This window comes from Parafrankia sp. Ea1.12 (genome assembly GCF_900465275.1).
GTDB classification, from domain to species: Bacteria; Actinomycetota; Actinomycetes; order Frankiales; family Frankiaceae; genus Parafrankia; species Parafrankia soli.
In genome coordinates this window covers 1-88,133 of sequence record NZ_UBIZ01000308.1, presented here as the reverse complement: position 1 = coordinate 88,133, position 88,133 = coordinate 1, and the positions used below count along the sequence as shown (strand labels likewise).

At 71.1% G+C, this 88,133-nt stretch carries 69 protein-coding genes; 26 read left to right on the top strand and 43 right to left on the bottom strand.

Going from position 1 to position 88,133, the window contains the following annotated elements:
- Window positions 1–123: SDR family oxidoreductase (locus FMEAI12_RS16485; RefSeq protein ID WP_146776710.1), on the top strand; the 123-nt coding region annotated here is incomplete at its 5' end.
- A 30-nt stretch (window positions 124–153) separates the two neighbouring features.
- Here FMEAI12_RS16485 and FMEAI12_RS16480 read toward each other — a convergent pair.
- Entirely contained in the window at window positions 154–624 is a 471-nt protein-coding gene (locus tag FMEAI12_RS16480) for a MarR family transcriptional regulator (RefSeq protein WP_112106726.1), read from the bottom strand.
- A gap of 135 nt (window positions 625–759) precedes the next feature.
- Between FMEAI12_RS16480 and FMEAI12_RS16475 the strand changes: the two genes are divergently transcribed.
- Window positions 760–2,511: an ABC transporter ATP-binding protein gene (locus tag FMEAI12_RS16475; protein WP_112106725.1), complete on the top strand. Its 1,752-nt coding sequence runs from the start codon at window positions 760–762 to the stop codon at window positions 2,509–2,511.
- A complete protein-coding gene (locus FMEAI12_RS16470; RefSeq protein ID WP_112106724.1) occupies window positions 2,508–4,424 on the top strand; it encodes an ABC transporter ATP-binding protein in 1,917 nt (638 codons plus the stop codon). The genes FMEAI12_RS16475 and FMEAI12_RS16470 overlap by 4 nt, the downstream gene beginning before the upstream one ends.
- A 73-nt stretch (window positions 4,425–4,497) precedes the next feature.
- On the opposite strand, the gene FMEAI12_RS16465 is transcribed toward FMEAI12_RS16470, so the two are convergent.
- Window positions 4,498–6,606 (bottom strand): hypothetical protein, encoded by a 2,109-nt coding sequence (locus FMEAI12_RS16465; RefSeq protein ID WP_112106723.1) that lies wholly within the window; start codon window positions 6,604–6,606, stop codon window positions 4,498–4,500.
- Window positions 6,607–6,830: 224 nt separating this feature from the next.
- Between FMEAI12_RS16465 and FMEAI12_RS16460 the strand changes: the two genes are divergently transcribed.
- Window positions 6,831–8,432, top strand: a complete 1,602-nt coding sequence (locus FMEAI12_RS16460) for a gluconokinase (RefSeq protein ID WP_235014063.1) — start codon at window positions 6,831–6,833, stop codon at window positions 8,430–8,432.
- Here FMEAI12_RS16460 and FMEAI12_RS16455 read toward each other — a convergent pair.
- The gene (locus tag FMEAI12_RS16455) at window positions 8,429–9,424 is read right to left on the bottom strand and encodes a LacI family DNA-binding transcriptional regulator (protein WP_112106732.1); all 996 of its coding nucleotides are present in this window, start codon (window positions 9,422–9,424) and stop codon (window positions 8,429–8,431) included. The two genes, FMEAI12_RS16460 and FMEAI12_RS16455, sit on opposite strands and share 4 nt — an antisense overlap.
- Window positions 9,425–9,615: 191 nt before the next feature.
- Between FMEAI12_RS16455 and FMEAI12_RS16450 the strand changes: the two genes are divergently transcribed.
- From FMEAI12_RS16450 to FMEAI12_RS16410, 9 genes are all read left to right on the top strand, one after another.
- Window positions 9,616–12,093, top strand: a complete 2,478-nt coding sequence (locus FMEAI12_RS16450) for a glycoside hydrolase family 2 TIM barrel-domain containing protein (RefSeq protein WP_112106722.1) — start codon at window positions 9,616–9,618, stop codon at window positions 12,091–12,093.
- Window positions 12,094–12,138: 45 nt separating this feature from the next.
- A complete protein-coding gene (locus FMEAI12_RS16445; RefSeq protein ID WP_112106721.1) occupies window positions 12,139–14,574 on the top strand; it encodes a glycoside hydrolase family 3 N-terminal domain-containing protein in 2,436 nt (811 codons plus the stop codon).
- Between the two features lie 153 nt (window positions 14,575–14,727).
- On the top strand, window positions 14,728–16,962 hold the full coding sequence (locus FMEAI12_RS16440; RefSeq protein WP_112106720.1) for an ATP-binding protein: 2,235 nt from the start codon (window positions 14,728–14,730) through the stop codon (window positions 16,960–16,962).
- Window positions 16,963–16,968: 6 nt separating this feature from the next.
- Complete coding sequence (locus FMEAI12_RS16435) at window positions 16,969–19,839, top strand: ATP-binding cassette domain-containing protein (RefSeq protein WP_112106719.1); 2,871 nt, start codon at window positions 16,969–16,971, stop codon at window positions 19,837–19,839.
- Window positions 19,840–19,903: 64 nt separating this feature from the next.
- A complete protein-coding gene (locus FMEAI12_RS16430; protein WP_112106718.1) occupies window positions 19,904–21,211 on the top strand; it encodes an ABC transporter substrate-binding protein in 1,308 nt (435 codons plus the stop codon).
- A gap of 49 nt (window positions 21,212–21,260) precedes the next feature.
- On the top strand, window positions 21,261–22,283 hold the full coding sequence (locus tag FMEAI12_RS16425; protein WP_112106717.1) for a glycoside hydrolase family 1 protein: 1,023 nt from the start codon (window positions 21,261–21,263) through the stop codon (window positions 22,281–22,283).
- Window positions 22,284–22,297: 14 nt separating this feature from the next.
- Entirely contained in the window at window positions 22,298–23,356 is a 1,059-nt protein-coding gene (locus FMEAI12_RS16420; protein ID WP_112106716.1) for a Gfo/Idh/MocA family protein, read from the top strand.
- A complete protein-coding gene (locus FMEAI12_RS16415) occupies window positions 23,353–25,728 on the top strand; it encodes a glycoside hydrolase family 3 N-terminal domain-containing protein (protein WP_112106715.1) in 2,376 nt (791 codons plus the stop codon). Before FMEAI12_RS16420 ends, FMEAI12_RS16415 begins: the two co-directional genes overlap by 4 nt.
- 120 nt (window positions 25,729–25,848) lie before the next feature.
- Complete coding sequence (locus FMEAI12_RS16410; RefSeq protein ID WP_112106714.1) at window positions 25,849–27,066, top strand: ABC transporter substrate-binding protein; 1,218 nt, start codon at window positions 25,849–25,851, stop codon at window positions 27,064–27,066.
- Window positions 27,067–27,078: 12 nt separating this feature from the next.
- Here FMEAI12_RS16410 and FMEAI12_RS16405 read toward each other — a convergent pair whose 3' ends face one another.
- Both FMEAI12_RS16405 and FMEAI12_RS16400 read right to left on the bottom strand, forming a co-directional pair.
- Window positions 27,079–28,347 carry an aromatic ring-hydroxylating dioxygenase subunit alpha gene (locus tag FMEAI12_RS16405; protein ID WP_112106713.1) on the bottom strand — a complete coding sequence of 423 codons (1,269 nt, stop codon included), beginning with the start codon at window positions 28,345–28,347 and terminating at the stop codon, window positions 27,079–27,081.
- 322 nt (window positions 28,348–28,669) lie between these two features.
- Complete coding sequence (locus FMEAI12_RS16400) at window positions 28,670–29,932, bottom strand: ROK family protein (RefSeq protein ID WP_112106712.1); 1,263 nt, start codon at window positions 29,930–29,932, stop codon at window positions 28,670–28,672.
- 83 nt (window positions 29,933–30,015) lie between these two features.
- Here FMEAI12_RS16400 and xylA point away from each other — a divergent pair, with 83 nt between their 5' ends.
- The 4 genes from xylA to FMEAI12_RS16380 all read left to right on the top strand — a co-directional run bounded on the left by xylA (window position 30,016) and on the right by FMEAI12_RS16380 (window position 36,084).
- Window positions 30,016–31,227, top strand: a complete 1,212-nt coding sequence (gene xylA, locus FMEAI12_RS16395) for a xylose isomerase (protein ID WP_112106711.1) — start codon at window positions 30,016–30,018, stop codon at window positions 31,225–31,227.
- A 14-nt stretch (window positions 31,228–31,241) separates the two neighbouring features.
- On the top strand, window positions 31,242–32,747 hold the full coding sequence (locus FMEAI12_RS16390; protein WP_112106710.1) for a xylulokinase: 1,506 nt from the start codon (window positions 31,242–31,244) through the stop codon (window positions 32,745–32,747).
- A 310-nt stretch (window positions 32,748–33,057) separates the two neighbouring features.
- The gene (locus tag FMEAI12_RS16385) at window positions 33,058–34,299 is read left to right on the top strand and encodes a phytanoyl-CoA dioxygenase family protein (protein ID WP_112106709.1); all 1,242 of its coding nucleotides are present in this window, start codon (window positions 33,058–33,060) and stop codon (window positions 34,297–34,299) included.
- A gap of 21 nt (window positions 34,300–34,320) precedes the next feature.
- A complete protein-coding gene (locus FMEAI12_RS16380) occupies window positions 34,321–36,084 on the top strand; it encodes an ABC transporter ATP-binding protein (protein WP_112106708.1) in 1,764 nt (587 codons plus the stop codon).
- A 65-nt stretch (window positions 36,085–36,149) separates the two neighbouring features.
- On the opposite strand, the gene FMEAI12_RS16375 is transcribed toward FMEAI12_RS16380, so the two are convergent.
- From FMEAI12_RS16375 to FMEAI12_RS16330, 10 genes are all read right to left on the bottom strand, one after another.
- The gene (locus FMEAI12_RS16375) at window positions 36,150–37,364 is read right to left on the bottom strand and encodes an alpha-hydroxy acid oxidase (RefSeq protein WP_112106707.1); all 1,215 of its coding nucleotides are present in this window, start codon (window positions 37,362–37,364) and stop codon (window positions 36,150–36,152) included.
- The gene (locus tag FMEAI12_RS16370; protein WP_112106706.1) at window positions 37,361–38,764 is read right to left on the bottom strand and encodes a rhamnulokinase family protein; all 1,404 of its coding nucleotides are present in this window, start codon (window positions 38,762–38,764) and stop codon (window positions 37,361–37,363) included. Before FMEAI12_RS16370 ends, FMEAI12_RS16375 begins: the two co-directional genes overlap by 4 nt.
- A gap of 2 nt (window positions 38,765–38,766) precedes the next feature.
- Window positions 38,767–40,806 carry a bifunctional aldolase/short-chain dehydrogenase gene (locus FMEAI12_RS16365; RefSeq protein ID WP_112106731.1) on the bottom strand — a complete coding sequence of 680 codons (2,040 nt, stop codon included), beginning with the start codon at window positions 40,804–40,806 and terminating at the stop codon, window positions 38,767–38,769.
- On the bottom strand, window positions 40,803–41,969 hold the full coding sequence (gene rhaI, locus FMEAI12_RS16360) for an L-rhamnose isomerase (RefSeq protein WP_071065090.1): 1,167 nt from the start codon (window positions 41,967–41,969) through the stop codon (window positions 40,803–40,805). The genes FMEAI12_RS16365 and rhaI overlap by 4 nt, the downstream gene beginning before the upstream one ends.
- 156 nt (window positions 41,970–42,125) lie before the next feature.
- The gene (locus tag FMEAI12_RS16355) at window positions 42,126–42,887 is read right to left on the bottom strand and encodes a DeoR/GlpR family DNA-binding transcription regulator (RefSeq protein WP_235014061.1); all 762 of its coding nucleotides are present in this window, start codon (window positions 42,885–42,887) and stop codon (window positions 42,126–42,128) included.
- Between the two features lie 153 nt (window positions 42,888–43,040).
- Window positions 43,041–43,934 (bottom strand): SMP-30/gluconolactonase/LRE family protein, encoded by an 894-nt coding sequence (locus tag FMEAI12_RS16350; RefSeq protein WP_112106704.1) that lies wholly within the window; start codon window positions 43,932–43,934, stop codon window positions 43,041–43,043.
- 3 nt (window positions 43,935–43,937) lie between these two features.
- Window positions 43,938–45,377 carry an aldehyde dehydrogenase (NADP(+)) gene (locus tag FMEAI12_RS16345; RefSeq protein WP_112106730.1) on the bottom strand — a complete coding sequence of 480 codons (1,440 nt, stop codon included), beginning with the start codon at window positions 45,375–45,377 and terminating at the stop codon, window positions 43,938–43,940.
- Between the two features lie 23 nt (window positions 45,378–45,400).
- Window positions 45,401–46,444, bottom strand: coding sequence for a zinc-binding dehydrogenase (locus tag FMEAI12_RS16340; RefSeq protein ID WP_112106703.1), 1,044 nt, complete (start codon window positions 46,442–46,444; stop codon window positions 45,401–45,403).
- A 2-nt stretch (window positions 46,445–46,446) separates the two neighbouring features.
- Window positions 46,447–47,610 (bottom strand): mandelate racemase/muconate lactonizing enzyme family protein, encoded by a 1,164-nt coding sequence (locus FMEAI12_RS16335; RefSeq protein WP_112106702.1) that lies wholly within the window; start codon window positions 47,608–47,610, stop codon window positions 46,447–46,449.
- On the bottom strand, window positions 47,607–48,629 hold the full coding sequence (locus tag FMEAI12_RS16330; RefSeq protein WP_112106701.1) for a U32 family peptidase: 1,023 nt from the start codon (window positions 48,627–48,629) through the stop codon (window positions 47,607–47,609). Before FMEAI12_RS16330 ends, FMEAI12_RS16335 begins: the two co-directional genes overlap by 4 nt.
- Window positions 48,630–49,071: 442 nt before the next feature.
- Here FMEAI12_RS16330 and FMEAI12_RS16325 point away from each other — a divergent pair, with 442 nt between their 5' ends.
- The gene (locus FMEAI12_RS16325; RefSeq protein ID WP_112106729.1) at window positions 49,072–50,082 is read left to right on the top strand and encodes a LacI family DNA-binding transcriptional regulator; all 1,011 of its coding nucleotides are present in this window, start codon (window positions 49,072–49,074) and stop codon (window positions 50,080–50,082) included.
- Window positions 50,083–50,091: 9 nt separating this feature from the next.
- Here the strand turns inward: FMEAI12_RS16325 and galK are convergent, their stop codons facing one another.
- The 3 genes from galK to FMEAI12_RS16310 form a co-directional block, all read right to left on the bottom strand.
- Complete coding sequence (gene galK / locus FMEAI12_RS16320) at window positions 50,092–51,345, bottom strand: galactokinase (RefSeq protein WP_112106700.1); 1,254 nt, start codon at window positions 51,343–51,345, stop codon at window positions 50,092–50,094.
- Window positions 51,346–51,552: 207 nt separating this feature from the next.
- Window positions 51,553–52,224: a response regulator transcription factor gene (locus tag FMEAI12_RS16315; RefSeq protein ID WP_112106699.1), complete on the bottom strand. Its 672-nt coding sequence runs from the start codon at window positions 52,222–52,224 to the stop codon at window positions 51,553–51,555.
- Window positions 52,221–53,624 carry a sensor histidine kinase gene (locus FMEAI12_RS16310; protein ID WP_112106698.1) on the bottom strand — a complete coding sequence of 468 codons (1,404 nt, stop codon included), beginning with the start codon at window positions 53,622–53,624 and terminating at the stop codon, window positions 52,221–52,223. Before FMEAI12_RS16310 ends, FMEAI12_RS16315 begins: the two co-directional genes overlap by 4 nt.
- A 549-nt stretch (window positions 53,625–54,173) precedes the next feature.
- On the opposite strand from FMEAI12_RS16310, the gene FMEAI12_RS16305 reads away from it, so the two are divergent.
- On the top strand, window positions 54,174–56,648 hold the full coding sequence (locus FMEAI12_RS16305) for an ATP-binding cassette domain-containing protein (RefSeq protein ID WP_235014058.1): 2,475 nt from the start codon (window positions 54,174–54,176) through the stop codon (window positions 56,646–56,648).
- Window positions 56,649–56,745: 97 nt separating this feature from the next.
- Here FMEAI12_RS16305 and FMEAI12_RS16300 read toward each other — a convergent pair whose 3' ends face one another.
- The 4 genes from FMEAI12_RS16300 to FMEAI12_RS16285 form a co-directional block, all read right to left on the bottom strand.
- The gene (locus tag FMEAI12_RS16300; protein ID WP_112106696.1) at window positions 56,746–58,185 is read right to left on the bottom strand and encodes an MFS transporter; all 1,440 of its coding nucleotides are present in this window, start codon (window positions 58,183–58,185) and stop codon (window positions 56,746–56,748) included.
- A gap of 116 nt (window positions 58,186–58,301) precedes the next feature.
- Complete coding sequence (locus FMEAI12_RS16295; protein ID WP_112106695.1) at window positions 58,302–59,834, bottom strand: serine/threonine-protein kinase; 1,533 nt, start codon at window positions 59,832–59,834, stop codon at window positions 58,302–58,304.
- Window positions 59,835–59,848: 14 nt separating this feature from the next.
- Entirely contained in the window at window positions 59,849–61,183 is a 1,335-nt protein-coding gene (locus FMEAI12_RS16290) for a cytochrome P450 (RefSeq protein ID WP_112106694.1), read from the bottom strand.
- 247 nt (window positions 61,184–61,430) lie between these two features.
- Entirely contained in the window at window positions 61,431–62,036 is a 606-nt protein-coding gene (locus FMEAI12_RS16285; RefSeq protein WP_112106693.1) for a GNAT family N-acetyltransferase, read from the bottom strand.
- 351 nt (window positions 62,037–62,387) lie between these two features.
- On the opposite strand from FMEAI12_RS16285, the gene FMEAI12_RS16280 reads away from it, so the two are divergent.
- The 4 genes from FMEAI12_RS16280 to FMEAI12_RS16265 all read left to right on the top strand — a co-directional run bounded on the left by FMEAI12_RS16280 (window position 62,388) and on the right by FMEAI12_RS16265 (window position 65,471).
- On the top strand, window positions 62,388–62,894 hold the full coding sequence (locus FMEAI12_RS16280) for a DUF2617 family protein (protein ID WP_112106692.1): 507 nt from the start codon (window positions 62,388–62,390) through the stop codon (window positions 62,892–62,894).
- Entirely contained in the window at window positions 62,891–63,355 is a 465-nt protein-coding gene (locus FMEAI12_RS16275) for a DUF4247 domain-containing protein (protein ID WP_112106691.1), read from the top strand. The genes FMEAI12_RS16280 and FMEAI12_RS16275 overlap by 4 nt, the downstream gene beginning before the upstream one ends.
- A 75-nt stretch (window positions 63,356–63,430) precedes the next feature.
- Complete coding sequence (locus tag FMEAI12_RS16270; protein ID WP_112106690.1) at window positions 63,431–63,874, top strand: DUF350 domain-containing protein; 444 nt, start codon at window positions 63,431–63,433, stop codon at window positions 63,872–63,874.
- 28 nt (window positions 63,875–63,902) lie between these two features.
- Complete coding sequence (locus tag FMEAI12_RS16265) at window positions 63,903–65,471, top strand: polyamine aminopropyltransferase (protein ID WP_112106689.1); 1,569 nt, start codon at window positions 63,903–63,905, stop codon at window positions 65,469–65,471.
- Window positions 65,472–65,528: 57 nt separating this feature from the next.
- On the opposite strand, the gene FMEAI12_RS16260 is transcribed toward FMEAI12_RS16265, so the two are convergent.
- Entirely contained in the window at window positions 65,529–66,176 is a 648-nt protein-coding gene (locus FMEAI12_RS16260; protein WP_112106688.1) for a TetR/AcrR family transcriptional regulator, read from the bottom strand.
- 108 nt (window positions 66,177–66,284) lie between these two features.
- On the opposite strand from FMEAI12_RS16260, the gene FMEAI12_RS16255 reads away from it, so the two are divergent.
- The gene (locus FMEAI12_RS16255; RefSeq protein ID WP_112106687.1) at window positions 66,285–67,637 is read left to right on the top strand and encodes a hypothetical protein; all 1,353 of its coding nucleotides are present in this window, start codon (window positions 66,285–66,287) and stop codon (window positions 67,635–67,637) included.
- Window positions 67,634–69,058 carry an acyl-CoA reductase gene (locus FMEAI12_RS16250; protein ID WP_112106686.1) on the top strand — a complete coding sequence of 475 codons (1,425 nt, stop codon included), beginning with the start codon at window positions 67,634–67,636 and terminating at the stop codon, window positions 69,056–69,058. Before FMEAI12_RS16255 ends, FMEAI12_RS16250 begins: the two co-directional genes overlap by 4 nt.
- Window positions 69,059–69,157: 99 nt before the next feature.
- Here FMEAI12_RS16250 and FMEAI12_RS16245 read toward each other — a convergent pair whose 3' ends face one another.
- From FMEAI12_RS16245 to FMEAI12_RS16220, 6 genes are all read right to left on the bottom strand, one after another.
- Entirely contained in the window at window positions 69,158–70,159 is a 1,002-nt protein-coding gene (locus FMEAI12_RS16245) for a sucrase ferredoxin (RefSeq protein ID WP_112106728.1), read from the bottom strand.
- 55 nt (window positions 70,160–70,214) lie between these two features.
- Entirely contained in the window at window positions 70,215–72,548 is a 2,334-nt protein-coding gene (locus tag FMEAI12_RS16240) for a xanthine dehydrogenase family protein molybdopterin-binding subunit (RefSeq protein ID WP_112106685.1), read from the bottom strand.
- Between the two features lie 173 nt (window positions 72,549–72,721).
- Window positions 72,722–73,387, bottom strand: coding sequence for a GntR family transcriptional regulator (locus tag FMEAI12_RS16235; RefSeq protein WP_235014057.1), 666 nt, complete (start codon window positions 73,385–73,387; stop codon window positions 72,722–72,724).
- A 50-nt stretch (window positions 73,388–73,437) separates the two neighbouring features.
- Window positions 73,438–73,869 (bottom strand): VOC family protein, encoded by a 432-nt coding sequence (locus tag FMEAI12_RS16230; protein WP_112106683.1) that lies wholly within the window; start codon window positions 73,867–73,869, stop codon window positions 73,438–73,440.
- The gene (locus FMEAI12_RS16225) at window positions 73,866–74,990 is read right to left on the bottom strand and encodes an amidohydrolase family protein (RefSeq protein WP_112106682.1); all 1,125 of its coding nucleotides are present in this window, start codon (window positions 74,988–74,990) and stop codon (window positions 73,866–73,868) included. The genes FMEAI12_RS16230 and FMEAI12_RS16225 overlap by 4 nt, the downstream gene beginning before the upstream one ends.
- A 13-nt stretch (window positions 74,991–75,003) precedes the next feature.
- The gene (locus FMEAI12_RS16220) at window positions 75,004–76,224 is read right to left on the bottom strand and encodes a CaiB/BaiF CoA-transferase family protein (RefSeq protein ID WP_112106681.1); all 1,221 of its coding nucleotides are present in this window, start codon (window positions 76,222–76,224) and stop codon (window positions 75,004–75,006) included.
- Between the two features lie 187 nt (window positions 76,225–76,411).
- Between FMEAI12_RS16220 and FMEAI12_RS39265 the strand changes: the two genes are divergently transcribed.
- A complete protein-coding gene (locus FMEAI12_RS39265) occupies window positions 76,412–76,840 on the top strand; it encodes a TauD/TfdA family dioxygenase (RefSeq protein WP_160144285.1) in 429 nt (142 codons plus the stop codon).
- 81 nt (window positions 76,841–76,921) lie between these two features.
- On the opposite strand, the gene FMEAI12_RS16210 is transcribed toward FMEAI12_RS39265, so the two are convergent.
- From FMEAI12_RS16210 to FMEAI12_RS16145, 14 genes are all read right to left on the bottom strand, one after another.
- Window positions 76,922–77,497, bottom strand: coding sequence for a hypothetical protein (locus tag FMEAI12_RS16210; RefSeq protein WP_112106679.1), 576 nt, complete (start codon window positions 77,495–77,497; stop codon window positions 76,922–76,924).
- A gap of 67 nt (window positions 77,498–77,564) precedes the next feature.
- A complete protein-coding gene (locus FMEAI12_RS16205; RefSeq protein WP_112106727.1) occupies window positions 77,565–78,314 on the bottom strand; it encodes an SDR family NAD(P)-dependent oxidoreductase in 750 nt (249 codons plus the stop codon).
- A 42-nt stretch (window positions 78,315–78,356) separates the two neighbouring features.
- Window positions 78,357–79,154, bottom strand: coding sequence for a hypothetical protein (locus tag FMEAI12_RS16200; protein WP_235014055.1), 798 nt, complete (start codon window positions 79,152–79,154; stop codon window positions 78,357–78,359).
- 140 nt (window positions 79,155–79,294) lie between these two features.
- Window positions 79,295–80,017 (bottom strand): SRPBCC family protein, encoded by a 723-nt coding sequence (locus FMEAI12_RS16195; protein ID WP_112106677.1) that lies wholly within the window; start codon window positions 80,015–80,017, stop codon window positions 79,295–79,297.
- Window positions 80,018–80,137: 120 nt separating this feature from the next.
- Window positions 80,138–80,635 (bottom strand): (2Fe-2S)-binding protein, encoded by a 498-nt coding sequence (locus tag FMEAI12_RS16190; RefSeq protein ID WP_112106676.1) that lies wholly within the window; start codon window positions 80,633–80,635, stop codon window positions 80,138–80,140.
- Window positions 80,632–81,552: a xanthine dehydrogenase family protein subunit M gene (locus tag FMEAI12_RS16185; protein WP_112106675.1), complete on the bottom strand. Its 921-nt coding sequence runs from the start codon at window positions 81,550–81,552 to the stop codon at window positions 80,632–80,634. The genes FMEAI12_RS16190 and FMEAI12_RS16185 overlap by 4 nt, the downstream gene beginning before the upstream one ends.
- Before the next feature lie 150 nt (window positions 81,553–81,702).
- Complete coding sequence (locus FMEAI12_RS16180) at window positions 81,703–82,083, bottom strand: SDR family oxidoreductase (RefSeq protein WP_112106674.1); 381 nt, start codon at window positions 82,081–82,083, stop codon at window positions 81,703–81,705.
- A complete protein-coding gene (locus FMEAI12_RS16175; protein WP_071065112.1) occupies window positions 82,083–82,985 on the bottom strand; it encodes a carboxymuconolactone decarboxylase family protein in 903 nt (300 codons plus the stop codon). Before FMEAI12_RS16175 ends, FMEAI12_RS16180 begins: the two co-directional genes overlap by 1 nt.
- A complete protein-coding gene (locus FMEAI12_RS16170; RefSeq protein WP_112106673.1) occupies window positions 82,982–83,572 on the bottom strand; it encodes a cysteine hydrolase in 591 nt (196 codons plus the stop codon). The genes FMEAI12_RS16175 and FMEAI12_RS16170 overlap by 4 nt, the downstream gene beginning before the upstream one ends.
- A gap of 202 nt (window positions 83,573–83,774) precedes the next feature.
- On the bottom strand, window positions 83,775–84,338 hold the full coding sequence (locus tag FMEAI12_RS16165; protein WP_020462204.1) for a nuclear transport factor 2 family protein: 564 nt from the start codon (window positions 84,336–84,338) through the stop codon (window positions 83,775–83,777).
- A 91-nt stretch (window positions 84,339–84,429) separates the two neighbouring features.
- The gene (locus tag FMEAI12_RS16160; RefSeq protein WP_112106672.1) at window positions 84,430–85,608 is read right to left on the bottom strand and encodes a thiolase family protein; all 1,179 of its coding nucleotides are present in this window, start codon (window positions 85,606–85,608) and stop codon (window positions 84,430–84,432) included.
- Window positions 85,605–86,012: an OB-fold domain-containing protein gene (locus FMEAI12_RS16155; protein ID WP_235014054.1), complete on the bottom strand. Its 408-nt coding sequence runs from the start codon at window positions 86,010–86,012 to the stop codon at window positions 85,605–85,607. Before FMEAI12_RS16155 ends, FMEAI12_RS16160 begins: the two co-directional genes overlap by 4 nt.
- A 42-nt stretch (window positions 86,013–86,054) precedes the next feature.
- Window positions 86,055–86,441, bottom strand: coding sequence for a 2Fe-2S iron-sulfur cluster-binding protein (locus FMEAI12_RS16150; protein ID WP_235014053.1), 387 nt, complete (start codon window positions 86,439–86,441; stop codon window positions 86,055–86,057).
- Window positions 86,438–88,132: an FAD-binding protein gene (locus FMEAI12_RS16145; RefSeq protein ID WP_112106670.1), complete on the bottom strand. Its 1,695-nt coding sequence runs from the start codon at window positions 88,130–88,132 to the stop codon at window positions 86,438–86,440. The genes FMEAI12_RS16150 and FMEAI12_RS16145 overlap by 4 nt, the downstream gene beginning before the upstream one ends.
- Between the last annotated feature and the right edge of the window lies 1 nt (window position 88,133).

The following is an 88,133-nucleotide window of genomic DNA, read 5'->3' as shown; positions in this document are numbered from 1 at the left end:
CCCGTCGACGCGGTGGACCCGTTGGACGTCTCGAACGCCATCGCCTGGCTGGTGTCGGATGACGCGCGGTACGTGACCGGCACCGTCGTCCCGGTCGACGCCGGCCAGCTGAACAAGCGGTAACACAACGCAACAGCTGTCGGGCGCGACGCGTCAGGGCGTGTCCGCGGCGCCGGGGGCTGAGGGCACACCGGCGGTGGGTTGACGCCGGTCGAGCAGCCCGGCCAGGACCTCGAGCGCGTCTCTCACCCGCTGGATGTCGGCCGGGTCGGTGCTGCCGATCGCGGCGGCGAGGGTGTCGTCGATGGGCGCCGAGGGCCGGTCCTCGGCACGGCGCAGCGCCTCGGCCGAGGGACGGACGAGTGTCCTGCGACGGTCGTGGGGGTCGCTGACGGTCTCCAGGGCCCCGACCTCGCGCAACCGGGCGACGCACGCCGAGACCTGGCTCTGCGGGAACCTGACCCGCGCGGTGATCTCCGAGATCGAGCTGTCGGGGTTCCCGAAGACGTCGAACACGACCGCGCGCGTCGGACCGGACATCCGGTGGAGCCCCATCTCCGGGATCGCCTGCTCGCCAAGCTTCATCAGCCTGCGACCCAACTGGAAGAGCTCGAATCCGTCCATGGCAACCTTACAGCAACAGCGATGCATCTCTCAGAGATGCATCTACCTTGATGGAAGTGGATCTGTCCGGCTAGTGTTACAGCCGCTCAGTCCGCGTACGGTCCGCGGGCCACCCGACCGCCCCTGTGAGTCTTCGTGCTGATTCGCCTGCTGCTGCGCTATGCGCGTCCGTACCGACGGGCCACAGCTCTGGTGGCCATCCTCCAACTCGTCCAGACCGCGGCGGCGCTCTACCTTCCCGACCTGAGCGCCGACGTGATCGACAAGGGTGTCCTGACCGGCGACACCGGCCACATCTGGCGGGTCGGCGGCGTCATGATCGCGGTGTCCCTGGTGCAGCTCCTGTGCGCGATCGCCGCCGCGGTGCTGGCGGCCCGGGTGGCGACGTACCTGGCGCGTGACATGCGCGCCTCGCTGTTCGGCCACGTGCAGTCCTTCTCCTCGACCGAACTGCACCTCTTCGGCGCTCCGTCGCTGATCGTCCGGACAACCAACGACATCACGCAGATCCAGGTCCTCGTGCAGATCACCCTCGCGTTCATGATCACAGCACCGATCATGTGCGTCGGCGGCGTCGTCTTCGCGCTCGGCCAGGACGTCCCGCTGTCGCTCCTGCTCGTCGTGATCGCCCCGCTGCTGGGCGCGGCGATCCTGGTCATCCTGCGCCGCATGACACCGCTGTCAGCCACGCAGCAGAGCACGACGGACTCGGTGAACCGCATCATGCGTGAGCAGATCACGGGGCTGCGTGTCGTCCGGGCCTTCGTCCAGGAGGACCACGAACACGCGCGCTTCGCCGCGGCCAACACCCTGCTCACCGACGTGTCCGTACGGGCCGGCCAGCTCATGGCTCTGATGTACCCGCTGGCGACCGCGGTCGCGAGCCTCGCCGGCGTCGCCGTCGTGTGGTTCGGCGCATTGCGCATCGACTCCGGGGCGATCGGCGTCGGGACGCTGTCGGCGTTCCTCGGCTACGTCATGCAGATCCTCGGAGCGGCCATCATGGCCACCTACCTGCTGCGCATGCTCCCCCGGGCGGAGGTCTGCGCCGGACGCGTCCGCGAGGTGCTCGGCACCGCGAGCACCGTCGTCCCGCCCGCCACAGCCGTCCCGCCCGCCACAGCGGTGCCGGCTCTCACCCGGCGCACACACGTCGAGCTGCGTGGCGTGGGATTCCGGTATCCGGGCGCGGAGGCGGCCGTGCTCAGTGATGTGAACATCACCGCGGGCCCCGGCGAGACAGTCGCGATCATCGGCAGCACCGGCAGCGGCAAGAGCACCCTGCTCAGCCTGATCCCCCGGCTGGCCGACACGTCCGAGGGCATGGTCCTGGTGGGCGGCGTCGACGTCCGCGCGCTCGACCGGGCGCTGCTGAGCCGGACGATCGGCTATGTCCCGCAGCGGCCCTCCCTGTTCTCCGGAACCGTCGCCACGAATCTGCGTTACGGCGACCCCGAGGCCACCGACGACGAGCTGTGGCGGGCCCTCGACATCGCCCAGGCCCGGGCGTTCGTCGAAGCGCTCCCCGAAGGTCTGGACGCGCCGGTCTCGCAGGGCGGCACGAATCTCTCCGGCGGCCAGCGCCAGCGGCTCGCCATCGCACGCGCCCTGGTCGGGCGGCCGGCGGTGTACCTGTTCGACGACTCCTTCTCCTCCCTCGACAACGCGACCGACGCGCGGCTGCGGGCGGCGCTGGCCCGCGAGACGGCGGAGTCGGTGGTCGTCATCGTGGCCCAGCGGGTGAACACGATCCGCGGTGCCGACCGCATCGTCGTGCTCGACGAGGGACGGGTGGTCGGCGTCGGCACCCACCACGCACTGCTCGCCGGGAACGCGACCTACCGCGAGATCGTGCTGTCACAGATGACCGAGGCGGAGGCCGCATGAGTCGGAATCGCGCCGCCCGGAATCACCCCGCCCAGGGCCTCGGCGCCGCGACGGGCGGCCCGCGCCGGCCCGACAGGTCCGCGGACTCCCGCGGCACCGTGCGCCGGGTGTGGCAGGCGATATCCCGGCAGCGAGGACTGCTCGTGGGCACGGCCGTCTCCGGTGTCGCCAGTGTCGTCCTGACCGCTTCGGGCCCATGGCTGCTCGGCCGCGCCACCAACCTTGTCGTCGAAGGCACGCTGGGCCGCCAGCCCGACGCGGCGCGGTCTCCGGCCGGTGTCACCGACGGCGCCGCGGCAGCCGGTTCCGGCATCGACTTCGACGCGGTCGGACGGGTGCTGCTGTACGCGACCGCGGTGTACGTGGCCGCCGGGTTGTGCGCCGTGGTCCAGGCGTGGACGGCCAACCTCGCCGTGCAGCGGGTCACCCGGCAACTGCGCGAGGACGTCGCCATCAAGATTTCCCGGGTGCCCGTCTCCTATTTCGACCGCCAGCGCCGCGGCGAGATCCTCAGCCGGGTCACCAACGACATCGACAACCTCGGTCAGAGCCTCCAGCAGGTGTTCGGGCAGTTCGTCATCCCGCTGTTCAGCATCGCGGGAATGCTGGCCGCGATGTTCTGGATCTCCTGGCTGCTGGCGCTGATCGCGCTCGTCACCGCCCCGCTGTCCCTCGTCGCGGTGACGGCGCTCGGTAAACGGGCCCAGCCCTTCTTTCTGGAGCAGTGGAAACAGACCGGGCGGCTCAACAGCCACATCGAGGAGATGTACACCGGCCACGCCCTGGTCAAGGCCTTCGGGCGCGACCAGCAGGCGATGGACGTCTTCATGGAGAGCAACGACGAGCTGACCGGGGCGACCTACCGGGCGCAGGCGGTGTCGAGCGCCATCCAGCCGGCCATGATGTTCATGAGCAACCTGAACTACGTCCTCATCGCGGTCGTCGGCGGGGTGCGGGTCGCCGCCGGCGCGCTGACGATCGGCGACATCCAGGCGTTCATCCAGTATTCCCGCCAGTACAGCCAGCCGCTGGCGTTCCTCGCCAGCATGGCCGGCACCGTGCAGTCCGGCGCCGCCTCGGCCGAACGGGTCTTCGAGATCCTCGACGCGCCCGAGGAGTCACCGGACCCCATCGAGGCGAACCAGCCGGCATCGACCGTCACGGGTCGGGTCGCGTTCGAGAACGTGTCCTTCCGGTACACCCCGGACAAGCCGCTCATCGAGAACCTGTCGCTGACCGCCGAGCCCGGTCACACCATCGCCATCGTGGGCCCGACCGGCGCGGGCAAGACCACGCTGGTCAACCTGCTCATGCGCTTCTACGACGTCGGCGAGGGTCACATCACCCTGGACGGCGTCGACATCGCCACGATGGCGCGGGCCCGCCTGCGTTCCAGAGTCGGCATGGTCCTGCAGGACACCTGGCTGTTCAGCGGAACCATCGCCGAGAACATCGCCTACGGCGCACGGGGAGCGACCCGCGACGAGATCGTCGCCGCGGCGACGGCCGCCCACGCCGACCGGTTCATCCGGACCCTGCCCGACGGCTACGACACAGTGATCGACGACGAGGACTCCGGGCTCAGCGCCGGCGAGAAACAGCTCCTCACCATCGCCCGGGCGTTCCTCGCCAGACCCGCGATCCTCATCCTCGACGAGGCCACCAGCTCCGTCGACACCCGCACCGAAGTTCTCATCCAGGAAGCCATGGCCCGGCTACGGGAAGGGCGCACGGCCTTCGTCATCGCCCACCGGCTGTCCACCATCCGTGACGCGGACACGATCGTCGTCATGGAGGACGGTGCCATCGTCGAGCAGGGCACGCACGATCGCCTCGTCGACGCCGACGGCGCCTACACCCGCCTGTACGCCGCGCAGTTCGCCGATGCGGCGGCCCGGATCGGCTCGGACTGACCTGGGCCTACCGGCCGCTGGAGCCAGTGGTCCGGGCCAGCAGGCCGCCAGTACGGCACACACCACGCCTGGTTCAGGGCCAGGCGATGAAGCCTTCGTGGCGGATGGTCCAGCTGCCGTCACGGGGGAAGCCCGGGAGGTCGGTGCCGGCGCCCTCCCAGCCAGCGACCATGAGCGACACGGCCGCGAGCAGGCCGCCGTTGGCGGGAAGATAGATGGGGAGGAAGCTGCCCATCTGCGGGCAGTGGCCGGTGGGCAGGTACCGGTTCTTCGGACGGTCCATGAGGAGCGCGTCCACCGCGAGGTCGGGGCGGCCGATGCGCGTCGCCGTCATCGCCATGACCGGGAAGTCCCAGCCCCACGCGGAGTCCCACTGCCAGGTGTCCCGGACGGCGAGGAGCGTCGTCTCCATGGTGGCGGCGTCGATGAGGGGGGTCACGGGCACGACACCGAGAGCGCACAGCATCGAGGGATGGTCGTCGCGCCGCAGATAGGGCTCCGTGGCGATCGCCGAGTAGACGCCCGCCTCCTGGCGGGGCGGCGCCATGGCGTCCTGGATCTGCTGCCACTGTGCGTTTCTTCCCAGGCCGAGGCGTTCGCGCCACCGCTGGGCGATTTCCAGGCCCCACCACCAGTAGGCCAGCTCGAAGGTGGGATCTTCGGTGGTCCTGGCGTCATAGAACTCCTGGGCGGGGACCAGCGGGGCGGGCAGGTGGTAGGTGCCTGAGCGGTCCTCGACGAAGGAGGCCATGAACAGAGCCGTCTCCTCGACGAGCTCGGCGAAACGAGCCACCAGCCGTTCGCGTTCCGGCCCGGTGCGGCTGCGGTGGAGCAGCTCGAGGAGGTAGAGGAGATGAGGCTGCTGCCAGATGAGCAGCGCCCCGATCTCGGAGGGGCTCTCCCTGCCGTCCGGACCTACCTGCTTGGGCCAGCGCGCCCCGGCGTAACTCTGTCGCTGTGCGGTTGCGCGGGCCGAATCCAGGATTGACAGATACCAGTCCAGGCTGCGTTCCAGGAGATCGGGACGGCCCCACGCGGCGAAGTGCGCGGCATGCCACCAGTGCATCTCGAGGTGGAACTTGCCCTGCCAGGAGTTGGTGACCAACCCGGTTTCCTGCGGCGGGACGGTACCGGAGCAGTTGACCGCGGTCAGGTACTGGGACAGCACCACCCGCCGTTCCAGCTCGGCCGCTCTGGGATCGGTGCTGCCGGCGACATCGATCGCCGCCCCCGACGTCCAGAAACGGCGCCACGAATCCGCCGCCGCGCTCCGGACGGGCGCGAACTCCGCGCGCTCGTGCGCCCAGCTGTCGCCGGGAGCGAAACCGGCCACGAGCTCCAGCGCGGCGGACGACGCGGTCAGCACGAACTCGTGCGGCTCACCGGTCGGGCTGATCCGGCCCTCCGACCAGTCCAGGCGCAGCGTGTACGCGGTGTCGTCGAGTGTCCGGTCGAGGCGGCAGGACTGGTCGCCGAGCAGGTGCAGAGCCGTTGTGTGCCGCTCGGGTGCGCTCCAGTCCGAGGTCCGGAAGAAGTCGTCGCTGGCGTAGGGGAACCGGAGGACGACGGCGGCCCGGCCGTCGGCGAGCAGCTCGGATTCGATGCGGAACGCGACGCGGGAGTCGCGCGGATCGGCGACCGTGCTGACCCGCACCTCGTGCCCGGCGTACTCGAAGACACTGGCGAGCTCGCCCGACCACAGGTCGAGGCGCTGACGCGGATTCGTGAGCGCCCCGGGATCGCTCTCGGGAGCGGCGTCGGGATCCGGCCGCAGGACGAGTCCGATGCGGCCCAGATCAAGGCGCTGGGGATTACAGTGCAGCCAGGTTCCGGCGCGGTGCTCCTCGGCGATCTCGCCGGTGAACATCGCCATCATGTCGAACTTGTCGGGGTACTCCACCGGCCCGCGGGCGGTCTGGTAACCGGTCATCGCGTCGGCGAGCACGAACCCCTCGGGGTTGGGCATGGAGTGCCAGCCCCACGTCGACATCGTCGCGGTGTTCACGGCCAGGCGTTTCTCCGGGTGGGCGGCGGCCTGGTCGTGAAAGGCCGGGAAGGTCTGCATGCCGGTGATGTCGGCGGTGAAGGCAAAGTCGCCGTTGCCGACCGTGATCGCCGCCGCCGCGTCGGCCCGCACCAGCTCGACGTTGTGACGGCAGACGACAGCCTCTCGGTCAATCATGCTCAGCCTTTCCGCCCATGCAAACCCAATCGCGGGCCCCAGGCGCGCGACCCGTCGATACTAGCTCGCGCTAGTTTCTGGAGGCCACGCTATATTGGTGTCCTAGCGCACGCAAGCTGTCCATAATCCAGTAGGCGGCACGGCACCGCCAGGGACCCTCCTGCCGTCCGCCACGAGAAGCAACCCGTCCGCGCCCGGATCTTCTACTCTGGTACAGGGAGAGCATGAGACGGCCCTCCACAGCAGCCGCATCCGGTGCCGGGGTTGACGTGATCCTCGGCGTCGACGTCGGCACGACCGCCACGAAGGTCGTGGCCTTCGACCCGGACGGTCGCGAGCACGCCAGTGCGAGGGTCGGCTACCCCCTGCTCGAACCCCACCCCGGCGAGGCCGTGCAGGACCCCGACGTCATCAGGGGGGCGGTGACCGAGGCGGTCAGAGGGGCGGCGCGGCAGGCCGGGAACGCCGGTCACCGGGTCAGCGGCCTCTCCTTCTCCGCCGCGATGCACACGCTCATCGGCATCGGCGACGCCGGCCGGCCACTGACCCCGTCACTCACCTGGGCGGATGCCCGGGCGGCGACACAGGCCGAACGGCTGCGCGCCACCCACGGCCTGGAGCTGCACCGCCGGACCGGCACGCCGACGCACCCGATGTCCCCGCTGGCCAAGCTCGTGTGGTTCCGCGAGCAGGACCCGGAGACCTTCGCGGCGGTGCGCCGCTGGGTGGGGATCAAGGAGTACATCCTCGCCGACCTGTGCGGCGAGTGGCTCGTCGACCACTCGGTGGCATCCGCCACCGGGCTGCTCGACCTGGCCGCCCTCGACTGGGACGGCGAGGCGCTGGACGTCGCCGGCATCGACCCGGCCCGACTGTCCCGCCTCGCCGCGACGACCGAGGTCCTCCCCCGCCTCACCCCGGCCGCGGCCGCGGCACTCGGGCTGCCGGCCGCGACGCCGGTGGTCGTCGGCGCGAGCGACGGGGCACTGGCGTCGCTCGGGGTGGGAGCGGTGCACGGCGGGGTCGCGTCCTGCTCGATCGGGACGAGCGCCGCGATCCGGGTGATGGTCGACCGGCCGACCGTCGACCTGTCCGGGCACCTCTTCTGCTACGCCCTCGCGCCGGAGCGCTGGGTGGTCGGCGGGGCCATCAACAACGGCGGGCTGGTGCTGCGGTGGGCACGTGACGCACTGGCGCCCGACCTGGAGGACGAGCCGGCCGTGCTGGACATCGCGGCCCGGGCCCCCGCGGGGTCCGACGGGCTGCTGATGCTACCCTACCTGACCGGGGAGCGGGCGCCGCACTGGGACTCGCTCTCCCGCGGGGCCTACGTCGGGCTGACCCGGGGGCACCGCCGCGAGCACCTCGTCCGGGCGGCACTCGAAGGGGTCTGCCTGCAGCTCGCGCTGGTCGCCGAGTCCATCCGGGCCGCCGGGATCGAGGTGCGCGAGACGCGGGCCACCGGCGGTTTCGCCCGCAGCGCGCTGTGGCGGCAGATCCTCACCGACGCCCTCGGCATGGACGTCGACTTCCCCTCGACCCGTGAGGGCACGAGCTTCGGCGCGGCACTGCTGGGGATGGACGCCCTCGGCATGGTCGAGAACCTCGACGTCGCGGCCGACCTCGTGCAGGCCGGTGAGAGCCACCGCCCCGAGCCGGCGTCCGCTGCCACCTACCGCGCGCTGCTCCCGGTCTTCGAGTCGCTCCATGAGGCCCTCGTCCCGGCGTTCCGCACGCTGCGGGACGTCGCCCAGCGCCCGTCTTCTGCCTCGGCGAGCTCTGCCTCAAAAAGCTCTGTCCCGGAGAACCAGGTCTCGGAGAACTAGGTCGACTCGCGGCGGATGAGGGTGGCGCTCACCGGGGGCCGCCAGTCCGGCAGGGGCCGGCCTTCTGTCTGGTGGATGGCGTATTCCGCGAACCCGCGGCCGAGGGTGGCGGTGTCGAACCGGACAGTGGAAAGCGCGGGAACGAACATTGTCGCTATGGGGCTGTCGTCGTGACCGATGACGGCGAGGTCGTCGGGTATCCGTATCCCGATGCGGATCGCGGCGCTGACGACGGCGGCGGCGACGTCGTCGTTGAAGGCGACGACGCCGGTCACTCCGGCGCCGTGCCAGGCACGGACCGCGTCGTCGGCGGATCCGTCGCGGTAGTCGATGTACCTGATGTCGACGGGTGGCAGGTCGAGGGAGTGGGCTCGTTCCCGGGCCGCGTCGTGGCGGGCCTGGACGAGGGAGGACGGGAGGGGGTCGGCAAAGGCGGCGTAGGCGAGCTGGCGGCGGCCGTGTTCGTACAGGTGCTCGACCTGGAGGCGGGGTCCCGCGCTGACGGCCAGGGAGAGGTCGAGGGGTTCCTGTCGGGCGGGGTCCGGGAAGATCCGGCGGATCCCGCAGCCGCGCATCGAGGCGATCTCGTCCGGGCTGAAGGAGGTGAACCCGAAGACACTGTCCGGGGTCAGGAGCTCCCAGAGGGGACGGGTCTCGCCGTGGGGCCGGCGGGTGTAGGTGACGAGCGAGTAGCCGGCCTCGTCCAGGACGCGGGACGCCTCGTCGAGGTAGATCCGGAAGCTGTACTCGACGGGCCAGTCCGGCAGGACGAACAGGACGATCCTGCTGCGGCCGCTGGCGAGGGCCTGGGCGGCGCTGTTCGGCCGGTAGCCGAGGCGCAGTGCCGCTTCGAGCACCCGCTCCCGGGTGCCCTCCGAGATCGTCTGCCCCCGGGTCCGGTTGAGGACGAAGCCCACCGTCGCCCGCGAAACCCCTGCGACCGCGGCAACATCCGTGGCGGTGACCCTTCGCTTCGCCGTCGCCTCTGACACGGCCACCGCCCCCCTCACTCAAGCCCACTTGCGCGCGCTAACAGCACGATGTTAGCTTGTCTACCCACGACGCTAGTACGTGCTAGTGGCCTGGGGCACCCGCCTTCGCGACCTCGGGTCACCTTTCGCGCGCAGGTGCCATCCGCCCGAATCCACGACGAACAAAGACTGCGTTGCCAGGGAGAGCTCGGTTGATCCGTTCATCCTTCAATGACGGCTGGTCCTTCCGCCGGAAGACCGACGCGTTCCTGGAGATCCTCGGCCGGGCCGACGCCCCCTGGCAGGACGTCCGGCTGCCCCACGACGCGATGGTCGGGCTCGAGCGCGACGGAGCCGACACAGAGGCGGGTCAGCGCGGCTACTACCCGAGCGGGGCATACCAGTACAGAAAGACGTTCTTCGCGCCGGAGGAGTACCGGAACCGACGGGTCACCCTCGAGTTCGAGGGTGTTTACCGAAATGCCCGGGTCTTCATCAACGGTGATTTCGCGGCGCAGTGCGCCTACGGCTACTCCAACTTCTACGTCCGCACCGATCACCTGCTGAAGTACGGCAGCGACAACGAGATCGTCGTGGAGGCGCACAGCGGCAACGACACCCGCTGGTACTCGGGTGGCGGGGTCTACCGCAACACGAAACTGATCATCGGCGATCTGGTGCACCTCGCACTGGACGGGGTGAGGATCACGACTCCGGCCGTGGACGACGACCTCGCGGTGGTCGCGGTGGCGACCGAGATACAGAACGAATCCCCGGTCACCCGGGCCCTCGAGGTGCTCACCGAGATCGTGGACGCCGACGGCACGGTCGTCGCCGGGGACACCGCTCCGGTCACCACGTTCATCGGCGACACACTCACCCTGCGCCAGCGGCTGCCCGTGCCACGACCGGAACTGTGGGGGGTGGACCGGCCCTACCTCTACCTCTGCCGGACCAGCGTCATGGCGGACGGCGAGCTCCTGGACCAGGAGACCACGCGCTTCGGCATCCGTACGCTCGCCGTTGATCCGCTGCGGGGCCTGCGCATCAACGGCGAGACGGTGAACCTGCGCGGCGCCTGCATCCACCACGACAACGGGGTGATCGGCGCCGCGACCATCGACCGCGCCGAACAGCGCCGGGTCGAGATCCTCAAGCAGGCCGGCTTCAACGCCATCCGCAGCTCCCACAACCCGATGAGCAAGGCGCTGCTCGACGCCTGCGACCAGCTCGGCGTTCTCGTGATCGACGAGCTGTTCGACGCGTGGACCCGCTCGAAGGTGAGCCAGGACTACGCCCTCGACTTCGCCACCTGGTGGGAGTCCGACGTGCGGGCGATGGTCGACAAGGACTTCAACCATCCCAGCGTCATCCTCTACTCGATCGGGAACGAGATCCCCGAGACGGGCACCGCCGCCGGCGCGGCGATCAGCCGCCGGCTCGCCGAGACGATCCGCTCGATCGACAGCACCAGGTTCGTCACGAACGGCGTCAACGGACTCCTCGCCGGCGGCCCCGACCTGCTCGCCTCCTTCGCCGGCGAATCCCGGAAGAAGGACAGCGAGAGCCTCGACGTCAACGGCTTCATGGCGCGGTTCCGTGAGTTCATGCCGATCCTCATGAGCTCCGAGGTCGTCGGTTCGAAGACCGCCGAGTCGATGGCCTGCCTCGATGTCGCCGGCTACAACTACCTGGAATCACGGTACGGGCAGGACGGGGCGCAGTTCCCCAACCGGGTGATCGTCGGAACCGAGACCTATCCCGCCGACATCGACACGAACTGGCGGCTTGTCCAGGACCACAGCCATGTCATCGGTGACTTCACCTGGACCGGCTGGGACTACCTCGGCGAGCCGGGGACCGGCCGGATCGAGTACGAGGGCGACAGCGAGACCACGAATTCCGCGCTGAACCACCAGGGCGGCTACCCGTGGCTGACGGCGTGGTGCGGTGACATCGACATCACCGGCCACCGCCGTCCCGCCTCCTACTACCGCGAGATCGTGTTCGGCCTGCGCGGCGAGCCCTACATCGCCGTCCACCGCCCCGACCGCTTCGGGCGGGCGGTCAGGGTCGCGATGTGGTGGTCGTGGAGCGACTCGGTCTCCAGCTGGAGCTGGAACGGCCACGAGGACAGGCCGGTGCGGCTCGAGGTGTACTCCGCGGCGGACGAGATCGAGCTCCTGATCAACGGCAGGCGGGTCGGCACGGCCCCGGCGGGTGAGAAGAACCGGTTCAGGGCGGAGTTCGAGACCGTCTACGAGCCCGGCGAGATCGTGGCCGTCGCCTACACCGGCGGCGTCGAGACCGGCCGCACCTCGCTGCGGTCCGCGACGGGCGAGGTCCGCCTCGAGGCGGCGGCCGACCGCACCCGCATCACCGCCGACGACACCGACCTCGCCCACGTCGCCCTCACGCTCGTCGACGGGGCCGGCAACCTCTACAACACCGCCGACCGCAGGGTGGCCGTCGAGGTGACGGGACCCGCCGTGCTCCAGGGCTTCGGCAGCGCGGACCCCAGGCCGACCGAGAACTTCTTCGACACGGTCCGCACGACCTTCGACGGCCGGGCGCTCGCCGTCATCCGCCCGACGGCACCCGGCTCGATCACCGTCACCGCCACGACGGAGGGCTGCGAGCCGTCCACCGTGCGCATCGAAGCCGAACCCTCGGGCCCCTCCGGCGCATGACCCGCTGATCGCATCAGTGCTGATCACATCAGTAAGGAATCGACGATGACGTACGACGCCCCACTGACGCCTGAGGCCCGGGCGGACGCGCTTCTGCGGACCATGACGGTGGAGGAGAAGGCGCAGCAGGTCACCGGGCTGATGCCGATCGGGCTTCTCGGCGTGGACGGCCTGGTCCAGGCGCAGGCCGAGCGTCTTCTGGGCACCGGGATCGGCCACATCGCGCCGCTCGGGATGCTCAGCCACCGCACGCCCGCGAACCTGGCGAAGGCTGTCAACGAGATCCAGCGTTTCCTCGTCACCCGGACCCGCCTGGGCATTCCCGCCCTCTTCCACGTGGAGGCGCTCAACGGTGTGGTCTCCCCCGGGCTGACCACGTTCCCGACCGCGATCGGGCTCGCCGCCACCTGGAACCCCGCCGGGGTGGCGGAGATGGCGGACGTCCTGCGCCGGCAGGCACGGGCCATCGGTCACCCGCTGGTCCTGTCCCCGGTGATGGATGTCGCCCGGGACGCCCGCTGGGGCCGGGTGCACGAGACCTACGGCGAGGACCCGTACCTGGTGTCCGCGATGAGCGTCGCGTTCGTCCGCGGCATCCAGGGCGACGACCCGCGCGAGGGTGTGATCGCGACCGGCAAGCACTTCCTCGGCTACGCCCTCACCGAGGCCGGGCAGAACATGGCCCGCACCGCCATCGGGGCCCGGGAGCTGTACGAGGTGTACGCCCGCCCGTTCGAGGCCGCCATCAGGCTGGCCGGCCTCGCGGCGGTCATGAACTCCTACAGCACCGTCGACGGCGTCCCGGTCGGTGCCAACCGCGAGATCCTCACCGGCCTGCTGCGGGACCGCCTCGGGTTCGCCGGCACCGTCGTCTCCGACTACGAGACCATCCGCCACCTGTACAAGCGGCTCGGTGTCGCGCGTGACGCCGAGGAGGCCGGCCGGCTCGCCCTCGCCGCCGGGCTCGACGTCGAGCTTCCCGTCCCCGACGGCTACGGCCCCACACTCGCGCGGGCGGTCCACGCCGGCACGGTTCCCGTCGAGCAGCTGGACCAGGCCGTGTGGCGGGTCCTGCGGGACAAGTTCGCACTCGGCCTGTTCGACCGGCCCTACGCCGACGAGGACCCCGTCGTCGTCAACGAGGTCGCCCGCCAGGGTGTCGACCTCTCGTACCGGCTCGCCCAGCAGTCGGTGACCCTGCTGGCGAACGACGGCACCCTGCCGCTGTCCCGGGACCTGCGCCGGATCGCGGTCGTCGGCCCGCACGCCGACGGGATCTCCTTCGCGTTCCCGCCCTACACCTACCCCGCCGCGCTCGAGATGCTCCGGGCCCGGTTCACCGGCGAGCGGGCCCACATACCCGGCACCGAGAACATCGCCGGCGACATCCCCCCCGAGGCGACCGCGCTCATGCGCCAGGAGCTTTCCGGCCCTATCGGGACGCCGCTCGACGACTACATCCGCGACGCCTACGGCGCGCTGTCCCTCGCCGACGCCGTCCGCCGGGCCGTCCCCGGCGCGCAGGTGACCGTGGCCGCCGGCTGCGGGGTCCTCGACGAGGAACCGGCCGACATCCCGGCCGCGGTCGCCGCCGCCGCGGACGCCGACGTGGTGATCCTCGCCCTCGGCGGGCGGGCCGGCTGGTTCACCCCCCGGATCACCGAGGGCGAGGGCTGCGACACCGCCAACATCGACCTCCCCGCGAACCAGGTCGCGCTCGTCCAGGCCGTCGCCGGCACCGGAACCCCCTGCGTGGGGATCGTGTACACCGGCCGGCCGATGGCCCTGACCCCGATCGTCGGCCTGCTCCCGGCGCTGCTCTACGGCTACTACGGCGGCCAGCACGCCGCCACCGCCATGGCCGACGTGCTCTTCGGCGACGTCAACCCGGCCGGCAAGCTCCCGATCTCCATCCCGCGGCACTCCGGGCAGGTGCCCGTCTACTCCGGCCAGCCCACCGGCACCGGCTACCGGCGCACCGACCAGGACATGCACCTGGGCTATCTCGACCTGCCGTCCGGCCCGCTGTTCCCGTTCGGCCACGGGCTGAGCTACACGACCTTCGACTACACCGACCTCGCGGTCAGCTCGCCCGAGGTCGACAGCGAGGGCGCGGTCACCGTTCGGCTGACCGTCCGCAACACCGGCACGAGGGCCGGCGACGAGATCGTGCAGCTCTACTTCTCCGACCAGGCCACCGGGGTCACCCGACCGGCCCGGGAGCTCGTCGGCTTCACCCGGATCAGCCTGGACGCCGGCGCGGCGGCGACCGTGGCGTTCACCGTGCCCATGAGCCAGCTCGGCTACGTCGCCCTCGACGGCGGATTCGTTCTCGAACCCGGCCCCGTCCAGATTCTCGCGGGCAGCTCCTCCGACGACATCCACCTGCGCGGCAGCTTCGACGTCGTCGGAAAAGTCGCCGAGCTGGACGGCCGCCGTTCCTTCCTCTCGGACGTCACCGTCAGCGACACACGCCCTTGAACCACCGGCCGCACCTATCAGGAAACCCGACCGCCGCCTTTCCGGGCCGGGTTCTCGCCGGGTGCCAGTCGCTGACCGAGGTCAGCGGATTCTTACGGAGATCTCCATGCTCACCTGCATTACCTGTGCACAGTTAACTGACCGGCGTTTGTCGTGAGCACGCCCACCGATCCGGTGACGGCGGCACCAGAAGCGACGTCGGCGGGGGTCGCGGCAGGGCTGGCGGCTGGGCTGATCGAGGCGGAGGCGCAACGGCGGGCGCAGCAGGCTGATTCACAGCGTGAGGTGTTGTTCGCGGACGAGCTGCTGCCGGGTGTGGGCGGTGAGCGGCTGTCGTTGCGGCAGGGGCTGACCGCCGGTGGTTCGGTGACGTTCCTGACGTTGATGACGCTGTCGGCGCTGGACGAGCTGGAGTCGGCGGCGCTGACGACGCTGGCGCCGGACATCCGGGACGCGTTCGGGTTGAGCGACGGCGCGATCGTGTTCATCTCCGCGGCCGCCGGGGCGTTCCTCGTGCTCGGTGCGCTGCCGATGGGCTGGCTGGCGGACAAATGCCGGCGCTCCCGGGTCATCGGCTGGGCGGGTGTCGTGTTCTCGGTGATGGTGCTGGCGAGCGGACTGGCGGCGAACGCGTTCCTGTTCTTCCTGGCCCGGTTCGGCGTCGGGGTGGCGAAGTCGAGCAACAACTCGGTACACGGATCGTTGCTCGCCGACACCTATCCGATCGGGGTCCGGGGACGGATCTCCGCGGCGAACTTCGGTGCGGCGCGTACCGCGGGCGCGCTCAGTCCCCTGGTGGTCGCGGGCATCGCCACGCTGGCGGGCGGGGCTGACGGCTGGCGTTGGCCGTTCCTCATCCTCGGCCTGCCGGCCCTGGCGGTGGCGGTCTTCGCCTTCCGCCTGCCGGAACCGCCGCGCGGCCAGCACGAGATGAAATCGGTGCTGGGCGAGGTGGTCGAGGACGCCGAGCCGATGCCGATCTCGGTGGAGGCGGCGTTCGCCCGGCTGCTGCGCATCCGGACCGTCAAGACCGCGATCGTCGCGTTCTCCGCGCTGGGTTTCAGCCTGTTCACCACGAGCGTGCTGGCGAACCTGTGGGCCGAGGACCACTACGGGATGTCGACGTTCCAGCGGGGCCTGATGGGTTCACTCGGCGGCGCCGCTCTGCTCGTCGCCCTGCCGATCGTCGGGCCGCGGTACGACCGGCTCTACCACCGGGATCCGGCCCGGGCCGTGGCTCTGCTGGGGCTGTGCATTCTGCCGGGTGCGGTGCTGCTGCCGGTCCAGTGGTTCATGCCGAACTGGGTCGGTTTCATGCTGGCCAGCATCCCGGGCGCGGTGTTCTCCTCGGTCGCGTTCTCGATGGTGGGCCCGGTGATGCAGTCGGTCACGCCGTACCGGCTGCGCGGGCTGGGCCTGGCGCTGGCGGCGGTCTACATGTTCTTCATCGGCGCGACCGGCGGCGCCATCCTCTCCGGGCTGATCAGCAACGCCTACGACCCACGGGTCGCCGTGCTGGTGATCGGCATCCCCGCCACCGCGGTCGGCGGCCTCATGATGATCCGCAGCGCGTCGTTCGTGAAGAACGACCTTTCGCTGGTGGTGGCGGACCTGCGCGAGGAGCTCGCCGAACGCGACCGGCAGCGCGAGAACCCGGACGACGTCCCGGCACTGCAGGTCAACAACATCGACTTCTCCTACGGGCCGGTGCAGGTCCTGTTCGACGTCGCCTTCGACGTGAAGAAGGGCGAGACCCTGGCGCTGCTGGGCACCAACGGCGCGGGCAAGTCCACCATTCTGAAAGTCATCTGCGGCCTGGGAACCCCGTCGCGCGGGGTGGTCCGCCTCGGCGGGCGGACCATCACCTACGTCTCGCCGGAACAGCGCGGGAAGTACGGGGTGCACCTGCTGCCCGGCGGCAAGGGCGTCTTCCCCGGGATGACGGTGCGCGAGAACCTGGAGATGGCCGCGTTCCGGATGCGCCGCGACGCCGCCGGCCGGGAGCGGCGTTTCGCCTACGTGCTCGGCCTGTTCCCCGACCTCGAGAGCCGGCAGGGCCAGCGGGCGGGGTCGCTGTCGGGTGGGCAGCAGCAGATGCTGGCGCTGGCGATGGTGCTGCTGCACGACCCCGAGGTCCTCCTCATCGACGAGCTCTCCCTCGGGCTGGCCCCGGTGGTGGTGCAGGACCTGCTGGCGATCCTCGAACGCCTCAAACAGGACGGCCTGACGATCATCGTCGTCGAACAGTCGCTGAACATCGCCCTCGCCATCGCCGACCGGGCCGTGTTCCTGGAGAAGGGCCAGGTCCGTTTCACCGGCCCGGCCCGCGAACTCGCCGAACGCGACGATCTCGCCCGCGCGGTGTTCCTCGGCCGGGAAGGCGGCTGACCCGCCATGGAACTGCCCACCACCCAACTGCTCTTCGACGGCGCGGTCACCGGGCTGGTCATCGGCCTGCTCGCGGTCGGCATCGTCCTGGTCCACCGCTCCACCCGCGTCATCAACTTCGCGGTGGCGAACATGGGCCTGGTCGGCTCGGCCCTCTTCGCGCTGCTCACGGTGCGTTACAACGTGCCGTACTGGATCTCGCTGGCCATCGCGCTGCTCGTAGGTGTGCTGTTCGGCGCCCTGGTCGACCTCACGGTGATCCGCCGGCTGTTCGCCGCGCCACGGGTGATCCTGCTGGTCGCGACCATCGGCGTCGCCCAGCTCGCGCTGACCGTCGTCACCTCGCTGCCCGACCTCGACGACTACCCGCGCGAGTCCTACCCGGTGCCCTGGTCGGGGAGCTGGTCGCCGGTCAGTGACCTCACGATCAGCGGGGCACAGCTCAGCGTCCTGGTCACGGTGCCCCTCGTCGCGCTCGGGCTCAGCCTGTTCCTCGGCCGGACCGTGCTCGGCCGGACGGTCAAGGCCGCCGCGGACAACCCCGAGCTCGCCCGCCTGCAGGGCATCAGCCCCAAGACCGTGTCGACGGCGGTCTGGGCGGTGGCGGGGCTGATCGGGACGCTGTGCCTGATCCTGGTCTCCGCGCAGAACCAGTCCCTGACCCAGATCACCACCCTCGGCCCCACCACCCTGCTCCGGGCCCTGGCCGCCGCGGTGATCGCCCGGATGACGTCGTTCCGCGTCGCCCTGCTCGCCGGGATCGCCCTGGGCCTGGCCCAGTCGTTCATCCAGTTCAACTGGCTCGACCAGCCCGGCCTCACCGATATGACGATCTTCGTCGTGGTGCTGGCTGCGGTGTTCTTCGTCAGCCGCGGCCGTGACACCGAGTCGTCGTCGTTCTCCTTCGCCCCGAAGATCAAGCCCGTGCCCGACCGGCTACGCGGGCTCTGGTGGGTCCGCCAGCTCGAACGCGCCCCGCTGGTCCTGCTCGGCCTGGTCGCCGTCGTCCTGCCCCTGCTCGTCGCCCAGCCCTCCCGGCACCTGCTCTACACCGTGATCCTCGGCTACGCGATCTGCGCCGCCTCGATCACGATCCTGACCGGCTGGGCGGGGCAGCTCTCCCTCGGCCAGATGGCCTTCGCGGGGCTGGGCGCGCTGCTCGCCGCCGCGCTCAACCGTGGCCTGCGCCTGCAGGTCGGCGGCTCCGTCGTGGAGCTGAACGCCCTGCCCTTCCCGGCGGCCGTCGCCATCGCCACGGTGTTCACCGCGGCTCTGGCCGCCGTGGTCGGAGCGGGCGCGCTGCGGGTGCGCGGACTGCTCCTGGCCGTCAGCACCTTCGCGTTCGGGATCGCGGCCGAGCAGTACCTCTACCGCCGCGACGTGTTCCACGACGAGGGCGGCAACACCGCCTCGTTCCCGCGAAGCACCGTCTTCGGGATCGACGTCACCACCCAACGGGCCTACTACTACCTCGTCCTGATCGTCCTGGTCCTGGTCCTGCTCGTGGTGGCCCGGCTGCGCAGGTCCGGGATCGGACGGACCACCATCGGCGTCCGCGACAACCCCGCCACCGCGGCCGCGTACACCGTCGCCCCCACCCGGGTGAAACTGCGCGCGTTCGCGCTCGCCGGCGGGATCGCCGGGCTCGGCGGCAGCCTGCTCGCCGGCGCCGTCCAGAACGTCCCCTACGCCGACAGGTACTTCCTCAGCCCCGACTCGCTGCTCCTGGTCTCCATCGTGGTGATCGGCGGTCTCGGCTCGGTCACCGGCCCGCTGCTCGGCTCGCTGTGGGTCATCGGCCTGCCGTCCTTCTTCCCCGACAACGACATCGTCCCGCTGCTGACGTCCAGCCTGGGCCTGCTGGTCCTGCTGCTCTACTTCCCCGGCGGCCTGGTCCAGATCGGCTACAGCGCCCGCGACGCCCTCCTCGCCTGGGCGGACAGCAGGCTCGGCACCACCCCCCCGGCGAAGAGCGTCTCGACCGTGCCCCCGGCACTCACCCACACCACCCGACCGCCGCTCCCGGAGAACACCCCCGTCCTCGAGACCAGCGACGTCCGGGTGCGTTTCGGGGGCCGGGCCGCCGTCGACGGCGTCTCGCTCACCGTGATGCCCGGCGAGATCGTCGGCCTCATCGGCACCAACGGCGCCGGGAAGTCCACCCTGATGAACGCCATCGGCGGTTTCGTCCCCGCCGCCGGCACCGTCACCCTGCTCGGCCGGAACGTCTCCACCGCCAGCCCGGCGGCCCGGGCCCGCGGCGGTGTCGGCCGCACCTTCCAGGCCGCCGCGCTGTTCCCCGAGCTCACCGTCCGCGAGACGGTCCAGATCGCGCTGGAGGCCCGCGGCCGCACCGGGCTGCCCTCCACCGCCCTGCACCTGCCGCACACCTTCCGCGCCGAACGCGCGAAACGCTCGAACGCCGACGACCTCATCGGCTTCCTCGGCCTCGGCCGCTACGCCGACGCCTTCATCGCCGACCTGTCCACCGGCACGCGCCGCATCGTCGAGCTCGCCGGCCTGCTGGCCCTCGACGCCCAGGTCCTGTGCCTCGACGAACCCACCGCCGGCGTCGCCCAACGCGAAACCGAGGCGTTCGGCCCGCTCATCCAGGAGATCCGCCGCGAGCTCGGCGCCGCCATGCTCGTCATCGAACACGACATGCCACTGATCATGAGCATCAGCAACCGCGTCTACTGCCTCGAAACCGGCCAGATCATCGCCAGCGGAGCACCGGACGCCGTCCGCAACGACCCCAGGGTCATCGCCAGCTATCTCGGCACCGACGAACGCGCCATCGAACGCAGTGGAAAAGCCCCGGCGACCCCGGACCCCGAGGACCACCACACGCCGACCGACGCGGTCGTGCCCTCGTAACTCCGCCGGTCCACCGGCTGCACCTCACCGTACAAATCCTCCAGGAATACGGAGCACCTCTGACATGACCTCGCACCATCGCTGGCGCCGTCCGCTCATGCTGATCGCCGCGGGAGCCGCGCTCGTATTAGCCGGTTGCAGCGTCGAGTCGGACGACCCCCCGGCCAGCAGCCCCACCTCGAACGCGTTCCCGGCCCCGCCGGCGCCGGCGATCTCGCCGGGCGTCACGGCCGACAGCATCAAGATCGGCTTTGTCTACCCCGACCTCGAGGTCGTCAAGCAGTACGTCGACATCGACCACGGCGACTACCAGGCCACCTTCCAAGCCCTGGTAGACAAGGTCAATGCCGCGGGCGGCATCCAGGGCAGGAAGATCATCCCGGTGTACGGCGCGGTCGACGTCATCTCCCCCGCCGGCGCCCAGGAGACCTGCGTCAAGCTGACCCAGGACGAGAAGGTCTTCGCCGTGCTCGGAAGCCTCAACGCCGAGGACGCGCTGTGCTATGTCCAGACCCACAAGACGGCGCTCGTCGGCGGTGACCTCACCGCGGAGCGCTACGCCAAGGCGCAGGCTCCGTGGGTCTCCGACCTGCGCGGCGGGGACGAGCTGGCCGACGGCATCGAGCTGTTCACCGCCGACAACGCCCTGGCGGGCAAGAAGGTCGCGGTCGTCGCCTACCGGGACGACCAGGCCTCGGCGGACAAGGTCGTCCTGCCGGCCCTGCGGCGTCTCCAGGTCCCGGTGACCGAGACCGGCATCCTCGACGCCGACATCAGTGACGCGGCCGCGGTCTCCCAGCAGTTCGGCGTCTTCATCCAGAAGTTCCGGGCCGCGGGGGTCGACACCGTGCTCCTGGTCGGCGGCTCCCAGACCCAGTTCCCCGCCGAGCTCGGGAAGACCGACTACCGCCCCAGGCTGCTGTTCGCCAGTACCAGTCAGGCCCAGGCCTACCTGTTGAGCCCGGGCGACCACGACCCGGCCGTCGTGACCGGTGCCGCGGCCCTCGGGCTGGTCAACGACTACTCCGAGCCGGCCAACGCCGCGTGCGTCGCCACCATCGAGGCCGCGATGCCGGCGCTCACCGGCAAGCTGGTCGACCCGGCGACCGTGCCCTCAGGTGAGCCCGGACCCGGAACGTCCGAGGGCGTCGCCTGCCGTTACCTGGCCCTGTTCCAGGCGATCACCGAGAAGGCCGGTGAGGACCTCACCTACCAGTCGTTCCAGCAGGCCGCCTTCTCGCTCGGTTCCTTCCAGGTCCCCAGCTACCGGGACAAGGCCACTTACAGCCGCGAGACCCCGCACGGCGCGATCCCGCCCCGTCTCTACACGTTCGACCCCGCGCGGAAGAACTTCTTCCCCGCCGCCGGCTGACAGCCGTCCCCGTCCCACGAAAGCATCCGGCTCAGGAGATCCAACGATCATGAGCACATTCCCCGAGGACTTCCTCTGGGGTGCTTCGACCGCGGCGCACCAGGTGGAGGGCGGCAACGTCAACTCCGGCATGTGGCGCAGCGAATGGGCGAAGAACTCGACGTTCGCCGAGCCGTCAGGCGACGCCTGCGACCACTACCACCGGTACCCGGAGGACATCGCGACCCTGGCCGGTCTCGGCCTGAACGCCTACCGGTTCGGGGTCGAGTGGGCGAGAATCGAGCCGGAGGAGGGCTATTTCTCCCGGGCCGCTCTCGACCACTACCGCCGGATGGTCGGCACGTGCCTCGAGCACGGAGTCACCCCGGTCGTGACCTACAGCCACTTCTCGACACCGCGGTGGTTCGCCGACGCGGGAGGGTGGAGCAATCCGGCGGCGGCGGACCGGTTCGCCCGGTACGCGGGCCGGGTGACCGAGCACATTGGTGACCTGGTGCCCTGGGTGTGCACGTTCAACGAGCCGAACGTCATCTCCCTGATGGTGCATCTCGGTGTCATCCCGGCCGCGTCCCGCGACGAGACCCTCGGCCTGTCGACCGGCAACGAGGGCCAGGATCCCGGCGAGGCGCGGTCAGGCGAGGCACTGTCGGGCGCGGCGTGGGCCGCCCCCAGCGTCGAGGTGATGGCGAACGCGCACCGCAAGGCCGTGGAGGCCATCACCACGCAGACCGGCTGGGAGATCTACCCCCAGGCCCTGGGCCACACCGTCCGCCTCGCCGCCGAGCACGCCGGCGTGCCGGTGCTGGTCACCGAGAACGGCATGGCCACCGACGACGACGACGCCCGGATCGCCTACACCACCGCCGCGCTCGAGGGACTCGCCGGCGCCATCGCCGACGGCGTCGACGTCCGCGGGTACCTGCACTGGTCCCTGCTCGACAACTTCGAGTGGACGTCCGGCTACCAGATGACCTTCGGGCTCATCGCCGTCGACCGCACCACCTTCACCCGCACCGTCAAACCCTCCGCCCGCTGGCTCGGCAAGGTCGCCCGCGCCGGCGGACTCACCTGAATCGAGGACGTCTCATGTCGTTGCGCTGGGCGATCGCGGGCACCGGCTCCATCGCGAACGGGTTCGCGCAGGCGCTCAGCCGCCTGCCCGACGCCGAGCTGGTCGCCGTCGGCTCGCGGCACCAGCGGACCGCCGACGAGTTCGGCGAGAAGTTCGGCGTGCCACGCCGGCGCAGCTACGGATCGTACGAGGAGCTTGCCGCCGACGACGGCGTCGACGTCGTCTACGTGGCCTCCCCGCACTCCCACCACCACCGCCACACGCTGCTGTTCCTGAACGCCGGGCGGGGTGTGCTGTGCGAGAAGCCGTTCGCCCTCGACGCGGACCAGGCCGCCGACATGGTGGCCACTGCCCGCGCGCGCGGGCAGTTCCTGATGGAGGCGATGTGGAGCCGCTTCCTGCCCGCCTACGTCCGGATCCGGGAGCTGGTCGCCGACGGCGCGATCGGCACCGTCCTCGCCGTCGACGGTGACTTCGGCTTCCGGCTCCCGATGGATCCGTCGCACCGGCTGTTCGATCCGGCCCAGGGCGGCGGCGCCCTGCTCGACCTGGGCGTCTACCCCCTGTCGCTGGCCAGCATGCTGCTCGGCGAACCGGACCGGGTCGCCGCGTTCGCCCAGCTCGGCGAGACCGGCGTCGACGAGCACACCGCCGTCATGACGGGCTACGACACGGGCGCGGTGGCCCTCGCCAAGGCATCCCTGCGGGCAGGCCTCGCCTGTACCGGCCGTATCACCGGCACCACGGGCAGCATCGAGCTGCCCGCGATGATGCACTGCCCGGACGAACTGGTCCTGCGCGGCCCGTTCGGCACCGAGCACCTGAGCCTGCCCGCCGCCCTCGACCCCGCCGCCCTTACCGGAACCGGCCCCGGCGGCCCGGGCCCCGGCGACAGGGCCGGAGGCGGCCTGCACCACCAGGCCCGTCACATCCACGACCGGCTGCGCGCCGGGCAGCTGGAAAGCGACCTCATGCCGCTCGCGGAATCCGTGTCGGTCATGCGCACCCTCGACGCCGCCCGGGCCCAGATCGGCCTGCGCTACCCGACCAGCGAAGAAGGAACCCCGAGGTGACCCGCAGCACGCTGAGCCCCGGCAAGGTCCCGGACCTGGTGTCCCGGCTGACGCTGGACCAGAAGATCGCCCAGCTGACGGGGTTCGCGGTAACCGATCTCATCGTCCGTGGCGAGGGGCCGCGCCCGGCCAGTCCGGACATCGACGTCAGCCGGGTGCCGTCACTGCGCCCGCACGGGGCCGGTCACCTGTCCCTGTCCTGGTTCCTCGGCCACGACGCGGCGAGCCTGCGGTCCGCGCTCGACCGGATCCAGTCGGCGGTGCGTGCGGTCGCCCCCTTCGGCATCGGGGCCCTCGCGCACAACGAGGCCGTCAACGGCTTCCTGCATGTCTCGGGCTCGCAGTTCCCGACCGCCTGGGCGCAGGCGGCGACCTGGGACCCGGCGCTGGTGACCCGCGCGGCGGCCGTGAGCGCCGCCCACATGCGGGAGACCGGCATCCACCTCGCCTTCTCCCCGGTCATGGACCTCGCGCGGGATCCCCGCTGGGGCCGCGTGCACGAGACGTACGGTGAGGACCCCGAGCTCGCCGCCCAGTTCTCGGTCGCCTTCGTCCGGGGTGTCCAGGGCCCCGAGGGCGACTCCGGCCTGCTCGCGACGGGAAAGCACTTCGCCGGGTACGGCGCCTCCGAGGGCGGCCTCAACCAGGCGGTCACCCAGCTGGGACGCCGCGCCCTGATCGACGAGTACGCCGAGCCGTTCCGCCGCGCCATCACCGAGGCCGGCCTGGTCGCCGTCATGAACTCCTACAACGAGCTCGACGGCGTGCCCTGCGCCGCTGACCGCTGGCTGCTCACCGACCTGCTCCGCGGCCAGCTCGGCTTCGACGGCATCGTGGTCAGCGACTACAGCGCCGTGGACATGCTGCGGACGATCTACCACACCGCGTCCTCGGAAGGGCAGGCCGCCGTCCAGGCGATCAGCGCCGGCCTGGACGTCGAGCTCCCCGGCGACGTGAACTTCTCCCACCTGGCCGACGAGGTCACCGGTGGCCGTCTCGACGAACACGTCCTCGACACGGCGGTCACCCGGGTCCTCACCGTCAAGGCCCGCGTCGGACTCATCCCGGGGATGGCGGCGCCACGCGCCGCGTCCGCCGCGGCGCCCCCGGACCGGGCCGAGGCGGCCGAGGTGCGCCGCGCCATCGCCGCCCGTGGCCTGGTCCTGCTCGCCAACGACGGCACCCTGCCCCTGGCACCTCGGGGTGGGCGCATCGTCGTCGTGGGCCCGGCCGCCGACGAGCTGCGCATCCATTTCGGCGCCTACACCTCCGTCTCCAACGCCGAGATGCCGCTGGGAATGACGGCGGTGATGACGGGGCAGGTGCCCGGCGTCGATCCGGCCACCTTCGTGTTCACCGACATCTTCCAGCCGCGGATGCCGGGGTTCGACGAGAGGTTCGAGGCGGAGGCCCGGCGGATCCACCCCGAGGCGCCCACCGTGCTCGACGCGCTGCGGGGCTTCGACCCGACCGTCGAGTTCGTTCCGCTCGGCCGGTTCGAGGCCGACCCTGAGCATGCACTGGACCAGGCGGCGGTGGCCGCGGCGGTCGCCGACGTCGTCATCGCCGTCGTCGGCGAGCGGACCGGATGGGTCGGGAACAACACCGCCGGGGAGGGCCAGTCCACCGCGTCCCCCGGCCTGCCCGGCGAGCAGGACAAGCTCGTCGCCCTGCTCGCCGCGACCGGCAGGCCCCTGGTGACCGTGGTGGTCTCCGGACGTCCCCTCCTCCTCGGCAGCGTGGCTCGGGCCTCGCGCGCAGTCCTTCTCGCACCACTGCTCGGCGAAGAAGCCGGCCCGGCGATCGCAGGGGCCGTGTTCGGTGCGATCAACCCGAGCGGAAAGCTCCCGAGCGCCTTCCCCCGGCATCTGGGCCAGATCCCGACCTACCACGGGCACCACTTCGGCAGCGGCTACGACCATCCCACCGGCACCCGGCACGGCTACAACGACCTCGACGACGACGCCCCGCTCTACGCCTTCGGGCACGGCCTTTCCTACAGCTCCTTCGACATCGCCCTCGACGAGTCAGCCGAACCGGCGGTCGAGGAGATCGACGGACTGCTGCGGGCGCGGCTCGTCGTGTCGAACACCAGCGCCGTCGACGGCGAGACCGTCGTACAGCTCTACGCACGGGACGAAGCCGCGACTGTCGTCCGCCCCGTCCGCCAGCTCCTCGGTTTCACCCGCCTGGCCCTGGCCGCGGGAGAGACGCGGCGCGTTCTCCTCGAAGCCCCGGTCGAGCGGCTGTTCTACACGATGGCCGACGGCACCCGCGGCCTCGAGCCCGGCGACGTCACCGTGCTGGCCGCGCTCAGCAGTGACGACATCCACTGCTCGCGGACCGTACCGCTGTCCGCCCGCCGCGCCTGACGGCGCACGCCGGATCCCCTTCCCGTATCCCGACCGCGGAGGAAAGGCCGGCGTCGCCCTGGCCTGGCGACCACCCGGGATCTCCGTCGTCCTCACCAAGTACCGCTGAAGGAAACCCGCATGCGTTCACGCACCTTGGCCAGATCGTCCGTGGCAGCGGCGGCGGCCGCGATCCTCCTCGCCGTCACCGCCTGTTCCGCGCCGGGAACCCGGCCCGACGCGGCCGCGGCCTGCGGCTCCCCCGGGGTGACACCCGACCGGATCACGCTCGGGTTCGTGTACTCCGACTCCGGAGGGGCCGGCAGTGCCTTCTCCTCCGCCCGCGCCGGTTTCGACGCGAGAATCAGCCTGGCCAACGCCGAGGGCGGCGTTCACGGCCGCCGGATCGTCTACCAGTGGCGCGACGACGAGAGCTCGGGCCCGGTCAACGCGAAGGTCACCGAGGGCCTGATCCGCACCGACTCCGTCTTCGGCCTGGTGATGAGCAGCGCCGTCACCGGCGACTCGCTGGACTACCTGACAGGCCAGGGGGTGCCGGTCACCGGGCTCGCCGCCGAACCGGCCTGGGCCGGGCACGCGAACATGTTCTCCTACATGTACTCGGCCTCACCCGAGATCATCGGCCGGTACATCCAGGCCGGTGGCGGCAGGAAGGTCGCCCTGGTGACCTCGGGGCAGTCGGCCTTCAGCTCCGACATCGTGGCCACCTACTCACAGCACCTGCAGGCCCTGGGGCTCACCGTCGTCGCGGTGCTTCCCTACTCCGCCACCATCGACAACCCCGACCGGACAGCCCGCCAGATCGCCGAGTCCGGTGCCGACAGCCTGCTCGGCATCACCGCGGCGAACGACTTCGCCGACGTCGTCCAGGCGACGCGCAGGAACGGCCTGCACCTCGCTGTCAGCGTCGCGCTCTCCGGCTACGACCGTAGCCTGCTGGCCACCTCCGGCCCGGCCCCCGCCGGCGTCTCGCTCCCGGTGTTCTTCCGCCCCTTCGAAGCCGGCGGGCCCGCGATCGAGCGCTACCGCGCCGCGATGACCCGCTACGCGCCGGAGACCGTGAACCCGGAACAGCAGTTCGCGATGTTCACCTACATCTCGGCCGACATGTTCCTGCGCGGACTCGACCTGGCTGGCCCCTGCCCCACCCGTGCGGGGTTCATCAAGGCGCTGCGCGCCGTCCCCGACTACGACGCCGGGGGCCTCGTCGCACCCGTCGACCTGCGCGACAACGCCGGCAAGCCGATCGCCTGCCATGCCTTCGTCCAGGTCGGCCCTTCGGGCACCACGTTCGACGTCATCCAGGAAGAGCTCTGCGCCGAGGGCTCCAACGGCTGACCCGGCCCGGGGTCACTTCGCCGCGGCCTGGTAGGCGGCGACGACGTCGTTCGCGGACTTGTGGAGATGACGGATGAGAATCTCCTGGTCGTTAAGGGGGAAATTCCGGACCGCGCGGGACTCGAGCATGGTCTGCGTCGCCTCGAGGGTGTTGCAGTCCTGCAGCGCGAACTCCTTGAAGGTGACCGCGGCCAGTTCGTGCCGCAGGCGCTCCGCCGCGTTCTTCGGCGGGACGAAGTACAGCGTTCCCTCGAAGATGTGCTGGTTGTACGCGGTCGGCCAGTAGTGGTAGGTGAGATACCAGCCCGGCGCCCAGATCAGGATCATGAAGTTCGGGAAGAACACGTACGAGTCGTTGCCCCACGCCCGGTGGCCCGACGGGTTGACGCCCTCGGGCAGCGGGTCGAGCCCCGTGATGTCGGGACGGTCCCACGGCCCGAAGTTCCCGCTGCGCAGAACCTGTTCGATCGGCTTCACCATGGAGAGGTCCTTGGGCGGTGACATGCCGCCCCACGCGGACTGCATCGAGTGCCGGCCGTCGAGGTCGTAGTGCAGCCCCTCGTAGCCGTAGCCGATGAGCTTGCGGGACTCGTCGCCGACGTACTGCTTCGCGTGCAGGACGGGCGCGTGGTAGAACTCCGCGAACGCGTCGATGTAGAGCTTCCAGTTGCTCTTGACGTGCGCCCGGTACCGGTAGACCTCGGTCATCTGGTCGAACGGGTAACCCTCCATGCCCTTCGCGAACCGCCCGAGGTACTCGCGCACCGGGGTGGTGTCCTCGTTGTCGAGGTTGACGAAGACGAAGCCCTCCCAGACCTCGCAGCGCACCGCCGCGAGACCGAGCTTCGACTTGTCGAGGTCGAAGAACTCCGTCTCCTGCTGGACGAAGGTGCACGCGCCGTCGAGCCCGTAGCGCCAGGCGTGGTACTTGCACTGGAACTGGCGCGCGGTGCCCTCGACCTCCTCGTGCGGGAAGTCGTTCCACACCAGCTTGTTGCCGCGGTGACGGCAGACGTTGTGGAAGGCGCGGATCTGGTCCTCGTTGTCGCGGACGACGATGATCGAGGCTCGGGCGGCGTGGATCTCCCTGGTGAAGTAGCTCCCCCGCTTCGGGACCTGCTCCACGCGGCCGACGCTGAGCCAGCTCCGCTCGAAGATCGCCCTGCGTTCCAGCTCGTAGTGCTCCGGTGAGATCGAGTCCTCGAACGAGACGAAATCGGTTCCGAGGTCGGGGAAGTGCTCTGTCCAGCTGCCTTCGACGGGCTTGGTGAAGTGCGCCATCAGAGTGCCTCCAAGGTACCGCGCCGACATGGGACGACGAGGCAGAACGCTACGATGCCGTATGGTTTCGGTCAACCGCCGGCAGGGACGCCTCTGGCCGGTGGCCTCCAGTCCGCCCAGGCGAGGGCCATCACCAGAGTGAACGGTCCGGCTGCTTACCGGCAGTTGTCTGCTCGGTCGTCCGCGCGGCGGCGCGGGCACCCGCCAGTAACCGAACGGATCTGTCTGGTTTCTGGGCGCGCCGGCTGATCTCATCGCCCGTCGGCTCCGGCCGGTCTCTCCCTACCGGGACCCGCGGGGACGGCCGTCCCCGCGCCGCTCCTCAGCCGCTACGCAGTTCCATGTCCCGGGCCGCCGGCCGGACGGTCCAACGCGCCGGGTCGGCGATCACCGCCGCCAGCTCGGCGAAGGCCGCGCCGGTGGCACCGGGGGCGGCGCCGGGCTCGGCCGCGACGATCGCCGGCGCGGCCCAGCGGGCCGACAGCACGCGGGCCCGCATGGCCGGGTCGAGGTCCGCGCGCAGCAGGCCGGCGATCTGACCGAGGTAGCCCCCGAGAACGACGGTGGGAACGTCGAACATGTTGATGACGCTGGCCAGCGCGATCCCGAGGGCCCACGCGGCCACGGCCACGGCCTGGCACGCCTGCTGATCGCCGGCCGCCACCCGCTCGCGCAGCAGCTCGGGCGACACGGTGTCGGCCAGTCCGGCGGCGGCGAGCAGCGTGTGCCGTCCGGCATAGCGCTCCAGGCAGCCGGTCGACCCGCACGGGCAGCTCGGGCCGTTGGGGTCGACGCACACATGCCCGACCTCACCCGCCCAGCCGTGGCGGCCGGTGATGACCGCACCGTCCCGGACCACGGCGCCGCCGATGCCGATCCCGCCCGAGAGGTAGACGAAGTCCGGCAGTGGGCCCGCGCGGCCCGGCGCGCTCTCGGCGACCGCCCACGCGGCCAGGTCGGCCTCGTTTCCGATCGTCAACGGCAGCTCGGCGAGCGTTCCGGCGCCCAGCACGTCGACCGGTCGCAGGTCCGACCAGCCGAGGGTCGGTGCCCGCAGCAGCCGCCCCTCCCCCACGGCGACGATGCCGGGCAGGGCGAGCCGGGCTCCGACGAGGCGGGATCCGGCGGGCAGCCGGGACAGGACGTCGCCGCTCGCGGCGTCGAGGCGACGCAGCACCACCTCCGGCGGGCTCGCGACGAGATCTCCACTCGCGACCCACTCGGCGAGGACCTGGCCGCGCAGGTTGATCACCCTGGCCGCCAGGAATCCGGCGTCGATCTGAAGCCCCAGCGCCGCGATCCGCGAGCCCGGGGCCAGCGGCGTCCCTGGCCGGCCGCGGCGGGGCGCGGGCCGGTCCAGCTCGTCCGGGCCCAGCTCGTCCACGACACCGCCGGCGACGAGCTCGTCGACGAGGCGGGACGCGGTGGCCCGGGTCATCGAGGTCGCCCCGGCGACGTCCGCCCGCGAAAGGTACGCCGGCGCCGCGGCGGCGACGGTGCGGGCTACCAGGGCGAGGTTGCTCTCACGCAGGGTTGCCTGCCGGGCGCCGTTTGTCGGTCGAGGTCCGGACAGTTCCAGGGGCACCCGTTGACGCTACCGCTACCCAGGATTATGTTTTATCAAAATACTAAAGATGCGGTTTCGGAGCAGCACGGATCGGAGCAGTCATGCCACGACAGCCCACCCCCGAGGACAAGTTCTCCTTCGGCCTGTGGACCGTCGGCTGGACTGGCACCGACCCCTTCGGCCTGCCGACCCGGACGGCCCTCGACCCGTGGGAGTACGCCGACCGGCTGGCCGAGATCGGTGCCTGGGGCATCACCCTGCACGACAACGACCTCTTCCCCTTCGACGCCGACGACGACGCGCGGGCGTCCCGCCGGCTGAAGGAGGCCACGGACGCCTCCGGCCTGGTCATCGAGATGGTGACCACGAACACCTTCACCCATCCCGTCTTCAAGGACGGCGGCCTGACCTCGAACGACCGCGGCGTGCGCCGGTTCGGCCTGCGCAAGGTGCTGCGCGCGGTCGACCTCGCGGCCCAGCTCGGCGCGACCACGTTCGTCATGTGGGGCGGCCGGGAGGGCAGCGAGTACGACGGGTCGAAGGACGTCTTCGCCGCGCTGGAGCGCTACCGGGAGGGCCTGGACACCGTCGCCGGCTACATCAAAAGCCAGGGCTACGACCTGCGAATCGCGCTCGAACCCAAGCCGAACGAGCCACGCGGCGACATCTTCCTGCCCACCGTCGGGCACGCGCTGGCGCTGATCGCCGAGCTGGAGCACGGCGACCTCGTCGGACTCAACCCGGAGACCGGGCACGAGCAGATGGCCAACCTCAACTACACCCACGCGCTCGGCCAGGCGCTGTGGAGCGGGAAGCTCTTCCACATCGACCTCAACGGGCAGCGGGGCCTGAAGTACGACCAGGACCTGGTCTTCGGGCACGGCGATCTCGTCTCGGCGTTCTTCACCGTCGACCTGCTCGAGAACGGCTTCCCGGGCTACCCGGACGGCCCCCGGTACACCGGTCCCCGCCACTTCGACTACAAGCCGTCGCGGACGGAGGGCATGGCCGGGGTCTGGGAGTCGGCGCGGGCGTGCATGTCGACCTACCTGCTGCTCGCCGAGAAGGCGGCGGCATTCCGCGCCGACCCCGTCGTCCAGGAGGCGATGGCCTACGCCGGGGTGTTCGAGCTGGCCGAGCCCACCCTCGCCCCCGGCGAGACCGCGGCCGACCTCCTCGCCTCGGACGACGGCTTCGACCCGGCCAAGGCGGCCGAGCGGGACTTCGGTTTCGTGCGGCTCCAGCAACTGGCGATCGAGCACCTCGTCGGCTCGCCCGCCCCGGGCGCGGCAGCCGCCCGTTCGGCCGGCTGAGCCGGCCCGCCGTCATGGCGCTCGTCGCGGGGATCGACTCGTCCACCCAGTCGTGCAAGGTGGTCATCCGGGACGCCGACTCCGGCGCTCTCGTCCGCCAGGGAACCGCGCCCCATCCCCCCGGGACGGAGATCGACCCCGAACACTGGTGGACGGCCCTGCTCACCGCGGTCGAACAGGCCGGCGGCCTCGGCGACGTCGAAGCCGTCTCGGTCGCCGCCCAGCAGCACGGGATGATCGCGCTCGACCGCGACGGGCGGGTCATCCGGCCCGCGCTGCTGTGGAACGACACCCGGTCCGCCCAGGCGGCGGACGACCTCGTCGCCGAGCTCGGCGACGGCGAGGCCGTGCAGGGAGCCAAGCTGGGTGCTGAGCACGGCGGCGGGCGGGGAGCCGAGCGGTGGGCAGCCGCGGTCGGCCTGGTCCCGGTCGCCTCGTTCACCGTCACCAAGCTGCGCTGGCTCGCCGACCACGAGCCCGACGCCGCGGCCCGGATCGCCGCGGTCGCGCTGCCCCACGACTGGCTGACCTGGCGCCTCTCCGGCGCCCAGTCGTTGGACACCCTGCGGACCGACCGCTCCGACGCCTCCGGCACCGGCTACTTCGACGCCGTCAGCGGTGCCTACCGGCGAGACCTGCTGGCCCTGGCGCTGCGCCGCACGCCCGGCGACGTCGAACGGATCGTGCTCCCGACCGTCGCCGGTCCCGAGGAGATCGCGGGACGGGGCGACACCTCCGCCGGCTGGGGCCACCTGCTGCTGGGGCCGGGATGCGGCGACAACGCCGGGGCGGCGCTCGGGTTGGACCTGCGGCCGGGCGAGGCTCTGATGTCTCTGGGAACCTCCGGCGTCGTCGCCGCGGTCGCCACCGCCGCCACCCGGGACGCCACCGGCGCGGTGGCCGGCTTCGCCGACGCGACCGGTCACCACCTGCCGCTCGCCTGCACCCTCAATGCCAGCCGCGTCCTCGACGCGACGGGAACCCTGCTCGGCGTCGGCCACGACGAGCTCAGCCGGCTCGCCCTGAGCGTTCCGCCGGGAGCCGCGGGCCTGGTGCTCGTGCCCTACCTCGAGGGCGAGCGCACCCCGAACCTGCCCACCGCCACCGGCTCCCTGCACGGCCTCACGCCGGCGTCGATGACCCCGGCCAACCTCGCCCGCGCCGCCGTGGAGGGCGTGCTCTGCCTCATGGCGGGCTGCCTCGACGCCCTGCGCGACCAGGGTGTACGCATCGACCGGGTGTTCCTTGTCGGCGGCGGCGCCCGGTCACGCGCCGTCCAGGAGATCGCGCCCGCGATCCTCGGGGTGCCCGTCGCCGTGCCCGCGCCCGGCGAGTACGTCGCCGACGGTGCCGCCCGGCAGGCCGCGACGGTCCTGGCCCGCTCGGGCGGCGCCGCACCGCCGTCCTGGCACCGCCCCGACGCCGTCACCCGCACGGCCGAGCCGCTCCCCTCCGTCCTCGACCGGTACCGGGAGGTGGCGGCGACCGTCGCCGCCACGGTCGAGAGCCGGCGCGGCTAGCCGACGTGGGTTGCCGACGTCCGGCTCGCCACTTGCGCGCACTAGTAACTCTGCATTAGGCTCCTACACGTTCCGCGGTGGGTGCACAGGCCAGGGTTCAGTCCCGCAGACATGCCGATTGTCGAGCCGTGTCACCGAGCCGCGCCGATCAGTGGTGGACGCGGATTCCGAGTTGCCGCCGGCCGTTTCCTGACGACGTTGAGTCTCGAGCATCTTCGGCGTGTCCCGGCTTTTCCGCGGCACGAATCGACCCGAACACAGAAGATCAGCAAGATGCTCGCCGGCGGCACACTCCGACGGGAGAATCGTCATGCCCATCGCCCTGGATCGCCGTACACGTCGCGATGCCGACCTGCGCCACGTCGACATCGAGGATTTTCTCGCGCGGGAATTCCCGGGACTCGTCTCGCGCCATGGCCCTCTCGTCGCGCGGGGGATCGCCTTTTTACAGGCACCACCACTCTCCATCGAGATCGGCGCGTCCTCCTGGTCGTTCTCGAGCGACGGCACGACCCTGACCGCCTCCCGCGGCACCGTCGAGGGCGCGCTTGTCGTGACGCTCAGCGAGGCAGAGTTCTCCGACTGGGCGCAGAACCAGCGATCGTTCAACGCGATGCTGATCGCGCGCGAGCTGCGCTACCGCGACGGGTCCGAGGCGGACGTCTCCGCGTGGGACTCGCTCTGGCTGACGCTGCTGGAGGGCTGGCCGGTCGTGGACGACACGATCGAGTTCGTCGATCGTCACGGGACCCCGATCGACCTCGGGCGCGTCTTCACCCCGGCCGACGATCCGGCGGACGTCGCGCATTTCCTGCGCGAGGCCGGTTACCTTCACCTGCGCGGCTGGCTGGACCCGGCGGACATGACCGAGGTCTCCTCCGACATCGACCGGGCGCTCCCCCACTACCGTGAGGGTGACGGTCGTTCCTGGTGGGCGACCCTGGAGGACGGCAGCCGCCGCTGTGTGCGGCTCCAGGAGTTCATCGCTCACTCCCCCGCGACCTCGGCGATCCTGCGGGGCGAACGCTGGGAGCATTTACGCGGTGTTCTGGCCGGCGGCGACCTGCTCGAACGGCGTCCGGTGGACGGTCGCGGCCTGGAAGCGCTCATCAAGCCGATCGGTGTCACGGTCGGCGCGTCGGACGTGAGCTTTCACCGCGACTGCCACTTCGGCCGCCACGCCTACAACTGCTCGAACATGGTCGTCGGGATCGCGGTCACCGGCAGCGGCGAGACCAACGGCCAGCTCCGCGTCATCGCCGGATCCCACCGTGTTCTGATGCCGGTGGAAATCGCCAAATCGCGACCGTACCTGCCCGTCGTCGCCGTGCCGACCGAGCCGGGCGACATCACGGTGCACCTGACCTGCACCCTCCACGAGTCGACTCCGCCCCTCGTCGAGGAACGGCGCGTCCTCTACACCGGGTTCTCCCTCGCTCCGCGCGCGGACGACGCCAACGGCGAGAACAACAGCAACAGCGGCGGCCACGCCCTGGCGGCGCTGCGCGAGCGGATCTCCCAGATCCTCCTCGACGAGGCGACCCGAACGTGATGGTGGGCAACGGGCGTCCTCATGACGCGTAAGTCTCCGGGGAGGAGAGCGCACGCCCTGCGCACGTTGTTCAGTCACGCCGGCGACGGCGGGCGGCTGCTCGTCGGCGGCTACGCGCTCATCCTCGTCGACGCGGTCGCGCAGAGTCTCACGCCCGCGGTGTTCCGGGTCGTGCTCGACCGCATCCAGCAGGACCCGCGACGGTTCCTTCACGACGGCTGGCAGGGACCCGCGACTGCCGCGGTCGTCGTCTCCGCGACCTTCCTCGTGGCGGCCTACTTCGCCCACACCTGGTGCAGGCGTGGTGCGACGCGATGGGCGAACAACCTGCGGCGGGCCTTGTACGAGCACGTCCAGCGGCTGTCGATGGACTTCTTCCACCGTTCGCGGGTCGGCGACGTCGCCGCCGCGATCAACCAGGACATCGAGCGCCTCGAAGTGACGGTCTGGCAGGGCCTCACGGTGTGGTGGGCGCTGGCAGTCCTGGTCATCTCGGTGGGCCTCATCGCCTGGGTCGACGCCTGGATGACCCTGCTGGCGCTCGGCCTGCTCGCGGTGGCCGTCGGGTGGACGCTGCTGGTGCTCCCGCGGCTCCGCCGCCACAGCCGCGACATCCGCGACGAGCTCGGCCGCACCTCCGGGACGCTCGCGGAGATGCTCGGCGTGAACACGCTCCTCAAGGCGTTCAACGCGGAGGACGACGCCCTGCGCCAGGTGCGGGGCGGTACCGACCGGGTGCGGGCCGGGTCCGAGGCCCTGGCGCGGCTACAGCACCGCTACGCCGACCCGCTCGGCTTCCACCTCTCGTTCGTCGCGCCGTTCCTGCTCCTGTTCGTCGGCGCGTGGCGGGCCGCGTCGGGGACGCTCTCCCTCGGCGACGTCGTCGCCGTCTGGGGCTTCTGGCTGCGCGGGTCGAGCTCGTTGACCGTCGTCATGACCAGCCTCCCCGAGGTGCTGGCTGGCCTGGCCGCCAGCGAGCGGGCCGCGAAGCTGTTCGAGGAGCGACCCGCGGTCAGCGATCTCCCTCGGGCCCCGGCGCTGGCCGTCGCCCGGGGCGGCATCACCTTCGAGCGGGTCTCGTTCGCCTACCCCGGACGGCAGTCGCACCTGGTCCTCGACGGGTTCGACCTGACGATCGCCCCGGGGCGCAGCGTCGCGCTCATCGGCTCGTCCGGCGCCGGCAAGTCCACGGTCGCCCAGCTGCTGCTCCGGCTGTTCGACCCCGCCGAGGGCCGCGTGGCCATCGACGGCCAGGACCTCCGCGAGGTCACCCAGGCCTCGGTGCGTGCCGCGGTGGGTGTGGTCTTCCAGGAGTCGGTGCTGATCAGCGGCTCGCTGGCGCGCAACCTGCGACTCGCCCAGCCGACCGCCACCGACCAGGACATCGAGGCGGCGCTCGAGGCGGCCAACGCCTGGGAGTTCGTGCGCACCTGGGAGAACGGCATCCACACGGAGCTCGGCGAGCGCGGCGTCATGCTCTCCGGCGGGCAGCGCCAACGTCTCGCCATCGCCCGGGTGATGCTGAAGGACCCCCCCATCGTCGTGCTCGACGAGGCGACCAGCGCGCTCGACGCCGGCAGCGAACGCGCCGTGCTCGACGCCCTGGACCGGCTGCTGTCCGGGCGGACGTCACTGATCATCGCCCACCGGATCGCCACCGTCCGCCACTGCGACCAGATCGTCGTGATGGAACGCGGCCGGGTCGCCGACGCCGGCACACACGCCTCGCTGCTCCAGTCCTCGACGACCTACCGCTTGTACTGCCACGAACAGTCGGTGGCCTGAGTAGGAGGATCCGCTGACAGCCGGTCCGTCGCGATGCCTATCTGGTCCGGAGACCGGAGACCGCGTCAGGGAACGTCGATGTGGCCTTGGTCCAGGTCCGCGATACTGGCCGCGCCCAGGAGGGCCAAGGTGCGGTGGACGTCGGCGGCGAACCAGGCGAGCAGCCGGTCGATCCCCCGCTCCCCGCCGGCGCCGAGCGCGTAGAGGTAGGCACGGCCGGCCATGGCCGCTGTCGCGCCGGCCGCGACCGCCTTGACGATGTCGCTGCCGCGCCGGACCCCGCCGTCGCAGATGATCTCGCTGCGGCCGCCGACCGCGTCGGCGGCCGGGGCGACGAGCGGCAGCGTGGCCGGTGCCCCGTCCAGCTGCCGGCCGCCGTGGTTCGACAGCACGATCGCGTCGACGCCCGCCTCGGCCGCGAGCTTCGCGTCCGCGACCGTCTGGATGCCCTTGACGACGATGCGGCCGTCCCAGACCGAGCGCAGCCAGGTCAGGTCCGCCCAGGAGAGGCCGGGGTCGAACTGGGTGTTGATGTAGTCGGACAGCGTCACCGGTGACGCCCCGTCACCCACGTCTCGGCCCGCGACGTTGCTGAACCGGATCGGTTCGCTGCGGACGAACTGCCAGGTCCAGCCGGGATGCAGCAGGCCGTCGAGGATCGTGCCCGGACCGATGGTGGGCGGCAGGGAGAAGCCCCTGCGGACGTCGCGCTCGCGGCGGCCGAAGACGGCGGTGTCGACGGTGAGCACGATCGCCTCGTACCGGGCCGCGGCGGCGCGCTCGATCATCTCCTTGACCAGGCCGCGGTCGCGCCAGGCGTAGACCTGGAACCACAGCCGCCCGTCGCTGACCGCGCGGACCTCCTCGATCGAACGCGTGCTCAGGGTGGACAGCGTGTAGGGAAGTCCGGCGCGGGCGGCGGCGCGGGCCACCGCCAGCTCCCCCCGCGGATCGGCGATGCGGGTGAAGCCCGTGGGCGCGAGCACGAGCGGGTACGCCGCCGGCGCGCCGAGGATCTCCGTGCCGATCGAGACCTCGGGCAGGCCACGCAGCACCCGCGGGCGGAAGGTCACAGCGGCGTAGGCCCGCTCGTTCGCGGCGAGGGTGCGTTCGTCCTCCGCGGCACCGTCGATGTAGTCGAAGACTCCGCCGGGCAGCCGTCGCCGTGCCATCCGCCGCAGGTCGTGCACCGAGGCCGCCCGGGCCAGCCGCCGCTCGGTCCGGTTGGTCTCGACGGGGCCGAACCGCATGACGGAACGCAGTGTCGCCAGGGGCCTCATGACGGCTCGTACCTCCGGAGGGTCGATGCGCGCGCGAGCTGCTCGCGCAGGTCTTCCAGGGTGGCCGGCGCGGCGCCGTGGGCCCGAGCCTGGACGAGGACGTTGCCGAGCGCGGTCGCCTCGACCGGCCCGGCGACGACCGGCACCCCCGCCGCGTCCGCGGTGAGTCGGCACAGTAACTCGCCGCGGGAGCCGCCACCGACGAGATGGATGACCTCGACCTGTCGCCCGGTCAGGTCCGCGGCCCGCCGCAGGGTGCGCGCGTAGGCGAGGGCGAGGGAGTCGACGACGCAGCGCGCGAGCGCGGCCGGCGTCCGCGGCACCGGCGTCCGGCGCACCCGGCCGTCGCCGTCGCGCGCGGCCGCCGCGATCCGGGCCGGCATGTTTCCCGGCGCGATGAGCGCGGGGTCGTCGACGTCGATCACCGGGCCGCCGGATGGCAGCTCCGCGGCGGCGGCGAGGAGATCCTCGAGGTCGGGGTTGTTCCACTCCCGCAGGCATTCCTGGAGCAGCCACAGCCCGCCGACGTTGCGCAGGAACCGTACCCGGCCGTCGACGCCGATCTCGTTGGTGAAGTTCGCCGCGCGGGCGTCCGGGGTGAGCACCGGCGCCGGCAGCTCCAGGCCCACCAGCGACCAGGTTCCGCACGAGACGTAGCCGAAGCTGTCGGTCGTCGCCGGGACCCCGACGACGGCGGAGGCGGTGTCGTGCGAGCCCACCGTCGTCACCGGGACCGGCGGGCCGAGTGCGTGCGTGACGCCGCGGACGGTACCGGGCTCCTCGAGGTCCGGCAGGAGCCGGCGCGGGATGTCGAGCCGCCGCAGCAGCTCCTCGGACCACTGGCACGTCCGGACGTCGAGCAGGCCGGTCGTCGAGGCGTTCGTGAGCTCGGTGCGCAGCCGCCCAGTCAGCCGGTAGGCCAGCAGGTCGGGCACCAGGACGACGTGCGCGGCCCGGTCCCACAGAGGACCGCGCCGCTGCGCGGCGAGTTGGTACAGCGTGGTGAACGGCAGGAACTGCAGCCCGTTGACGGCGAACAGCTCCTCGGGTGGCACCGTGGCGTGCACGTCGTCGACGACCTGCGCCGCGCCGCCGTCACGGTAGGCGACGGGGGGCGCGAGCAGCTCACCGGCGGCGTCGAGCAGCCCGAAGTCGACCGCCCAGGTATCGATGCCGATCGACTCCAGCTCGGGGCAGGCCCGGGCCAGCCGGCGCAGCCCGCGGAGCATCTCGCGGTGCAGGTGGTCGAGGTCCCAGCGCAGCGATCCCGCGGCCTCGACGAGCGGGTTGGCGAACCGGTGGACCGGCCGCAGGGACACCGAGCCACCCTCGACCAGCCCGGCCATCACCCGGCCGCCGGACGCCCCGATGTCGACGGCGGCGAAAACCCGGGCGGCCATCGTCAGCGCAGGAAGGCGGCCGCGACGCCGGCGTCGACGGGGACGAGCAGGCCGGTCGTGTGGCTGAGCTCGCCCGAGCACACGGCCGCGACCGCGTTGGCCACGTGCTCGGGCAGTACCTCCCGGCCGAGCAGGGTCCGCCGGGCGTAGAAGGCGCCGAGCTCCTCCTCGGGAATGCCGTAGACCGCCGCGCGCTGGGCTCCCCAGCCGCCGGCGAAGATGCCGCTGCCGCGCACGACGCCGTCCGGGTTGACGCCGTTGACCCGGATCCCGTGGCCGCCGAGCTCGGCGGCCAGCAGCCTGACCTGGTGCGCCTGGTCGGCCTTCGCGGCGCCGTAGGCGACGTTGTTCGGCCCGGCGAACAGCGCGTTCTTGGACACGATGTAGACGATGTCGCCGCCGAGCCGTTGCGCGATCATGGCTCGCGTCGCGGCCCGCGCGACGAGGAAGCTCCCCTTCGCCATGACGTCGTGCTGCAGGTCCCAGTCCCGTTCGGTGGTCTCGAGCAGCGGCTTCGAGATGGACAGGCCCGCGTTGTTGACGACCAGGTCGATCCCGCCGAAGGCGAGAAGCGTCGCCGCGACGGCGGCCTCGACCTCGTCCGCCTTCGTCACGTCGGCACCTACGCCGACCGCGACGTCGGCGCCGCCGAGATCGACTGCCGCCGACACGGCCCTGTCCGGATCGAGGTCGGCGACGACCACGCAGGCGCCGTCGGCGGCGAGCCGCGCCGCGGTGGCCCGGCCGATGCCGCTGGCCGCGCCGGTGACCAGCGCGACCCGGCCCGCGTGCCGCTTCGGCTGGGGCAGGCGGCGCAGCTTCGCCTCCTCCAGCGCCCAGTACTCGATCCGGAACTTCTCGCTCTCCGGGATCGGCGCGTAGGACGAGACCGCCTCGGCGCCGCGCATCACGTTGATCGCGTTGACGCAGAACTCGCCAGCGACCCGCGCCGTCTGCTTGTCCCTGCCGTAGGAGAACATGCCCACGCCCGGCACGAGGATGATCGCCGGGTCGGCGCCGCGCATCGGCGGCGAGTCGACGGTCGCGTGCCGCTCGTAGTACGCGCGGTAGTCGTCGCGGTAGGCCTCGTGCAGCTCCGCGAGCCGCTGGACGCACTCCTCGGGTGAGGCCGAGGCCGGCAGATCGAGCACCAGCGGGCGGACCTTCGTGCGCAGGAAGTGATCGGGGCAGGACGTCCCGAGCCGGGCCAGCGCGAACAGCTTCTCACTCGCCAGGAACTCCAGGACGACGTCGCTGTCGGTGAAGTGGCCGACCATGCGGTGGTCGCGGGACGCGACCGCGCGCAGGTGGGGCGCGAGCGCGGCCGCCCTGGCGCGCCGTTGCGCGGCCGGCAGCGCGCGCCGGCCGTCGACCTCGGCACCGAAGGGCCGCGGCCGTCCGTGCCGTTCGATGTGGAGTCGCGCCCGCTCGATGATCCAGGTGGAGTTGCGCTCGGACTCCTCGCTGGTGTCGCCCCACGCGGTGATGCCGTGCCCGCCGAGGATGCAGCCGACGGCGCCGGGGTTGTCCCGCCGCACGGCCGCGATGTCGAGGCCGAGCTGGAAGCCCGGCCGCCGCCACGGCACCCACACGACCTTCGTGCCGAAGACGTCCTTCGTGAGCCGTTCGCCGTCGGCGGCGGTCGCGAGGGCGATGCCGCTGTCCGGGTGCAGGTGGTCGACGTGCGGCGCCTCGACGAGACCGTGCATGGCGGTGTCGATCGAAGGCGCGGCACCGCCCCGGCCGTGCAGGCAGAAGTCGAAGGCGGCGACCATCTCGTCCTCGCGGTCCTCGCCCGGGTAGACGTCCACCAGCGCGCGCAGCCGGTCCAGCCGGAGCACGGCGAGACCGGGCTCGGTCAGCGTGCCGAGGTCGCCACCCGACCCCTTGACCCACAGCAGCTCGACGTCGCGGCCCGTGACCGGATCGATCTCGACGCCCTTGGCGGAGGTGTTCCCGCCCGCGTAGTTGGTGTTGCGCGGGTCGGCACCGAGCCGGTTCGACCGGGCGAGAAGCTCGGCGACGGTCCGGTTCCCGCTCACGCGCCCCACCCGGCCTGGGTGCCACCGACCCGCTCGGCCGCGACGCGCTCGGCGTAACCGCTGGCCCGGAAGGCCGCTGTGGGGTCGGCGGGCAGCCCGCGCGACTCACGCCAGGCGGCGAGGTCGGCGCGCACGTCGGTGTAGAAGGCGTCCATGAGGACGGCGTTCGCGGCCAGCACGTCCCCGGCGCGCTCCGCCTCGGCGAGCGCGGCCCGGTCGACGAGCAGCGCGCGGGCCGTCATCTCCTGCACGTTGAGCACGGACCGGATCTGGCCCGGGATCTTCGCCTCGATGTTGTGGCACTGGTCGAGCATGAAGGTCACCTCGCTGCCCTCGTCGTAGCCACCGCCCCGGACGACCTCGGTCATGATCCGGAACAGCTGGAAGGGGTCGGCGGCACCGACGATCAGGTCGTCGTCGGCGTAGAAGCGGGAGTTGAAGTCGAACGCCCCCAGCCGCCCCAGCCGGAGCAGCTGCATCACGATGAACTCGATGTTGGTGTTCGGGGCGTGGTGGCCGGTGTCCAGGCACACCACGGCGCGCTCGCCGAGCGCGAGGCAGTGGACGTAGGCGGTGCCCCAGTCGGGGACGTCGGTCGCGTAGAAGGCCGGCTCGAACAGCTTGTACTCGAGCACGAGCCGCTGGTGCCCCGCCAGCCGGGCGTAGATCTGGCCCAGCGCGTCGGCGAGCCGATCCTGCCGGTCGCGCAGGTCGGCCTGGCCGGGGTAGTTCAGCCCGTCGGGCAGCCAGATCTTCAGGTCGCGGCTGCCCGTGGCGTCCATGATGTCGACGCAGTCGAGGGCGTGCCGGATCGCCTTCGCCCGGACGCGCTCGTCGACGTGGCAGAGGCTGCCGAGCATGTAGTCGTCGTCCTGGAACGTGTTCGTGTTGATCGTGCCGAGCCGGACGCCGTTGTCCCGCGCGTGTTCGCCCAGCTTGCCGAAGTCGTCGACGAGGTCCCAGGGGATGTGCAACGCGACCGACGGCGCGAGCCCGGTCAGCCGGTGCACCTGTGCGGCGTCGGTGACCTTCTCGAACGGATCACGCGGGATCCCGCGCTGCGGGAACACCTTGAACCTGGTCCCGGAGTTCCCGAACGCCCACGAGGGCAGCTCGATCTCCTGCCGAGCAAGATCCTCTGTCGCCTGGCTGAATGCCCGCATCATCGCCAGCCCTTCCGGTCGCCAGCACTTCCGACCACTGTGAGATCTTGTAAATTGTCACACAATCTCGCACGGCCGGCAATCGTGAAGCGAGGATCGAGACGGGAAGGCACTCAGGGACACAACGGCAGGCGCGGTGGCGTCACCGGAGCCGCGTCACCGGACCCGCGTCACCCGTCGGTAGGGCGCCAGCCGGTCGTCCTGCGGGTCGAGTTCGGTCACCAGCCAGTCGACGCGGTCCCAGTCGAGCCAGCGCGCGACGGCCCGCGTGCCGAGCTTCGAGGAGTCGACGGCCAGGACGATCTGCTCGGCACCCGCGGCCAGCGCGCGCTTGACGTCGGCCTCCTCCGGGGTCTCCTCCAGCGGGCCCGCCCGCTCGTCGAGGGCCGCCGCCGAGGCGAACAGCCGCCGCACGGTGATGTCCGCCGCCGCCCGGCTCGCCAGCGGGCCGACCAGGCTGCCGGTCCGCGGATCGAGCCGTCCGCCGGTCAGCAGCACCGAGATACCCGGCCTGTCCCGCAGCACGCCGAACGTGTCGGGCCCGTTCGTGACGACGAGCAGATCGTCCGCGCTGGTCAGAGCGCCGGCGAGCCGCATGACCGTCGAGGACGCGTCGAACGCGACCGCGCCCCCGTCCGGGACGAGCTCGGCGAGCTTCGCCGCGATGCGCGACTTCGCCGCCGCCATCCGGTCCCGGCGCTGGGCGAAGCTGCGCGGGCCGACGGAGCGCGCCCCGCCGCGCACCCGGCGGGCCACCCCGCGTTCCTCCAGCTGGAACAGGTCCCGCCGGATCGTCATCTCGCTGACGTTGAGCGCCGCCGCCGCCGCGGTGATGGTGACCGCTCCCTGATCCCTGAGCTGGTCACTCAGCCAGGTCAGGCGGTCCTCGCCGGGAACGTTCCGCTGGGGCAGTGACACAGGCACCTCGCCGGGCGCGGCGTTACGTGTGAGAACGGTGTGCGAAGCAACGTCAGACTAACAGCCCGTTGCACGGAGATTGATCAGCTGCGATGTGCCGTGCCCTGATCGAGTGTTCCGCGGGACACCAGAACGGAAGCGAGTCACGCGGATCTAGCCCGTGAACGGTTGCACCGGCTGGCCGCGAACTCCCGGGGCGAGGGCGAACACAGCACCCGCCGCCGGATACCGGGTGAGATCGGTGCCGACCTGGGAGGTGGTGATGTAGAGCGTGTCGAGGCGGTCGTCGCCGAAGGTGCACGCCGTCACCCGGGGCACGGGCAGCGGGACGATCCCGTCGAGCCGGCCGGTGGGTGAGTAGCGGTGGACCGCGCCGCCGCCCCACAGCGCCACCCACAGGTAGCCGTCGGCGTCGACGGTGAGCCCGTCAGGCGCACCCGCCTCCTCGGGGACGGTGACCAGCGTCCACCGGTCGCGGAGCCCCCGTTCCGAGTCGTAGTCGAAGACGTCCACCCGTGATGTCGCGGAGTCCACGTAGTAGGCCCGCGCGCCGTCGGGGCTCCAGGCCAGCCCGTTGGAGACGGTGACGCCGGTCAGCACGACGCTGACGGTGCCGTCGGGTGCGAGCCGGTAGAGCGAGCCCGCGCCGGCCGTCTCGGCGTAGGCCATGGATCCACAGTAGAAACGGCCGTCCGGGTCACAGCCGCCGTCGTTCATCCGGACCCCGGCGTCGGCGTCCCACAGGTCCCCGAGGTACCGGCGGACTCCGCCGGTGAGGCCGGAGAAGTCTTCGGGGCCGGCGGGGCCGATGAGCGCGAAGCCGCGTTCCAGTGCGAGCACCGTCCCACCCGCGGCTCGTGGTCGCAGCGCCGCGGCCACGGCGCCGACATGGTCGCGGCGGACGGCGCCGCTCGTGGTGTCGACGGCGAGGACGTCACCGGCCAGCAGGTCGACGCAGCGCAGGCCGCCCCAGTCGGGGCTCCAGACCGGGCCCTCGCCGTGGAAGGCCACCGGGTCGGTGATCTGCTCGGGGCGGTCGGTGGCCACCGGTCAGCCGCCGTGCCGGTTCTGGGGGATCCCCCAGGGATTGTCGTCACGCAGGGGCTCGGGCAGCAGGCGCTCGGGCAGCGACTGGTACGTGACGGGCCGCAGGAACCGGGAGATCGACGTCGTCCCGACCGAGGTGTGCAGGGACGTCGTCGCCGGGTACGGGCCGCCGTGGGTCATGGCCGGGCTGACCGACACGCCGGTCGGCCATCCGTTCCACAGCACCCGCCCGGCCCGTTCCCGCAGCTCGGCGAGCAGGTCCGCGGCGAGGACGCCGTCGGTGTCCTCGCCGTGCACGGTGGCGGTGAGCTGCCCGCCTAGGGCGCGGGCCACCGCGAGCAGGTCGGCCGGATCGTCGTAGGCGACGAGCAGCGACGTCGGGCCGAAGCACTCGACCGCCAGCGTGCCCGGGTCACGCAGCCAGTCGGCGACACCGGTGGCCAGCAGAGTCGGCGTCACGCCGGTCGTCGTCCCGGCGCCGGCGGCCAGCACCCGAACCGCGGGATGGCCCGTGAGCCCGCCGAGGGTGTCCCGGTAGCCGGCCGCGATCCGCTCCCCCAGCAGCGGGGTGGCCGGGCGCGCGGACACCAGCCGGACGAGGTCCGCCTCGGCTGATCCGGCCGGGGCGAACAGGAGGCCGGGCTTGGTGCAGAACTGGCCGGTGCCCAGCGTGTAGGACTCGACGTAGCCGGCCCAGATCTCCGGCCCGCGCCGGGCGGCGGCGGCCTCGGTCACGAAGACCGGGTTGACGCTGCCCATCTCGGCGTAGAACGGGATCGGCTCGTCGCGGGCGGCTGCGAGGTTGAAAAGGAGCCGGCCGGCGTGCTCCGAGCCGGTGAAGGCACCGGCCCGCACGCGCGGGTCGACGAGGGCGGCCCGTGCCGGCTCGTCACCTTCGATCAGGGCCAGCGTCCCCGCGGGCGCACCGGCGGCGGCCAGCGCGGCCGTGACGACGGCGGCGGTGAGACGGGACAGCTCCGGATGGCCGGGGTGGGCCTTGAGCAGCACCGGACAGCCCGCGGCGAGCGCGGCGGCGGTGTCCCCACCGGCGACGCTGAACGCGAAGGGAAAGTTCGAGGCGGCGAAGACGAGCACCGGCCCGACCGGGATCAGCATCCGGCGCAGGTCGGGACGCGGCCCGGTGGGCCAGGCCGGGTCGGGCGGGTCGATCGTCGCCTCGAGGTACCGGCCGTCGTCGAGGAGCCCGGCGAACAGGCGGAGCTGGAACGTTGTGCGGACCAGCTCGCCGCGCAGGCGCGGTTCGGGCAGCCGTGTCTCGCGCATCGCGACCGGGACCAGGGTCTCGGCCGCGGCGTCCAGGGCGTCGGCCACCGCGCGCAGCATCGACGCACGCGCGGCCGGCGCGAGCGCGCCGAACGGCCGGGCCGCCGCCGCGGCGGCGAGCAGCGCTTCGGTGTCGGTCGTGACGGTGTGCACGGCCATCCTTCCGTTGACGAGGCGGGGTGTCACGAGGCGGTGCCGCTGCGGGACGTGGGATGCAGCAGGATCTTCACGGCGGTGCCGGCGGCGTCGTCGAGGAGCCGGAACGCCTCGCCGACGTCGTCGAGGGGCAGCTCGTGCGTGACCAGCGCCGCCGGGTCGAGCTGGCCGGCGGCGAACGCGCGTACCGCGTGGGTCCAGGCCCGCGACGGCGCCCCGAACACGGTGTGCACGGTGAGCTGGGGAAGCACGAGGTCGAGGGCGCGCAGCGGGTGGTCGCCGTCCGCGGCGAGACCGGCGAGCACCACCCGCCCGCCACGGCGGGCGAGCCCGCAGGCCAGCGCCGCGCTGCCGGGCGCGCCGGCGGCCTCGACGACCACGTCGAACCGACGTGACCACCGGCCGCCGGCCGCCTCGTCCGGCGTCAGCAGCGTCGCGGCGCCGCACCGGGCGGCGAGCTCGGCGCGGCCCGGGCGGGGATCCACGGCGACCAACTCGGCCGGGCCGCCTGCCGCCAGCAGCTGTGTGGCCAGCAGGCCGAGCGTGCCCGCGCCGACCACGGCGACCCGCTCGCCGGGAACGGCACCGGCGCGCAGGCACATGGCCGCCGCGCAGGCTGCCGGTTCCAGGCCGGCGGCCGCGCGCAGGTCGGCGCCGGGCGGCAGGACGTGCAGGAGATGGCTCGGTACGACCAGGTGGTCGGACCACGCGCCGGGGCAGGTGAAGCCGGTCTCCTCGTAGGGGGCGGTGCACAGGTTGGTGTCGCCGCGCCGGCAGGCGGGGCAGACCCGGCAGGAGCGGAAGCCCTCGGCCACCACCGGCCGGCCCACGAGGCCCGCGTCCCCCGCCGGGCCGACCGCGGCCACCGTCCCGGACCACTCGTGCCCCGGGACGACCGGGTACCGCACGAATCCGGCGGGCCGGGTGCCGCGCAGCACCTCGCGGTCGGAACCGCAGATACCCGCCCGGGCCACCCGGACCAGCACCTCACCCGGCCCGGGAGCGACCGGTTCGGCCGGGCGGATCTCCAGCTGTCCCGGCGCGTCGATCCACACCGCGCGACCGGTCACGGTCAGCCGCGGCCGGGCGGGCGGGAGCCGCGCAGCTCCCAGCCGTCGGCGTAGAGGTCGAAGTGGGCGCCGCGGGACGGGTGGGCGGCCACGACGTCGACGTCCAGCTCGACGCCGAGCCCGGGTGCGGTCGGCAGGGCGAAGTAGCCGTCGACGACCGGCGGCAGGCCCGGGGCCGCGAGCTTGACCTCCTCGTCGGCGAAGTCGTTGAAGTGTTCCTGGATCATGAAGTTGGGGGTGCAGGCGGCCAGGTGCAGGTTGGCGGCGGTGAGAACCGCGCCGCCGACGTTGTGCGGGGCGACCAGCGTGAAGTGGGTCTCCGCGGTCGCGGCGAGCTTGCGGGTCTCGCTGATGCCGCCGAGATGGCCGATGTCGGGCTGGATGATGTCGGCCGCGCCGAGGTCGAACAGCTCCCGGAACTCGGTGCGGTCGTGGATGCGCTCCCCGGTCGCCACCGGGGCGTCGATCCCGGCGGCGGCCTTGGCCAGCGCCCGCAGGTTCTCCGGTGGTACCGGTTCCTCCACCCAGCCCGGCTCGAACTCGGCCAGCGAGGCGGCGATCCGGATGGCCTCGTGCGGTGCGAACCGCCCGTGCATCTCCACGAGGATCTCCACGTCCGGCCCGACCGCGTCGCGCACCGCCTCGACCAGGGAGATCGAGTGGCGGCGTTCGGCCCGGTCCAGCTCCCACCGGCCGGCGCCGAACGGGTCGAGCTTGAGCGCCCGGTAGCCCCGGGCCACCACCGCCCGCGCCGCCACGTGGAACTCCTCGGGGGTGCGCTCCACGGTGTACCAGCCGTTCGCGTACGCCTTGATCCTGTCGCGGACCCTGCCGCCCAGCAGCCGCCACACCGGCTGCCCCAGCGCCTTGCCCACGATGTCCCAGCAGGCCATCTCGACGCAGGCGATACCGGACATGACGATCTCGCCGGCGCGCCCGTAGTCGCCGCGCTTCATCCGGTCCACCAGCGACTCGATGTCGAACGGATCGGAGCCGAGCACATGGTTGCGGGTCGCCTCGGCCAGGTAGCCCAGCAGCGCCTGGGTGTGGCCGAGCATCCGGGTCTCCCCCACGCCGACCAGGCCGTCGTCCGTGAAGACCTGGACGTAGGTCAGATCCCGCCATGGGGTCCCGTACACGTGCGTCCGCACGTCGGCGATCTTCATGACAGTGCCCCCGGTGCTCCCTCGACAGCGGCGACCGGCGGAGTCGGCGGCGGAGTCGCCGGTGGGGCCGGCGAGGCCGGTGCGTCGCCGGGTGGCGCCGGGACGGCCAGCCCGGCCGGACGCCGTCCTGACCCGACGGCGTCCGGGTAGTAGCGGCGCAGCAGCTCCAGGCCGATCTCGGCCCGCCGGACCCGTTCCCGCCCGAGGGCCACGGCGGTGGCGGTCAGGTGGGTGCCGCTGGGATAGATGTTCGGCGCGTTGCGCAGCCCGAACTTCAGGTAGACCGGCGCGGCGACCCGGACGATCTCGGCGATCTCGAAGTGGCGCACGAAGCCACCGAGGTCGTCGGGCGCCTCGACGTAGAGGTCGATGGGGATGTCCACGGCCGCCCGGACCGCCGCGAGCTGGGCCAGCGACAGGTCGGTCGGCACGTTGTAGGTGTCGGCGCCGAGCTGCTCGACCAGGCGGATCGACGCGGGGTTGGCACAGCCCATCTGCACGCTCACCTTGAAGATCAGCTCCGGTGGCAGCTCACCGGCCGTCCGCATCCGGCCCGCGACCGACAGCACCCCGACGTCGGTGACCAGGACGCTGCGGATCCCGGCCTCGGTGGCCCGGCGGATGTCCTCCAGCACGTGCACGAGCTGTTCGGTCCCCCGCGCCTGCGCGGCCAGGCCGGCACCGCCGGGGGCCAGGGCGGCGGCCCCGGTGTCCCATCCGGCCAGCGGCCGGGCGAACAGACTGACCTCGACGTCCGCCGCCGCCCCGGCGGCCGCCATCGCCGCCAGCTCCCCGGCGGTCAGCAGCAGCCCGCCGCTGCCCTGCGAGACCCGGTGGACCGGGACGCCCCGGCGGTCCGCCTCGGCAAGCACCGCCGCCAGCGCCTCCGGCCCTTCCACACTCGGGATCTCCACCCGGTACTGGGCGCCGTCCGGGAACCGCTTCCCGCTGGACGGCAGGTCGGAGGGATCGGCGCCCGGCAGCCCGAGCGAGCGGAGGAAATCACGCGTCTGTCGCACCCGCGCCTCCCGTTCCTGTTCATGGCTTCTGATGCATGGCCAGGGTGGCCGGCGGGGCGGAGGTGATCCGGTGCCGGCGCGCGGCCGTCCGTGCGTGACAACGGCCGCGAGGACAAATGTTAGCGCTAACATTTCGTCGGTCAAGCCCGGCGGCGCGACGCGTCCAGCCCGGCGCCCAACGGCCAGCAGGTGCAGGCCGGCTATAACGGAACGGGCGGACCGGTCGCGGCGCGGCCGACGAGAACGCCATCCGCCCGGTGACGCGATACGAAGAGCGGCACGTCAAGAGCGACGAAGGTGGACCGAATTGGACGGAGCGGACCGGGGCGGCGAGCCAGCGCCGCAGGTGGTCCCCGGCGCGTCCGAGCCAGGCGGACAGGGCGAGCAGGGCGGACAGGGCGAGCTGGCCGGGCCGGGCGAGGTGGGCGAGGTGGGGAGCACGATGCCCGCGTCCGGTCGGCCGCCGGCCCTGACCGACGTGGCCCGCCTCGTCGGCGTCTCCCACCAGACCGTGTCCCGCGTCGTCAACAACCACCCGGGTGTCCGGCCACGGACCCGGGAGCGGGTCCTGGCCGGCCTGCGCGAGCTCGGCTACCGGCCGAACCCGGCCGCCCGGGCGCTCGCCACCGGCCGCTCCCGAACCCTCGGTGTCCTGGCCCTGACCGGCACGCTCTACGGGCCGACGTCCACGCTGTACGCCGTCGAACAGGCGGCGCGGGCGGCCGACTACCAGGTCACGGTGGTCAGCCTGCACTCCCTCGATCCGGGCGCGGTCCGGCAGGCCCTCGGGCGTCTGCTCGCCGGTGGCATCGACGGGGTCGTGGCGATCGCGCCGCTTCTCGACGCGACCGACGCGCTGAGCGCGGTCGCGACCCGCCTGCCGCTCGTCGCCGTCGAAGGGCGCCCCGACGGAAACATCGCCACCGTCTCGGTGGACCAGGAGCACGGCGCCCGGACCGCCACCGAGCACCTGCTCGCCGCCGGCCACCCGACCGTCCGGCACGTGGCCGGACCGTCCGACTGGTACGAGGGCGCCGGACGGATCGCCGGCTGGCGCGCCGCGCTCGAGGCGGCCGGCGCGGCCGTCCACCCGCCGCTGGCCGGTGACTGGACCGCCCGCGCCGGCTTCGCCGCCGGCCGCCAGCTCGCCCGCGAACCCGACCTGACCGCCGTCTTCGTCGCCAACGACCAGATGGCCCTCGGCGTCCTGCGCGCCCTGCGCGAAGGCGGCCGCCGGGTACCCGAGGACGTCAGCGTCGTCGGATTCGACGACATCCCCGAAGCCGCGTACTTCTCACCGCCGCTGACCACGCTCCGGCAGGACTTCACCGAGGTCGGCCGTCAGAGCCTGCGCTCGCTCCTGGAACAGGTCGAGACCGGCGCGACCGGCCGGGCTCACGTCGTCATCCCGCCGGAGCTGGTCCTGCGCCGCAGCACGGCACCGCCACCCTGACGTTCGCAGTCAGCGCGGGTCCACCAGCGAGGTGCCGCCGACCGGCACACACAGGTGGATCACGGCATCCCTCCCGGTCCTCCGGCGGTAGGGACCGACCACCGCTCGGGCGAAGCCTGCCACCGAGTCCGCGTCGACCAGGGCGATGACGCAGCCGGCGAAACCGCCGCCGGTCATCCGCGCGCCGTGGCAGCCGGGGGCGTTCCGGCAGACCTCGACCGCGGCGTCCAGCTCGGGACCGCTCACCTCGAAGTCGTCCCGGATCGACCGGTGGCCGTCGAGGAGCACGGCGCCGGCCCGTGGCAGGTCCGCGCGGCGCAGCGCGTCGGCGAGCTCCCGTACCCGCGTGTTCTCGGTGACGATGTGACGCGCCCGGCGCAACGCCACCGGGTCGAGCCGGCGGGCCGCGTCGGCGGGCAACCGGTCGCCGAGGTCGCGCAGGCTCGCGACGCCCAGCCCGGCCGCCGCCCGCTCACATTCGGCCCGGCGCTGGGCGTAGGCGCTGGTGACCAGCTCCCGGCGGGTGCCGGTGTCCACGACCGCGACGACGACCGAATCCGGGACGGCGACCGCGGTCACCGTCAGATCACGAAAGTCGATCTCCAGAGCGTGGCCGGCCGTCGCCGCGGCGCAGGCGATCTGGTCGAGCAGACCGGTGGCGGCGCCCACCCAGCCGTTCTCGGCCCGCTGGGCGAGCCGGGCCGCCCCGATCGGATCCCAGCCGGTGTCCCACACCACCGCGCAGGCCCGTGCCACGGCAAGCTCCAACGCGGCCGACGACGACAGCCCGGCGCCGAGCGGCAGGTCGCTGGCCAGCGTCCCGTACCAGCCTCGCGACGCGGCGGCTCCGGCGACCGACGCCGCCATCACGACGACGCCCTCGACGTACCCGGCCCATCCGGACTGCGCGGCACCGGCCCGGCCGGGCGACCCGGGCTCAGGTGGCGGAGGAGGCGGCAGGCCGATCCGGGCCGGTGCCGCGCGATGCTCGGAAAGCACCTCGACAGACCCGTGGCCCGAAGTCGCGCGCGGGGACGGGGAGAACGCGAGGCACAGCTCGAGGTCGATCGCCACCGGCAGGCAGAGCCCGCCGTTGTAGTCGGTGTGCTCGCCGATCAGATTCACCCGGCCAGGCGAGCGGACCAGGTAGGCCGGCCGGGCACCGTGGCACCGGACGAAGGCCGCGACGGCCCGCTCCGCCGCGCCCGGGGTGCCCGCCTGGCTCTCACCCGACCACGGCCGCCGGTCCCGACCAGCCGACACCAGAACCCACCGCCCCCGCAGCGGATCGAAACGGCGGTGTGGAGTGGACGGGACGCCACTCCCCCGGGCTGTTCCACTCATCGAGGTCCACTCATCGAGGTCGAATGTTAGCGCTAACATCCCGATGGTCAAGGATGCCCGCCATCCGTTCACGGGAACAGACGGCCACCCGGCCACCCGAGCTCACCGGCCCCGAACCGGCCCGGGTCACTTCCTGCTGGGGGCCTCGGCGAGCCCGGTCTGGTAGGCGATCACGACGAGCTGGGCGCGGTCGCGGGCCGCTACCTTGGTCATCGCGCGGTTCGCGTGCGTCTTGACGGTCAGCGGCGACAGGTAAAGCTGTTCGGCGATCTCGTCGTTCGTCAGCCCGTGGGCGATGAGCCTGACGATCTCGTTCTCCCGCTTGGTGAGCAGATCCAGCCCCGCGGTGACCGCGGGTGCCGGTGTGGCCGGCTGCCGCAGGTACTGCTCGATGAGGTGACGGGTCGCCTGCGGGGACAGGAGCGCGTCGCCGCGGGCGACGACCCGGATCGCGGCGACCAGCTCGTCGGGTTCCACCCCTTTGCCGAGAAAGCCGCTGGCCCCGACCCGCAGCGCCTCGAAGACGTGCTCGTCGAGTTCGAAGGTGGTCAGGACGAGCACCTTCACCTCGTTGAGTGTCGGGTCGCCGGTCAGTTCACGGGTGGCGGACAGACCATCGACGCCTGGCATTCTGATGTCCATCAGGATGACGTCGGGACGGGTCTCCCGCGCCAGCCGCACCGCCTCGGCGCCGTCGGCAGCTTCGGCGACCACGGTGATGTCGGCGGCGGCCTCGACGAGGACGCGGAAACCGGCGCGGATGAGCGCCTGGTCGTCGGCCAACAGGACACGGATCACTGGGGTGTCACCTTCACAAGTGCGGTGCGGGGGGTGGCGGTAGCCGTCTGCAGCGTGGCACTCCCCCGTCTGCCATTGAATGTGGAGGCGGCCGGGGCCGGTGGCGGCGCCTCCGGGACCGGCAGCGTCGCGGTGACCACGAAGCCACCCTCGCCGTCGGAACCGGCCTGCATGTGGCCGCCGACCGCGGCGGCCCGCTCGCGCATGCCGAGCAGGCCGTGCCCGCCGCGGCCGCGCTGCGCCGCCGGGTCCCGCGTAGGGCCGGTGGCGGGCTGTTTCCGGGTGGGGCCGGTGCCGGGGAACCTGCGGCCAGGACCGGTGCCGGGCGGCTGGCCGGTACCGCCGGATGCGGGAAGAGACATGCCCGCGGTGTTGTGGATACGAAGGCGCAACTCGCCGGAACCGTAGCCGACCGCGACCGAGGTCCGGGCGCCCCGGGAGTGCTTGTGAGCGTTCGTCAGTGACTCCTGCACGATCCGGTAGGCGGCCAGGTCGGTGAGCGCCGGCAGCTCGCGGGACTGCCCGGTCACGTCGAGTGCGACGGACATCCCGCCTGCCGTGAAACCGGACAGCAGCGTGGGGAGTTGGGACAGGCCCGCGGGCGGCTGGGTCGACACCGGCTCGGAGGTGTCCCGCAGCGCGTAGACCAACAGTTTCAGCTCGTCCAGGACGGTGGCGCTGGCGCGGCGGATGTGGCCGAGCGCCTCGTCGGCGCCGGCCGGCTGCTCGTAGAGCATGTGGGAGGCGACGGCCGCCTGCACCTTGACGAGAGTGATGTGGTGGGCGACCACGTCATGCAGCTCCCGGGCGATGCGTAACCGTTCCTCGGCGACCTGCCGCCGGGCCTCCTCCTCACGGCTCTGCTCCGCCCGCCGGGCCCGGTCCTCGACCGCGGCGATGTAGGCACGCCGGCTGCGGACCGCGTCCCCGGTGGCGGTCGCGGAGACAACCCAGGTGGACAGACCCAGGACCACAGCCACAACCTCCTGCTTCTGCAGCAGCGCCGGCGGAATCAGAACGATCATCGAGGCGAGAGCCGAGATCCATGCTGCCTCGCGGGACCGGTAGACCGCCAGGCTGTACAGGGCGACCCCGGCGGCGAAGGTGAGCGGCGGGCTGTCGTCGGGCGTCAGGTTGAGGATGAACACGAGCACGGTGCAACCGAGGACGACACCGAGGACCGCACCCGGCCATGATCGGCGCACCACCAGGGCGGCACAGCCGATCATGCTCATGACCAGACTGGGCCCGGTCGGCCTGAGGTGGCTGGGAGCGCTCTGCGCGGCCAGCCACAGACCCAGGGCCAGAACCACGACAGCGAGCAGGCCGTCGGCCAGCCAGGGGTACCGCCGAGCCGTACGCCGGCACACATTCCAGAACTGCGCGATCTTTGGTGCCACCGCAACCACGGTACCCAGCGGATGCCGATTGTCGACCTGCGGCGATGGTAGTTCCTCGTCTACTGCGTCCGTAGTAGACGAGGCGACGCCGATCGGTCGCGGACGGCATCCGCCGACGGATCGGCGACACGGCGTGTCGATTCCGACCGGACAACGCGCCGGGGAACATCCGCCAGATCGGGAGGTGAGTACTTTCGCCGCTCCTGCGGAGTGGCGATCGCCGATGCGGTGAACAGGGAGTTGTTGATCGGACGGGCACTTACGTGACAGTCCTCGGCCTTCGGCGGACCGGTAAAGCAGCTGGCTACTACCGGCGCGGTAGTCGGAAATGACTTCCCCTGGCCGATGGAAAGACCTGACCGACGGTGCACAGTGGTCCGAATCCCAGGTGCAGCCCAGGACCGGAGGTCTGAGTGACAACAGCCGGGCGGTCAGCTCTCACAAGGCGGTGCGATGCCGGGGACCTTCCACGGTGACCACGCAAACCGGAAACATCCAGTGGACGATCAACGTCCAGCGCGGCGACGCGCTCCTCCGTCCGGTCCGCCAGTGGACCTGAGCACGCTGAGCGTGGTCAGCCCGGCGGGCCGGACCACGCTGGCAGGCAACGCGTCGTACCTGGTCGGCCGGGCGCGCGGCGCCGACATCGTGGTCGGCGACGGGAGGGTCTCCCGGCACCACCTCGTGCTCGAACCGGTCGCTGACGGCTGGCACGTGCGGGACATCAGCGCGAACGGTCTGTGGCAGGACGGGCGCCGGATCAGAGGCACCACCCTGCGTCTGGATGAGGTGCGGCTCAGGCTCGGTGCCGTAGACGGTCCGGAGGTGGTCCTTTCTCCATGGCAGGTCGAGCCTCCGCGGCAGGTCGAGCCTCCGCGGCCGAGCGAGGCGGTTCCCGGCGCGACGGCGACCCGGCCGGCGGCCGGCGCCGTGGCACATGCCTGCCGCCGACGGCACCCGCTGCGTCCCGGGACGCTGCGCCTGGGCCGCTCCCACGACAACGACATCTCCGTCGCCGATCTGCTCGCCTCACGCCGTCACGCCGAGCTGCTGGTCGACGCCGACGCGGTGGAGGTCATCGATCTCGGTTCGGCCAACGGGACGTTCGTCAACGGCCAGCGGGTCGAGCGCGCTCCGGTCGGGCAGCGCGATGTCATCGCGATCGGGCACCATCTCTACCAGCTCGAGGACGACGCCCTCGTCGAGTACGTCGACTCCGGCGATGTGGCGCTCGAGGCACAGGACCTGTCCGTGTGGGCCGGCGCCAAGCAGCTGATGCACGACCTGACCTTCCGGCTGCCCGGCCGCTCGCTGCTCGGTGTGGTCGGTCCCAGCGGGGCGGGCAAGTCGACCCTGCTCAACGCGCTGACCGGCTTCCGCCCCGCCGACACCGGCTCCGTCCTGTACAACGGGCTGGATCTCTACGCCGAGTACGACGAGCTGCGCCGACGCATCGGCTACGTCCCGCAGGCCGATCCGCTGCACGCCCAGCTCACCGTGCGCGAGGCGCTCGAGTACGGCGCCGAGCTGCGGTTCCCCGCGGACACCACGGGGCAGGAGCGGCGCGCCCGCGTCCAGGAGGTCATCGGCGAGCTCGGTCTGACCGCGCACGCCGGCACGCCGGTGAGCCGGCTCTCCGGTGGGCAGAAGAAGCGGACGTCGGTGGCCCTCGAGCTGCTCACCCGGCCGTCGCTGCTGTTCCTGGACGAGCCGACGTCGGGGCTGGACCCGGCGAACGACCAGTCGGTGATGGAGACCCTGAAAGGGCTCGCCCACGGCGGCGGTCCGGGCTCGACGGACGAGAGCGGCCGCACGGTCATCGTCGTCACGCACAGCGTGCTCTTCCTGGACCTGTGCGACTACATCCTGGTGCTCGCCCCGGGTGGGCACGTGGCCTACTTCGGCCCGTCGGACGGGGCGCTGCGCTTCTTCGGCAAGGAGGACTTCCGCGAGTTCGCGGCCGTCTTCCGGGAGCTGGAGAACACGCCGGGTGCGGAGATGGCGGCCCGGTTCCGTGCGTCCGAGTACTTCGTGCCCTCCGCGGTCGTGGCGCCGGTCGCGCGCAAGGCGCCGGCCGAACTCCCCGGCGTCCGCCAGCAACCAGTAGTCGCGCAGCTCGTCACGCTCACCCGGCGATATCTGCGAGTGGTGCTCGCCGATCCTTCCTATCTGAGGATGATTATCGCGTTCCCGTTTCTGCTGGGCATCATCCCCCGGGTGATCCCAGCTCCGGACGGACTGAAATCATTGCCGGACGCGCCTAATCCGGACGCGATGAAGGTGCTCGTCGTCCTGGTGCTGTGCGCTTGTTTCATGGGCATGGCGAACTCGGTCCGCGAGATCGTCAAGGAACGCGACATCTACCGGCGGGAACGAACGATCGGCCTGTCCCGGACGGCCTATCTCGACTCGAAGATCATCGTCCTCACCGGTATCACGACCCTGCAGTGCGCGATCTTCACCCTGATCGGTCTCGCCGGCCGCACGCCGCCCGATGCGTCCCTGCTGGGCTCACCACTGATCGAGTGCCTCGTCGCCGTCATCGTCGCGGCGCTGGCATCCATGATGATCGGCCTGTTGGTCTCGACTCTCGCCGACAACGTCGACAAGATCATGCCCATCCTGGTTCTGGTCACCATGGCCCAGCTCGTGCTCTCCGGCGGCCTGGTGTCGCTGTCCGGCCGTCTGGTGATGGAGCAGGTCGCCTGGATCACCCCCGCCCGCTGGGGCTTCGCGGCGCTGGCGTCCACCGACGACCTCAACGAGGTCTCCAAGCTCGGCAACGGGATGCTGCGCACCGACCCCGCGGACAGGCTCTGGGAGCACAGCGCGGATGCCTGGCTGCTCGACATCGTGCTGGGCGTCGGACTTGCCGGCGCGGCGCTCGCGCTGACGTCGGTCCTGCTGCGTCGCCTCGACCCCAGGATGTCCCGTCCGACCGCACGTCCGGTGTCCGCCGTCTCCACATCAGTTCCTGTGGAGCCGCGCCCGGATCCTCCGGTCCGCGGCACTGCGGGCCGGTAGTAGTCACCGCCGGCCCGCAGTGCCGGCCAGGGCCCGATGCCGGCCGGTCTCGCGTCACCCCGCGGTCGAAGCAGTCGTCCCCCAGGCCCTCAGACCTTCAGAGCTCCCGGGCCGCACGGCGTTTCGGCAGTATCAGGGCCAGTGCTGTCCCGGTCGCGGCGACACCGGCGGTGAACAGAAGACCGTTGGAGTACCCGGCGTCCCGGTAGAACCGGACTCCGTGGACGACCTGGCTGTCCCGGGCGAGGATGACGAACGCCAGCTGGCCGAGGACGGTCTGGGTGACCCCCTGCGCCATTGACTGGGCACCGTTGGCCAGTGCCTGTTCGGCCGGGTGCACCGCCTGGATGACCAGGATGGGAATTGTGGCCACCACGAGGCCCATGCCCACCGCGGTCACGGCACCGAGGAGCATCAGCTGCGGCACAGTGTGGTGGTACACGGAGATCAGTCCATATCCACCGGCGACGAGTAGGCCGCCGGCGGCCAGGAGGAACCAGGCATCGAATCTACGGGCCAGCATTCCGGCCGCGACCGCACCCGTGAGGATCAGTACGCTGCTGGGTGCGCCGACCAGCGCATTCCTGGTTGCGGAGAATCCCAGGCCGTCGGAGACACCCGGAATGGTCGGCATGAGGGCGAGCAGGAACATCACCGTGCCGACGGCGTACGCCGCGCCTCCGACCAGGGACGTCGTCAGCAGCATGGTCCAGACCGGCCGTCGCCTCAGCAGGGGCAGTGGGATCATCGGGTGCGGGACCCGGCTTTCGGTGAAGACGAAGCCCACCACGGCGGCCAGACCGCCTCCGATGAAGAGAAGAGTGCGAGCACTGGTCCAGCCCCAGTCGGCGCCTTCACCGATCCCGTAGACGACCGCGGTCAGGCCACCGCCGAGCAGGAGCCCACCCAGCCAGTCGATGCGGGTGCGTTCCTCGCGCACGGGACTCTCGGGTACGAGGACCACGAGCGCCACGAGGCTGAGCGCGCTGGCCGCGGCCATGAACCACAGCGCGCCACGGAAGCCGGAACCGTCCACGAGCCACGCGGACAGGAACGGGCCCCCCAGCGCGACCAGCCCGACGCCGCCGCCCAGCAGGCCGCTGGCGGGACCGATGAGCCGGCGCGGGAGGACGTCACGGACCATCGAGTAGGCCAGTGCCCCGATCGGGCCATAGCACCCGGCGATGCCGCGTCCGATCAGCAGCATGGAGTAGTTCGTCGCAAGGGCGGCGATCAGGTCTCCCACCAGCCCGAGGACGGTGATGACCACCATGACCCGCTTCTTGCCGTACATCGCCGCGGCCTTGATCGCGAAGGGCGTGGCGAAGGTGCCGACCAGGCCCGTGATCAGCGTGAACCACGAGATCCTGGCGGTGTGAAAGTGTACGGCGATCTCCGCCTGAACATTGCCGGAAAGCAGGCCGACCAGCCCCAGAAGCTGTGCGGCCCACATCAGCACCATCAGGATCAGCGCATTCCGCGCGGTGAATCTGGACCGTCCTGGTTCCGTCTGGGACGGCACCGCGGTTACTGTCATGAACGGCTCCTGTCCTTTGGAATGGCCGAACCCCGGTTACACGGGGCACGTCGACAGCGCCGCACAACATCAAAAAAGACGACAGAAGTGCTGTTCGGGACGGGCGCGAGTTCCGGCTACAACGGAATGAGAACGCCGCTGCCGGTCGGGCTGTCATGGAGCTCCAGCCGCCGCAGCGCGGCGCCCCGCGGGATATCGAAAACCAGCGTGCCGTGGATGGAGGCACCCGGCCCGGCGGGATTCCAGATCGTCTCGCCGGGCAGGTAGAGACGCGACAGGTAGTCGGCGGTGCGCCGGGCGCCGGTGCTGTCGTACGCGTACTGGTAGGCGTTCTCCAGTGCGCCCGAGGATGCACCGGTGTTACGAACCGTCATGGTGACCAGGCAGAACTGACCGTCCGGATGGCGGGCCAGGAACCCGAGGCCGAGCTGCTCGACCCCGCATTCGACACCGTCCACGGCGAACAGCAGCGGCCCGTCCCGGAAGCCGCCGGGACTCGGTGGGGTACTGGGGCCGGAGACCGGCGCGGACGGGGATTCCACGGACCTGGCCGTGGATGCCCCCGGCCCGGCCGTGGGCGCGGCCGGTCGCGCCGACGTCCCGTCATCACGGTTCGCCGCCGCCAACCCGATCACGGTGAGACCCGCCAGTACCAGCGTCAGGCCGGCGGTCAGCAGAGCGCGGCCACGGCTCCAGCGCAGCCGCCGCGCAGGTGCGGACCCGTCCGGGGAGTGCGCGAGCTCCGCGGTGAGCCCGAGCAGTCGGACAGCCGGATCGGCGGACCGCTCCCCCGGCCGGCGCTCGACCAGGCGCAGCAGCAGGCCCCGGGCATCAGGCCGGCTGGCCGGCTCTTTCCCCAGAGCATCGCGGACGAGATCCTCCACCTGCGGAGGAAGGCCGGTCAGGTCCGGTTCGGCCGTGGTGATCCGGTGGGCGAGACCGACATCGTGGCCGTCCCCGAAGGGATGCCGTCCGGTACCCGCGTACGCGACGAGGACACCCCAGGCGAACACGTCAGCCGCCGCACTGATCGGCTGGCCGTTGATCTGTTCGGGTGCCATCCACCCGGCCGAGCCGAACCCCCAGTCGGTCGGCCTACCGCCGGTGCTGTCCAGGGCCAGGGCGATACCGAAGTCGATGACCCGTGGACCGGACAGCGACAGGATCACGTTGCCGGGCTTGAGATCCCGATGCACAAGCCCGGCGTGGTGGATCGCGGTCAACGCCGTCGCGACCCCGACCGCCAGCCCGGTAAGGGTGGACGAGTCGAGCGCACCCCTCTCGGCGACAGCCTGATCCAGCCGGAGGCCGTCGATGTACTCCGTCACCAGGTACGGCGCGAACGCGTCCGGGTCGGCGTCGAGAACCTCGGCGGTGCAGAACGAGGCGACGCTGCGAGCCGCCTCGACCTCCCGACGGAAACGGCGGCGGAACTCCTGGTCCCTGGCCCGATCCGGCCTGATCACCTTGACCGCGACCGGCCGCCCCCGCTGGTCGCGCGCGTAGTAGACGGCGCCCATCCCACCCACGCCCAGCCGGCTCAACAGGACGTACGGGCCGATGGCGGTCGGCTCGTGCGACAACAGGGGCTCACCGGGGACGAACGTCTCGGCCGCGGGAACCGTGCGCCCCTCCGGGTACGGCACCATGCCAGAAGGCAGCGTCAGCCCTTGATCCATCCGACAGGTGAGCCGGCGGGCGGGCAGTCACGTGGCGGTGCCGGCGCGAGGTCGAACTCCAGGTGCAGGGCGGTCAGCCCACGCAGGATGAAGGTGGGCATGTACTCGTAGCGGCGGTTGCCGGCCGGGCCGTGCACCCGCTCGTTGACGCGGATGTCGGTGGTGCGGTCCAACAGCCGTTCAAGACTCGCCCGTGCCTCGGCCCGTGCCAACGGCGCGCCGGGGCAGCTGTGGATCCCACGCCCGAAAGCCAGATGCTGGCGGGCGTTGGAACGGGCGACGTCGAACGTCTCCGGGTTCTCGAAGCGGCGTGGGTCGCGGTTGGCCGCCCCGTTGACCACCATCACCGTGGTGCCGGCGGGCAACTGCACCCCACCCACCGTGACCGGCACCCGGGAGAGCCGGAAGTCGCCCTTGACCGGGCTCTCCCAGCGCAGGGTCTCCTCGATGAAGGCCGGGATGCGCTCCCGCTCGGCACGAAGCCGCCGCTGGAGGTCGGGCCGCTCAGCCAGGATCTTCAACGCCGAACCGAGCAGGCGCACCGTGGTTTCCTGACCGGCGGAGAAGAGGTTCGCGGCCACCCGCACCACGTCGATGGCCTCGGGTGTCGATCCGTCCGGGAACGTCGCGCCGGCCAGACCGGTCAGCACGTCGGCGCGGGGGCTGCGGCGACGGTCCTCGATGTAGCCGGTGAACTTCCCGTGGAGAAACTCCAGCGGACTGTGGGCCAGGGTCTCCGCTCCGGTGCCGCCGACGCCGCCGGTCTGTGCCGGCTGGCGCTGCAGTTTGTCGAGAAACTCGTCCTGGTCCTCCTCGGGGACGCCCAGAAGGTCCGCGATGACGAGCAGTGTGAACGGTCCGGCGAATCCGCTGATGAACTCTCCCTCACCAGGAGTGAGGAACGGGTCGAGCATGCGGTCGGCAAGGTCCCACATCAGCGCCTCGTTCTCCTTGAGGCGCTTAGGGGTGATCAGCCGCATCAGCAGCGCGCGATGATCGGTGTGGGTGGGCGGGTCCATCGTCGGGAGCTGGTCGTTCATCGGCAGCTCATGGCGATGCCGCTCGATCAGCGCGGAGACGTCGTCACCGTCGAGCGGGACCGGGAAGCCGGGGAACGGACCCGTCACCGAGATGCAGGACGAGAACGCCTCGGAGTCGTGGAAGACCTCCACCGCCTCCTCGTAGCCGGTCACCATCACCACGTCGTGGTGGCGTTCCCGTTGTACGGGGCATTTCCGCCGCAGGGCGTCGAGGTAAGGGTACGGGTCCGCGACGAGGGTCTCGTCGCGGAAGAAGTCCATCGCCTCGAATTCGCGCACAGTCTCTACAGATCCCTTCATACGAGCCGGAGCCGGTGGTCGTTCTGTCTGGTGGACGACCGTGCCCGCAGATCTGACTTCCCCGCACAAGCGTGTCCGAACAAGCCCTGCCCGTCGTCCTCCCCCCGCAGGCAATACCGGCTACGTATGGCGCGGTACACGCTGTCCGCCGTACTACAGCCGGAGTAGACGACGTCCCCGCTCGCCTTCGACGCCCTTGTCCGGCATGGACTTTCCCGCCACCCGCTCAGTCCTCACCCGATGTCGGCGCCGACCAGGGCGAGGCGGCGCGCGCCCGGTAACCCGCATCCGCGGCGGCAGCCGCGTCCAACGTCAGCACCATCGGCACGTACACCTTCACCGACGGATCATCCGTAACCGGCTCCAGGTCACCGACCACCACGAACCCGTGCCGCTCATACACCCGCCGGGCCGGCCCGTTCGACGGCACCACCCACAGCCGGGCCCCGGCCGCGCCAGCCGCCCGGGCCCAGTCCAGCACCGCCAGCAACAAAGCGTCCGCCGTGCCCGAGCCTCGGGCCACCGGCGCCACCCACATCGCCGCCAGCTCCCGCAGGTCCCGCGCCGCCGACGGGGTGTGCGCCGACACCGAACCGACCACCGCGCCATCCCGCTCGGCCAGGAACGTCACGTCCGCGTCTCCGGACGCGCCCACCCGGGCTCGCTCCACCCAGTCCGCTCCCGGCCGGGTCGCTTCGTCGGCATAGGTACGCCAGAACGCCCCCGGCGCGTCGGCCAGGGCCGCCAGCCGCACCGCCCGCAGAACCTCGGCGTCACCGAGCCCGATCCGCCGCACCCGCGCGCCACCGAACTCGCTGCCCCCACGATCCATCACCGGCAAGTCTGCCAGCCCAGACCATCGGACGGGAATCCGGCGAACCGGCCGGACCTGGTGCGGCATGGCGCCCGCGTCGGGTCATCCAGGGTCGCGTCGTCTCCGAGGACGAATCCCGTCTCCTCGTCGCCGGAATTCAACGGCGCTGCTTTCGCGCGCGTCGAGGACTCCGGACACCGCACCCGTTCGAGCCTCCGCTGGGGTCACCGCCGTAGGTCGACGCGGACACGCACAAGTTCCGTCGCAGCAATAAGTCCGGTATGTTCTCGCCGAGCATTCCCCGCCGGAGAGGACCCAGGTGCCCGAGGTCCCCTGTGTGCCGGTCCGCCGCGGCGCGGTCCCGGTCCGATGACCGCCCTCGAGCTGGCGGTCGTGCCCCGCGACGTCCGCGCCGCCTCCCTCGGCCTGCTGCTCGGCGCGCCGAGCCCCGCGTCGCTGGCCAGCGTCGACCTGCACGCGCCGCACGGCATGCTGACCCTGGCCGTCCTGGGCGCCTCGCACGCGGTGAGCGCCTCCTCGGGCACACGTCGACTGACCGAGGAGGTCTCCTGTGACGCCGTCGCGGCCGGTGGCTGCCCGCTGCCGTCGCGGGCGGAGCAGGACGGCTACACCCTGAGGGCGCAGGTGCGCACCGTCGATCGCCGCGAACTCGACGCGCTCGCGGCGAGTCTGCGGACCCGGGCGGCCGGGAGATCCGACTGGTTGTGCGCCGCCTTCCCCGGCGACGAGCGGGCGGTGACCGCCCTGACCGGCGCGCCGATGCCGCGCGGCTGGCAGTGGCACACCTGGCACCTCTACCCGGGCTCCCGCACGCACGAGATCGTGACCACCCACAGCCGCTGGGAGCCGCGATGACCACCGCCCACGTCGCCCGCGTCGCCCGCGTTGCCCGCAGCGCCCGCGTTGCCCGCAGCGCCCGCGTCGCGTTGGCTGTCCCGCTCGCCCTCGCCGTCGCGGTGCTACCCGCCTGCGGTGGCGACAGCAACGTCCGGGGCTGGCTCGCCGACAGCTACCGTCACACCGACACCCGGGGCGACACCGAGAGCTACCTGTCGACCGAGCCGGTCGACCGGACCGCCGCGGCCATCGCCGGCGGGGTCGCGCCGGCCGCCCGGGCCAGCGACGGAGGCAGCCAGTACCTCCGCTTCGCGGACGACATCGTGATCGTCAGCGCGGCGGCCGCCGGGGCCGGCAGCACTGTGCGGGTAGAGGATCTCGACGACGGGTTCAGCCATGGCCAGTACGCGCGCCTCGGCAGCGGGTTCACCCCCGGCTCGCCGGCCGGGAAGGACGGTGGTCCCGGCGATGGGAAGTGATCCGGGCCGGGGCCGCCGGGGCCCGGCCACGCAGCACCGTCCCCCCGTCCCCCCGCACACCACCGGGAGAGCCTCGTGACCTTCGGCAGCCTGGACGCCGGCGACCTCGGCGAGGGCATCGCCGCCACCCTGCTCTACTTCCTGGTCGGCGTCGGTGTCCTCGCGCTGGGTTTTCTGGTCCTCGACCTGCTCACGCCCGGCAACCTGCGCCGGCAGGTCTACGTCGACCGCCGGCCGAACGCCGCCGTCCTGCTCGCGGGCAACCACCTGTCGCTGACGGTCATCGTCGTCACGGCCGTCCTGACCAGCTCGGACTCGCTGGCTCAGGGCCTTGTCGACTCGGCGGTCTACGGCCTCGTCGGGGTCGCGCTGCAGGCGCTCGCGCTCCGCGTGCTCGACGCCGTCGTGCCCGGGCACCTGCGCGCGATCGTCGACGAGCCGACACTCAGCCCGGCGGCGTGGGCGGTCGCCACCAGCCTGCTCGCGATCGGCGCGGTCAACGCGGCCGCGCTGTCCTGACGCCATCAGCTTCCTGACGCCATCAGCCGTGGCGACGGACACCCCCAGGGCCACATCGGCGGACAGCCCGCTGCCCGCCCGTACCCGCCCGCTCCTGCTCGCCGCGGTCGCGGTCTGCGCCGCCTGCGGCCTGGTGTACGAGCTGGTCCTGCTCACCCTGTCGACCAGCCTCGCCGGCGGCGGCATCACCCAGACCTCACTGATCGTCGCCGGATTCGTCGCCGCCCTCGGCGCCGGGGCGCTGCTGGTCAAGCCCTTCCTCGGGCACGCGGCCGCCGCCTTCGTCGCCGTCGAGACCCTGCTCGGAATCCTCGGCGGGCTCAGCGCCGTCACTCTCTACGTCACCTTCAGCTTCTACGCGACGAGCGGACCGGTGCTCGTCCTCGGCACCGCGCTGCTCGGCACGCTGGTAGGCGCCGAGCTGCCGCTGCTTGTCACGCTCCTGCAGACCGGCCGGACCGACGTGGACGCCCGGGCCAGCGGCCGGCTGCTCGCCGACCTCAACGCAGCCGACTACGCCGGCGCCCTCGTCGGCGGGCTGGTCTGGCCGTTCGTCCTGCTCCCCACGGCCGGCATGATCCGCGGAGCCGCGCTGACGGGGCTGGTCAACCTGACAGCCGCGACCGTGGTCGCCACGTTGCTGCTGCGGCGGTGGCTGACCAGACGTGCCCTCGTCACCGCGCTCGGCGCGCTCCTGGCCGCCGCCACCCTGCTCGGCACGCTGCTGCTCCGCGCACGTGACATCGAGACCGACGCCCGCCAGCGGCTGTACGCGGACCCGATCGTGGTCGCCACCCGGTCCGCGTACCAGGAGATCGTCGTGACCCGCCGAGGCGGCGACCTGCGCCTCTACCTGGACGGCGACCTGCAGTTCTCCAGCGCCGACGAACACCGGTACACCGAGGCGCTCGTCGCCCCCGCACTCGCCCGTGATCCCGCCCGTGTCCTGGTCCTCGGCGGCGGCGACGGGTTGGCCGCGCGCGAGCTGCTGCGCCACCCCACGGTCCGGCAGGTGGTGCAGGTGGAGCTGGACCCGCGGATGATCGAACTCGCCCGGACGACCTTCGCCCGACTCAACCGTGCCGCGCTCAACGACCCGCGGGTGCGTGTGGTGGTGGCCGACGCCTTCCGCTGGCTGCGCGACCCACCGCCGGAGCCGTTCGACGCCGTCGTCGTGGACATGCCCGATCCGGACACACCCGCGCTCGGCCGGCTCTACTCGCAGGAGTTCTACGGCCTGGTGCGGGCGGTCCTCGCGCCCGGAGGCCTGCTCACCGTGCAGGCCGGCAGCCCGTACGCGACACCGAGTGCCTACTGGCGCACGGTGAGCACGGTCAGGGCCGCGGGCCTGGCCACCACGTCGTACCACGTCGACGTCCCGAGCTTCGGGGACTGGGGCTTCGTGCTGGCAACCACCGGGGGGACACCTGCGCCGCTCGTGCTTTCCGAGCGGGCCACCCCGGCCCGGTTTCTCGACCAGGCCGTGCTCACCGCCGCCGGGGTCTTCCCGCCGGACCGGCCTCCGCGCACCCTCGAGCCCTCCACGCTCGACCGCCCACGGATCGTCGACGACCTGCGGACCGGCTACCAGCGTTAGGACTTCACCCCGGAGAAGGCGGTGGAGTCATGGAAGACCTCCACCGCCTCGTCGTCCTCAGCGTGGCCGGAGGCCGTCGAGCAGCAGGCGAACGGAGAACTGGATCCTCTCGTCCAGTTCGTTCTGTGTCGGCATGTGGCCACTCACGATCGTCCTCACCGGACCGCTGACCAGCATGCTCATGAAGACGGATGCGGCGAGTCTGGGATTGGTGGGCGCGATCGTGCCGTCGGCGACCGCACGCTCGAGCACGCCGGCGACGAACTCGATCACCGGCCTGCCGCTCTGCTCGAAGCTGATGGTGAAGATCTCGGGGAAGCGGTAGCTCTCGGTGTTGATGATCCGCTGCAGGCGCAGGCCGTTGGGTGTCGCCACCTGAGTGATCCGTAGTCGGGCGATCCCCTCGAGCGTTTCGGCCAGGTCGCCGTTGTCCAGGCCCTCGAGCACGGCCTGGGGCACGATCTGGCGCTCGATGGCGCGCTGGACCGCCGCGCGGAACAGCGCGGCCTTGTCGGGGTAGCGGGCGTAGACCGTGCGCTTGGTCATGTTGACCCGGGCGGCGATCATCTCGATCGTCGCCAGCTCGAAGCCTCGCTCCAGGAACAGGTCGAGCGCGGTGTCGAGGAGCTCCTCGTGGCGCGCCTCGGCCTGCTCGCGGGTGGGGCGCCCCGCCCCGCGCCGGGTGGGTGCGACTCCGTTCTGCATGTCGCCTCGCTCGACTTCCCTCTTGCGCCGCCGCCAGGTTCGATTAATGATACGCATCAGGTGCCGTTCGCCGGACCCGGCCACCAACACGAACAGTAAGGATGCCCTGTGAGCTCAGCCATCGAGACACTGACCCGGCTGGTCGATGCCGAGGATCGGTTCGATCACTCTCCCGCCGAGCTGCGCGAGACGCAGTTAGCCGCTCTGAACGAGCGGTTCCAGGAGCGCAGGGAGCGCATCAGGCTGCTCGCGCACCGGGCCCGCGAGGCCGGCACCACCGAGATCCGCAGCCGCGAGGACATGGTCGCGCTGCTCTTCCCGCACAGCGTCTACAAGAGCTACCCGGAGAGCTTCCTGATCGAGGAGAAGTGGGACCGGCTCGGCAAGTGGCTGGGCACCGTCTCGCCCTACCCGATCAGCCCGATCGAGACCTCCGACATCACCGACATCGACGACTGGATCGGACGTCTGCAGGCCAAGGGCCACTACGTCTCCTGCTCCAGCGGCACGACGGGCAAGTCGGCGATGCTGCTCGCGTCGGAGCAGGACATGACCTGGTCGCGCGTCGACACGGTCAACGTGTTCTCCTGGGGCTCGGGAGTGAAGCCGGCGCGGGACCGACGGATGATCGGCGTGGGGGCGACCGCCGCCGTGCCGAAGAACATGGTCATCGCGGAGGCGCAGCAGGCGGCGTTCAGCGATCCCGCCAGGGAGCGTTTCAGCCTGCCGATCCCGCCGATCACGGTCGGGTCGCTGACCAGGATGGTCGTGCTCCGCAAGAAGATCGCCGACGGCACCGCGCTGCCCGGCGAGCTGGCCGACTTCGAGCGGACCTCCAGGGAGCGGCAGGAAGCCCTCGACAAGGCGATGATCACCGGCGCCGAGGCGCTCATCCGATACCGCGACGAGAAGCTCTACATCGCCGGCATGTGGAACTCGCTGTACCAGGCGGCCAGGATCGTGCGCGACATGGGCTATTCGGCGAAGGACTTCCACCCCGACAACTGCCTCTACGTCGGCGGCGGGCTCAAGCGCGCGCAGCTGCCGCCGGACTACCAGGAGTTCGTCCACGAGACGTTCAACATCCCGGCCAGCCGGGATTTCCAGAACTACTCGATGCAGGAACTCAACTCCGGCATGCCCAAGTGCCAGAAGGGCAACCGCTACCACGTGCCGCCGTGGATCGTTCCGTTCATCCTCGACGAGGCGGGCGAAACGCTGCTGCCGCACGAGAGCGGCGAGGTCGAGGGCCGGGCCGCCTTCTTCGACCTCTCGCTCGACGGACGCTGGGGCGGGATCATCACCGGCGACAAGATCTCGCTCGATCTGAGCCCCTGCGCGTGCGGCCAGAAGGGGCCCTCGGTGCGGAACAACATCACCCGTTACGCCGACCTCAAGGGCGGCGATGACAAGATCGGCTGTGCCGGTACCGTCGACGCGTACGTGCGAGGCCTTTCATGAGCGTCACCGACATTCGGCCCCAGTCCGCCGACGCGATCGTCTCCGCGCCGTTCTTCCTTCGCGGCGAGCTTTCCGAGGGCCGGGACGTCACGCACCGCTCGCGCGACCTGGGCGTCACCTTCGCCACGCCGCGGATCGCCATGGACAAGGCGGTGCACCCGCGCACCGAGGTGCCGCCGCTGCTGAACGTCCCGCTCAAGGAGATCATCGATTTCCTCGTCGAGACGGGCGAGCGGATCCGCGATCCCCGGAACACCTTCATGCAGGACTGCATCGATCGCATGGCCGGCACCCACGTGCTGCCCCGTGCGGTGCTGGAGGGGCAGGTCAAGGGCGCCGCCGCCTATCTCGACAAGCGCCTGCTCGAGACTGTGGTGGAGCAGAACTTCCCCGACCCCAGGGCCCTGGACGAATGGGTGCCCAAGCAGGACTTCACCGGCCGGAAGAGCTACATCCGCGCCTTCGCGCCCCGACTGATCCACGTGTTGCCGGGCAACTCGCCGGGCGTCGCGGTGAAGTCCATCGCCCAGGGCGCGTTGGTGAAGGCCGTCAACCTGTTCAAGATGTCCTCCAGCGACCCCTTCACCACGGTGGCGGTCCTGCGGACGATGGCGGACATCGACCCCGGCCACCCCATCGTGAGATCGATGTCGGCGGTCTACTGGCGCGGCGGCGACGACGCGGTGGAGCAGGTGCTCTATCGCCCGCAGTACTTCGACAAGATCGTGGCCTGGGGCGGCGGCGACGCGATCAACAACGTGATCAAGTACCTCGGGCCGGGCTTCCAGCTTGTCTCGTTCGACCCCAAGACGTCGGTCTCGATGGTCGGCAGGGAGGCCTTCGCCTCCGAGGAGGCGCTCGACGTCGCCACCGAGCTCGCCGCCGGCGACGTCATGATCCTCAACCAGGAGGCCTGCGTCGCCAGCCGTTTCGTCTTCGTCGAGGCGGACCAGGCCGACGCGGACCGCTTCAGCGAGCGGCTCCACGCGCGCATCGTCGAGAAGGCGGCCGCCTCGGGTGACGCCCGTCCGCTCGACGCCGACCTGCGCGAGCAGATCGACGTGCTGACGATGCTCGACGACGAGTTCGGCGTCTGGGGGAAGACCGACGGCCGGGGGCTGGTGATCCGTTCGGACGAGCCCGTGGACTTCCACCCGATCAACAAGACCGCGAACGTGGTCCGGGTGGACTCGCTCGACGAGGCGATGAGGTACGTCAACGTGGCAACCCAGACGGTCGGCTTCTATCCCTTCGCACGGATGGCCGACTACCGCGACCGGCTGGCCAGTGGCGGCGCGCAGCGCATCGTCCGGCTGGGCGAGGCGGGGCCGAGCACGATCGGCAACCCGCACGACGCCATGTACCCGCTGCACCGCTTCGTCCACTGGATGGCCCACGAGGACGGGGCCGGACCACAGTAGGAACACGTTCCCGCCACCGGTGACCGGCAGTCCCGGCCGGCAGGACAGCAGAAGCTCCCGGCCCACAATCCGATGCGGCTGTACTGGACCAAGGCATGATCAGCCTCTGCCGGCGAGGTTGATGGAGCGTAGTGCCAGTTCCGGTGCCGTCTTCTCGGCCCGCTCGGGAGGCTCGCCGCAGACGAGGACGGGAACGTCGCGGATGACGTCGATCCTCGCGGTCGCTGCCGCGGGTCCGGTCGGTCCACCCCAGGCCAGCTGCACGGTGGCCGACCGTCCCCCGGCGGCGATCTCGGTGCGTGCGGAGGTGAGCTGGTGGTCCAGCCAGGCCCAGCCGAACCGCTCGAACAGCTCCCGTTCGGCCACCTGGCCCCAGGTGTCCAGCGCGGTGTCACCGCGGTAGTGGCCCCGCAGCGGCGGCGGCCCGGACCGGCGCACGATCGCGTCGAGGGTCTCGGCGTCGAGGAACCCCCAGGCCCGCCCGTCCGGCAGTGTGAACCCGGTCGGCGCGAAGCGGTGTCCGCCGGTGTGGCTGCACCGGCGGACACGCACACCCGGCCAGGCCGCGGCCACGTCCAGCGCCAGGCGAGTCCCCAGCCGCGCGCAGCAGCGGTCCCGCGCGCCGTGCCCACACAGCAGCACCTCGGCGGGTGCGATCCGGCTCGTCGGGTCCGCCTGCGGCGCCTCGAGCAGCCGGGCGACCTCGTCGGCGATGCCTTCGGAGGGCACGAGGTGGTCGGTACCCACGAAACGGCCCGAGTCCACCCGGCGCCAGATCGTCACCCGCACGCCGCGCCCGACGCTCGGTCCCGGCTGATCGCTGGCGACCGCGGAGCCCAGCGGGACGCCAGCCTTCCCGATCGGGTCGTTGAGGTCGTCCGCAGGGGGTCTGACCGCCAGCACCCTGGTTCGGCGAAGGTTACGCCGCTGGAGGTCGGCGAAGGCCGGTATCTCGCCGACGTCCCTGGGCCAGGGCGGTGACACCTCGATGAGCACGAGCGTGTCGCAGGTCAGCGCGGACCCGACCGGGTCGACGCCCTGCGCGTGCGTCCAGGGCGCACAACGGTAGGACAGTGCCGGGGACGTGGTACGGAGGCTCACGAAGGCCACCTTCCGCTATGACTGCGGACTGTTTCGGGCAACTGGTGGACGAGTGTCAGGCAGAGATCACGCCCGCCAGCTCGAGGATCTTCGCTGGGGGAAGGTACTGGTCGACCACCCGAGCTCCGAAGGGCAGCAGAGCGTCCGCCACGGCGTTGGTCAGCGTCGCCGGGGCTGCCAGCGCCCCGCCTTCGCCGACACCGTGGAAGTCGAAGTCGCCGAGGCCTGCGGAATCGATGTGTTCGATCTCGATGTGCGGGATCTCGGCAGCGGTCGGGAGCAGGTAGTCCATGAACGTGGCGGCGAGGAAGTTGCCGTCGGCGTCGTAGGCGGCGTTCTCGTACAGCACCTCGCCGATGCCCTGCGCGATACCGCCGCAGATCTGACCCTCGACGATCGCGGGGTTGACCACCCGTCCGCAGTCCTCGACAACGACGTAACGAAGTATCCGGACCTGCCCCGTGGCGATGTCTACCTCGACGGTGCAGACATGCGCGCCGCCCGACCAACCGCTGCTGGTGACGGCGGACCCGTCGAAGCGCTCCTGCGCCGTCAAGGACACGTCGGTGCCCGGCGGGAGGAACATGGGCGCCATCATCGCCAGCTTCGCCACGTCGGCCAGCGGGATCGCCTTGTCCGGCGCCCCCTTCGGTGTCACCATCCCGTCGACGATGTCGAGGTCGCCAGGATCGATCTGCAGCCGGTGGGCCGCGATGTCCAGCACCTTTTCCTTCAGCCGCCTGGTCGTCACGATCACGGCACCCGTCGCCCACGTGCCGGCCCGGCTGCCGCCGGTGCCGATGAGGTTGAACGGGGTCTGACGGGTGTCGCCGTGGACCACCCGCACGTGGTCGAGCGGAATACCCATCTGGTCGGCCGCGACCTGGGCGAGCGTCGTCTCGTGGCCCTGGCCGTGCGGGGCCTGACCGGTGGTCACGAGGAGATGACCGTCGGCCTGGAGCGCCGCCTTCGCCTGTTCGCCGCCGAAGGGCGCACCTTTGCCGCGCAGCTCCGGCGGCCCGGGCGCTGCTTCCATGAAGATGGCGAACCCGATGCCGAGGTAGCGGCCCGCGGCACGGGCGGCTACCTGCTCCTTGCGGAACCCGTCGTAATCGACGAGGTCCAGGGCCTGCTCGAGGGAGCGGCGCGAGGTGATGCCCTCGAGGCCGCGGCCTGTGATGATCTGGTCGCCGGGCTCGCCGGCCACCAGGTTCCGGCGCCGGATGTCGGCGGGGTCGAGCCCCAGCTCGTGGGCCGCGATGTCAAGCAGCCGTTCCCGCGTCCACACCTCCATCTCCCACGGGCCCCGGTAGGCGACGTACGTAGCCTTGTTGCTGGCGACGACGGCGCTTTCATATTTGTAGGCTTTGATGTGGTACGGGCCGGGCAGCGACGTACAGATCATCTCAGGGTAGATCGTGCAGCTGAACGGCACCGCCGGGTAGGCGCCGCCATCCAGGACGAGCTTCACCTTCAACCCGAGCAGCGTGCCGTCGGCCTTCAGCGCGAGTTCCGCGTCGATCTTCTCTTCTCGGGCGTGGCCGGACGCGAGAAGGTGCTCGTTGCGGTCCTCCACCCATTTGACCGGACGGCCGAGCCGCTTACTGGCCAGCGCGATGCAGAAGTCCTCGCGCCCCACCACACCCTTGAGGCCGAAGCCACCACCCACGTCACCCGCAAGCACCCGCAGCCGTTCCAAGGGATGGTCGAGAGCCTGGGCCAGTGCCTGACGCAGGCCGTGCGGGGTCTGGGTCGATGCGATGAAGGTCAGCTCCCCCGAGGCCGGGTCGTAGTCGGCGATCCCGCCCCTCGTTTCCAGGGGGACGTTGGCGACACGGTGTTGGCGCAAGGTCGCCCGCACCACCTGGTCGGCCTCGGCGAAGGCGGCATCGATGTCACCCAGGGTGACGGGTGGGCTCGTCGCCACGATGTTGTCGCCGAGTTCGTCGAAGATGGCCGGTGATGCGGGGTCGAGGGCGGTCTCGTAACCGGTCACCGCCGGAAGCGGCTCGTAGTCGATGTCGACCAGCTCGCACGCGTCCTCGGCTATGTACCGGCTGTCGGCCACGACCATCACGAGCGGATCGCCGACGAACCTCGCCTTGTCCGTGGGCAAAGCACGGAACGTCGGCCATTTCGGTCCATTGCGCAATCCCGTGAGGGGATTGCAGCCGGCTGCCAGGTCGGCGCCGGTGAACACCGCCACGACGCCGGGCACCGCTCGCGCCGCCGAGGTGTCGATGCTGTTGATCCGAGCGTGGGCCATGGGGCTGCGCACGAAAGCGACATGGAGCATGCGCGGCAACGTCACGTCGTCGACGAACTTTCCGCGGCCCGTCAACAACCGCGGGTCCTCGACTCTCGCCACCCGCTCGCCGACGAATCTCATCGGTACGACACCGGCTCAGGTACCGCCGCGCCACCGAACGCCGGCGCCGACCTTCCGCGTCGCTCCGCGAGTCCGCAGCCGGGGCCGGGGACCGGAACGGGTGAGCTCCGATCTTCACGTGCGCCTATGCATAAGAACCGTGACAAGGCTCGTGACCTCCTCCGCGCGATTAGCTATGGGGACTTGCTGGCGGCTTCGAACCGCACGTCGACGACACGCCGCCAGCCTTGGGAGGCATAGGTCGCGTCGATGATGGCCGCCACCGCCGTCGCCGCCCGAGCGGGATCGCGGTCAGCCATCGCATCGACCATTTCGCGAACGAGCTTCGCCCGGAGGTTCCGCGTCTCCTCCGGAATCTGCTCGATGAGCTCGATTGAGGTGGCCCATTCAATCTTGAAGCGCACGACACGCATCAGTGCGATCAGCGTGCTGTTCCCGGACGCCACTGCCAGATGCTCGTAGAGCTGCCCCTTCACGGTGCGGGTGTCCTCGGGCCGCCGCTCCCGGAACGCCCGGTCACCCTCGTCGAGGAGCCGGCGGAACGTCTCGAGGTGCTCGGGGGTGCACCGCATCGCCGCCTGCGCCGCGGCCAGCGGCTCCAGGACCGCCCGCACATCGAGCAGGTCATGGGCGGCCTCGGCGTCCAGGGTGGCGACGAAGGTGCCGCCATAGCGTTCGGACCGGACGAATCCCTCGGACGCCAGCGCCCGCAGCGCCTCCCGCATCGGGATCCGCGACACGCCGAACTCGGCGGCGAGCCACTCCTCCTTAAGACGCTGGCCGGGCGCGAACTGGCCGCGGATGATCCGTCCACGGATGGTATCGACGAGTGCCTGCACGTTGCCGCGAGCGGGCGAACCCTGGGTCGGCGTCGGCTGTGTCACCGCCCTTATTCTGCCCTACCGGAATGTTGATCAAGGAGTTCGAACCGCAGCCCGTTGTGCAGATGGTAGGTGAACCTTTTCGGGGTCTTCCCGTCCGCGCCGACACCATGGATCTCGATCGGGCACGGCCCGGCCAGCCGGCCGCTGTCCGCCGCCAGGTCGCCCGTGTAGTAGGCGAGGTGGTGCAGGAGCATGCCGCTCTCGACAAGCGCCCACGGTGAGTCCGGAATCGTCTGGATCAATTCCAGGCGCGGGTACTGCGCCGTGACGGCAATCCTGAGCTGGACGTCGCGGGTGCCGTGCTCGTCGTCGCGCATCACCAGCGTGGGCTCGAAGATCCCCATCCACTCCAGGCCGAGCTGGGCGGACAGCGCCGCCATCGCCGGCTCGAGCTCCGGCACCACGAGGCCGACATGGTCGAGGTTCGGGTCGATCACGCGAGGTTGAACACCCGCACGGCGTTCCCCGCGAGGATGGCGTGCTTGCGGTCGTCGTCGAGGCCTGGGGTCAGCTCGGCGATGTACTGCTGGGTCTTCGGGAACAGCGTCCCGCTGTGCGGGTAGTCGATGGAGAACATGGCGGCCGACGCCACGAGCGGGTCGCGCTTGGCGTCTTCGAAGCCGACGAAGTCGTCGAGCACACTGACGAAAAGGTTCTTGCCGATGAACTCGTGGGGCGGGGTGTGCAGCGGCGGGTTGGCCCAGTGCTTCTGGCGCTCGAACTCCTGGTCCATCATCAGGGCCCAGAACCGCAGCCACCCGAAGTTGACCTCGGCGTCGACGAACTTCAGGCCGGGGTGCCGTTCGAACACACCGGTGAAGGTCAGCTGGGAGAACGGCGCGACGCCGGTGAAGAACCGCTGGACGATACCGGCGAGGTTGACACCCGCGGCGGCCTCCGGCCTCGGGGTGGCCTGCCCCGCCGGTTCCTTCCCGCCCATGGTGCGGTGGATGCACAGCGTCACCGGTGCCTGCTCGGCCGCCGTCCAGAGCGGCTCGTAGTAGCTGTCGTAGTACGGGCGCTCGCTCCAGTAGGGGAGGAAGGCGCCCTTGGCGCCCTTGGCAGCCACCCGCTCGAGTTCGGCGAGCAGGACGTCCATGCCGTCGTCGACCGGCAGGAGCGGCAGACCGATGAGCCGCCGCGGGTTGACGGCGCAGAACTCGTCGAGCAGCCAGTCGTTGTAGGCCCGCAGGATGGCGAGGGCGAAGGGTCGATCGTCGAGCGTGTACGACGTGAGAGAGGCCATCGGGTAGATGGTGGCGGCATCCACACCGTCGGCATCCATGTCCTTCAGGTGGGCGGCGCCGTCGTAGTTGCCCGGGAGGATCTCATCGACGGTCAGGCCGCTGGCCTTGTAGTCCTCGAACGGGCGGCCGGCTACGGCGTTCAGCCCGAACGTCTTGCCCGGCGGCTTGCCGTCGAAGCTCCAGCCGTCACCACCGTCCGCGCCGCGCAGGATGCGCGGCGCCCGGTCCCGGTACTCCTTGGGCAGGTAGGTGGTGAACGTGTGCGGCGCCTCGATGATGTGGTTGTCCGCCGAGATGACCTTGTAATCCATGTGCGTTCCCTTCTCAGATGACGGCACCCTGCTCCTTGAGAGCGGTGATGTCGTCCCACGAGTAGCCACACGCCAGGAGGACCTCCTCCGTGTGCTGACCGTGCTCGGGCGCCCGCCGCATCGCGGTGAGCGGCTGCCCGTCGAACTGCGCCGGCGATGCCACGACCGACAGCGGCGGCCCGGGATCCTCCCCCGGGACGAGGTAGCCGTTGGCCAGCACCTGCGGATCGTGCACGACCTCGGCGGGTGTCTGAAGCACGTCCCACACCCCGGTGAACGTGGCCAGCGCTTCGCGCCACTCGTTCACGGTGCGGGACGCGAACACCTCGTCAAGCAGGCCGATAAGTTCGGCGTTGTGCGTCATCCGGGCGTTGAAGTCCACGAAGCGCGGGTCGTCGGCCAACTCCGGCCGGCCGATATGGTCGCAGAAGCCGCGCCAGTGCGGGTCTGGCTGGATGACGACCATCGACAGCCAGCGGCCGTCCTTCGTCTGATAACTGTTCGACAGCGGATTGCGGACCGTCCGACGGTCGGCCCGTTGCATCAGCGGGCCCTCCGGCCCGGCGTTGGCCTCCGTCATCAGGACGGTGGCGTTCATCCACATGCCGCCGGCGAGCAGCGAGATGTCGACCTCCGACGGGACGCCCGTGCTCGCCCGCTTGAACAGGGCGGCGGCGACGGCGCCGGCACCGCCGAGCCCCCCGACGCAGTCGCCGATGCCGCCCGGCGGATGGGTCGGTTGGCGGGCGTCCGGCGGGGTGAGGAACTGGGCGATGCCGACGCGGGCCCACGCGACCGCGGCGTCGAAGCCGGGGGTCTCGGCATCCGGGCCACGAGGCCCGTAGCCGCTGGCCCGCACGTAGATGATCGAGGGATTGGCCGCCCGGATGTCGGCGATCTCGACGCCGAGCCGCCCCCGCGGATCGGGCAGCAGGTTGGTGATGAACACGTCGGCGTCCGCGACCAGGCGTAACAGCACCTCGTGGCCAGCGGGCGTCGACAGATCGACGGCCGCGCTGCGCTTGCCCCGGTTGGCCAGCTCGATCGTCGGGTTCACCGGGCCGGTGTGGAAGAACCCCCGATAAGGATCACCGCCGTTCCGCGTCGGCTCGATCTTGATGACGTCAGCGCCCCAGTCAGCGAGGATCGCCCCACACGACGGCGCGAACAGCCACGCCGCCACCTCGACCACCTTCACGCCCGCCAGCAGGTCGTACCTGAGCTGATCCGGCACGGGCTCGTCCTCCCGTCTTCGGTGTCGCCCCATCCGGTCTTCGGCATGAGACTTGTATACAACATTGCCCCAGCAGTTGTATACACCTGGGACGACGTCCGGTCGCTTCCTCACGCCTGGCCTCGTTCCGTCCCGACTTCCCGAGGACGCTCCAGACGTCACCCAGCCGCCGCGAAAGGTCACGACGGTGCGGCGAAAACTCCCCACCGGCCCGTCGTCTCATCGCCGCCTGGGCAGCGGCGCGTCAGGTCCGCACACACCACGCCAGGGAGGAAGACGAGATGGCGACAACGACGGCTCCGGACGTACAGCCGGTGACGCCGGTGGTGGGAGCGACCATCAGCGGTGTCGATCTCCGCGAGCCGCTCGGCCCGGACACGGTGCGGGCCATACGGCAGGCGCTGCACGGAAAGCCCTGTTCGTCAACGAGGCATGGACCACCCGCATCGTGGAGCTGCAGCCCGCCGAAAGCGCCCACCTGCTCGCGCTCCTGTTCGAGCACGTGAAATCGCCCGACTTCACCATGCGATACCGGTGGGCCCCCAACGACCTGGCGATCTGGGACAACCTCGCCGTCCAGCACTACGCCGTGCCCGACTACGGCACCCCCGGGTAATGCAGCGCGTCGTCCTCGCTGGCGATCGGCCGTACGGCCCCTCGCGCCGTATTTTGGTGTAGGTAGGGAGAGCAGCGAGCGCTACTCCCGCAGTGGGCGTTGCGCCTGGAGTTCAATGAGCTGCCCGAACGGGAAGAAACCCAGACCGACGACATCGGTGTAGACGAAAACCTGGAGGACCTCGGTGGCGAGCGCTCGAAGCTCGATCGGAAAGGGCGGGTAGACGGTCACGCGACCGGCGAGTTCGGCGGGAAGCTCGTGCTCGAGGCGGTGGATCACCGTCTCGAGCTCCTCGAAGCCCGGGTACCGCAACCCGAAATGCATGACATGGCCAGGTTTCGTCCGCGCCAGGTCGTACTGCTCGAGTGCGGCGCGGAGCTCGTCGTCGTCCTGCATCCGGCGCCCGAGGACGTCTTCGAGCTGGTGTTGAGGTTCGCGGATCTCGGAGACGTACAGGACGTTGTTGAGCGAATCATGTTGGCTCGCTCCCCGGAAGACACCCAGGTACGCCGAACTCGACCCAAGCTCTCTTGTGATGTCTGCGACGGTGCAATCCAGCGTCTCGAACAACGTGACCGCGAGCTGGCCATCTCCAGGCCGGTGCAGCAGCTCGACATGGTTAAGGAAGAGACCATCGTGCTCGGTGAATGTCCCCATCGCTTGCGATCCTCTCACGTTTCTCGAATCATGCGGGAAGCAACCGACGGCCCCAGACGACCCGACGTCACGCGACGGCACCGCCATTGACACCGAACAGCTGCCCCGTGATGTAGCTGGCCTCCTCAGAGCACAGGTACAGGCAGGCAGCGGCGATGTCGTCGCCGGTGCCCAGCCGGCCGACGGGAATGCGGCTGGCGCCTCCGTCGCCCGTCGGATCACCGAGCTCCGCGCGGGCCTGGCGGAGCATCGGGGTATCGATGATGTGAGGCGCGATGGTGTTCGCCGTGATCCCCAGCTGCGCGTACTCGGAGGAAACCGCTCTCGTCAGCGCGACCACGCCGCCCTTCGACGCGACGTAATGCGCATGATTGGAGGTCATGATCTGGACAGCCGACGACGTGATCGTGACGATGCGGCCCCAGCCGGCCGCGACCATGTCGGGGATCGCCGCCTGCAGGCAGTGGAACGTGCCGGTGAGGTTCACCGCGAGGACACGGTCCCACGAGTCAAGGGGAATCTCGCCGAACGCCTCCCACCGCGAGATCGCCGCCGAGGTCACCATGATCTCGACCGGCCCGAGCTCGCCGCGTACCTGGGCCAGCGTCTCCTCGACCGCCGCACGGTCGGAGACGTCCACGGCACACGACATGGCCTGTGCGCCACGTCCCCTCAGATTCTCGGCCATCTGCTGCGCCGCGTCCCCGTTCACGTCGAGCACCGCCACGCGGTCCCCGCGCCGAGCAAGATGCTCGCAGATGGACGCCCCCATCCCCGATGCGCCACCTGTCACGACTGCCACTCGGCCCACGTACATCACCACTTCCTTGCACTTGGAAAATCCAGCCCTTGGAGGAACTCAACGCGTCAGCGCCGCGGCGGTGCGCGCCAGCTCCAGGAGATGGACACCGCCGGCGCCGCCGGTGATCTCGGGCACCTTCGCGGCAGGCTCGACGAGCAGGACGTCGCCCTTGACGAACTCCGTGTCGCCGACGGTCATCGAGCCGTCGAGGACGAGCGTGCCGCGCCAGTCGTCGACGGACCCGGATGGGAGCGTCGCGCCCGCCGCCAGCTTCCGGTCGAAGACGATCCCCCGCTCGGGATCACCCGGGTCGCCCAGGTCCCACCAGGCATTGCCGTCGAGGTGACCCTTCTGCAGACCAGGCGTTGCGTCGACCGGAACGACCTGCCGGCTCCCGTTCTCCACCCGGGCCGGCGGCCGCGGGACGAAGTCGATCGCCTCGAGACCCTTGAGATACGCGAGGGTGGGATGGTCGCGGTACTCCTCGCCGTAGCCGCCGGGCGAGAGGATGTCACGGGCGAAGATCTCGAGCAGCTCGCAGCCCTTGGGACCGTTCAGCAGGAGCCCGTACTCGACGCCCGGCGCGGCGATGAGCACGTCGCCCCGCTTCATCCACCAGTCCCCCATCAGGACGCTGCCGTCCAGCACCACCACCGCGGTCCAGCAGTCGTGCCAGTGCAGCGGCCAGAGCTGGTTCGGCGCCATCCGAATGTCGGGCAGCATCATGCGCCAGGAGTCCTCGGGTCGCCCTAAGAACCACATCTGGGTCCACGTGCAGCCCCCGGGCTGATCCGAGTCCCGCACGATGCCGCCCGGGCCGTCCTTGCCGCCCGGCTCCAGCCGCGAACGCGTCACACCCGGCGCCACCTCGTCGGACGGCGCATCCTTAAAGACAGTCACTGGCATGTGGAACTCTCCCTCGTCGATGCGGTCTGAACTCTCGCTCCACCGTTGCGGGACGTGCCGGGCACCGGCGACCGGTCACCGGGGCGCCGTCAGGTGCGCCGCCTCCAGAGGAGCAGGAGGGCTACCAGCAGAACTGTTCCGGCGACCGAAGGGCCTACGCGCTTGAGAACCCCGCCACCGGCCGTCCCGAGCAGGTCGATCGGCTCGGCTGCCCGGTGGGAGGCGCCCTTTTGGCGGGAGTCGGCCGCCCGCACCCGCGGTGGGGTCGCGGGCGAGAACGGGATGCAGTCGTTTACGGGCGCGGGTGCGGGTGTCGCCCCGTTGACCGCGGACTTACCACCGGCCGTCTCACCCAGTACGGGCGCGGCGGTACCGGTGATCTCGCTGGCCAGGTTCGCCGCGAACTGGCCGATGAGGATGGCCGTGACGTCGGCGAGAGCGGCGCGGCCGAACTGGGCGGGTTTGCCAGTGATGGCGAGGTCCGTCTCGACGAGGACGTCGGTCGCGCCCCCGGTGTCCACGAGCCGGCAGGTGACGACCGCCTTGGCGGTTCCGCCGCCGCGGGTCTCCCGGCCACTGGCCTCGATGACCGCGACCTTGGCCGCCTCGTCCAGGGAAAGGAACGTCGCTGTGCCGCCGTAGGTGAGACCGATCGGCCCGAGCTTGACCTTGACCTTGCCGCTGAAGCTGTCGCCGTCACGCGAGGTGAGGGTCGCTCCGGGCACACAGGGCGCGACCCGCTCGATGTCGAGCAGGACCCGCCACGTGTCATCGACAGGCACGGGGACACTGAAGGTGTTCTCCAGTTTCATCCGATCTCCTTCAAACTCGCGGTGCCATGAATCGATGCGGTCCCTGCGGAAACGGCGGTCGGCGTGCCACCATCCCGGCTGACCGCCATCCGCGCACCTGCTCAGCGAGCTCCCGCACACCTACCCCGAGGTTTCGGCGCGTTCCTCGCGGCGCAGCCGCGCCGCAAGCCGGACGGCGTGCACAATGCCCTGGTAGCCGGTGCAGCGGCAGAGGTTTCCGCTCAGGCCGTCCCGGATCTGCTCGTCGGTCGGATCCGGCACATCCTCCAGGAAAGCCGTGACCGATATGACGAACCCGGGGGTGCAGAAACCGCACTGCAACCCATGTGTCTCCTGGAAGGCGCGCTGCACCAGGCTGAGCGATTCCGGATCGCCCGCCAGCCCCTCGACGCTGGTCACCTCGCTTCCGTCCGCCTGCACCCCGAACATCAGGCAGGACCGGACAGCCAGGCCGTCGAGCAGCACTGTGCACGACCCACAGACCCCGTGCTCGCACCCCAGGTGGGTGCCGGTCAGCCCGAGGTCCTCCCGCAGCAGGTCTGCGAGAGTCTTGCGCGGCTCGACCCGGGCGCGACAGCGTTCGCCGTTCACGATCAGGTGCACGTCCATCTCGGTCATGCGGCGCCTCCCGCCTCGGCCTGGGCCTGGCTCTGGCCTGGGTTCCGTTCCTGTCCCTGGGCCTCCGCGAGGGCCCGGCCAAGTGCTCGCGCAGTCATCTGAGCGCCGAGGTGGCGCCGGTAAGCGGCGGAGCCGTGGGTGTCCGAGGGCGGGTCGAGTGCCGCGACCGCGTCGCGCCCGATCGAGGCGAGGTCCACCTCGTGGGCGTCCGCACCGGTCAGGGTCTGCTCGGCCAGCCGGGCCCGCACCGGAACGCTGCCCATCCCGATCAGCCCGACCGCCGCCCGTACGATGCGCCCGCCATCGACCTGCACCCCACACGCGGCACCGGCCAGCGCGAAGTCGCCGTGCCGACGCGCGAACTCCGCCACGGCGAAGCCGCAGCCACGCCCCCACACCGGAAGGTGCACCGCGGTCACCAGCTCGTCGGGCTCCAGCGCCGTCATGAAGATCGACACGAAGAAGTCGGCGGCCCGGATGCGCCGGCTCCCCCGGGTGCTGCGCACCTCGATCTCGGCGTCGAGCGCGACGGCGACCGCGGGCAGCTCCGCGGCCGAGTCGGCGTGGGCGAGCGAGCCGCCCACGGTGCCACGGTTGCGGATCTGGAAATGGCCGATGTGGGGCGCGGCACGGGCCAACAACGGCACCGAGTCTCGAATGAGCACGTCGGTCTCCAGAGCGCGGTGCCGCGTCAGCGCTCCCACCCGCAGCGTGCCGTTCGACCGGGTGGCGCCGGCAAGCGCCTCGATGCGGTTGACGTCGACGATGTGCTCGGGCCGCCCGAGCCGCATCGCCATCACCGGGACAAGGCTCTGGCCGCCGGCGAGGACCTTCGCCTCGTCTCCGAGCTCGGCCAGCAGGGCCACCGCCGCGTCAACAGACTCCGGCACGTGGTAGTCGAATGCAGCGGCTTTCAACGGCGGTTCTCCGTCTCGTCCAATCCGGCGGACGCCGGCTCGGCGTCCCCCAGGGGATCAGGGCCAGCGGCACGGGAGTCTCGCCGTCGCACCGGTCGTCGATCATCCCGTGCTGGTAGGTGGATGCACGCGGCCGCCGGGTCGCGGTCGTCAGGCAAGGCGCGCCGACCAGCCACCGTCGACCGCGATGATCACCCCGGTGACGAACGAGGCGCGGTCGGAGGCGAGGAACGCCGCCGCCTCGGCCTGCTCACGCGCCTCCCCCGCCCGGCCGAGCGCCGCCTTCGCGCCCAGCGAGCGCATCGCGTTCGCCGGCGCCTTCCGGTTCTTCTCCGTGAGAGTGAACCCCGGCGCGATCACGTTGGCCCGGATACCCCGCGGCCCGAACTCGGTCGCGGTCGCCTTCTCCTCCCCGCTGATGTCCGCGGCGAGCACCCTGGCGCCCTCGCGCACGAACACCGCCGCCGAGGCCTTGCCGATACCCCGCCCCGCACCCGTGATCACGGCGACCTTGCCGTCGAGGATGCCCATCAGTCACCTTCGACGATGCCGTGCTGAAGGAAGACGTGCCGGGCGACGTTCATGGCGTTGTGCCACCCCGACCCACCGTCGTAGATGCCGGCCTGGGTGATCGCCTCGCCGACCGCCTCGGGCGTGATCCCCAGGTTCAGTGCATTGTTGACGTGGATGTGCAGCTGATCGTTCTGATACTGGACCTGCAGGACGCTCACGGTGATGAAGCTCCTGGTGCGCAGATCGAGCCCGGGCCGGCCCCACACCTCGCCGTAACCGTAGTCGGCGGTGATCCCGGCCAGTTCCTGCTCGAAGGCCAGCCGGCCTGGTTTGGCGGCCGGGAAGGGGCTGCCGGGCAGCGGCTCGAGCAGGGGGGCGTCGGGACCGAGGCCGATACGCCCGACGCCCAGGGCGGCGACCACCCGGTTCCTGGCCGCGCGCCGCTCCTCGTGGTCCATCGCGGGCTTCGGCTCCACCGGGGCACCCGAGCCCGCCGGCACCAGCCCCCGAGCGACAAACACCTCACCCGCGACACCGGCCGCGTTCTCCCAGGCCGGCAGGCCGCTGTACACACCGGCGTGCAGCAACGTCTCGTGGATCTCCTCCGGAGTGATCCCGATGTTCAGCGCGCTGTTGACGTACCGGTAGAGCTGGTCTTCCCGGCCCAGGGCCGTCAGGACGGCCACAGTGATGAAACTCCGCGTCCGGAGGTCGAGCCCCGGCCGGCCCCAGATCTCGTACTCGTACAGCTGGGCGCCGTGGATCTCGGCCTCCACGGGTAAGGCATACGCCGGCCGCGCGGGCACACCGCCCTGGCGGGACCGCAGCACCGGTGCTTCGGGCGCGGTACCGACCCGGTCGATGCCGAGCTCTCGGCGGACCCGTTCATAGGCCGCCTCGCGCTGCGCCTGGGTCATCATCCCGACGTACCTCCCTGGGTGAACGGAGCTTCGAATGGTTGGACCCCCGTGCCTGCGGACTCCCTTGTCTGGAGCACGGCGATCTCGGCGGTCGGCAGCACGTTCGCGATCCGCCACAGCCCGATCCAGCTCTGCGGGAAGACAGCGGCGTCGACGAGCGCGGCGTGCGCCTCCGGTTCGGGGTCGTCGCACGCGTCCGAGCAGACAATGACCTGGTAGCCGACGTCGAACGCCCACCTGGCGGTGGACAGGACGGTCCCCGCGGTCGCCACACCCGCGATGACGATCTGCCTGATCCCCGCTCGCTGCAGCAGGTCGTGCAGGCCGGTGGTGGCGAAAGCGCCGATGGTCGTCTTGCTCAGGACGGGCTCGCCGTCGATCGGCGCCAGCAACGGATGGATGTCGTCCACCATCGACTCCGGCACCACATGAAAGACCGGCACGCCGGCCCGGCGGGCCAATGTCATCGCATGGGAGGCCCGCTCCGCGACGGCCGGGTCGTGGCTGAAGCGCTCGACGATGTACCCGGTGAAGTCCAGGGCGACGAACGCGGTCAGCTGCGTCGTCGGTGCGCTGGCGGCGATCATCGACTCCCCTTTCACATTGCTTGTATACAACCTTCAGATCAGGTTGTATACAAGTTTGCGGAAATGCGCAAGGGGTGAACTGTCGGCCCGCCGGCGACTCTGGGCGTCGGGCGGCGCGCGCCAAACAGTGGCGGGCCGCGGTCAGCCTGCCGATGGACGCAGTGGCGGGGACCCATCGGCCGTCTCCTCTTTCCAACTCGGCCTAGGGCTGTGCCGGCAGGGGGCGTGTCCATCCGGTGTCAGGGCTCTCAAGCGCCGCATACGAAGGGTCATTCCGGTCGCGGGAGCCGAGACCGGGCCGCGACGGCCGCATCAGGCCGCTCGCCGGGACGACATGTGTCAGGTCGACAATCACAAGCCGGTGCGCGATCTTCCATTCGCCCTCGCGGCGTTCGAAGCGGTCGATGTACCGCCCGATCGCGAGGAGGACGCGGTCCTCACCTTCGGTCTCGATGCTCCGCCACACCGTGAAGTACGTCTCGCAACCCGCCGTCCTGTCATCGTGCAGCGTGATGAGCTGGTTCGTGACCTGGTTCATCGAGACCTTCGCCGAGCGCACGAGGTCGGCGACACCTCGGCCTACGGTTCTACCCGAGTAGCGCTGGTCGCCGTGATCGTCGATCGCATCAGGGTGGTACGCGGAGCTGATGAGGTCCGGATCGCAACGGTCCACCCCGCGGCAGTACCGCATGGTCGCCTCGCGGATCGCCTGCTTGTCGAGCAGCTGCTGGATCGCCGCCTGCTCGGTACCCGCGATGTCCCTCATGGCGCAGCACCGTCCTCAGCGTGGTCAGGATGTTTTCTCGGCGGGCCGGTAGAAGCGATCCATGGGCTCATGGGAGGAGGCTCTCGCCGGCTCAGCGGTCGTTGGTGAAGAGGAATGCCTGGGCGAGCGGGCCGCCGCCGCCCGTAACGAGGCCGACCTCGGCGTCGGTGACCTGCCGGGTGCCGGCCTGGTTCCGTAACTGCAGGAAGGTCTCGTAGGCCAGACCGAAGCCGAGGTAGCGGCCCTCCGACAGTTGCCCACCGGAGGTGTTGAGTGGCAGCTCACCGTCACGGGCGATGCGGGTGCCGCCTTCGACGAACGGTCCGGACTCGCCGCGGCCGCAGAACCCGAGCGCCTCCAGCCAGTACAGGACGAAGATGCTGAAGCCGTCGTAGAGACCGGCGACGTCGACGTCGCCGGGCCGCAGCGAGGTACGTGACCACAGCTGCTCGGCGGCCTTCATCGCGGCCATGACGTCAAGGTCCGGCCAGAACTCCCAGCTCGACGTCATCGGCCGCCCACCACCCAGCGCTTCGAAGAAGACGGGCCGGTCGACGTCACGGCGGTGGTCGGCGTGCGAGACGACGAAGGCGATCGACCCGTCCGCCGGCACGTCGCAGTCGAACAGGCACAGCGGTTCGCTGATCATCCGTGCCACGAGGTAGTCGTCGATCGTCATCGGGTCGCGGTAGACCGCGTCCGGGTTACCGGCGGCGTTGCGCCGGTCGTTCACGGCGACCCAGCCGAGCTGCTCCCGGGTGGTGCCGTAGCGGTCGAAGTGGTGCCGGGCCCACAGGGCCGCGAACTGCACGGGCGAACCCACCCCGTAGGTGGCCTTCCACGGCGCGGCCCCGGGCCCGGCCATCACCGCCGGGCGGCGGCCGGTGCCCTGGCTGGTCGCCTCGCCGACGGTCCGGTAGACCAGCACGTGCCGGGCGAGACCGGTGGCCACCGCGTGGGCGGCGATCCCGAGGATTCCGATGACGTTGGCGCCGTCCCCGCAGCCGAGGATCCACGACAGGTCCAGGCGCAGGAGCGTGTGCAGCTCACCGACCCGGGGGCCGCCGAAGCCGTGCGGGGCGGGGTGGTCGGGCCAGGAGGTGAGCCCGTCGATGTCGCGCGGGGTGAGCCCCGCGTCGGCGATGGCCGCGAGACAGGCGTCCAGGGTCAGATCGATCGCGGGCCGGTTCAGCCGCCGCCCGGACGCGGACCGCCCGATGCCGGAGACGATCGCCTGGCGCTCGACGTTCACGGGACCGGCGGAGTTCATACGACCGGCCGGAACATGGGTACGAACACGTCCCCTCGCTGTTCGAAGGTCACCTCGACCTCCATACCGGTGCTGACCGCCTCGACGTCGCAGTCGACCACATTGGTCAACAGGTGCAGGTCGGGCTGCTCTGCGAGCACCACCCGGGCCACGACATAGGGCGGCTCGTACCCGGGGACCCACGGACGGCGCACCACCGTGTACGACTCGACCGTCCCGCGGCCCGAGACCCGCCGGGACGCGATCGACCGGGAATAACAACCGGGGCAGATCCGCGCCGGCGGATGGAACAGCCGTTCACACACGGTGCACCCGCTGATCAGGAGCTGCCCGGCGGCCCCGCCGCACCAGAAATCGCGACTGTCGTCGTCGACCACAGGTACGGGCCTGTCCTCACCGGTCACCCGACCGCCACCTGTATGAGGGTGCTCCATAGGTCAGCGCTCCTACTCGTCGACGACGTGCGGGAATGGGCCGGTCGGTACGGGCCGGCGGCGTCGCACGCCGTTCTTGCGCACGGTGACGTCGCCGGTTGCCTGCGCTCGGCAGGCGAGCCGGAGCCGGGTGAGGTCACGGCGGTGTGCGCCGGGAAGTCGGTGTTCGAGGGCGTCCTGTTCGTCGTCGTCGGGGGGTGTCAGGTGTTCGATGCCGCTGAGTACCTCGAGGTGGCAGACCGTGCAGGTGGCCTGGCCGTGGCAGACGGTGGGCCAGTGGTACCCGAGTCGCCACGCGGCCTCGATGATCGTCTCTCCGGGTTCGAGTTCGAGGTCGGCGCCGACGGGGTCGATGCGTACCACTGGCCCCCGGGGCCGTGCGCTCCGTTCTGCGGTCACGTGACCGCTCGGTCCCCGGAGGCGGCGTGTGCGGCGTGTTTCATGCCGATGTAGGAGAAGACGCAGCTGTTCCCGATGCTGGCGCCCGCACCGAGATAGGTGCGGCCCATCACCGAGGCGGTGCAGTTCCCGGCGGCGTAGAGGCCGGGGATCGGGTCGTGGTTGGTGTCGAGCACACGAGCATGTTCGTCGCACAGGAGACCGCCGCTGGTGCCGACGTCGCCTGGATAGAGTTCGACGGCGTAGAAGGGTGCCTTCTCGACGGGCGCGAGCGACGGGTTCGGTTTGTTGCCGTAGTCGCCCTGGTACTTTTCATGAGCGCCTTCGCCGCGGTGGAAGTCGGGGTCCGTGCCCTGCTCCGCGAACGTGTTGAACCGGGCCACCGTGGTGGCCAGCCCCGCGGGGTCGATGCCGCACGCCCGCGCGAGCTCGTCGAGCGTGTCGGCTTTCTTCATGTAGCCGCTGGTGAGCCATTCCTCGGGAGTGTTGGGACGGAACGCGAACAGGTAGCGGGCGCGGTGGCGGGAGTCCATGACGAGCCAGCTCGGGATGGATTCACCGTCGACGTTGTGGGCGTACATCTGCCGGCCGGCTTCCATGTAGGAGACCGCTTCGTTGAAGTACCGGCGGCCGGCCCGGTCGACGATGATCGAACCTGGTTTGCATCGTTCGCCGTTGTGCATGCTCGGACGGCCGCCGGGCTGGATGGAGGCCGGGATCCACAGGGCCTCGTCCATGAAGTCGACGGCGGCGCCCAGGCGCATGGCGGCCTCGATCGCCTCGCCGGTGTCACCCGGGTTGGCGCTGGTCCACGTTCCGTCGTTCGGCTGCTTCGAGTACCGCTTGCGCATCTCGGGGTTGCAGCCGAAACCACCTGAGCTCAACAGCACGGCGTGGCGGGCGCGGATCCGGATGGTGTGGCCGTCCCGGTCGGCGACGACGCCGACGACCCGGCCGTCCTCGGTGATCAGGTCGACCAGTCCGGTGTTCGTCCAAATCGACGCCCCGGCGGCGAGTGCGGCCGTCAGGGTCTGGGCGATCAGTGCCCCGCCGTTGGCCAGGCGGGTCTGGCGCCGTAGCCGGCCGATGGCCGTGCGCACCCCGACGCGGGCGGCGGTGCGCATGGCTTTCGGTCGCCGCTTGACCATCTGCAGTCCGGACGCCTCGCGTGTCATCACGACGATCCCGAGCGCGATCGTCATGCCCGGCATCAGCTTGTCGAACCACGGCCCGAGCTGTTGGCCGTCGGTCACCGCGGGTTCGAGGGAGCGCCCGCGGGCGCTGCCACCGCGGATACCCGCCACCCCGGCGTAGTAGTCGCTGTAGCCCTCGCACCGCTCGAACCGCATGCCCAGGTTCTGCAGGAAGCGGACCATGTTGGAGCCTTCGGTGACGTAGGCGACCCGACGCTGGTGCGACGAGGCGGGTCCGACGTCTCCGACAACGGAGTCGAAGTACGCCAGCGCGTCCTCAAGGGAGTCGGGAACGCCGTCGGCCTGCATGAGCGGGTTGTCCGGCAGCCACAGCACACCGCCTGACATGGCCGTGGACCCGCCGATCATCGGCTGCTTCTCGATCACCAGCGTGTCCAGGCCGCTCGCCGCCGCGGCCACGGCGCCGCACAGACCACCGCCCGAGCCCACGACAACGACGTCAACGGCATGGTCGTAGCTGGCATCCGACTTCGACACG

Bases quoted from the DNA above. Each gene is read 5' to 3' on its own strand.
- FMEAI12_RS16345 (WP_112106730.1), bottom strand. From the start codon at position 45,377: ATGGCCGTGCACACCGTCACGACCGACACCGAAGCGCTGCTCGCCGCC.
- FMEAI12_RS16280 (WP_112106692.1), top strand. From the start codon at position 62,388: ATGACCGCCCTCGAGCTGGCGGTCGTGCCCCGCGACGTCCGCGCCGCC.
- rhaI (WP_071065090.1), bottom strand. From the start codon at position 41,969: ATGCGGGCATTCAGCCAGGCGACAGAGGATCTTGCTCGGCAGGAGATC.
- xylA (WP_112106711.1), top strand. From the start codon at position 30,016: ATGCCACGACAGCCCACCCCCGAGGACAAGTTCTCCTTCGGCCTGTGG.
- FMEAI12_RS16165 (WP_020462204.1), bottom strand. From the start codon at position 84,338: ATGAGGGACATCGCGGGTACCGAGCAGGCGGCGATCCAGCAGCTGCTC.
- FMEAI12_RS16435 (WP_112106719.1), top strand. From the start codon at position 16,969: ATGGAACTGCCCACCACCCAACTGCTCTTCGACGGCGCGGTCACCGGG.
- FMEAI12_RS16460 (WP_235014063.1), top strand. From the start codon at position 6,831: ATGAGACGGCCCTCCACAGCAGCCGCATCCGGTGCCGGGGTTGACGTG.
- FMEAI12_RS16375 (WP_112106707.1), bottom strand. From the start codon at position 37,364: ATGAGGCCCCTGGCGACACTGCGTTCCGTCATGCGGTTCGGCCCCGTC.
- FMEAI12_RS16285 (WP_112106693.1), bottom strand. From the start codon at position 62,036: ATGGATCGTGGGGGCAGCGAGTTCGGTGGCGCGCGGGTGCGGCGGATC.
- FMEAI12_RS16380 (WP_112106708.1), top strand. From the start codon at position 34,321: ATGACGCGTAAGTCTCCGGGGAGGAGAGCGCACGCCCTGCGCACGTTG.
- FMEAI12_RS16470 (WP_112106724.1), top strand. From the start codon at position 2,508: ATGAGTCGGAATCGCGCCGCCCGGAATCACCCCGCCCAGGGCCTCGGC.
- FMEAI12_RS16300 (WP_112106696.1), bottom strand. From the start codon at position 58,185: ATGACAGTAACCGCGGTGCCGTCCCAGACGGAACCAGGACGGTCCAGA.
- FMEAI12_RS16175 (WP_071065112.1), bottom strand. From the start codon at position 82,985: ATGATGACCCAGGCGCAGCGCGAGGCGGCCTATGAACGGGTCCGCCGA.
- FMEAI12_RS16445 (WP_112106721.1), top strand. From the start codon at position 12,139: ATGACGTACGACGCCCCACTGACGCCTGAGGCCCGGGCGGACGCGCTT.
- FMEAI12_RS16250 (WP_112106686.1), top strand. From the start codon at position 67,634: ATGAGCGTCACCGACATTCGGCCCCAGTCCGCCGACGCGATCGTCTCC.
- FMEAI12_RS16390 (WP_112106710.1), top strand. From the start codon at position 31,242: ATGGCGCTCGTCGCGGGGATCGACTCGTCCACCCAGTCGTGCAAGGTG.
- FMEAI12_RS16420 (WP_112106716.1), top strand. From the start codon at position 22,298: ATGTCGTTGCGCTGGGCGATCGCGGGCACCGGCTCCATCGCGAACGGG.
- FMEAI12_RS16425 (WP_112106717.1), top strand. From the start codon at position 21,261: ATGAGCACATTCCCCGAGGACTTCCTCTGGGGTGCTTCGACCGCGGCG.
- FMEAI12_RS16260 (WP_112106688.1), bottom strand. From the start codon at position 66,176: ATGCAGAACGGAGTCGCACCCACCCGGCGCGGGGCGGGGCGCCCCACC.
- FMEAI12_RS16385 (WP_112106709.1), top strand. From the start codon at position 33,058: ATGCCCATCGCCCTGGATCGCCGTACACGTCGCGATGCCGACCTGCGC.
- FMEAI12_RS16180 (WP_112106674.1), bottom strand. From the start codon at position 82,083: ATGGGCATCCTCGACGGCAAGGTCGCCGTGATCACGGGTGCGGGGCGG.
- FMEAI12_RS16240 (WP_112106685.1), bottom strand. From the start codon at position 72,548: ATGAGATTCGTCGGCGAGCGGGTGGCGAGAGTCGAGGACCCGCGGTTG.
- FMEAI12_RS16210 (WP_112106679.1), bottom strand. From the start codon at position 77,497: ATGGGGACATTCACCGAGCACGATGGTCTCTTCCTTAACCATGTCGAG.
- FMEAI12_RS16335 (WP_112106702.1), bottom strand. From the start codon at position 47,610: ATGAAGATCGCCGACGTGCGGACGCACGTGTACGGGACCCCATGGCGG.
- FMEAI12_RS16190 (WP_112106676.1), bottom strand. From the start codon at position 80,635: ATGACCGAGATGGACGTGCACCTGATCGTGAACGGCGAACGCTGTCGC.
- FMEAI12_RS16325 (WP_112106729.1), top strand. From the start codon at position 49,072: ATGCCCGCGTCCGGTCGGCCGCCGGCCCTGACCGACGTGGCCCGCCTC.
- FMEAI12_RS16225 (WP_112106682.1), bottom strand. From the start codon at position 74,990: ATGGATTACAAGGTCATCTCGGCGGACAACCACATCATCGAGGCGCCG.
- FMEAI12_RS16160 (WP_112106672.1), bottom strand. From the start codon at position 85,608: ATGAACTCCGCCGGTCCCGTGAACGTCGAGCGCCAGGCGATCGTCTCC.
- FMEAI12_RS16295 (WP_112106695.1), bottom strand. From the start codon at position 59,834: ATGGTGCCGTACCCGGAGGGGCGCACGGTTCCCGCGGCCGAGACGTTC.
- FMEAI12_RS16480 (WP_112106726.1), bottom strand. From the start codon at position 624: ATGGACGGATTCGAGCTCTTCCAGTTGGGTCGCAGGCTGATGAAGCTT.
- FMEAI12_RS16405 (WP_112106713.1), bottom strand. From the start codon at position 28,347: ATGGCGCACTTCACCAAGCCCGTCGAAGGCAGCTGGACAGAGCACTTC.
- FMEAI12_RS16430 (WP_112106718.1), top strand. From the start codon at position 19,904: ATGACCTCGCACCATCGCTGGCGCCGTCCGCTCATGCTGATCGCCGCG.
- FMEAI12_RS16370 (WP_112106706.1), bottom strand. From the start codon at position 38,764: ATGGCCGCCCGGGTTTTCGCCGCCGTCGACATCGGGGCGTCCGGCGGC.
- FMEAI12_RS16275 (WP_112106691.1), top strand. From the start codon at position 62,891: ATGACCACCGCCCACGTCGCCCGCGTCGCCCGCGTTGCCCGCAGCGCC.
- FMEAI12_RS16465 (WP_112106723.1), bottom strand. From the start codon at position 6,606: ATGATTGACCGAGAGGCTGTCGTCTGCCGTCACAACGTCGAGCTGGTG.
- FMEAI12_RS16170 (WP_112106673.1), bottom strand. From the start codon at position 83,572: ATGATCGCCGCCAGCGCACCGACGACGCAGCTGACCGCGTTCGTCGCC.
- FMEAI12_RS16195 (WP_112106677.1), bottom strand. From the start codon at position 80,017: ATGAAACTGGAGAACACCTTCAGTGTCCCCGTGCCTGTCGATGACACG.
- FMEAI12_RS16410 (WP_112106714.1), top strand. From the start codon at position 25,849: ATGCGTTCACGCACCTTGGCCAGATCGTCCGTGGCAGCGGCGGCGGCC.
- FMEAI12_RS16205 (WP_112106727.1), bottom strand. From the start codon at position 78,314: ATGTACGTGGGCCGAGTGGCAGTCGTGACAGGTGGCGCATCGGGGATG.